79 protein-coding genes and 1 tRNA gene (1 of these 80 cut by a window edge) are annotated in these 81,477 nt (G+C 66.9%); 44 read left to right on the top strand and 36 right to left on the bottom strand.

All coding sequences use genetic code 11. The annotated features are described in order from the left end of the window. Positions 1-492: 492 nt before the first annotated feature. The gene (gene tyrS, locus AC5P5R_RS13155) at positions 493-1,704 is read right to left on the bottom strand and encodes a tyrosine--tRNA ligase (protein WP_005407778.1); all 1,212 of its coding nucleotides are present in this window, start codon (positions 1,702-1,704) and stop codon (positions 493-495) included. Positions 1,705-1,871: 167 nt separating this feature from the next. Between tyrS and AC5P5R_RS13150 the strand changes: the two genes are divergently transcribed. Further along, on the top strand, positions 1,872-3,344 hold the full coding sequence (locus AC5P5R_RS13150; RefSeq protein WP_005407777.1) for a M23 family metallopeptidase: 1,473 nt from the start codon (positions 1,872-1,874) through the stop codon (positions 3,342-3,344). A 65-nt stretch (positions 3,345-3,409) separates the two neighbouring features. Continuing rightward, a complete protein-coding gene (locus AC5P5R_RS13145) occupies positions 3,410-4,537 on the top strand; it encodes an anhydro-N-acetylmuramic acid kinase (protein WP_080356692.1) in 1,128 nt (375 codons plus the stop codon). 79 nt (positions 4,538-4,616) lie between these two features. Here AC5P5R_RS13145 and AC5P5R_RS13140 read toward each other — a convergent pair whose 3' ends face one another. From AC5P5R_RS13140 to AC5P5R_RS13130, 3 genes are all read right to left on the bottom strand, one after another. Then, a complete protein-coding gene (locus AC5P5R_RS13140; protein WP_005407775.1) occupies positions 4,617-4,847 on the bottom strand; it encodes a hypothetical protein in 231 nt (76 codons plus the stop codon). A gap of 77 nt (positions 4,848-4,924) precedes the next feature. Further along, on the bottom strand, positions 4,925-6,298 hold the full coding sequence (locus AC5P5R_RS13135; RefSeq protein WP_043035169.1) for an AmpG family muropeptide MFS transporter: 1,374 nt from the start codon (positions 6,296-6,298) through the stop codon (positions 4,925-4,927). Further along, a complete protein-coding gene (locus AC5P5R_RS13130; protein ID WP_043035170.1) occupies positions 6,295-7,095 on the bottom strand; it encodes an exodeoxyribonuclease III in 801 nt (266 codons plus the stop codon). The genes AC5P5R_RS13135 and AC5P5R_RS13130 overlap by 4 nt, the downstream gene beginning before the upstream one ends. A 162-nt stretch (positions 7,096-7,257) precedes the next feature. On the opposite strand from AC5P5R_RS13130, the gene pyrE reads away from it, so the two are divergent. The 8 genes from pyrE to AC5P5R_RS13090 all read left to right on the top strand — a co-directional run bounded on the left by pyrE (position 7,258) and on the right by AC5P5R_RS13090 (position 16,712). Beyond that, the gene (gene pyrE, locus AC5P5R_RS13125; protein ID WP_005407772.1) at positions 7,258-7,917 is read left to right on the top strand and encodes an orotate phosphoribosyltransferase; all 660 of its coding nucleotides are present in this window, start codon (positions 7,258-7,260) and stop codon (positions 7,915-7,917) included. A 19-nt stretch (positions 7,918-7,936) separates the two neighbouring features. After that, on the top strand, positions 7,937-8,602 hold the full coding sequence (locus tag AC5P5R_RS13120) for a hypothetical protein (RefSeq protein ID WP_049418611.1): 666 nt from the start codon (positions 7,937-7,939) through the stop codon (positions 8,600-8,602). A 174-nt stretch (positions 8,603-8,776) separates the two neighbouring features. Beyond that, positions 8,777-8,869 (top strand): potassium-transporting ATPase subunit F, encoded by a 93-nt coding sequence (locus AC5P5R_RS13115; protein ID WP_005407770.1) that lies wholly within the window; start codon positions 8,777-8,779, stop codon positions 8,867-8,869. A gap of 12 nt (positions 8,870-8,881) precedes the next feature. Beyond that, positions 8,882-10,591 (top strand): potassium-transporting ATPase subunit KdpA, encoded by a 1,710-nt coding sequence (gene kdpA / locus AC5P5R_RS13110; protein WP_012478921.1) that lies wholly within the window; start codon positions 8,882-8,884, stop codon positions 10,589-10,591. Between the two features lie 10 nt (positions 10,592-10,601). Next, positions 10,602-12,659: a potassium-transporting ATPase subunit KdpB gene (gene kdpB / locus AC5P5R_RS13105; protein ID WP_099523317.1), complete on the top strand. Its 2,058-nt coding sequence runs from the start codon at positions 10,602-10,604 to the stop codon at positions 12,657-12,659. Beyond that, complete coding sequence (gene kdpC / locus AC5P5R_RS13100; RefSeq protein ID WP_049418609.1) at positions 12,656-13,306, top strand: potassium-transporting ATPase subunit KdpC; 651 nt, start codon at positions 12,656-12,658, stop codon at positions 13,304-13,306. The genes kdpB and kdpC overlap by 4 nt, the downstream gene beginning before the upstream one ends. 51 nt (positions 13,307-13,357) lie before the next feature. Continuing rightward, positions 13,358-16,018 (top strand): ATP-binding protein, encoded by a 2,661-nt coding sequence (locus AC5P5R_RS13095; RefSeq protein ID WP_049418607.1) that lies wholly within the window; start codon positions 13,358-13,360, stop codon positions 16,016-16,018. Beyond that, entirely contained in the window at positions 15,999-16,712 is a 714-nt protein-coding gene (locus AC5P5R_RS13090) for a response regulator transcription factor (protein ID WP_005412001.1), read from the top strand. The genes AC5P5R_RS13095 and AC5P5R_RS13090 overlap by 20 nt, the downstream gene beginning before the upstream one ends. Positions 16,713-17,027: 315 nt before the next feature. Here AC5P5R_RS13090 and AC5P5R_RS13085 read toward each other — a convergent pair whose 3' ends face one another. Genes AC5P5R_RS13085 through coaBC form a run of 3 tightly spaced genes read right to left on the bottom strand, consistent with a single transcriptional unit; the run spans position 17,028 to position 21,115 of the window. Then, positions 17,028-19,370: a phosphomannomutase/phosphoglucomutase gene (locus AC5P5R_RS13085; protein WP_049459890.1), complete on the bottom strand. Its 2,343-nt coding sequence runs from the start codon at positions 19,368-19,370 to the stop codon at positions 17,028-17,030. 12 nt (positions 19,371-19,382) lie between these two features. After that, positions 19,383-19,856: a dUTP diphosphatase gene (dut, locus tag AC5P5R_RS13080; protein WP_005407763.1), complete on the bottom strand. Its 474-nt coding sequence runs from the start codon at positions 19,854-19,856 to the stop codon at positions 19,383-19,385. Beyond that, a complete protein-coding gene (gene coaBC / locus AC5P5R_RS13075) occupies positions 19,853-21,115 on the bottom strand; it encodes a bifunctional phosphopantothenoylcysteine decarboxylase/phosphopantothenate--cysteine ligase CoaBC (RefSeq protein WP_043035173.1) in 1,263 nt (420 codons plus the stop codon). Before coaBC ends, dut begins: the two co-directional genes overlap by 4 nt. A 228-nt stretch (positions 21,116-21,343) precedes the next feature. Between coaBC and AC5P5R_RS13070 the strand changes: the two genes are divergently transcribed. Further along, positions 21,344-21,970 (top strand): response regulator, encoded by a 627-nt coding sequence (locus AC5P5R_RS13070; RefSeq protein ID WP_033834997.1) that lies wholly within the window; start codon positions 21,344-21,346, stop codon positions 21,968-21,970. A gap of 11 nt (positions 21,971-21,981) precedes the next feature. Here AC5P5R_RS13070 and AC5P5R_RS13065 read toward each other — a convergent pair whose 3' ends face one another. Beyond that, the gene (locus tag AC5P5R_RS13065) at positions 21,982-23,037 is read right to left on the bottom strand and encodes a hypothetical protein (RefSeq protein WP_100438285.1); all 1,056 of its coding nucleotides are present in this window, start codon (positions 23,035-23,037) and stop codon (positions 21,982-21,984) included. A gap of 151 nt (positions 23,038-23,188) precedes the next feature. Here AC5P5R_RS13065 and radC point away from each other — a divergent pair, with 151 nt between their 5' ends. From radC to AC5P5R_RS13050, 3 genes are all read left to right on the top strand, one after another. Further along, the gene (gene radC / locus AC5P5R_RS13060) at positions 23,189-23,893 is read left to right on the top strand and encodes a RadC family protein (RefSeq protein WP_005407759.1); all 705 of its coding nucleotides are present in this window, start codon (positions 23,189-23,191) and stop codon (positions 23,891-23,893) included. A gap of 113 nt (positions 23,894-24,006) precedes the next feature. Then, complete coding sequence (argS, locus tag AC5P5R_RS13055; RefSeq protein WP_012478915.1) at positions 24,007-25,695, top strand: arginine--tRNA ligase; 1,689 nt, start codon at positions 24,007-24,009, stop codon at positions 25,693-25,695. A gap of 21 nt (positions 25,696-25,716) precedes the next feature. Further along, on the top strand, positions 25,717-26,616 hold the full coding sequence (locus tag AC5P5R_RS13050; RefSeq protein ID WP_100438284.1) for an SPOR domain-containing protein: 900 nt from the start codon (positions 25,717-25,719) through the stop codon (positions 26,614-26,616). Between the two features lie 89 nt (positions 26,617-26,705). Here AC5P5R_RS13050 and AC5P5R_RS13045 read toward each other — a convergent pair whose 3' ends face one another. Next, positions 26,706-27,458 carry an SDR family NAD(P)-dependent oxidoreductase gene (locus AC5P5R_RS13045; protein WP_005411994.1) on the bottom strand — a complete coding sequence of 251 codons (753 nt, stop codon included), beginning with the start codon at positions 27,456-27,458 and terminating at the stop codon, positions 26,706-26,708. 99 nt (positions 27,459-27,557) lie between these two features. Next, complete coding sequence (locus tag AC5P5R_RS13040) at positions 27,558-28,046, bottom strand: hypothetical protein (RefSeq protein WP_099527562.1); 489 nt, start codon at positions 28,044-28,046, stop codon at positions 27,558-27,560. An 83-nt stretch (positions 28,047-28,129) separates the two neighbouring features. On the opposite strand from AC5P5R_RS13040, the gene AC5P5R_RS13035 reads away from it, so the two are divergent. Further along, the gene (locus AC5P5R_RS13035; protein WP_005411992.1) at positions 28,130-28,597 is read left to right on the top strand and encodes a YehS family protein; all 468 of its coding nucleotides are present in this window, start codon (positions 28,130-28,132) and stop codon (positions 28,595-28,597) included. On the opposite strand, the gene AC5P5R_RS13030 is transcribed toward AC5P5R_RS13035, so the two are convergent. Then, positions 28,566-29,453: a LysR family transcriptional regulator gene (locus AC5P5R_RS13030; RefSeq protein WP_005407753.1), complete on the bottom strand. Its 888-nt coding sequence runs from the start codon at positions 29,451-29,453 to the stop codon at positions 28,566-28,568. The genes AC5P5R_RS13035 and AC5P5R_RS13030 overlap by 32 nt on opposite strands. A 143-nt stretch (positions 29,454-29,596) precedes the next feature. Between AC5P5R_RS13030 and AC5P5R_RS13025 the strand changes: the two genes are divergently transcribed. Continuing rightward, a complete protein-coding gene (locus AC5P5R_RS13025; RefSeq protein ID WP_329751726.1) occupies positions 29,597-30,745 on the top strand; it encodes an MFS transporter in 1,149 nt (382 codons plus the stop codon). Here the strand turns inward: AC5P5R_RS13025 and AC5P5R_RS13020 are convergent. Further along, positions 30,742-31,440 (bottom strand): TorF family putative porin, encoded by a 699-nt coding sequence (locus AC5P5R_RS13020; RefSeq protein WP_032965519.1) that lies wholly within the window; start codon positions 31,438-31,440, stop codon positions 30,742-30,744. The two genes, AC5P5R_RS13025 and AC5P5R_RS13020, sit on opposite strands and share 4 nt — an antisense overlap. A 129-nt stretch (positions 31,441-31,569) precedes the next feature. Here AC5P5R_RS13020 and AC5P5R_RS13015 point away from each other — a divergent pair, with 129 nt between their 5' ends. Continuing rightward, positions 31,570-32,007: a DUF6165 family protein gene (locus AC5P5R_RS13015; protein ID WP_043035177.1), complete on the top strand. Its 438-nt coding sequence runs from the start codon at positions 31,570-31,572 to the stop codon at positions 32,005-32,007. A 7-nt stretch (positions 32,008-32,014) separates the two neighbouring features. Here AC5P5R_RS13015 and AC5P5R_RS13010 read toward each other — a convergent pair whose 3' ends face one another. Next, positions 32,015-32,686 (bottom strand): response regulator transcription factor, encoded by a 672-nt coding sequence (locus AC5P5R_RS13010; protein ID WP_005407749.1) that lies wholly within the window; start codon positions 32,684-32,686, stop codon positions 32,015-32,017. Positions 32,687-32,876: 190 nt separating this feature from the next. Then, a complete protein-coding gene (locus tag AC5P5R_RS13005) occupies positions 32,877-33,449 on the bottom strand; it encodes an OmpO family porin (RefSeq protein ID WP_005407747.1) in 573 nt (190 codons plus the stop codon). Positions 33,450-33,659: 210 nt separating this feature from the next. Between AC5P5R_RS13005 and AC5P5R_RS13000 the strand changes: the two genes are divergently transcribed. Together AC5P5R_RS13000 and AC5P5R_RS12995 are read left to right on the top strand one after the other, a co-directional pair. Continuing rightward, positions 33,660-36,062: a S9 family peptidase gene (locus AC5P5R_RS13000; protein WP_100438282.1), complete on the top strand. Its 2,403-nt coding sequence runs from the start codon at positions 33,660-33,662 to the stop codon at positions 36,060-36,062. Between the two features lie 91 nt (positions 36,063-36,153). Next, positions 36,154-36,513 carry a DUF1428 domain-containing protein gene (locus AC5P5R_RS12995; protein WP_005407745.1) on the top strand — a complete coding sequence of 120 codons (360 nt, stop codon included), beginning with the start codon at positions 36,154-36,156 and terminating at the stop codon, positions 36,511-36,513. Positions 36,514-36,528: 15 nt separating this feature from the next. On the opposite strand, the gene AC5P5R_RS12990 is transcribed toward AC5P5R_RS12995, so the two are convergent. Both AC5P5R_RS12990 and AC5P5R_RS12985 read right to left on the bottom strand, forming a co-directional pair. Continuing rightward, positions 36,529-37,212 carry a hypothetical protein gene (locus AC5P5R_RS12990; RefSeq protein WP_043035179.1) on the bottom strand — a complete coding sequence of 228 codons (684 nt, stop codon included), beginning with the start codon at positions 37,210-37,212 and terminating at the stop codon, positions 36,529-36,531. Between the two features lie 107 nt (positions 37,213-37,319). After that, the gene (locus AC5P5R_RS12985; protein WP_043035180.1) at positions 37,320-38,180 is read right to left on the bottom strand and encodes a hypothetical protein; all 861 of its coding nucleotides are present in this window, start codon (positions 38,178-38,180) and stop codon (positions 37,320-37,322) included. A 491-nt stretch (positions 38,181-38,671) separates the two neighbouring features. On the opposite strand from AC5P5R_RS12985, the gene AC5P5R_RS12980 reads away from it, so the two are divergent. The 10 genes from AC5P5R_RS12980 to AC5P5R_RS12935 all read left to right on the top strand — a co-directional run bounded on the left by AC5P5R_RS12980 (position 38,672) and on the right by AC5P5R_RS12935 (position 47,183). Next, positions 38,672-40,105, top strand: a complete 1,434-nt coding sequence (locus tag AC5P5R_RS12980) for a Do family serine endopeptidase (protein WP_012478904.1) — start codon at positions 38,672-38,674, stop codon at positions 40,103-40,105. 101 nt (positions 40,106-40,206) lie between these two features. Beyond that, positions 40,207-40,572 (top strand): hypothetical protein, encoded by a 366-nt coding sequence (locus tag AC5P5R_RS12975; RefSeq protein WP_004153835.1) that lies wholly within the window; start codon positions 40,207-40,209, stop codon positions 40,570-40,572. An 8-nt stretch (positions 40,573-40,580) separates the two neighbouring features. Continuing rightward, positions 40,581-41,051 carry a phage holin family protein gene (locus AC5P5R_RS12970; protein ID WP_005407741.1) on the top strand — a complete coding sequence of 157 codons (471 nt, stop codon included), beginning with the start codon at positions 40,581-40,583 and terminating at the stop codon, positions 41,049-41,051. Next, entirely contained in the window at positions 41,048-41,509 is a 462-nt protein-coding gene (locus AC5P5R_RS12965) for a hypothetical protein (RefSeq protein ID WP_043035182.1), read from the top strand. The genes AC5P5R_RS12970 and AC5P5R_RS12965 overlap by 4 nt, the downstream gene beginning before the upstream one ends. Before the next feature lie 67 nt (positions 41,510-41,576). Then, positions 41,577-42,686, top strand: a complete 1,110-nt coding sequence (locus tag AC5P5R_RS12960; protein ID WP_043035183.1) for an AI-2E family transporter — start codon at positions 41,577-41,579, stop codon at positions 42,684-42,686. Positions 42,687-42,927: 241 nt separating this feature from the next. Next, a complete protein-coding gene (locus tag AC5P5R_RS12955) occupies positions 42,928-43,245 on the top strand; it encodes a hypothetical protein (protein ID WP_223846454.1) in 318 nt (105 codons plus the stop codon). 74 nt (positions 43,246-43,319) lie between these two features. After that, positions 43,320-44,039 (top strand): HAD family hydrolase, encoded by a 720-nt coding sequence (locus AC5P5R_RS12950; RefSeq protein WP_100438281.1) that lies wholly within the window; start codon positions 43,320-43,322, stop codon positions 44,037-44,039. Between the two features lie 3 nt (positions 44,040-44,042). Beyond that, positions 44,043-45,410, top strand: coding sequence for a leucyl aminopeptidase family protein (locus tag AC5P5R_RS12945; RefSeq protein ID WP_005411979.1), 1,368 nt, complete (start codon positions 44,043-44,045; stop codon positions 45,408-45,410). A 136-nt stretch (positions 45,411-45,546) separates the two neighbouring features. Beyond that, the gene (locus tag AC5P5R_RS12940) at positions 45,547-46,650 is read left to right on the top strand and encodes a catalase family peroxidase (protein ID WP_100438280.1); all 1,104 of its coding nucleotides are present in this window, start codon (positions 45,547-45,549) and stop codon (positions 46,648-46,650) included. Then, entirely contained in the window at positions 46,647-47,183 is a 537-nt protein-coding gene (locus AC5P5R_RS12935; RefSeq protein WP_111150776.1) for a cytochrome b, read from the top strand. Before AC5P5R_RS12940 ends, AC5P5R_RS12935 begins: the two co-directional genes overlap by 4 nt. A 576-nt stretch (positions 47,184-47,759) precedes the next feature. Here AC5P5R_RS12935 and AC5P5R_RS12930 read toward each other — a convergent pair. From AC5P5R_RS12930 to AC5P5R_RS12915, 4 genes are read right to left on the bottom strand one after another with little or no spacing between them, the layout of a single operon-like run. Beyond that, complete coding sequence (locus AC5P5R_RS12930) at positions 47,760-48,362, bottom strand: response regulator transcription factor (protein WP_005407733.1); 603 nt, start codon at positions 48,360-48,362, stop codon at positions 47,760-47,762. After that, on the bottom strand, positions 48,359-49,573 hold the full coding sequence (locus AC5P5R_RS12925) for a sensor histidine kinase (protein ID WP_024956147.1): 1,215 nt from the start codon (positions 49,571-49,573) through the stop codon (positions 48,359-48,361). The genes AC5P5R_RS12930 and AC5P5R_RS12925 overlap by 4 nt, the downstream gene beginning before the upstream one ends. A gap of 6 nt (positions 49,574-49,579) precedes the next feature. Then, entirely contained in the window at positions 49,580-50,362 is a 783-nt protein-coding gene (locus AC5P5R_RS12920; protein ID WP_100438278.1) for an ABC transporter permease, read from the bottom strand. After that, positions 50,359-51,255, bottom strand: a complete 897-nt coding sequence (locus AC5P5R_RS12915; RefSeq protein ID WP_043035188.1) for an ABC transporter ATP-binding protein — start codon at positions 51,253-51,255, stop codon at positions 50,359-50,361. The genes AC5P5R_RS12920 and AC5P5R_RS12915 overlap by 4 nt, the downstream gene beginning before the upstream one ends. A 202-nt stretch (positions 51,256-51,457) precedes the next feature. On the opposite strand from AC5P5R_RS12915, the gene AC5P5R_RS12910 reads away from it, so the two are divergent. The 5 genes from AC5P5R_RS12910 to AC5P5R_RS12890 all read left to right on the top strand — a co-directional run bounded on the left by AC5P5R_RS12910 (position 51,458) and on the right by AC5P5R_RS12890 (position 59,262). Continuing rightward, complete coding sequence (locus AC5P5R_RS12910; RefSeq protein WP_005407729.1) at positions 51,458-52,711, top strand: efflux RND transporter periplasmic adaptor subunit; 1,254 nt, start codon at positions 51,458-51,460, stop codon at positions 52,709-52,711. Between the two features lie 102 nt (positions 52,712-52,813). Then, entirely contained in the window at positions 52,814-53,503 is a 690-nt protein-coding gene (locus tag AC5P5R_RS12905) for an ABC transporter ATP-binding protein (protein WP_012478890.1), read from the top strand. A 14-nt stretch (positions 53,504-53,517) separates the two neighbouring features. Next, positions 53,518-54,675 (top strand): ABC transporter permease, encoded by a 1,158-nt coding sequence (locus tag AC5P5R_RS12900; RefSeq protein ID WP_005407727.1) that lies wholly within the window; start codon positions 53,518-53,520, stop codon positions 54,673-54,675. 13 nt (positions 54,676-54,688) lie between these two features. Continuing rightward, complete coding sequence (locus AC5P5R_RS12895; protein ID WP_005407726.1) at positions 54,689-56,011, top strand: ABC transporter permease; 1,323 nt, start codon at positions 54,689-54,691, stop codon at positions 56,009-56,011. Positions 56,012-56,403: 392 nt separating this feature from the next. Next, entirely contained in the window at positions 56,404-59,262 is a 2,859-nt protein-coding gene (locus AC5P5R_RS12890; RefSeq protein ID WP_100438277.1) for a TonB-dependent receptor plug domain-containing protein, read from the top strand. A 207-nt stretch (positions 59,263-59,469) separates the two neighbouring features. On the opposite strand, the gene rarD is transcribed toward AC5P5R_RS12890, so the two are convergent. Together rarD and yedA are read right to left on the bottom strand one after the other, a co-directional pair. Continuing rightward, the gene (gene rarD / locus AC5P5R_RS12885) at positions 59,470-60,366 is read right to left on the bottom strand and encodes an EamA family transporter RarD (RefSeq protein WP_100438276.1); all 897 of its coding nucleotides are present in this window, start codon (positions 60,364-60,366) and stop codon (positions 59,470-59,472) included. Beyond that, the gene (yedA, locus tag AC5P5R_RS12880; protein ID WP_005407723.1) at positions 60,363-61,268 is read right to left on the bottom strand and encodes a drug/metabolite exporter YedA; all 906 of its coding nucleotides are present in this window, start codon (positions 61,266-61,268) and stop codon (positions 60,363-60,365) included. Before yedA ends, rarD begins: the two co-directional genes overlap by 4 nt. A gap of 637 nt (positions 61,269-61,905) precedes the next feature. Here yedA and AC5P5R_RS12875 point away from each other — a divergent pair. The 6 genes from AC5P5R_RS12875 (at position 61,906) to AC5P5R_RS12850 (ending at position 67,536) form a co-directional block, all read left to right on the top strand. After that, a complete protein-coding gene (locus AC5P5R_RS12875; RefSeq protein WP_224119326.1) occupies positions 61,906-62,838 on the top strand; it encodes a HEAT repeat domain-containing protein in 933 nt (310 codons plus the stop codon). Positions 62,839-62,844: 6 nt separating this feature from the next. Then, the gene (locus AC5P5R_RS12870) at positions 62,845-63,771 is read left to right on the top strand and encodes a hypothetical protein (protein ID WP_005407721.1); all 927 of its coding nucleotides are present in this window, start codon (positions 62,845-62,847) and stop codon (positions 63,769-63,771) included. Next, positions 63,758-64,495: an ABC transporter ATP-binding protein gene (locus AC5P5R_RS12865; RefSeq protein WP_024956154.1), complete on the top strand. Its 738-nt coding sequence runs from the start codon at positions 63,758-63,760 to the stop codon at positions 64,493-64,495. The genes AC5P5R_RS12870 and AC5P5R_RS12865 overlap by 14 nt, the downstream gene beginning before the upstream one ends. An 11-nt stretch (positions 64,496-64,506) precedes the next feature. Continuing rightward, a complete protein-coding gene (locus AC5P5R_RS12860) occupies positions 64,507-65,613 on the top strand; it encodes an ABC transporter permease (protein WP_224119325.1) in 1,107 nt (368 codons plus the stop codon). A 221-nt stretch (positions 65,614-65,834) separates the two neighbouring features. Next, positions 65,835-67,169, top strand: a complete 1,335-nt coding sequence (locus AC5P5R_RS12855) for an MFS transporter (RefSeq protein WP_100438275.1) — start codon at positions 65,835-65,837, stop codon at positions 67,167-67,169. 67 nt (positions 67,170-67,236) lie between these two features. Further along, positions 67,237-67,536, top strand: coding sequence for a hypothetical protein (locus AC5P5R_RS12850; RefSeq protein ID WP_100438274.1), 300 nt, complete (start codon positions 67,237-67,239; stop codon positions 67,534-67,536). Between the two features lie 163 nt (positions 67,537-67,699). Here AC5P5R_RS12850 and AC5P5R_RS12845 read toward each other — a convergent pair whose 3' ends face one another. The 4 genes from AC5P5R_RS12845 to AC5P5R_RS12830 form a co-directional block, all read right to left on the bottom strand. Continuing rightward, positions 67,700-69,352, bottom strand: coding sequence for a M28 family metallopeptidase (locus AC5P5R_RS12845; RefSeq protein WP_005407715.1), 1,653 nt, complete (start codon positions 69,350-69,352; stop codon positions 67,700-67,702). Between the two features lie 105 nt (positions 69,353-69,457). Further along, the gene (locus AC5P5R_RS12840; protein WP_100438273.1) at positions 69,458-70,390 is read right to left on the bottom strand and encodes an MBL fold metallo-hydrolase; all 933 of its coding nucleotides are present in this window, start codon (positions 70,388-70,390) and stop codon (positions 69,458-69,460) included. Positions 70,391-70,643: 253 nt separating this feature from the next. Beyond that, on the bottom strand, positions 70,644-70,940 hold the full coding sequence (locus tag AC5P5R_RS12835; RefSeq protein ID WP_024956159.1) for a hypothetical protein: 297 nt from the start codon (positions 70,938-70,940) through the stop codon (positions 70,644-70,646). A 209-nt stretch (positions 70,941-71,149) separates the two neighbouring features. Continuing rightward, complete coding sequence (locus AC5P5R_RS12830; protein ID WP_100438272.1) at positions 71,150-72,442, bottom strand: tryptophan--tRNA ligase; 1,293 nt, start codon at positions 72,440-72,442, stop codon at positions 71,150-71,152. 108 nt (positions 72,443-72,550) lie between these two features. On the opposite strand from AC5P5R_RS12830, the gene AC5P5R_RS12825 reads away from it, so the two are divergent. Beyond that, entirely contained in the window at positions 72,551-73,360 is an 810-nt protein-coding gene (locus tag AC5P5R_RS12825) for a hypothetical protein (RefSeq protein ID WP_012478876.1), read from the top strand. A gap of 74 nt (positions 73,361-73,434) precedes the next feature. On the opposite strand, the gene AC5P5R_RS12820 is transcribed toward AC5P5R_RS12825, so the two are convergent. From AC5P5R_RS12820 to rocF, 3 genes are all read right to left on the bottom strand, one after another. Further along, positions 73,435-73,656: a CsbD family protein gene (locus AC5P5R_RS12820; RefSeq protein WP_004153772.1), complete on the bottom strand. Its 222-nt coding sequence runs from the start codon at positions 73,654-73,656 to the stop codon at positions 73,435-73,437. 206 nt (positions 73,657-73,862) lie between these two features. Further along, entirely contained in the window at positions 73,863-74,000 is a 138-nt protein-coding gene (locus tag AC5P5R_RS12815) for an entericidin A/B family lipoprotein (RefSeq protein WP_005407710.1), read from the bottom strand. 160 nt (positions 74,001-74,160) lie between these two features. Next, complete coding sequence (gene rocF, locus AC5P5R_RS12810) at positions 74,161-75,081, bottom strand: arginase (protein WP_100438271.1); 921 nt, start codon at positions 75,079-75,081, stop codon at positions 74,161-74,163. A gap of 130 nt (positions 75,082-75,211) precedes the next feature. On the opposite strand from rocF, the gene AC5P5R_RS12805 reads away from it, so the two are divergent. Then, a complete protein-coding gene (locus AC5P5R_RS12805; protein WP_005411961.1) occupies positions 75,212-75,559 on the top strand; it encodes a hypothetical protein in 348 nt (115 codons plus the stop codon). A 24-nt stretch (positions 75,560-75,583) separates the two neighbouring features. On the opposite strand, the gene AC5P5R_RS12800 is transcribed toward AC5P5R_RS12805, so the two are convergent. Next, entirely contained in the window at positions 75,584-76,354 is a 771-nt protein-coding gene (locus AC5P5R_RS12800; protein ID WP_005411960.1) for a DUF3011 domain-containing protein, read from the bottom strand. Positions 76,355-76,948: 594 nt separating this feature from the next. On the opposite strand from AC5P5R_RS12800, the gene AC5P5R_RS12795 reads away from it, so the two are divergent. Then, positions 76,949-77,356: a hypothetical protein gene (locus AC5P5R_RS12795; RefSeq protein WP_043035194.1), complete on the top strand. Its 408-nt coding sequence runs from the start codon at positions 76,949-76,951 to the stop codon at positions 77,354-77,356. An 80-nt stretch (positions 77,357-77,436) separates the two neighbouring features. Then, positions 77,437-77,736 (top strand): hypothetical protein, encoded by a 300-nt coding sequence (locus AC5P5R_RS12790; RefSeq protein WP_005407704.1) that lies wholly within the window; start codon positions 77,437-77,439, stop codon positions 77,734-77,736. Positions 77,737-77,993: 257 nt separating this feature from the next. On the opposite strand, the gene AC5P5R_RS12785 is transcribed toward AC5P5R_RS12790, so the two are convergent. The 6 genes from AC5P5R_RS12785 to birA form a co-directional block, all read right to left on the bottom strand. After that, entirely contained in the window at positions 77,994-78,296 is a 303-nt protein-coding gene (locus tag AC5P5R_RS12785) for an addiction module antidote protein (RefSeq protein ID WP_005407703.1), read from the bottom strand. Between the two features lie 40 nt (positions 78,297-78,336). Beyond that, on the bottom strand, positions 78,337-78,642 hold the full coding sequence (locus tag AC5P5R_RS12780; protein WP_005407702.1) for a type II toxin-antitoxin system RelE/ParE family toxin: 306 nt from the start codon (positions 78,640-78,642) through the stop codon (positions 78,337-78,339). Between the two features lie 191 nt (positions 78,643-78,833). Then, positions 78,834-78,909, bottom strand: a tRNA-Thr gene (locus tag AC5P5R_RS12775). A gap of 40 nt (positions 78,910-78,949) precedes the next feature. Continuing rightward, positions 78,950-79,798 (bottom strand): SPOR domain-containing protein, encoded by an 849-nt coding sequence (locus AC5P5R_RS12770; protein WP_062606017.1) that lies wholly within the window; start codon positions 79,796-79,798, stop codon positions 78,950-78,952. Positions 79,799-79,807: 9 nt separating this feature from the next. Continuing rightward, positions 79,808-80,539 (bottom strand): type III pantothenate kinase, encoded by a 732-nt coding sequence (locus AC5P5R_RS12765; protein ID WP_005407698.1) that lies wholly within the window; start codon positions 80,537-80,539, stop codon positions 79,808-79,810. Continuing rightward, on the bottom strand, positions 80,536-81,477 hold the 3' portion of the coding sequence (gene birA, locus AC5P5R_RS12760; RefSeq protein ID WP_100438270.1) for a bifunctional biotin--[acetyl-CoA-carboxylase] ligase/biotin operon repressor BirA. The gene runs 24 nt beyond the window's last position; 942 of the gene's 966 nt are visible here — the last part of the coding sequence; the start codon falls outside the window, past its right edge; its stop codon occupies positions 80,536-80,538. Before birA ends, AC5P5R_RS12765 begins: the two co-directional genes overlap by 4 nt.

Raw genomic sequence — 81,477 nt, 5'->3', positions numbered from 1 at the left:
TAAAGCTGCAGATGATTGATTCTGGCAACGTATCGCTTGCTTTAAAACAATTAATAGTTGCTTGATCAAACGTCTGCAAGATGGACAATCATCCTTCCTGCAGGCGCCTTCACAAGATACCTGCGCATACTTTCAAAGATCTTGGGAAGTGGCCTCAGCGCCGCTCCCGTGTGCTGCGAAGCTTCCTTCGTAGCGAGCCGCCCATTATGCCAGACTTTTTCAGTCCGTCAACACCTTCGCTCGATCATCTCGTTCGGCGGTGGTGGGCGCCCTGTTGTCGCTGAAGCCCCTTGGTGGCGACCCCTGCGACGGGGGAGGAGAAGTATGTCCCTATTCCCATCGTTTGTGAAGGGGGTGTGGCGATTTTTTTCACCGGATGTTGCATCCGTTCATCCGTCGCGCTGCGGGAGGACCGCCCGAAGAGCAGCCAAGCGTGGGCTTGGCTCTACAAGAGCATAAGGAAGGGCCGGCTGCGCCGGCCCTTCCTTTGTCTCAGGCAGCGACCAGGCGTACGCGGGCGAAGGTGCGCTTGCCGACCTGCAACAGGCCTTCGAAGCCCGGCTGCAGCACCTGCTGGCCGTCTTCGACCACCTCGCCGTCCACCTTGACCGCGCGCTCCTTGAGCTTGCGGTTGGCTTCGGAGTTGCTCGGGGTCAGGCCGGCCGCGGTCAGCAGCGCAGCAATACGCAGGCCTTCGACCGGGATCGCCACGTCCTGCAGCGGCAGCTGGGTGATATCGCCCTGCCCGGTCACCGCCGCTTCCCAGCCGGCGATCGCCTGCTCGGCCGCTGCGGCGTCGTGGAAGCGGGTCGCCAGTTCACGCGCCAGGCGCAGCTTGACCACGCGCGGGTTCAGGCCGCCATTGGCCACCTGCTCGCGCAGCTGCACGGCTTCGGCCTGGCTGATGTCGAAGGACAGCAGCTCGATCCAGCGCCACATCAGGGTGTCGTCCACCTTCATGGTCTTGGTGACGATGTCGATGGCCGGTTCGCTGATGCCAATGTAGTTGCCCAGCGACTTGGACATCTTGTTGACGCCGTCCAGGCCCTCCAGCAGCGGCATGGTCAGCACCACCTGCGGCTTCTGGCCGTGGTGCTCCTGCAGGCCACGGCCCATCAGCAGGTTGAACTTCTGGTCGGTACCGCCCAGCTCCACGTCGGCCTCCAGGGCCACGGAGTCGTAGCCCTGCACCAGCGGGTACAGGAACTCATGGATGGCGATGGACTGCTGGGCGGCGTAGCGCTTGGCGAAGTCGTCGCGCTCGAGCATGCGTGCCACGGTGTGCTGGCCGGCCAGGCGGATCATGTCGGCCGCGCCCATCTTGCCGAACCACTCCGAGTTGAAGCGGACTTCGGTACGGCTGCGGTCCAGCACCTTGAACACCTGCTCCTCATAGGTACGGGCGTTGGCCAGCACGTCCTCGCGGCTGAGCGGCTTGCGGGTGAGGCTCTTGCCGGACGGGTCGCCGATCATGCCGGTGAAGTCGCCGATCAGGAAAATGACCTGGTGGCCGAGGTCCTGGAACTGGCGCATCTTGTTCAGCAGCACCGTGTGGCCCAGGTGCAGGTCGGGCGCGGTGGGGTCGAAGCCGGCCTTGATCCGCAGCGGGCGGCCCTCCTGCAGGCGCGCACGCAGATCCTCGAGCTTGAGGATCTCGTCGGCACCACGGCCGATCTGGGCAAGGGCTTCTTCAATCGAGGACACGTGACTACTCCCGGCAACGCCGATTCTTGTGTGGGGTGTTAAAGCAAAGTTAACCCGATTGGCTTCACAAAAGCCAATGGGCACAAGGGTTTGACGCGGTTTTCTCAGGTGTCTATGGTAACCGGCGATCAGGCCCCCGCTCCCGGGCCACCAGGAAAAAACCGCCGATGCACAATTCCGAACAAGGGCGCGCACGCAAGCAGCGCTTCCAGGAACGCCTCCACGTCCTGCACGACAACGCCCTGCATCGGAAGCTCAGGCAACATCTTCCCGCCGCCTTCAACGAGCGCTGGACCCGGCGCCACTGGATGCATGCCAGCCTGTTCGCGACCATCGGCGCCCTGGTGGCGACGATCGTGCCGGGCTTCTCGCACACCATCGACGCCCCCTTTGCCGACAGCCATACCAGCCTGGCACTGCCGTTGCCGCCGCTGGCCATGGCCCGCCAGCAGCAGGTGCCCGGTGACAGCTGGCAGGTGCTGCGCGTGGAACGCGGCCAGACCCTGAGCGATCTGTTCGACAAGGCCGGTATCCCGGCGACCACCCTGCACCGGGTACTGGACCACCCGGGGGCGCGCGAGGCGCTGACCAAGCTTCGCCCGGGCGCCGAGATCGCCTTCGACATGCCCCTGTCCGGCGACCTGCGCAGCATCCGCTTCGACCGCGATGCCGACAACCGGGTGGAGCTGAGCCTGGCCGGTGACGACATCAAGGAGAAGGTGACCAAGCGCGAGACCTCCACGCGCACGGTGGTCACCAGTGGCGAGATCACCAGCTCGCTGTATGCCGCGGCCCGCCGCGCCGGGCTGTCGCCGTCGGCGATCGCGACGATGACCGACGACATCTTCAAGTACGACATCGACTTCTCGAAGGACCTGCAGCCGGGCGACCGCTTCAGCGTGGTGATGGATGAAACCTGGCGCGAAGGCGAGAAGGTGGACACCAGCAAGATTCTGGCGGCGACTTTCACCACCGGTGGCAAGACCTATTCCGGCTTCCGCTTCGACCGCAACGGCAAGTCCGAGTACTACGACATCAACGGCCGTTCGCTGAAGAAGAGCTTCATCCGCATGCCGATCCCGTTCGCGCGGCTGAGCTCGACCTTCGGTGCGCGCAAGCACCCCGTGCTGGGCAAGATGCGCATGCACAAGGGCGTGGACTACGCCGCGCGCACCGGCACCCCGATCATGGCCGCCGGCGACGCCCGCGTGCAGTTCGCCGGCGTGCAGCGCGGTTACGGCAACGTGGTGATCCTCGACCACGGCCGTGGCCACACCACCCTGTATGGGCACATGTCGCGCTTTGCGAACATCAAGACCGGCCAGCGGGTGGCCCAGGGCACGGTGATCGGTTATGTCGGCTCGACCGGCCTGGCCACCGGCCCGCACCTGCACTACGAATTCCGCGTCAACGGCGAGCACCGCAACCCGCTGACCGTGACCATGCCGCCGCCGGAGCCGCTGAAGGGCGCCGAGCTGGTCGCCTTCCGCGCGCAGACCGCGCCGGCGATGGCCCGCATCCAGGGCATGGAGAAGCTGATCTACGCCGATGCCAGCCCGGCACCGACCAGCCGCGACGAGGCCGCCCCCGAGGTGGCCAGCGCCAAGGACAAGAGCAGCACCGGCCGCAAGCGCGGCTGAGCCCCTGCGTTGACGAAGAAGGACGCGGCAGCACAAGCTTGCCGCGTCCTTTTTTTATGCCCGCCATGAACACGACTGCCGACACTGACGCCCCCCTGTACCTTGGCCTGATGTCGGGCACCAGTGCCGACGGCATCGATGCCGCGCTGGTGCAGTTTCCTGCCGGCGGAGGCTGCCGCTTCGTGCACGGCCTGACCGCCCGCTGGGAGCCGGTGCTGCGTGCACGGCTGGTGGCGCTGGGCGAAGGTGGTCCACTGGATTCGCTGGAGGAGCTGGGCGAGCTGGACGCCCGGATCGCGATCAGCTTCGCCGGGGCCGCCAACCAGCTGCTGGCCGAGGCTGGCGTGGACCGCAGCCAGGTGCGTGCGATCGGCTCGCATGGGCAGACCGTGCGTCACCGGCCGTTGGCCGACCCCGCCTTCACCGTGCAGCTGGGCGACGGCAACCGCATCGCCGAGTTGACCGGGATCACCACGGTCTCCGACTTCCGCCGCCGCGACGTGGCGGCCGGGGGCCATGGTGCGCCACTGATGCCGGCCTTCCACCTGGCCATGCTGGGCACGGCCGACGAAGACCGCGCCGTGCTCAATCTGGGCGGTATCGCCAACCTGACCCTGATTCCGCGCGAAGGTGCGGTACGTGGCTTCGATACCGGCCCGGCCAATGCGCTGATGGATGCCTGGTGCCAGCGCCACACCGGCCGCACCTTTGATGCCGACGGCGCGTACGCCGCCAGCGGCGCGGCGGACGAGGGCCTGCTGGCGGGCTGGCGCTCGGACCCGTGGTTCGCGCTGCCGCCGCCGAAGAGCACCGGCCGTGAGCAGTTCCACCTGGCCTGGGCCGAGTCGCACATGGCCGAGGGCCAGTACGCGGCGGCCGACGTGCAGGCAACCCTGCTGGAGCTGACCGTGGCAACGGTGGCCGACGCGCTGCTGGCGCAGCAGCCGCAGACCCGCCGCCTGCTGGTCTGTGGCGGCGGGGTACGCAACCGGCAGCTGATGAAGCGCCTCGCGGCCTGGCTGCCGGACGTGCAGGTGGAATCCAGCGCCGTGCACGGGCTGGACCCGGAGTACGTGGAGGCAATGGGCTTCGCATGGCTGGCGCAGCGGACGATGGACGGGCTGGCCGGCAACCTGCCAAGCGTGACCGGAGCTAAGGGCCCGCGGATCCTGGGGGCGATCCACCTGGCGTGAGGTGGCGCCATCCACGCGTGGCATGGATCTACCGGGCAGCCGGACGTGGGCTCGTCTCTACAGCATTGCGGCGCGGCCGCTAATCGAAGCCCTGCCCTGCGGGCAAGGCCTGCAGGGCGGCAATGGCATCGGACAGGGCATCCACTTCCGGATCGCCGAAGCCGGAGCGGACTTCCAGTTCACTGCTGAACAGGCCCTGCTCCAGCAAGGCGGCACAGGTCTGTTCGTGGGTCCAGCCGCGGGCGACCGCGACGCGTTTGATACGTTCCAGCAGCAGCGGGTCCAGGTCCCGCAGCACAACGTCGGCCATGCTCACTTCCCCGTTCGCAAGGCACCGCCCCCTCGGCGCGTCGGGGCGATGATCCCGCAGACCGGGCGGGCAGGCAATCAGGTCGAGCCGGCGGTCTGGCGACGGCGCTGCTGCAGGATCAGCAGGGCGCAGAGGATCACCACCGGGATCGCCACCAGCGCGGTACCGACGAAGAACAGCGCGTAGCCTTCCAGCAGCGTCCGGCCCTGTGCGAGCGTCTGTACCGACCACCCCGAGAGCCCCTTGAGCGCCTTGCCGGGCATCGCGTAGAACGAGCTCAGCAGTGCGTACTGGGTTGCGGTGTATCCAATGCTGGTCAGGCTCGACATGTAGGCGATCAGCGCCGTACCGGCGAAGCCGCTGGCGAAGTTGTCGATTGCCATGGCCACGGCGAAATGGGTTGTGTCCGGGCCGGAATAGGCCAGCCAGGCAAACGCCAGGTTGGAGGCCGGCCCCAGCACGGCGCCTACCATCAGCGCCGCCAGCACCCCCCAGCGGACCGAGACCAGGCCCGCTGCGGCAATACCGACGAAGGTCGCGACCAGCCCGACCGAACCACGCACCGCGCCCACGGTATCTTCGTCCAGGCCGAGATCGACGTAGAACGGGTTGGCCATCGGTCCCATGACGAAGTCGGCCATGCGATAGACGCTGATGGCCACCAGGATCAGGATCGCGCCGCTGCGATGCTCGCGGACGAAGGCGATGAACGGTCCCGCTACGGCGTCGAACAATCCGCGCGGTGTCCACAGCGAGGTCGCCTGCGCCTGCACGGCAGCCACTTCCCGCGCGGGTTCGCGGGCCATCACCACAGCCACCACGCCAAGCGCCATCAGCACGGCCATGATCTCGTAGGAAACCTGCCAGCCGACACGGGCCGCGATGATCAGGATCAGCGCATCGGTGACCAGCAATGCAGTGCGGTAGCCCAGTGCCGAGGATGAGGTCAGCAGTCCAAGCTGCTCGCTGTTGTCAGCACTTTCAATGCGCCAGGCATCGATGACGATGTCCTGGGTGGCCGAAGCAAACGCCACGATCACGGCCATCACGCCGAACACGACGATGTGCTGCCAGGCGATACCCAGGAACTGGATCTGGCCCCCCTTGGGCTGGACCAGCGCCATGCCGACCAGGCCCACCACCACGACCAGCTGCGACAGCAGCATCCAGCCACGGCGGCGGCCAAAGCGGCCGAACAGAGGCACGTCGGTCTTGTCGACGATCGGTGCCCACAGGAACTTCATGGTGTAGGCCAGCCCGACCCATGACAGGAAGCCGATCGTACTCAGCTCGATGCCTTCCTTGCGCATCCAGAAGCCGAGCGTGTTGCCCACCAGATAGATCGGCAGGCCGGAACTGAAGCCGAGCAGCAGCATCGCCAGCACCTTGCGCTGGCTCAGGTTGGACAACACCTGCTGCCACGGTCGGCGCGGCTTGGCAGCCTCGGTCACAGGTCGTAGTCCACGGTGAACGGGGCGTGGTCGGAGAAGCGCTCGTCGCGATAGATCGAGCAGCTTCGCAGGCGGTCACGCAGGCCCGGGGTGATGAACTGGTAGTCGATGCGCCAACCGACATTGTTGGCACGGGCGGCGCCGCGGTTGCTCCACCAGGTGTAGTCCTCGCCGGTGGGGTTGAGCAGGCGGTAGGCATCGGCCCAGCCGCGGCCGGCGGTGACATCGGTGGTCTGGCCGTGGTCGGCGCAGAGGGCGTTGAGCCAGTCGCGCTCCTCCGGCAGGCAGCCGGAATTCTTCTGGTTGGACTTCCAGTTCTTGATGTCCAGCGCCGAACGCACGATGTTCCAGTCGCCACACAGCACGTAGTCGCGGCCGCTGCGCGCCCACTCCTCCAGGATCGGCCGCAGCCATTCCATCACTTCGAACTTGAAGCCCTGCCGCAGGTCGCCCGAGCTGCCGGACGGGATATAGAAGGAGACCACGCTGAGGTTGCCGTAGCGTGCCTCGATGTAGCGGCCTTCGTCGTCGAACGGGGCCCAGCCCAGCGAAGTGATGACCTGGTCCGGCTCGCGCTTGCTGTAGATCGCCACGCCGCTGTAGCCCTTCTTGGTAATGGCGTCGCGGTAGAAGCAGTGGTGGCCGTCCGGGCGGAACATCGGGTCGCTCAGCTGGTCTTCCTGGGCCTTGGTTTCCTGGATGCACAGGACATCGGCATCCTGGGCACGGAACCAGTCGAGGAAGCCCTTGGTCGCGGCGGAACGGATGCCATTGGCGTTGAAACTGATGATGCGCATGCGGAAGACCTACGGCGGGAAACCGGGCAAGCATACCGGTTGACTGCAGGGCTGCGCAGTCCGCCGGGTGGGCCCGCCAGCGCCTTCACACGGGGCCGGACGAGCGCGAAACGCCCAGCTGGATTAGGATTTGTGCTCCAAATGAAGATGAATCGAGTTTTGATGAGCGACCACCGCCACCGTTTCCTGCAGCTGGCCCTGACCGCCGACGCCCTTCGCTTCGGCCAGTTCACCCTCAAGTCCGGCCGGCTGAGCCCCTATTTCTTCAACGCCGGGCGCTTCGACTCCGGCTCGCTGCTGTCCCAGCTCGGCGCGTGCTATGCCGATGCTATCGATGCCAGCGGGATCAAGTACGACGTGGTGTTCGGCCCGGCCTACAAGGGCATCCCGCTGGCCACAGCGATGGCCTGCGAGCTGGCCCAGCGCGGCCGCGACCTGCCGCTGTCGTTCAACCGCAAGGAAGCCAAGGACCATGGCGAGGGTGGCCAGCTGATCGGCGCCGACATGCAGGGCAAGCGCGTGCTGATCGTCGACGACGTGATCACCGCCGGTACCGCGATCCGCGAAGCGCTGGGCATCATCCGCGCCGCCGGTGGCACCCCGGCCGGCATCGTGGTGGCACTGGACCGCCAGGAGATCGCTTCGGAGACCGACCGCCGCTCGGCCGCGCAGTCGGTGGCCGAAGAAGCCGGTATCCCGGTGATCGCCGTGGCATCGCTGGCCGATCTGCTTGATTTCGCCTCCGGCAACCCGGAACTTGTGGGTTACCGGCAGCCGCTGGAAGCCTATCGGGCCCAGTACGGCGTTCGTTCGATCCGCTGACCGACCCAGGGGAAAGGTCATGTCCCGAGTTCCTGCTGTCCTCTTCGCCGGCCTGCTGCTGGTCGTGCCGTTCACCGTACCGGCGCAGTCGCGCGACAGCGGCAAGGCGGAAAAGAAGCTGTACTGCTGGAACGAGGGCAAGGAGCGGATCTGCAGTGATTCGCTGCCGGCCGACGCGGTCAACCATGCCCGCGAGGAATTCAATGCGAGCACGGGCCTGCGCAATGCGCAGGTCCAGCGCGCGTTGACCGACGAGGAGCGTGCCGCTGCCAGCACGGCTGCGCAGCAGCAACAGCTGGACCTGATGGCCGAGCAGACCCGCCAGCGCACCGAGCAGGCCATGTTGTCCACCTACGGCAGCGAGGCCGACCTGCGCCGGGTGTTTGCCGAGCGCCAGGAAGTGCTGGACAACAACCTGAAGACCGCCGAGTACAACGTCACCAGCCTGCGTGAGTCGCTGGTGGCGCTGCTGTCGGCGGCGGGAGACCGCGAGCTGGCCGGCGCCAAGGTGGCCGACAAGCAGGCCGAGGCGATCCGCAAGCGGCATGCGCAGCTGCAGGCGCAGCAGCGCTTGCAGGCCGGGCTGGTGCAGCAGCAGCAGGCGTTGAAGGCCGAGATCGACAGCACCCTGCAGCGCTATCGCGAGCTGAAGGGGCTGGTGCCGGCGGACACTCCGGCGGGCTGACGGCGCTGCCTCCGCCGGGCATGGCCCGGCGCTACCCCGGGCCTGGTTACGGGTTGGCCCACGGAATTTATGCACTCTTTACGCGTCGGCCCGGTCCGGCGCGTAGTGCGTTTATGGGGGGTAGGACGACGATGGCGGCCTGAGGTGGAGGGGTTCCACCAGGACGCTATTGCAATGTCCCCCTGGCTGTCGTTGTTGTGTGGCGTGCTGGTGCTGGTTGCCGCCGCCTATCTCCTTTATGTCGTGCTGCGGCCCGAGTCGTTCTGAGCGGAGCCGGCCATGACTGAGATGCTTGTGATTATTGCCGCCAGCCTGCTGCTGGCGTGGCCGCTGGGCCTGTACCTGGCGCGCGTGATGCGCGGCACGCCGATGAAGGTCGACGTGCTGTTCCATTGGATCGAGAAGCCGCTGTACAAGGTGCTCGGCGTAGATCCATCGCGCGCCATGTCCTGGCGCGGCTATGTGCTGGCCTTCGTGCTGAGCAACGTGGTGGTCGCGGTGCTGACCCAGGCGGTGTTCATGACCCAGGCCTGGTTGCCGTTGAACCCGGACCAGATCCCGAACATGCGCTGGGACACCGCGCTGCACACGATGATCTCGTTCCTGACCAACACCAACCAGCAGCACTATTCGGGCCAGGCGCAGCTGTCCTACTTCTCGCAGATGACCGGCATCACCGGCCTGCAGGTGGTGACGCCGATGATGGGCCTGGCGCTGGCGGTGGCGACGCTGCGCGCGTTGTTCTCGCGTGCGCCGCAGGCTGCGGCGACCACCGGGGCCGGCGATGACCGCCAGGTGGCGGTGGGCAACTACTACGTGGACGTGGTGCGCCTGTGCGTGCGCTTCCTGCTGCCGCTGTGCCTGGTGTGGACGCTGGTGCTGACCAGTCAGGGCGTGCCGTCGACGATCGCCGGTGGGCCACAGGCTACGCCGATCGATGCCAGCGCTGGCATGGCCGAACAGAAACTTCCGCTGGGCCCGGTCGCGGCGATGGTCGCGGCCAAGCAGCTGGGCGCCAACGGCGGCGGCTGGTATGGCCCGAACAGCAGCTTCCCGCTGGAGAACCCGACCCCGCTGTCGAACGCGCTGGAGATCGTCGGCATCCTGCTGGTGCCGATGGCGGTGATCTTCATGATCGGCGCGTTCACCGGCCGGCGCCGCTTCGGCGCCCTGGTGTTCAGCTGCATGCTGGGCATGTCGCTGCTGTCCACCGGCGCGATGATGTGGAGCGAAGGGCATAGCGCCAGCGCCGCCACCCCGCTGCTGATGGAAGGCAAGGAAGTGCGCTTCGGCGCCGACGGCACTGCGCTGTGGGCGGCGGTGACCACCCAGGTCTCCAACGGCTCGGTCAACGGCATGCACGATTCGCTGGCGCCGCTCAGTGGCGGCATCGCGATGGTCAACATGCTGGTCAGCGCGATCTGGGGCGGTATCGGCTGCGGCCTGCAGCAGTTCATCGTGTACCTGCTGCTGGGCGTGTTCCTGGCCGGGTTGATGACCGGGCGTACGCCGGAACTGTTCGGCCGCAAGCTGGAGACGCCACAGGTACGCCTGCTGGCCCTGCTGGTGCTGCTGCAGCCGATCACCCTGCTGGTGTTCACCGCGATCACCCTGGCCGTACCCGGCCTGGCGGGCACCTCCAATCCCGGCTTCCATGGCATCAGCCAGGTGTTCTACGAGTATGTCTCGGCCTATGCCAACAACGGTTCGGGCTTCGAAGGGCTGGGTGACGCCACGCTGTGGTGGAACCTGAGCTGCTCGCTGGTGCTGCTGCTGGGCCGATTCCCGTTGCTGATCATCCCGCTGGTGGTGGCCGCACAGCTAGCCGCCAAGCGCCAGGCGCCGGAGTCTGCCGGCAGCCTGCAGATCGAAACCCCGACCTTCGCCCTGACCCTGGTCTCGGTGATCGTCATCCTGACCGTGCTGCAGTTCATGCCGGCGCTGGTACTCGGCCCGATCGCCGACCACCTGAGCCTGGGACTGCACTAAGGACACCCCGATGAGTACCCAAGCAAGTTCCACCCGCAGTTCCCTTGCACCGCGCCCTGCCCTGCTCGATGGCGCCGGCCTGCGCCGTGCGCTGGTCGACGCAGGGCGAAAGCTGTCACCGATGCACCTGGTGCGCAGCCCGGTGATGGCAGTGGTGATGGCCGGCACGATCGTCGCCGCCATCGTCACCCTGACCGGCAACGCGCCGCTGGGCTTCGGCCTGGCGGTGACCGCGATCCTGCTGGTGACCGTCTTGTTCGGCAATTTCGCCGAAGCAGTGGCCGAGGCGCGTGGCCGTGGCCAGGCCGCGTCGCTGCGCCGTGCCCGCCAGGATCTGGTGGCACGCCGGCTGGCTGCGCCGCAGCCGGGGGCAACCGAAGCCCAGGTACCGGCCGCCGAACTGCGCCCGGGCGACCATGTGATCGTCAGTGCCGGTGAGCTGGTACCGGCCGATGGCGAGATCGTGCAGGGCCTGGCCACCATCAACGAAGCGGCGGTGACCGGCGAATCGGCACCGGTGCTGCGCGAGGCCGGTACCGACCGCTCCGGCGTGATCGGCGGCACCAAGGTGCTGTCCGACCAGATCATCGTGCGGGTGACCGCCGAGCCGGGCCACAGCTTCCTGGACCGGATGATCGCCCTGGTGGAGGGTGCCAACCGCCAGAAGACGCCGAACGAGATCGCACTGACCCTGCTGCTGGCAGCGATGACGCTGACCTTCCTGGTGGTGGTGGCGACGCTGCCGGCGATCGGTGCCTCGGTGGGCGTCAAGGTCGACCCGCTGTTGCTGATCGCGCTGCTGGTGTGCCTGATCCCGACCACCATCGGCGGGCTGCTGCCGGCCATCGGCATCGCGGGCATGAACCGTGCGCTGGCCGCCAATGTGCTGGCCAAGTCGGGCAAGGCGGTGGAAGTGGCCGGCGACGTCGACGTGCTGCTGCTGGACAAGACCGGCACCATCACCTACGGCGACCGCCAGGCCAGCCATTTCCACCCGCTGGCCGGCATCGACGCCAGCCAGCTGCGCGAAGCAGCACTGCTCTCTTCGCTGGCCGACCCGACCCCGGAAGGCAAGTCGATCGTCCGTCTGGCGCGCGAACAGGGCTGCGCCACCGCCGAACCGGACCATGCCGAGTACCTGGCCTTCAGTGCACAGACCCGCATGTCCGGCGTCGATCTGGAACATGGGCGGCAGATCCGCAAGGGCGCCGCCGATGCGATCCGTGCCCATGTGCAGGCGCTGGGCGGCAGTGTGCCGGCTGAACTGGCCGGCCGCGTCGAGCAGGTCGCACGCAATGGTGCCACCCCGCTGGTGGTGGCCGAAGGCCGCCATGTGCTGGGCGTGATCGAGCTGTCGGACGTGGTCAAGCACGGCATGCGCGAGAAGTTCGCGCAGCTGCGGGCGATGGGTATCCGCACGGTGATGATCACCGGTGACAACCCGCTGACCGCCGCTGCCATCGCTGCCGAAGCAGGCGTCGATGACTACATCGCCGAGGCTCGCCCGGAGGACAAGCTGGCACGCATCCGCCAGGAGCAGGCCGGTGGCCGCCTGGTGGCGATGGTCGGTGACGGTACCAACGACGCCCCCGCACTGGCCCAGGCCGACATCGGCCTGGCGATGAACTCCGGTACGCAGGCGGCGAAAGAGGCCGGCAACATGGTCGACCTCGATTCGGACCCGGCCAAGCTGCTGGCGGTGGTGGAGGTGGGCAAGCAGCAGTTGATCACCCGCGGCGCGCTGACCACCTTCTCGCTGGCCAACGACGTGTCCAAGTACTTCGCGATCCTGCCAGCGCTGTTCGCCGCAGCCGTTCCGACCATGGCCGCACTGAACGTGATGCAGCTGTCGAGCCCGCGCAACGCGGTGCTGGCGGCACTGATCTTCAACGCCCTGGTGATTCCCGCCCTGATCCCGCTCGCCCTGCGTGGCGTGCGCTTCCGCCCGGCCACCGCGACGGCGCTGCTGCGCCGGAACATGCTGGTGTACGGCCTCGGCGGCGTGCTGCTGCCGTTCGCAGCGATCAAGGCGATCGACCTCCTTCTTGTCCTGGTATTCGGCGCATGAACCGTTCCGCTTCCACCTCCACTTCCCTGTCCCGCGAACCGAAGGCCGAGGCCCGCGTGGCCAGCCTGCAGGATGGCGCCAGCTGGCGCCCGGCGATCGGCCTGGGCCTGGCCACCCTGCTGCTGGCCGGTGCGGTCTACGCGGGTATCGCCACCGGTTTCGCCGGCCTGGCCTACCCGACCCAGGCCGAGGGCAGCCTGCTGCGCGATGGCAATGGCCAGGTGCGCGGTTCGGCGTGGCTGTCGCAGCCGTTCACCGGTGATGGCTACTTCCAGGCACGGCCATCGGCGGCCAACTACGACCCGATGGCGGCAGCCGGTTCCAACATGGCGCGCAGCAACCCGGCGCTGGCCGAGCGCGTTGCCGCCAGCACCGCGGCGGTGGCCGCACGCGAAGGTGTTGCCCCGGCGCAGGTGCCTGCGGACCTGGTCACGCAGTCTGCCGGCGGCCTGGATCCGCAGCTGTCGCCGGCTGCGGCACAGCTGCAGGTAGCTCGCGTGGCGCGTGCCCGTGGCCTGCCAGTGGAACGCGTGCAGGCACTGGTGCAGGCGCATACCGAAGGACGCCAGTGGGGCCTGTTCGGCCAGCCGCGGGTGAACGTGGTGACGCTGAACTTCGCGCTGGACCGCGCGGCCAAGGCGCCGTGATGCCGGCCTGCACCGGCTGCGCGCACAATGGCGGCCATGACAGCGGCACCCATGACTGATGCGCGTACCCGCCAGGCCGATGCCCTGGTCGAAGGCCTGCAACGCGAAGCCGGCGGCAAGCTGACCGTGTTCCTCGGTGCGGCGCCGGGCGTGGGCAAGACCTACACCATGCTGACCCGCGCGCAGGAACAGCTGCGCCGCGGCGTTGACCTGGTGGTCGGGCTGGTGGAAACCCACGGCCGCGCCGATACCCAGGCGCTGCTGGAGGGCCTGCCGCAGCTGCCGCTGAAGGCAGTGGCCTACCACGGCCACACCCTGCAGGAGATGGACCTGGATGCCGTGCTCGCACGGCATCCGGCCTTGGTGCTGGTGGACGAACTGGCCCATCGCAATGCACCCGGCAGCCGCCACGAGCGGCGCTGGCAGGATGTGATGGAGCTGCTGGACGCCGGCATCGACGTCTGGACCACGGTCAACATCCAGCATCTGGAAAGCCTCAATGACGTGGTGATGCGCATCACCGGTGTGCGGGTCAGCGAGACCGTGCCGGATGGGGTGCTCGACCGCCTGCATGACATCGTGCTGGTCGACCTGCCGCCGCGCGAGCTGATCGCGCGCCTGCAGCAGGGCAAGGTCTATGTGCCCGAACAGGCCGCGCAGGCGCTGCAGGCGTTCTTCTCGCCGGCCAACCTCACCGCACTGCGCGAGCTGGCCATGCAGGAGGCCGCCGACCGCGTCGACAGCAGCCTGCGTGAAGCGCGCGCCGCGCGCGGCGAGAGCAACCTGCCACTGCGTCGTGGCGTGCTGGTGGCCATTGATGGCGGCGGTCAGAGCGAATACTTGGTGCGGGTGGCGCGGCGCATCGCCGAACGCCGCGATGCGCCGTGGACGGTGGTGACCGTGCAGGGCCGACGCCAGGACGAGGCGACCCGGCGCGAGATCGATGCTGCGTTCGCCCTGGCACGCCGCCTCGGCGGCGACGCCGAACTGCTGCACGGATCAAGCATCGCCGATGCCCTGCTCGACCATGCCGCGCACAACGGCGTGTCGACCCTGGTGCTCGGCCGGACCCGCGAACGTCCACTGGCGCGGATGTTCAACCGCACCCTGACCCAGCAGCTGATCCAGCGCGGCGCGCATTACGAGATCACCATCATCAGCACCCCACAGGCACGTGCGCGCTCGCGCCGCGAGGGCCTGCTGCCGCCGATGCGCGGCATCAGCTACGAACCGGTGCAGGCGCTGATCGCCACCGCGCTGGCCTGTGCGGTGGCATGGCTGGCCGAACGCTGGGTCGGCATGGCCGACCTGTCGATGGTGTTCATCGTGGCGGTGGTGCTGGTGGCCGCACGCACGCGCGCCAGCGTGGCGGTGATGGCGGCGATCCTGTGCTTCCTCGCCTACAACTTCCTGTTCATCGCGCCGCGCTTCACCTTCGCCATCGGCGCGCGCCAGGGCGTGATCACCGTGTTCCTGTTCCTGGCCGCCGCACTGGTGGCCGGACGCCTGGCCTCGCGCCTGCGCATGCAGGTGATCGCGCTGCGTGCGGCGAATCGACATGCGCGTGCGCGCCAGCAGCTGGGACGGCAGCTGGCCAGCGCGGCCGGCAACGGCGAGGTGGCCCAGGCGGGTCGGCATGCACTGGAACAGGCCATGGACGTTCCAGCGTGGCTACGGATCGGCGCCGATACCGCAACCGGTGGCCGCAGCCAGCCGGGCGATACCGACTTGGCCGCCGCCGATTGGGCACTGCGCCACGGCCAGCCCAGCGGTCGCTTCACCGACACCCTGGCCGGTGCGCAATGGTGGTTCCTGCCGCTGCTGGATGGCGAAGACCGCGCCATCGGCGTGGCTGGCCTTTACCTGCCCGGCGCACAGGCGCGCCTGCTGCCCGAGCAGCGGCAGCTGGCGGAGGCGATGGTCGACGACATCGCCCAGGCCGCGCTGCGCACGCGGCTGGTGGCCGAACTGGAGCAGGCCCACGTCAGCAACGAGACCGAGCGGCTGCGCTCGGCCCTGCTCTCTTCGGTGTCACACGACCTGCGCTCGCCGCTGGCGGCGATGATCGGTTCGGCCGACAGCCTGGCCAGCTACGGTGCGGCGATGGATACGGCTGATCGCCGTGCCCTGCTGGACACCATCCTGGTCGAAGGCGAGCGGCTGGACCGCTACATCCAGAACCTGCTGGACATGACCCGGCTCGGCCACGAAGGGTTGAAGATCAACCGCGACTGGATCGGCGTGGACGAGCTGATCGGCTCGGCGGCGCGGCGCCTGCAGCGCTACCAGCCCAAGGTGCGGCTGGAGCTGGATATTCCGGCCACGCTCGCGCCAATCTGGGTACACCCGGCGCTGGTTGAACAGGCGGTGTTCAACGTGATGGAAAACGCGGCCAAGTTCTCGCCACCCGATGCCGCCGTGCAGGTGCAGGCGCGCGAACTGGACGGACAGCTGCGCATCGATGTGATCGATGCCGGCCCCGGCATTCCCGATGACGAGCGCGCGCGCATCTTCGACATGTTCTACAGCGTCGAGCGCGGCGACCGTGGCCGCCACGGCACCGGCCTGGGCCTGACCATCTGCCAGGGCATGGTCGGTGCGCATGGCGGCAGCGTGCAGGCGCTGCCCGGACGCGACGGTCGCGGTACCCTGATCCGCATCACCCTGCCCCTGCTCAAGCCAGCCTCCCACGATGAGCCCGACTCCGATTGACGCCAGCGCGCCGGCCCCGCGCGTGCTGGTGATCGATGATGAAACCCAGATCCGCCGGTTCCTGGACATCAGCCTGCGCGCGCAGGGCTACCAGGTGCGGCAGGCGGCCACCGGCCAGGAAGGCCTGCAGCTGGCGGCCAGCGAGGACATGGACCTGGTGATCCTGGACATCGGCCTGCCGGACATGGAAGGCCATGAGGTGCTGGAGCAGCTGCGGCAGTGGAGCCAGGTGCCGGTGATCATGCTGACCGTGCGTGCGGGTGAAGCCGAAAAGGTGCGCGCACTGGATACCGGCGCCAATGACTACGTGACCAAGCCGTTCGGCACCCAGGAGCTGATGGCGCGGGTGCGGGCGCTGCTGCGCACACGCAGCGTGCCCAGCGACGGCACGCCACCGGTGTTCGACGATGGCCATCTGCATGTGGATCTCGTACGCCGCGAAGTGGCGCTGGATGGCGAGCCGGTGGCGCTGACCCGCAAGGAGTACGCGCTGCTGTCGCTGCTGCTGCGCAATGCCGGGCGGGTGGTGACCCAGCCGCAGATCCTCCAGGAAATCTGGGGCCCGACCCACCAGCACGACACCCATTACCTGCGCATCCTGGTCGGCAAGCTACGGCACAAGCTGGGCGATTCAGCGCTGGATTCGCGCTACCTGTTCACCGAGCCGGGCGTGGGCTTGCGTTTCAAGGGGTAATAGATCCACGCCATGCGTGGATGGACATCATCGAAGCCGGAAGAGCATCCACGCATGGCGTGGATCTACCGTGTCGACCAAGGTCGACACCCACCAGCAGCGGTCCATGCCGTTCCGACAGATCGCGGAAATCTGTCGAAGGCGGGGTGGGTCCGGTTGCGGGGCGTGAGCCGCATGGATGCGGCGACCGAGCTTACATGGACGTACTTGCAGCGTCCCCCGTAACCGGACCCACCCCGCATCCCTCGGATAGCCGGCCTTTGACGTTGACGTTGACGTTGATTCGGCGGGTGCCGGGCGCAGCCCGGCCTCACCTCAGAACCCCAGCGGGGTGTCGCCCAGCACCGGCTGCAGCTGGCTGCGGAACAACGCCTGGATGCGTTCCAGTGCCGCCTCGTCGTTGCCCTCGAAGCGCAGCACCAGCACCGGCGTAGTATTGGAAGCACGCACCAGGCCCCAGCCATCGGGGAAGTCCACGCGCAGGCCGTCGATGGTCGACAGGCGGCCGCCCACATACGGGTTGTCCGGCGACTGTGCCGCCGCCACCAGCATCGCCACCAGCGCATGAGGCGTGCCTTCGGCCACCGGCACCTTCAGTTCCGGCGTGGCCACCATCTCCGGCAGCTCGGCCAGCACCTCGTCCGGGGCTTCCTCGCGCTGCGCCAGGATCTCCAGCAGTCGCGCGGCGGCATACAGGCCATCGTCGAAACCGAACCAGCGCTCCTTGAAGAAGAAGTGGCCGCTCATCTCGCCGGCCAGCTCGGCATCGGTCTCGCGCATCTTCGCCTTCATCAGCGAGTGCCCGGTCTTCCACATCAACGGGCTGCCACCATTGCGCAGCACGTGATCGGACAGCTTGCCGGTGCACTTCACGTCGTAGATCACCATCGCGCCGGGGTTGCGCATCAGCACATCGGCGGCAAACAGCATCAGCAGGCGGTCGGCATAGATGATCCTGCCTTCGCCGGTGACCACGCCCAACCGGTCTCCGTCGCCATCGAAGGCGACGCCGAGGTCGGCGCCGAAGCGCTTGACCGTCTGCACCAGGTCTTCCAGGTTGGCCGGCTCGCTCGGGTCGGGATGATGGTTGGGGAAGGTACCGTCGACATCGCAGTACAGCGGGATGACTTCGGCGCCGATGGCTTCCAGCAGCTGTGGTGCAAGCGCACCGGCGACGCCGTTGCCGGCATCGGCCACGACCTTCAACGGGCGGTCCAGCTGCACGTCGTCGGCGATGCGCTGGATGTAGTCGGCACTGACATCGCGCTGCTGGTAATCGCCCGGCTCGGCCGCCTGCGCCAGGCGCCCCTCGACGATGCGCTGGTAGAGATCGGTGATGGCATCGCCTGACAGCGTCTCGCCGCCGATGACCACCTTGAAGCCGTTGTACTCGGGCGGGTTATGACTGCCGGTGACCGCCACGCAGGTGCCGGTACGCAGGTGGAAGGCAGCGTAATAGACGACCGGCGTCGGTGCCAGGCCGATGTCGATCACCGCGCAACCGGTGCGACGCAGGCCCTCGGCCAATCCCGCAGCCAGTTCCGGGCCGGACAGGCGGCCATCACGGCCGATCACCACCTCGCGCAGGCCCTGTTCCAGCGCCACGGTACCGATGGCCTGGCCGATCAGCGCGGCGGTCTTCGGCGTCAGTTCGCTGCCGACCACGCCACGGATGTCGTAGGCGCGGAAGATGCCGGCGGCCAGTTCCCCGGCAGGGACCGGTGGCGGCGGCGGCGCAGTGTCCGCGGCGCTGGCGGCGGCCACCGGTGGCGGCGCCATCTGCAGGCTCTCGCTCAGGGTCGGGCCATGATCCGCTTCCGCCACGGCCGCACGGCGCGGCAACGGCAGCGACTTCGGCAGCCGGCCGCGACCCACCACCAGCAGCACGGCGATGAACGCCAGCAGCAGCGCGACGATGGCACTGGCCAGCGAACCCAGGCCCAGAGGACCGGCTTCGACATTCGGTACGGCGGCCACCAGCCGCAACGGCGTGCCCGGAACCGGGCGCGCCAGCGCTTCGGCGCTCTCGGCCAGGCCGGCGTCGCCCTGGGCAACGAGGTCATGCGTGCCTTGGCGCAGGCCGAGGAAACCGGTGGACGGGGCGCTCACCTGGTCCAGCGGCGAGGTCAGCCGCAGCAATGGCTGGCGCACGTAGAGCACTGCCGGGCCAAGGCTGCCCAGCTGCACCGGAGCCGCCAGACCCAGGCGATTGCCACCTGCATCGCGCACCACGCGCAGGCCAGGCTTGCCCTCGGCCAGCGCTTGTTCCAGCAGGGCCAGGCGTGCGTAGCCGAAGGTGGCCGGGTCGGCATAGGCCGTGGCCAGATCGGCGGTCAGCACGTCAGCCTGCTCCACGCCGGTCCAGCTCTCGCGCACGGCCAGCGCCGCTGCCGCGGCGTCACCGGCCTGCAGTGCCTGCTGCACGCGTTCGTTCTTCAACTGCTGCTGCAGCTGCTTCAGCTGGCCGGCTGCGGCCTCCTGCAAGCCCTGCACGGCCTGGTCACGCGCTTCTTCCAGCGCCTGGCCGTTGGCCTCCTGCCGCCATTGCTGCACCGCGCTCCATCCGAACCAGCCGGCCAGCAGGACCAGCAGCACCCCCAGTAGTGGCGCACTGCGTCCCAACGACCGTTCCCGCTGCCCTTCCCCGATGCCGCTCATCAATGTCCCCCGTCAACGCACCCCGGTATGGCCGAATCCACCCGTTCCCCGCACGCTGTCGGTGAAAGTATCCACCACCTGCAGGCTGACGCGGGCAATCGGCACGACCACCAGCTGCGCGATGCGATCGCCCGGCTCGATGGTGAAGGCCTCGCGGCCACGGTTCCAGACGCTGATCAGCAACGGACCCTGGTAATCGGCGTCGATCAGGCCGGTGCCGTTGCCGAGCACGATGCCGTGGCGATGGCCCAGCCCGGAACGCGGCAGGATCACCGCGCACAGGTGCGGATCAGCGATATGGATGGCCAGGCCGCTGGGCACCAGCGCGGTGTCGCCCGGCTGCAGGGTCAGCGCGGTATCCAGCGCCGCGCGCAGGTCCATGCCGGCGCTGGCTTCGGTGGCGTAGGCCGGCAGCGGCCAGCTGTCGCCGAAACGCGGATCAAGCAGCTTGACCTGCAGCGGTTGGGAAGTGGAAGCCTGGGTCATGCCTGGAGTCTCCGCGCGATCAGCGCCAGCAGTTGTTCGGCCAGCTCGCGCTTGGAGGTGGCCGGAAATACCTGTTCACCGTCCTGCCAGAAGGCCGTGGCGGCGTTGTTGTCACTCTCGAATCCACCACCGCTGATGCCGACCTGGTTGGCGATCACCAGGTCCAGGCGCTTGTCGACCAGCTTGCCACGCGCATATTTCTCCACGTCGTGGGTCTCGGCGGCGAAGCCGACCACCAGCTTCAGCGACTGCGTCTGTGCAGCGACTTCGGCGAGGATGTCCGGCGTGCGCACCAGCTCGATCACCAGCGACTGGCTGTCGGCAGTCTTCTTCAGCTTCTGCGGCGCGACCTGGCGTGGCGTGTAGTCGGACACCGCGGCGGCACCGATATAGATGTCGGCCGGCAACGACTTCAGCACGGCATCGCGCATCTGCGCGGCCGAGCGCACGTCCACGCGCTGCACGCCGGCTGGCGTCGGCAGCTGTACCGGACCGCTGACCAGCACCACCTGGGCACCCATCGTCGCGGCGGCCGCGGCCAGGGCAAAGCCCATCTTGCCGCTGCTGCGGTTGCCGACGTAGCGCACCGGATCGATGTCTTCATAGGTCGGGCCGGCGCTGATCAGCAGTCGAAGGCCCTGCAGCACGCGGGTTTCCGGTGCGACAACCGCCGCTGCAGCACTGCCATTGGCAGCCAGCGCGGCAACGATGTCGCCCGGTTCGGCCAGACGGCCGGGACCGGATTCGCCTTCGGCCAGCGGACCGTCGACCGGGCCGATCACCTGCGCGCCGCGCTGGCGCAGCAGGGCGATGTTGGCCTGGGTGGCCGGATGCAGCCACATGCGGTGGTTCATCGCCGGGCAGATCGTCAGCGGCGCGGTACTGGCCAGGCACAGGGTGCTGACCAGATCATCGGCGTGGCCCTGGGCCAGCCGGGCCAGCAGATCGGCGGTACCCGGGGCGACCACGATGCGGTCGGCCCAGCGGGCCAGCTCGATGTGGCCCATGGCCTGTTCGGCGGCGCTGTCCCACAGCGTGGTGCGGGTGGGCTGCCCGGACAGGGCCTGGAAACTGAGCGGAGTGACGAACTGCTGTGCTCCGGCGGTCATCGCCACCTGCACCTGGGCACCGGCGTCGCGCAGGCGCCGCACCAGTTCCAGGGCCTTGTAGGCCGCGATCCCGCCTCCGACGCACAACAGCAGTTTCTGACCTTCCAGCGCGCGGGCCGGCGCGGGGGAAGCGTTGGGGGAGTCAGCCACCTGGAATTCCTGTGCAAACGAGGGCGCTAGCTTACCCGATGGTCGGTAATGTCCCGGTGCAGGGCGCACATAGCGGGCGGCTATCAGCAGATGGAGTCCGTCTCCGTTGACCCGGGATTCACCCGGTACCAGTTTCGGACCTTTCCTATACCTCTACGGGTCTGCGCTTTTGCAGAATCAGGCATTGGCTGCCGCCCGCCGTGGCCTGTTCGACCTTCGAGGAGCCGCGTGCATCCGCGCATCATCATCGCCGACGACCATCCCGTGGTCCTGCATGGCATCCGTATCGTGCTGCAGACCTACCTGATGGACATCGTCGGCAGTGCGCGCGACGGCGCCCAGCTGCTGGAGCTGGTGGATCACCACGACTGCGATGCGGTGCTGACCGACCTGTCGATGCCGGGTGCCGGTCCGGACGGTCCGGAGCTGATCGACGCGCTGCGCATGCGCCGCCCTGGCCTGCCGGTGGTGGTGCTGACCGGCGCCCGCCATCCCGGCCTGCTGGACAGCCTGCTGCGGGAGGGTATCAGTGGCCTGGTCGACAAGTGCGCCGATTTCGCCGAACTGCCCCACGCGCTGAACGCCGCGCTGGCCGGGCAGGTATTCGTCTCCCAGCAGCTGCGCCACCACCTGCAGGCGCGCGACCTGCTGTTTCCGCGTCAGCCGGCGCCGTTGTCGGCACGCGAACAGGAAGTGCTGGAACTGCTGGCAGCCGGCCTCAGCGTGAACGAGGTCGCCGAGCGCTGTGGGCGCAGCCCGAAGACCATCAGCCGGCAGAAGGCCGAAGCCAAGCGCAAGCTGGGCCTGCAGAACAACCAGGAACTGTTCGACTACCTGCAGACCCGGCGCGGTTAGGGCATTGGGACTCAGCCAGCGGGAGCGGCGCAACCAGGGGCAGAAAGGACAATGGCTGCCAAGGGCACATCCGATGATACCCGCCAGGGAACCTGCTCCTCGCCTCCCTTGCGGTGCCCAAGGCCAACCAACACGCGTCCGTCCGGGCTGACCAGAGAGCCCTCCCAACGGGTATCTTCAGGGAGCTCCACAGGAAGTGCCCGCAGCCAGTCTTGCAGACGACACACGCCATTGCTGCGCGTCCAAATCAGTGCCTGATTCGAAAACGGCTCGCTTCCCAGCAGGATTCCGCCCTGCAGATCCATCCACACGATCGACATTGGCTCGTAGCGATCGATCCCTGCGGCCTGGAGCGACTGCTCCGAGGCGATCTGACCAATCTGGAGCGTGTCATCCGGCATGGGTGCAAGCGAGGCAGGGTCGATTTCATCGTTTCGCCACCGGATCCGCATGGGCATCGCGGGATCGCCTGGTTCAGGCCCGTCGACAAAGAAAGTGCCATGGACGACAGCCGGATCCGGGTCGAAATGGGTAGGACGTGTACCGTCGGCTCCTTCAGGCGCCGGAAGAATGCGATAGCCCCCTGCCTCGCTCCACAGGTAGGGCTGCTCGCTATCCGGTGAGTGGTAAAGGTACTCCGCTCCCCCGACGACGGTCCCATCAGCGTTCATCGCCAGGCCTTGGTGGGATTCACTGACCGGGGTAACCGCAACCCGTTCGCCCCCAGGCAACCAGCGGAGAACCTGCATCGCGGTCGAGATTCGGGTCTCCACCAGGATGATCTGACCATCCCTGCTGATTGCCCGAGCCGAACTGTCCTCTGCCTCGTTCCGCGGTGACAGCCAACGGACGCCATCCTGACGGGACCATCGGAATGCCTGCGAGAAGCAGCATCCTCGACGCCCAGTCCCCGCCAGTACAGCGCCATCGAAGCTTGCCGCCACGACGGCAACTCCGCTGTTGGCCAACGAGGGCAGTTCCTCGTAGGTCGCCGCAGCGTCCCCAGCCCCCGCCGGACCAGGCAGCATCGAGGTAGAAAGAATCAGGATCAGGGAAAGTCGCTTCATCGGGTCTCCCAAGCACACCGTTGAAGTCTAGAGAAGGCGATCAGTGGATCCATTGAAGTTTGTTGCAAATCTGCCTGGTAGGCATCGACTGACCCATCTCATCCCGGTTTCCTGATTTCGGTGGTGGGGCCAAACGTCCAGGATTGGGGCCATGCCCATCCACGACTGGCCCGAACAGGAACGCCCCCGCGAGAAGCTGATCGCGCGCGGGCCCACGGCACTTTCCGACGCCGAACTGCTGGCCCTGTTTCTCGGCTCCGGGTTCGGTGGCCGCGATGCCGTGCAGACCGCGCGCGACCTGCTGCAGGCGCACGGCCCGTTGCGGGTACTGCTCGACCGCCCCGCCGCCGAGCTCGCCCGCCTGCCCGGGCTCGGCCCGGCACGCAGTTGCACGCTTGCTGCCGGGCTGGAACTGGCCCATCGCTACCTGGCGGCCGAGCTGGAGCACGGCGAGGCGGTTGGCAACAATCCGGCGGCGGTCGGCCGCTACCTGCAGCACCGGCTGCGTGGCCAGGCCCGCGAGGTCTTCATGGCCCTGTTCCTGGACAACCGCCACCGCCTGATCGCCTGTGAAGAGCTGTTCCACGGCACCATCAACGCCGCACCGGTCTACCCCCGCGAAGTGGTGCGGCGCGCCCTGCTGCACAACGCGGCGGCGGTGATCCTCAGCCACAACCACCCTTCCGGCGATCCGGAACCCTCCAGCGCCGATACCCGCATCACCGACGAACTGCAGCAGGCGCTGGCGATGGTGGACGTGCGCCTGCTGGACCACTTCGTGGTCGGCGAGGGCCGTCCCGTTTCATTTGCTGAACGGGGTCTGCTATCCCCGCCCCAGCCGCGGCTGTTCGGCTGAGCGCGGCCCTTCAGGCGCCATCGGCCGCCCCCACAGGCATGTTCTGGTCAGCGTGGGCGCGGGTATCTGCGCTAAAATGGGCGATTCCGCCGCTCATTCTCACAGCAGGCCTCGTGAAAAATCTCCTCCGCGCCCTGATCAGCCAAGGCATCGAAGCCTTGCGCGCCAATGGCACCCTGCCCGCCGACTCCCTGCCGCCGGACTTCGTGGTCGAGCGCCCGAAGACCCGCGACCACGGCGACTTCGCCACCAACGCCGCGATGCTGCTGGCCAAGGCCGCGCGCAGCAATCCGCGCGCACTGGCGCAGGCGCTGGTCGAGGCGCTGCCGCGCAGCGAGGACGTGAGCAAGGTCGAGATCGCCGGCCCCGGCTTCATCAACTTCCACCTGGCCCCGGCCGCGTACCAGCGCGAAGCCGCGTCGGTCATCAAGGAAGCCCACGACTACGGCCGCAACCTGTCCGGCAATGGCCGCACGGTGGGCGTGGAATACGTGTCGGCCAACCCGACCGGCCCGCTGCATGTCGGCCATGGCCGCGCGGCGGCGATCGGCGACTGCGTGGCGCGCGTGCTCGATGCCAACGGCTGGAACGCCAAGCGTGAGTTCTACTACAACGACGCCGGCGTGCAGATCGAGAACCTGGCGCTGTCCACCCAGGCACGGATCAAGGGCATCGCGCCGGACCAGGACGGCTGGCCGGAAGGTGGCTACCGCGGCGAGTACATCGCCGACGTCGCACGCGCCTACATGGCCGGCGCCAGCGTCGACCTGGAAGGCAGCACCGTGGTCGGCGCCAAGGACCCGGACGACATGCAGGCGATCCGCCGCTTCGCCGTGGCCTACCTGCGCAACGAGCAGAACCTGGACCTGGCCGCGTTCGGCGTCGACTTCGACATCTATTTCCTGGAAAGCTCGCTGTACGCCGACGGCAAGGTAGCCGAAGCGGTGGCCAAGCTGCAGGCGTCGGGTCATACCTATGAAGAAGGTGGCGCGCTCTGGCTGCGCAGCACCGACTTCGGTGACGACAAGGACCGCGTGATGCGCAAGTCCGACGGCACCTTCACCTACTTCGTGCCCGACGTGGCCTACCACCTGTCCAAGTGGCAGCGCGGCTACGAGCGCGCGATCACCGAGCTGGGCGCCGACCACCACGGCTCGCTGGCCCGCGTGCGCGCCGGCCTGCAGGCGATGGAAGTGGGCATCCCGCAGGGCTGGCCGGAATACGTGCTGCACCAGATGGTCACCGTCATGCGCGGCGGCGAGGAAGTGAAGCTGTCCAAGCGCGCTGGCAGCTACTTCACCCTGCGCGACCTGATCGAGGAAGCCGGCCGCGATGCCACCCGCTGGTTCCTGATCGCGCGCAAGCCAGATTCGCAGCTGACCTTCGACATCGACCTGGCCCGCCAGCAGAGCAACGACAACCCGGTGTTCTACGTGCAGTACGCGCATGCCCGCGTCTGCAGCCTTCTGCGCCAGGCGCAGGAGAAGGGCCTGGTGTACGAGCAGGGCAACGGCCTGGCCAACCTCGGCCGCCTGGCCGACGACGCCTCGCTGCTGCTGATGAACGAGATCTCGCGCTATCCGGAAGTGGTGGAAGCGGCCGGCGTGGCGCTGGAACCGCATCTGGTGGCGCAGTACCTGCGTGAATTGGCGCACGCGTTCCACACGTGGTATCACGGGACGCCGGTGCTGGTGGAAGATGCCGCCGATCGCAACGCCAAACTGACCCTGGCCTGTGCGGCGCGCCAGGTACTGGCCAATGGCCTCGAACTCCTGGGCGTCAGCGCCCCGGAAAAAATGTAAGCATCAGGAGACGCAGTACACATGGCAGCACGACGCGGCAAAAGCCAGGCACGACGCAACAGCGGCAGCCAGGGCACCCCCGGATGGGTGTGGCTGGTGGCCGGTGTAGCGATCGCGGCCGTGGTGTTCCTGGCGGCGCCGAACCTGTTCAAGGGCGAGGGCGATGGCTTCCTGCGCGCCGGTCCGCAGCCGAACCCGAACGCGCAGCCGGCGCCGGTCGCCGATGCCGACAGCGATGTCGGTACCCAGCCGGCCGCGCAGCCGGCTGCGCCGAAGCCGGCCGAACCGGAAAAGCCGGCCGCCACCCAGTACGACTTCTACACCCTGCTGCCGGGCAAGGAAGTCGAGATGTCCGACGCCGAACTGGCCGCCAGCGCGCGTGCCGAAGACCAGCGCCGGGCCAAGGCCGAAGCGCAGCGCGCGCAGGCGGCACTGGAAGGCAAGCCGGTTCCGCCGGCGACCACGACCGCACCGGCACCGGCGGCCACCGCCAGCGTGTCCAGCACCGCGCAGGTGACCGCCACCAGCCGTCCGCTGCCGGCACCGCTGAGTGAACGTCCGGCTGCGGCAACGCCGCCGGCCAGCACGGCCTCGACCAGCACCGCCGCCGCCACGCCGGCAGCGCGCGTGGAAACCGCAACGGCAACGGCGGGTACCCCGGCCACTGCCGCACCGGCGGCCGCCGACAACGCCCGCTATATCCTGCAGGCAGGCGCCTTCGGCGCCTCCGGCGATGCCGAAGCAACCAAGGCCAAGCTGGCGATGATGGGACTTGCGGCGCGCGTGGAGTCAGCACAGATCAACGGCAAGACCGTGTACCGCGTGCGCATGGGGCCGTATGGCAGCGCCGGTGAACTGTCCGAAGCCAAGCAGAAGCTGGATGGCACCGGCCTGCAGGCAATGGCGATCAAGGCCCAGTAAGCCTGCCGCTGTGAATGAAAAAGCCGGGCATTGCCCGGCTTTTTCTTGTTTCTGCAGAGTCGAGCCATGCTCGACTCTGCAAACGGCCATCAGCCTTCGCGGGCGACCTGGAAACCGGCGAACGACTGGCTGACCGGCATCAGTTCCAGGCGATTGATGTTCAGGTGCGGCGGCAGGCTGGCCACCCAGAAGATCTGTTCGGCGATGTCTTCGGCGGTCATCGGGTTGGCGCCGTTGTAGAGCTTGTCCGACGCCGCCTGGTCGCCGTGGGTACGCACCACGGTGAACTCGGTTTCAGCCATGCCTGGCTCGATCGTGGTCACGCGCACGCCGGTACCGTGCAGGTCCGAACGCAGGCCCAGCGAGAACTGGCTGACGAAAGCCTTGGTGCCACCGTAGGCGTTGCCACCTGGGTACGGGTAGACGCCGGCCACCGACGAAATATTGATGATCGCGCCCTTGCGCTCCACCAGCTGCGGCAGCAGGCGGTGGGTCAGGGTCACCAGCGCGGTGATGTTGGTGTCGATCATCGTGGTCCAGTCCGACAACTTGGCGCTCTGTGCCGGCGCGGTGCCCTGCGCCAGGCCGGCGTTGTTGACCAGCAGATCGATCTCGCCAAAGGCGGGCGGCAGTGCCAGCAGCGCCGCTTCCATCGCAACCGGATCGCGGATGTCGAAGGCGGCGGCATGCACCACGTCCTTGCCGTAGCGATCGACCAGCGGCTGCAGGCGTTCGCCGCGGCGGCCCGTGGCGATCACTTTCCAGCCGGCCTGGGCGAAGCGGTGGACGGCGGCGGCGCCGAAGCCGGACGTGGCGCCGGTAATCAGGACAGTGCGGGTCATCAGGCAACTCCAGGGGGAAAAACCGGACGCCCATTCTGGCACCGTCGGCCCGCCCTTGCGTTGTCTATGCCGGCTGACCACGCCCGAGGCGTGCGCGGCTCAGCGCACGCGGAATACCCGGGCCTTGGGCAGGTCTTCGTCGACCTGCAGGAACCAGCGCCCGGCAATTCCTGGAACAACGGCAATCTGCGGCGACTGCAGCACCTTGCGCAGCTTCATCTGCCCCTTCATCACCTGCCATTGCTGGCCGTTATCAAGGGTGAACAGCGTGCCGGGCTGCCAGCCTGCGACCTCTCCGACCACGCGTGCATTGACCGGTCCTTCTTCCAGGCCCAGATGCATTGCTGCCGGTGCCGGCACATTGGCAGGCAGCGGCGCAGCGGCGGGGGCCACCGCTGCCGTCGGCCCGGTGGCCGCGCGCTCTGCCTCGCGCAGTACCCGGTTCAGCGCCTGCAACTGCGCTGGGCTGAGCCCGACCTCGGCCAGTTGGGATGCACTCAGGCGCCGCTCGACGGGTACGAAGCGGTCCTGGGAGAAGGCAGCGAAGCTGCTGGCGAGCAGCAGTGCGGAAAACAGATACCGGCGCATGCAAGGGTCTCAGCGAACGAGTGCCCACGATGCTGCAGTTCGATGACACTCCGGTGACACGCCAGGGGCCGGTACAATGGGCCATGATCAACAACGATGTCCTGCGCAGCGTGCGCTATTCCCTGGACCTGGGCGACCACCACGTGGTGACCCTGTGCCAGATGGCCGACCCGGCCTTCGCCGTGGATCCCGAACAGGTGAAGGCCTGGCTGCGCCGCGAGGACGAAGCCGGCTTCGAAGCGATGAGCGACAGCGCGCTGGCGCACTTCCTCGATGGCCTGATCGTGCACCTGCGCGGTCGCGACGAGAGCCAGCCGCAGCGCGCGGTGGAAACCCGCATCGACAACAACCTAGTGCTGAAGAAGCTGCGCGTGGCGTTCCAGCTGCGCGACGTCGATCTGATGGAAATCTTCGCCAGCGCCGGTTTCAACGTCTCCAAGTCGGAAGTCGGTGCGCTGTTCCGCCAGCCTGGGCACACCAATTACCGGCGTTGCCTGGACCAGATGCTGCGCAACTTCCTCAAGGGCCTGAGCCTGCGCCTGCGCGGCTGAGCACGGCCTCGACGAACGCCCGCGCCGCCGGTGTCGGCAGCCGCTGCCAGACCAGGTGCACGCGGCGGGTCGGGGTCGGCTGCAGCGGAATCCGCACCACGCCCTGGAAGCCTTCGGCGATCAGCGCCGGCACGATGCCAACCGCCAGACCATGGCGGACGAAGCGCTCCACCAGTTCCATCAGGTTGACCTCGAAACGCACCGTGTGCGGCAGGCCAGCGGCGACGAAAGCATCGTCGGTCTGCCGCCGCGCACCGGTGCCGCGCGGGAAGTCGACCAGCGCCTCGTCCTGCAGTTCGGTCAATGGCAGCCGCTTGCGCCTAGCCAGCCGATGCGAGGGGGCCAGCACCGCCACCAGGTCTTCTTCCTGCAGCATCTGGTGGCAGACCCCGTCCAGGCCGGCCGAGGGCGCCAACCCCACCAGTGCAACATCCAGGTCACGCGACTGCACCTGCGCGATCAGGTCCTCGCTCTTGTCCACCCGCAACTGGAATTCCACCTGCGGGTGCGCCTGCTGGAACGCGGCCAGCATCGCCACCACATCGATATCGGTCAGCGAGGAGATCTGCCCGATCGCCAGCAGCCCGCGCACCTCGCCACTGACCGCGGCCACGTCGGCGCGCAGGTGGCGCAGGCTGACCAGCACCTGGCGTGCATGCACCAGCAGCGCCTCACCCGCTGCCGTCGCCCTCACCTGCCGCGGCAGGCGCTCGAACAGCGGCGTGCCCAGTTCCTGCTCCAGGTAGGCAATCTGGTGGCTCAACGCGGACTGCACCACATGGCAGCGTTCGGCGGCACGGGTGAAATTGCCCTCTTCGGCCAGGGCAACGGCAAATTCGAGCTGCTTGAGATTCATCCAACTATCTCGTTTCCAGATGGCATGGATGATGATGATTCATTTCCATCATGGCCGCAGCAGGTGGACACTGTGCCCCCCGCTTCCTGGATCACCGCGTGAGCCCGTCCCTCCCCCCTCTGCACCGCTGGCAGGTGCTGCTGATGTCCGTGGCTACCGGCGTGGCCGTGGCCAGCAACTACTATGCGCAGCCACTGCTGCACACCATTGCCGATGCCTTCGGTGTGCCGTTCGGCCAGGTCGGCATGGTGGTCACTGCGGCACAGCTGAGCTATGCCGCCGGACTGATCCTGCTGGTGCCGCTGGGAGACCTGTTCGAACGCCGCCGCCTGATCGTGGTGATGAGCCTGCTGTCGGCCGGCGGACTGGTGATCAGCGCCTGCGCACCGTCACTGACCTGGCTGCTGGTGGGCACCGCCATCACCGGCCTGTTCTCCGTGGTCGCCCAGGTGCTGGTGCCGTTCGCGGCCACGCTGGCCGCGCCGGAACATCGCGGTCGCGTGGTCGGCACGCTGATGAGTGGCCTGCTGCTGGGCATTCTGCTGGCGCGCACCGTGGCCGGCCTGCTTTCCAGCGTGGGCGACTGGCGCCTGGTGTATGCGATCGCCGCTGCCACCCTGGTGCTGACCGCACTGGCATTGCAGCGCGGCCTGCCGCGATTCCACCACAGCGCCGGCTTGGGCTATTTCGCATTGCTGCGCTCGATCGGCGTGCTGTTCGTGCAGGAACCGGTGCTGCGCCAGCGTACGCTGCTGGGCGCCTGCAGCTTCGCCATGTTCGCGATCTTCTGGACCCCGCTCGCGTTCCTGCTGGCACAGCCGCCGTATGCCTACAGCGACGCCACCATCGGGCTGTTCGGGCTGGTCGGTGCGGCCGGTACGCTGGCGGCCGGCCTGGCTGGCCGCATGTCCGACCGTGGCCAGACCGGGCGTGCCACCGCCATTGCACTGCTGCTGTTGCTGCTGTCGTGGCTGCCGCTGGGGCTGTCCGCACACTCGCTGCTGGCATTGCTGGTGGGCGTGGTGGTACTGGACCTGGCCGCACAGCTGTTGCACGTCAGCAACCAGAACCTGATCTACGCACTGCAACCGGCGGCACGCAACCGCCTCAATGCCGGCTACATGACCGGCTATTTCATCGGTGGTTCGCTGGGTTCGCTGCTGTCTGCGCAGGTCTACCAGCGCTTCGGCTGGACCGGCGTCTGCGTGGCCGGCGCTGCCGTGGCTGCGCTGGCCCTGCTGCTGTGGCTGCTCGGCGCGCGGCGCGCGCGCCAGGCGTCGCTGCCCGACTAGAAGCTGCCCTGCAGCGCCAGCTCCCATCGCCCACCGGCGTTGCCGGGGAACAGGCGCTTGGCTGCGTTGTCCGTGTCATGCACGGTGGCGCGCAGTTCCCATGCCGGGGTCAGCGAGGCGATGGCACTGAGCTGCCCATGCAGGTAGTCCGGGCCCTGGGCGGTGGCCAGCCAGTACTGGCCCACCGCTGCTTCCAGGCGGAGGCGTTCGTGCAACGGCACACGCACACCCAGCTGGGCATAGGTACCGCGATGGCCACCGGCCAACGCATCGTTGGAATGGGCGACCTGCAGCCAGGCGCGCTGCTTCCAGGTCACCGTGGTGTTGAGCTCGGTCCAGTCCAGCGCGCGGCCGGTGCCCGGGTACACGTAACGGGTCAGGTTGGCATCCAGGCTCCAGTCCGGTGCCAGTGCGCCGGACCAGCCCGCCACCAGGTCGAACTCGCTGCGCGCGCCATTGTCCGGCTTGAACGAAACGTTGGACCCCCACACGCTGGCGTACCAGCCCGCTGGGATCGAGACCTTCGCGCCGGCCTGCGCCGCCGGGTCGCCGTCGCTCTGCGAACTGCCGCGCCATACGTAGTCACTGGTCAACGCCGCACTGCCACTGACCTGCACCTGTGCCTGCGCGCTGCCGATCCCGAGCAGCCCTGCCAGGGCGGCCACCAGCGCCGCCATCATCCCCTTGCTGTTCACTGCACTGTGTTCCTCGTCGAAGGCGGTCACGCCGCCGGGAACGCAGTGTCGAGGCGAGGGCCGTAACGGATCGAGGGTGCTGCCGGGCCCGTGGCGCAAATTCGGCGTAAATCCCGTGGACTGCGGCCAATGCCAGCAGCGCGGTATCATGGCGCCCTGTTTCCAGGAACCAACCGCGTGGACGCCATCCTGACTCCGGTATCGATCGGCGAGCTGATCGACAAGATCACCATTCTCGAGATCAAGGCCGAGCGCATCGACGATGCCGCCAAGCTGGCCAACGTCCGCACCGAGCTGGACGGCCTGCTGCCGTTGCTGCAGCAGCTGCTGCACGCACAACCGGCACTGGCCGCGCTGAAGCAGCAGCTGAAGGTGATCAACGAGCGCATGTGGGACATCCAGGACCAGCTGCGCGACAAGGAAGCGGCCCAGGTGTTCGACGATGCCTTCATCCAGCTGGCACGCGGTGTCTATGGCACCAATGGCGAGCGCGTGCAGGTGAAGAACGAGATCAACCGCGTGGCCGGTTCGGCCCTGGTCGAAGAAAAGCAGTACCAGGGCGAGTAACCCCGCCTCAATCAGCGTCGATCAGATGGCGGAAGCGGAACAGCTCGCCATCGTTGCGGATGCCCAGCTTGCGGTATGCCGCTCGTTTCTGCGTGCTGATGGTGCTGGCCGCACGCCCGCTGCGGCGTGCCATCTCGCCGGTGCTGCAGCCACGCAGCACCCACTGCAGGACAGCGCGCTCGCGCGTACTCAACCGTGGTGAACGCATGGACTGCTGGCGCTGCCGGCGGGACTGGTTCAATTGTGCACGCAGCTCCGGCGGCACGAAGCGCCCGCCGCGGGCAACCACGCTCACCGCGCGCAGCAGCATCTGCGGCGCGCAGGCCTTGGACAGGAATCCGCGCGCACCGGCCTGCAGGGCCAAGGACACAACACCCGCGTTGCAGTGTGCGGACAGCACCAGGATCGGCACTGCCGGCCAATGTCGTGATACGTGCCGCAGCAGTTCCAGGCCTTCCCCGCTGTCACCGATCGGCAAGGCGTCAACCAGCAGCAGATCGATCGCAGCTGCCTGCTGCTGCAGGCGCTGCAGCAGATCACCGCTGCGGCCGTAGCTTCCATCGACCTGCAGGCCCGTCTGCCGGGCCAGCAGTTCCTGCACGCCATGCCGCAACAGTGGATGCGGATCCAGCAGCAACAAGCGGCAGGGAGAATCGCGGGGCGAGGGAAACGGGGGCATCGTTGCATTCCTGCAGGACAGGCCACTCACCCTAGGGCGCAGCCGACGCCTGCGGAATCCAATTCGTTGCAATGCCGCCCGTCCACCTCAACACGGTCAGGTAGCGTTTGCCCAGCCCGAAACGCAACAGGCCCGGCATGGGCCGGGCCTGTCGAGGCATCTTCAGCGCGCAGGCGCGCCGAGGAAGCAATTACCAGCTGAAGCGCGGGCCGACGGTGTATTCCTTGTCGCCGTGGCGGTTCATCTTCAGCTCGCCGTTCAGGCCCCAGTTCTGGTTCAGCTTGACCTGACCACCCAGGCGGCCGTACCACTGGCCGTCGATGTCGACGCCGTGCTTCTTGGCGTAGTCTTCGTAGCCGACCATGCCGTAGACCTCGGCGTGGGCACCGAAGGCGGTGCGGATACCGGCTTCAGCGCTGTAGCCGTTGAAGTCCAGGCCGTGCTTGCGATCGAACTTCTGGTAGGCAACGCGGGCAACGAAGTCGGTCGACGGAGCGATTTCGACGTTGTAGCCGGCACCGACCTTCCACTGGTCAACCTTGATGTTGGTGTGGTCGACTTCCTGACGGCTGTATTCACCGAACGCGTGGAAGTTCGGCAGGAAGCCGTAGGAACCCTTGACGCCCCAGCCGTCAGCCTTGATGCCATCGACGTCGGTCTTGGCGTAGTCGGCTTCAGCGTAGTTGTACGACAGGTTCTCAGCAGCCGAAGCGGTGAACGGCAGGGCAGCGGCCAGGGCCAGAGCAATCAGCGAATTCTTCATGGGGGTACACCTTTACTTTCTTATGGTGTGCAGCAGCGCCAGGGCGCCATCGCATCGGGAATGTAAATTCTCCGTTATTCGCCACAACGCTCCCTGAAAACAGTGGTCTTCGCATTGCTGAATTTTTGGGCTTGATTCAGGCTCCGTCTGGCATACGCGCGCGGCGCGCGTGCATCTGTAATCCTTCGACGATTGCAACAGGAGGTTGCCTTGCTCGTTTCCGATCCGCTGCGGACGTGTGTCCGCGCCGCTGTCTTTGCATGCGTTGCCCTCTTGTCGCCACACACCGCACACGCGCTGCAGGCGGCCGACTACCAGCGCGCCGAACGCGTGCATGACAGTCATCTGCGCGGCGCGCTGCGCAATGCTTCGGTCCTGCCCCACTGGCTGGCCGATGGACGATTCTGGTATGAGCGCGAAGACACTCAGGGCCGGCGCCAGGCGGTACTGGTCGATCCCGTCCAGGCGACACGCCAGACCCTGTTCGAACCCACTGTGCTGGACGCTGCGGTTGCACCGCTCGGTGCCAGCGGGCCACGCCTGCGCCTGGCCAGCGTGCAGCAGGCGGACGATGGCCTGCGCCTGCGGTTCAGCGGAGAAGTGCCCGTCGATTGCCAATGGCCGCGCTGGCAATGCACACGTTCACCGGATGCGCGGCCGCCGGCCGATGCACTGCCTTCGCCCGAAGGCGATGCGTGGCTGCAGGTGCGCGACAACAACCTGTGGCTGCAGTCGCCTGGCACGGTGCCACGGGCACTGACCCATGGCGGAGAAGCCGGTAATGGCTATGGCGTGCTGCCGGACTTCGCCCTGCGCGGTATTCCACGCCGTCAGGGCCGGATGCCGGTGCGCCCGTTCGCGGTTGGCTGGTCTGCGGACGGGCGCTACGTGGCCGGTATCCGCTACGACGAACGCGCGCTGCAGGACTACCCCTATCTGGAAAGCAGCCCGACCCACAGCGCGCGGCCGCGCGTGCATACCGTGAAGCTGGGGGTGCTGGGCGATGCACAGCAGGTGCGCGACACCCTGTTTGTGATGGATACCCGCAGCGGCAGGCAGCATGACATCGCGCTGCCCGAGGGCTGGAACACGCTCAGTGAGGCCGGCATCCTGGGTTGGGACGGCGATCGGTTGTATGCCGTGATCGCGCACTTCGGCACACCGCGCAGGCTGCGCCTGGTGGAGATCGATGCCAACAGCGGTGCACTGCGCACGGTTCTGGAAGAAGCCAGCGACACTCGCCTGCAGCTCAACGTGTATTCCTACAACCGGCCAGCGGTGGCCATCCTGCCCGGGCAGGACACCGCCGTGTGGTTCTCGCAGCGCGATGGCTGGGGTCACCTGTACCGGGTGCGCCTGTCCGATGGCAAAGTGCTGCGCCAGCTCACCCGCGGCCACTGGGCGGTGCGCGACCTGCTGGGTGTGGACGCTGTCGGTGGCTGGGCGTACTTCAGCGCCGGTGGCGTCGACGCGGGCGATCCTTACGTGCGCGGCCTGTACCGGGTATCGCTGCAGGGAGGGCCGGTCCAGCGCCTGGCCGCCGATGGCTACGACCACATGGCCGATGCCGGTACCGGCGCGCTGTTCGGCGGGCGCCCCCCCCAGGCGCTGTCGCCCAGTGGTGGCTATCTGGTGGATACCGTTTCCCGTCTCGACCAGCCACCACGCACCGTGCTGCGGGCCAGCGATGACGGTCGCGAGCTGCTGGTGCTGGAAGCGGCGGACAACCGGGCAGTGCTTGCTGCGGGGTGGCGCCCACCGCAGCGCGAACGTCTGCTGGCCGCCGACGGGCGCACGCCGATCTTCGCCACCGTCTACCTGCCCCGCGACTATCGCGATGACGGCAGCTTCCCGGTGATCGATGCGATGTACGGCGGCGCCTTCATCAGCAATGCCCCGGTGACCTACGCCGAGGCAGTGTCCGCGCTGAATCCGGTGTCACGGGCCAGCCTGGCCGAGCTTGGCTTCGTGGTGGTCAGCATCGATGCGCGCGGCACCGGCGGCCGCGACAAGGCCTTCCATGACAGCAGCTTCCTGCACGGCGCCGATGTGCAGCTGGATGACCATGTGGCCGCGCTGCGCCAGCTGGGCGAACGCTACCCGGGCATCGACCTGCAGCGGGTCGGCATCTACGGGCATTCGTTCGGCGGTTACAGCGCGGCGCGGGCATTGCTGCGCTACCCGGCGTTCTACAAGGTGGGCGTGGCCTCGGCCGGCAGTCACAATTTCCAGGGCATGTACGGCGGCGCCCTGCACGGCATGGACCGGCTGTTCGGTGGCGTGCTGCCAGCCACGGCCATGACCGATGGCGTGCCGGCGCCCTTTGCCGGGCTCGACAACGCAGCGCTGGCCGGCAACCTGCGCGGGCATCTGATGCTGGTCTATGGCGAGCTGGACGAAAACGCACCGCCGGCGCTGACCCTGCAGCTGGCCGCCGCCCTGAACAAGGCCCAGCGCAGCTACGACCTGCTGTACCTGGCCCGGCAGGACCACGAGCTGTTCCGCAACGACGCCACCTACACGCACCGCATGTGGGACTACTTCGTGCGCCACCTGGCCGGCCAGCAGCCACCGGATACGGTGCTGGCACCGCTGCCCGGTGGCCCGGGCTGAACGGGCGCCCAGAGGATATCGATCCCCGACGCTCTGGTTCGTCGTGTACTTGAAGGCCGTGCATGCGGCACGGTCCATCCGGAGGCAGGCAATGAGCTACATCGATGGTTTCGTCCTGGCGGTGCCCACCGCCAACAAAGAGAAGTTCCTCGCCCATGCACGCACAGGGGATCCCGTTTTCATCGAGTACGGCGCGCTGCGCGTGGTCGAGTGCTGGGGTGACGACGTACCGCACGGCAAGACCACCGACTTTTTCGGCGCGGTGAAAGCCACGCCGGACGAGACGGTGGTGTTTTCCTGGATCGAATGGCCGGACAAGCCGACCCGCGACGCCGGCATGAAGAAGATGATGGAAGACCCAAGGTTTGATCCGGCGACGAATCCGATGCCGTTCGACGGCGCGCGGATGATCTACGGTGGCTTCGTGCCGATCTACGAACTGACCCGCTGAACCGGGCGGACGTGCTCAGCGCGCGTCCGTTTCATCGCTGGCGGAGGCATGGCCGGCGCCCAGTGCGGCGCCGGCGCCGAGGCCCACACCGCCCATGCCGGCCCCCATTCCGCCACCGCCGCCTCCGCCCGCACGACCGCCCTTGGCATCGCCGTCGTTGCGGCCCTTGCCACTGGCACTGCCCGGCCGGGTCGGCCCCTGCGGCGGTATCTGCAGGTCGGCCGGAATCGGCGCCAGGTCCAGCGCTTCGCGCACGAAGTCGCGCAGCGAGACCACCAGTTCGTGGGTATGCACCGGTCGCCCCTGTGCAAGATCGTTGGCAGCGCGCGCAGCCAACCGCACCTGTTCGTCGGTGCCCAGCAGCAGGATGTCCGACAGCGCCGCTTCAACGGCATCGCGGATGCGGCGCGCGCGATCCGAGCGGGGTTCGGCGATGCCTTCGGCATCTTCGCGCTGGCGCAGGTCGCGGCGATGGCTGGGATCCACGCCCAGTTCGCCGGTGAACGAACCGCCCAGGGTCTTGTAGGCCGCCATCAGCGTGCGCAGCCGTTCGTTGATCTGCCGGTTCTCGCGCTCGCGGCGCTGTTGCAGGGTCTGCATCACCAGCAGGCGGATGCCCACGCCCAGCAGGGTGATCAGGACCAGGCCAGCCAAGGTGGACAGCACGCCCTGCCAGGAACTGAAGTCGATACCGCGCATGCCCGGGGCTCCAGCGGAAAGAACCTGCATCTTGCCCCGGACAGTGTCCCGGAAACGCGAAAGGCCCCACCACCCGGTGGGTGGCAGGGCCTTTGGTCACGGCGCGATTACTTGCGCTTGGCGGCCTTGCGCACGGCCTTCTTGGCCGGAGCCTTCTTGGCGGCGACCTTCTTCAGCGGGGCAGCCTTCTTGGCAACCGTCTTGCGGGTAGCGGCAACCTTCTTGCCAACTGCCTTCTTGGCAACGGCGGTCTTCTTGCCGACAACCTTCCTGGCAGCAGCGGTCTTCTTGCCGACGGCCTTCTTGGCCACAGCAGCCTTCTTGCCGACAACCTTCTTGGCGGCGGCGGTCTTCTTGGTGGCGACCTTCCTGGTGGCGGCAACCTTCTTGCCGACAACCTTCTTCGCAGCCACGGCCTTCTTGCCAGCGACCTTCTTGGCGGCGACGGTCTTCTTGGCCACAGCCTTCTTGGCGGTGGCGACCTTCTTGCCGACCACCTTCTTGGCGACGGCGGCCTTCTTGGTGGCAGCCTTCTTCACGGTGGCGACCTTCTTGCCGGCAGCCTTGGTGGCGGCCTTGGTGGTCTTCTTGGCAGCGGCGGCCTTCTTGGTCACAGCCTTGCCTGCAGCGGCCTTCTTCTTGGCCACTTCCTTCTTCAGGGCAGCGGCTTCGGCCTTGGCGTTCTTCTTGGCCGCTTCCAGCTTCTTCTTGGCGTTGGCAACAGTCTTGCCGACCGACTTGGCAGCCTTTTCGGCCTTCTTGGCAACGGTCTTCTCGACCTTGGCCACGGCCTTCTTGGCCTTGGCAACGCGGGTACCGGCAGCCTTGGTGGCGCGCTTGACGGTCTTCTTGACCGACTTCACTGCGTCTTCGGCAGCGTGGGCGATGGTCTCGCCAACGTTGGTGGCGGTTTCTTTGACGTTCTCGACAGCGTCGGTCACGACCGACACACCATTACCGTTGCTCATGTTGCCCTCCTGGGGGCCTTAAGTATCAAAACGGGGCGATGCTATACCGACATTGACGATCGTGGAACGGGGCATGCGCCACCAATCGCATCTGCTGCGACGGCGATGGTGTAGTCGACCATCCCTGCAGGCACACCGTGTTTACAGGAAACCCCTTTTTTTCAGTGCTGCGCCGCATGATCCGCGTCGTGACAGGCATTGGTTGTGTGCACCCGCCCGGATGCCGCGGAAGGCATGCAATATGGCGCGTCGCGGCACCGGGATGCGCAGAACTGCGCAAGTATCGTCCTGTATCCGCGCGACCTGCGGCTGACGTCCGCACACTGCCGGGCGCCGCCTCCGCTGTCGTCACCGGCCCAGCGCTGGTCGTCGCGATCCGCGCTCCCGGCGCGCGGTTTTCATGGCGCATTTATCCAGATCGCGACACACTCATTCAGCTTGTTTTACCGTAGAGCCGAACCGCCCCCATTCCCGCCAGCGAACCGACTCCCATGCGACCGCTACCTACCCTGCTCACGCTCGCAATCGCCGCCGCCTTCGGTGGCTTCGTTGCCACCGGCATCAACGCCCACCTGGACAACCGTGCCGATGCCGCTCCGCTTCCAGCGGTGGTGCCGACCATGGCGGCACTGCCAGCCGCAGTGGCCGGGCAGCAGGTTCCGTCACTGGCACCGATGCTGGAGAAGGCGATGCCGGCCGTGGTCAGCGTCAACACCAAGCAGGTGGTGCGCGTACGCAATCCCTTCTTCAACGACCCGTTCTTCCGCCGCCTGTTCCCGGACATCCCGCAGGAACGCATCAACGAATCGCTGGGCTCGGGCGTGATCATCGACGCCAGGGAGGGCCTGGTGCTGACCAACCACCATGTCATCGACAACGCCGATGACGTACAGGTGACACTGGCCGACGGGCGCACGGTCAAGGCCGAATTCCTCGGCTCGGACCGCGATACCGACATCGCGCTGATCCGTATTCCGGCGCAGAACCTGACCGACATCAAGCTCGGCAACAGCGACCAGCTGCGGGTGGGCGACTTCGTGGTGGCCATCGGCAATCCGTTCGGCTTCAGCCAGACGGTCACTTCGGGCATCGTCTCGGCGGTGGGCCGCAGCGGCATCCGCGGGCTGGGCTACCAGAACTTCATCCAGACCGACGCGTCGATCAACCCGGGCAACTCGGGTGGCGCGCTGGTCGACCTGCAGGGCCAGCTGGTCGGCATCAACACTGCCAGCTTCAACCCGCAGGGCAGCATGGCCGGCAACATCGGCCTGGGCCTGGCGATTCCCTCGAACCTGGCGCGCAGCGTGGTCGACCAGCTGGTCAAGCACGGCGTGGTGGTGCGCGGCACGCTGGGCGTGGAAAGCCAGAACCTGACCGCGCAGATCGCGCAGGGCCTGGGCCTGGGCGAAACCCGCGGTGCGCTGATCACCCGCGTGCTGGCCGGTTCGGCGGCCGCCGCCGCCGGCCTGAAGCCGGGCGACGTGGTGGTGTCGGCCAATGGCCAGCGCGTGGACAGCGCCGAAGCCCTGCACAACGTGGAAGGCCTGGCGGCGGTCGGCAGCCCGATGACGCTGGACGTACGCCGCGAAGGCAAGCCGCTGCAGATCAAGGCGACGCTGAAGGAACAGGCACGCGCGGTCACCGGCGACAGCCTGGACCCGCGCCTGGGCGGGGCCACCTTCGTCGACCTGCCCGAGTCGCTGCGCCAGTCGGGCGCCAGCGGCGTGCTGGTCAGCGAGGTCAAGCGCGGCAGCCGCGCCGCCAGCAACGGCCTGCAGCAGGGCGACATCATCACCGATGCCACCGTCGGTGAATTCGCCGACCTGGCCAGCTGGCGCGCCAACTTCCAGCAGCGCCCGCCGACGCTGGTGCTGCGCGTGCTGCGCAACAATGGCCAGCAGCAGGGCCAGCTCGTGATGCGCTGATCGCCCTGCCGTAACACCCCCTATACCCCGGCAATGTTATTGCTGTCAGTCCAGGTCGGCACCGCCGACTCCCGTTCCCCCATCGCAACAGGAGTGATTCGATGAGCCCCACCAATACCGAGAACCTGAAGGAACACCTGGGTGAAGCCGGTTCCCACCTGAAGCAGGCCGCTACGGCCGCCGGCGGTGCGATCAAGGGTGCAACCGGTGCAGCGACCGACGAGCTTCGCATCGGCAAGGCCAACGTCAAGGCTGAATTGTCCGACAGTGCACTGTCCGGCCTGGCCGCCGCCGAGTTCGGCGGTGCCGCCGCCAAGGAACAGGTCGATGCGCTGATGGACAAGGGCAAGGACCTGATCGACAGCGCCGCCGAACTGATCCGCGAACGTCCGCTGGCCTCGTTCGGCGTTGCCTTCGCAGCCGGCTGGATCATCGCCAAGCTGGCCCGCGGCAGCAGCGACAAGTAAGCCGCAGCGTGAGCGAAGACAACACGCAAGCGCCTGATCCGGCGGCCACCCCGCCGCTGGATGAGAGCATCCGCCAGGTCGGCGCGGCCGGTCGTGCCGCTGCCGATTCGGCCAAGCACACGCTGCGTTCACTGCGCCGGCTGGCCTCGGCCGACTTCGCGCTGGCGCGCAGCGCATTCGGTCGTGCGCTGGCCTGGGCCGGCGTGGCGATCGTGTTTGGTGCATCGGCGTGGCTGCTGATGGCCGCCACCCTCATCGCGCTGCTGCAGAGCTGGGGCCTGAGTTGGCTGCAGGCCCTGCTGATCACCTCGCTGCTGAGCCTGGCCGTCACCGGCTATGCGATCTGGCGGGTGTCCTACTTCTTCCACCACACCGGCATGCACGCCACCCGGCGTCAGCTGTCACGCCTGGGCCTGTTTGACGAACCCAGCGAAGACGACCCTGATGCCGGCGTGCAGCTGCCCGAGGGCAAGCCATGAAGTTCGGCGCGCTGCAGCGGCGGGTAAAGCGCTGCGAACAGCTGGTGACGGTGCGCCTGGGCGAGACCCAGGACCACTGGTCCACCCTCGGCCAGGTGTGGCGACAGGGCTGGTCGCCGTTGCGCATCGTGGTGGTCGGCCTGGCCGGTGGCTTCATCGCCGGCAAGCTGGAGGTACCGGGCAAGGTCAACGGTGCCCGCTGGCTGCAGATGGTCGGTTCGGTCTCGAACCTGTTCGCCAGTGCGCAGGCGGCGTTCGCCACGGCGATGGCGGCGCAGGCCGCGGCCACCGCCGACGATGCGGCCGAAGAAGCCGACGATGCCAGCGAGCAGGCACAGGCAGCGGCCTCCGCTGCCGGAGCACGGCCGGCACCGGCACCACGCTCCGTGCCGGAGCCAGAACCGGACCTGCGCGGACCGCGTCCGGCCGAAGCGGCCACCGAGCTGTCCGAACGTTGATCCATGGAATCCGCCGCGCCGATCGCGGCCGGCGGATAATGCGCTCCCCTTTCCGGTTGATGCGTCGATGAGCGAGTCCCTCCTGTCCCCGCCACCGGCCGGCCCCGACGAGCCAGAGGCCGCGCTGCCACCACCGTCGCGCCCGCGCGGGCCGATGTCGCTGGTGGTGCTGGCGACCCTGGCGGTGGGCTACACGCTGTGGGCCGCGCAGGACATCATCCTGCCGGTGCTGCTGGCGATGTTCTTCGCTCTGGTCGGCAACCCGATCCTGCGCCTGCTGCAGAAGCTGTGGATTCCGCGCGCGCTGGGCGCACTGTTGATCCTCGGCGCCGGCCTGGGCGTGACCGGTTCGCTCGCCGTGCAGCTGATCGGCCCGGCGATGGAATGGGCGCAGGAAGCCCCACAGCAGCTGCGCAAGGTCGCCCGCCAGGTGCAGGACCTGACCAAGCCGGTGCAGCAGGCCAACCAGGCGGCGGAAAACTTCGCCCGTGTGGCCGGTGGTGACAGCAACCACAAGGTGCAGGTGATCCGTACCCAGCTGGACGACCCGTACCGCATGCTGACCCGTGCACCGCGGCTGGCTGCCTCGGTGTTGGCCGTGGTGCTGCTGACGCTGTTCTTCATGATCTACGGGCAGAGCCTGCAGCGCGCGGCGATCGCCCTGTTCCCCAACCGCCAGCAGCAGCGCTTCACTACGGACATCCTGCGTTCGATCGAACGCGAGGTCTCGCGTTACGTGCTGACCATCAGCGTGATCAACACTCTGGTCGGCCTGGTGTTCGCCGGCGTGCTGATGCTGCTCGGTATCAGCCTGCAGGAAGCGCTGCTGTGGGGCACGGTGGCCGCGCTGCTGAATTTTGCGCCGTATGTGGGTCCGTTGATCGGCGTGGCGCTGATGCTGTTGATGGGCTTCGTCGAGTTCCGCGACCCGCTGCAGGCCCTGCTGCCAGCGGCGGCCTACCTGGGCCTGCACACACTGGAAGGGCAGATGGTGACCCCGATCGTGCTGGGCCGTCGGATGAAGCTGTCGCCGCTGGTGCTGATCCTGGCGCTGATGGTGTTCGGCTGGGCCTGGGGCATGATCGGGCTGCTGCTGGCGGTGCCGCTGCTGGTGTGCATCAAGCTGGTGCTGGCACGCCTGGACGGCATGCAGGGCTGGGCACGCCTGCTGGAGTGACGGCATCAACAACGGATGGACGCAGGTGGCGGAACCAGAAACAGGGACGAAGTGGCAGACTATGGCGCCCTACCCGGATGGATCCGCTCGGATGAACTCTCTCGCCACGCGTTGCCTTGCCTTGGCCTGCATTGCCGCTCCCGCGTTCGCCGCGACACCGCCGACTGCCGATCAGGCGCGCACCCAGCTTGCTGAGGCGGTTACCTGCAAGCGGCACCTCACGCCCATACAGTTCGACGCCATGGCCCGGATGCTGACACCGGCCCCGGCAAGGGTGCAGGACGGCGAATCCAGCGGCGAGTTCCGGCTGACCACGCCCTTGATGGTGCTGGGCCAGCCCGTGAACCGGCTGCAGTCCTATGACGGCGACAGCGGCGAGGATGGCATCGACAGTTTCACCGCGTACTTCAGCTCGGCCAGTGTGGAACAGGTCGCGGCACTGGCGAAGATGTCCGACCCGGTAGCAGGCACCTACACGAAGGAAGTTGGGCGGCACAACCTGGACGTGCAGCAGTTCGACGGCCAGACCACCATCGCCTGCTCGTACAACCTGCGCTGACCCGGCCCAGCCACAGTGCCCACCCGCCCGCCGCGTCGCATGAAAGCCCGCGCGGGCAGGGGTAGAATGGCGGGGTGAATTTCCCCGTCCAAGCCATCACCCTCGACCTTGACGACACGCTGTGGCCGTTCGCTCCGATCGGCGCCCGCATCGAACAGGTCCTGCACGCCTGGATGTGCGAACACAGCCCCGCTACCGCCGCGATGTATCCGGTGGAGGCGATGCGCGAACTGCGCGAGCGGCTGTACCACGCCCATCCGCACCTCCACCACGACCTGAGTGCGCTGCGCCGGCTGACCCTGCACGAAGCACTGCACACCAGCGGTGCCAGCCTCGATCTGCTGGAGCCTGCGTATGAAGTGTTCTACGCCGCGCGCAACCATGTGGAGTGCTATCCCGATGCGATCGACGCGCTGGCGCGCATTGCCGCACGGGTACCGGTGGCGGCGCTGAGCAACGGCAACGCCGACCTGGAGCGGATCGGCCTGGCCCATCATTTCGCCTTCCAGCTGGGTTCGCGCGAACACGGCGCGGCCAAGCCCGAAGCCAGCATCTTCCATGCCGCGTGCACCCGCCTGGGTGTGGCACCGGCACAGGTGCTGCACGTCGGCGATCATGCCGACATGGACGTGGCCGGGGCGATTGCCGCCGGCCTGCGCGGCTGCTGGATCAACCGCGACGCAGCCACCTGGACCCATCCGCAGCTGCAGCCGGACCTGCAGTTCGACACCCTTACCGGCCTGGCCGACTGGTTGGATGCCAACCTCGACGCCGCCGCACCCCGGAGTACCTGACGCATGAGCGAGATCACTGGTTTCACCGCCGACACCGCTGCGGCGCTGCCGTTGTACGTGCTGGACCGCGAGCAGTTCGCCGCCTGGAAGGACAGCCAGCCGGCTGCCACGCAGGCGTGGCTGGCATCGCAGGGCTTCAACGCCGGCGCCCACAGCGTGGCACTGCTGCCGGGCGCCGATGGCCTGGCCGGTGCCGTGATGGGCGTGGGTGATCGTGCCGATGCCTACAGCTATGCGCATGCGCCGCACGCGCTGCCGGAAGGCAGCGTCTGGCAGCTGGCCAATGAACTGCCGGCCGCCGAACTGGCGCTGCTGCAGCTGGGCTGGGGCCTGGGCAGCTACCGCTTTGACCGCTATCGCAAGCGCAACCGCGCACCGGCGCAGCTGGTGGCCTCGCCGACCGGCGAAGTGGCCGACCTGATCGCCGCCAGCCTGCGCGTGCGCGACTGGGTCAACACCCCGACCGAAGACATGGGCCCGCAGCAGCTGGAAGACGCCGCGCGCGCGCTCGCCGATGCACATGGTGCGCAGGTCGAGGCGATTACCGGCGACGAACTGCTGAAGCAGAATTTCCCGGCCATCCACGCCGTGGGCCGCGCTTCGCATCGTGCGCCGCGCCTGGTCGTGCTGCGCTGGGGCAGGGAAACCGACCCGGCACTGGTGCTGGTCGGCAAGGGCGTGTGCTTCGATACCGGCGGGCTGGACATCAAGCCGGCCGACGGCATGCGCAACATGAAGAAGGACATGGGCGGCGCCGCGCACGCACTGGCCCTGGCCGGCCTGGTGATGGCGCGCGGGCTGCCGGTGCGCCTGACCCTGCTGGTGCCGGCAGTGGAAAACGCGATCGGCCCCGATGCGTTCCGTCCGGGCGAGGTCATCGCCACCCGCAAGGGCCTGAGCGTGGAGATCGACAACACCGACGCCGAGGGCCGCGTGATCCTGTGCGACGCATTGACCTTCGCCGGTGAGCAGAAACCGGACCTGGTGCTGGACTTCGCCACCCTCACCGGTGCCGCGCGCATCGCCCTGGGCCCGGACCTGCCGGCGCTGTTCAGCAACGACGACACGGTGGCCCAGCAGTGGCTGCAGGCCGGTGACGCGACCCGCGACCCGGTCTGGCGCATGCCGCTGTGGCGCCCCTACCTGCGCTACCTGAGCAGCGGCATCGCCGACCTGGCCAACGCCGGTTCGCGCATGGCCGGCTCGGTTACCGCCGCGCTGTACCTGGAACGCTTCCTGGAAGACGGCCAGCGCTGGGCGCATCTGGACGTGTATGCCTGGAACGACGGCGAGCGCCCGGGCCGTCCGGCCGGTGGCGAAGCGCTGGCGCTGCGCTCGGCGTGGGCGATGCTGAAGCAGCGCTACAGCTGATCGGGTGGGTGCCGACCGTTGGTCGGCACCCCGTCCCCGGAAAATCTGACGAAAAATTGAATTTCGGCCCCGGCCGGGTTCTGCGAGGATTTGTGGGTCGACCACCCACACGCTCCGTGAAGGCAGGACTCCGGCCATGTCGCTCTTCCGCTACACCCGCGCTGGCCAGACGCCGGGCGCGCCACGCAAGCATTCACCCCTGCTCTGGATCGCACTGATCGCACTCATTCTGGGTGCGGTCGCGCTGGCCTTCGCCTGGCTGGCCGGCTGGATTGGCGGCCGCCTGACCGCGCAGCGCTTCACCGACACCATCGAAGCCACCGGCCCGGCACATCCCGGGTTCCGCCGGGCGCACAGCAAGGGCATCTGCGTGAGCGGCTGGTTCGAACCCAGTGCACAGGCCCCTACCCTGTCCAGTGCACGGGTGTTCTCGCAGCGCCGCGTGCCGGTGATGGGCCGCCTGTCGATCGGCGGTGGTGATCCCTACGGTGCCGACAACACCGCGCGCGTACGCAGCCTGGCGGTGCAGATGGTCAGCGATGATGGCCAGGAATGGCGCATGGCGATGAACAGCTTCCCGTTCTTCGCCGTGCCCGATGCCGAGGCGTTCTACGAGCAGACGCGCGCCTCCATTCCCGACCCGGCCACCGGCAAGCCCGACCCGCAGAAGATGGCCGCGGTGCTGGCGAAATACCCCAGCGCACAGGCGTTCCAGCAGTGGGCCAGGACGGCGCCGTGGACCAGCAGCTGGGCCGACACCACCTTCAACAGCGTCAACAGCTTCTGGTTCACCAACGCGCAGGGCCAGAAGCGTGCGGTGCGCTGGCGCTGGCAGCCGCAGGCGCCGGTGGTGGAGATGGATGCGGAAACGCGCAAGCAGGCCAGCGTCGATTTCCTCAGCCAGGAACTGCAACAGCGCATGGCCAGCGGCCCGGTGCGCTGGAACCTGGTCGTCACCACCGCCGAGCCCGGTGATGCCATTGATGATCCGTCGGTGCCGTGGCCCGAGTCGCGTGATCAGGTGGTGGCCGGCGTACTCAGCCTGGACCGCATGCAGTCGCAGGAAAAAGGCGCGTGCGGCCAGATCAACTTCGATCCGCTGATCCTGCCCAGTGGCGTGCGCGGCAGTGATGATCCGATCCTGGCCGCACGCTCTGCGGTGTACTCGCAGTCATTCAACCGCCGCGAGCGCGAGCGCGCCAGCGGCAACGTCGAGCAACCGAAGGAGGCCGCGCGATGAGCACCCATAACGGCCACTTCAACCTGCTGGCGCGGGTGCTGCACTGGACCATGGCGCTGATGATCATCGCCATGCTGTTCATCGGCGTGACCATGGTCGCCTCGCTGCACCTGCGGCCGATGCTGATCGACCTGCACCGACCACTGGGCATCGCGATCCTGCTGCTGGTGCTGCTGCGCCTGTACAACCGCCTGCGCCACCGCCCGCCGCCGCTGCCGGCGGATCTTCCGGTATGGCAGGTGATGGCGGCCAAGGCCTCGCACTGGATGCTGTATGCGCTGATGCTGGCGATGCCGTTGATCGGCTGGGCGATGCTGTCGGCCGGCGGTTACCCGATCGTGCTGTGGGGCGGCCTGCACCTGCCGCCGATCGTGCCGCACACCCCGGCGTTGTATGCCGCGCTGCGTAATGCGCACAGCTTGTTGGCGTATGTGTTGTTCGCCACGGTGCTGATGCACGTGGGTGCGGCGTTGTTCCACCTGTGGGTGCGGCGCGATGGCGTGTTCCAGGCGATGGCGCGCGGGAAGGATTGAGCGGATTCGCCGGGTGTTCCCGGCGGATTGTTTCCGCGACTGCGGAGGGGTGTCACTTTCTTTGCGCGCAAAGAAAGTAACCAAAGAAACGCTCCGCCGGCCGCGAGCCGGCGTGCTTCGCACGCCGGTGCCCTGCGCTCCTCGGTCCGTCGAGGGACGGCGCGGGAACTCGCTGCGCTCAGACACCCGCACCTCTTCGCCCTCGCCGGACCTCCGGTGCTCGGCTCGCTTGAAGGCGGACTGGAAGGTCAAGATCAAGAGCAACAGCATCCACGCATGGCGTGGATCTACTGGGTGCAGCTGTGGCTTTTGACGTTGGGTCCGCCTTCTAGCGAGCCGAGCATCGCAGGGGAATCAGGGGCGTAGAGGCGCCGGTGTTTGAGCGAAGCGAGTTCGGCGCCGTCCCCTGATTCCCCGAGAAGCGCAGGGAACCGTCGCGTAGCGACGGCTCGCGCTCTGGCGGCGTGTTTCTTTGGTTACTTTCTTTGCACGAGCAAAGAAAGTGACACCTCTCCGCAGGCGCGGTAACAATCCGCCGGGCAGCGCCCGGCGCTACCAGTGCGTCGGCGCACGCCCCTACAACCATCCCTTCTGCCGCGCCAGCCGGTACGCCTCGATCCGGTTGGCCACGCCCAGCTTGCCGATGCACTCGGACAGGTAATTGCGCACCGTGCCATGCGACAACCCCAGCTGCTCGGCAATCTCGCTGGCGGTACGGCCCTCGCCCGCCAGCCGCAGCACGCGGCGCTCGCGGTCGGTCAGCGGGTCGGCCTGCGACCACGCATCCAGCGCCAGCTGCGGGTCGATTGCGCGGATGCCCTGCTTCACCTTGCGCAGGGCATCGGCCAGGTTCTCGGCCGGTGCGTCCTTCAGCAGGTAGCCCAGCACGCCCGCTTCCAGCGCGCGGCGCAGGAAGCCGGCACGGGCGAAGGTGGTCACGATCACGACCTTGATCGGCAGCTCGTGGCGGGCGATGCGCTGGGCCAGTTCCAGCCCGGACAGGCCAGGCATTTCGATGTCAGTGACCAGGATGTCCGGCTGCAGCTGCTGCAGCATGCGCCACGCCGCCTCGCCGTCAGCAGCGCTGCCCAGCACCTCGATGTCCGGCTCCAGGCCCAGCAGCGCCGACAATGCACCGCGCACCATCGCCTGGTCTTCGGCCAGCAGGATGCGGATCATGCGGCACCATCCTGCGCCAGTGACGCTGGCGACAGCGGCGTGGTCGCGGCCACCAGTGGCACGCGCACGGTCACTACCGTGCCTTCGCCGCGCGGCGACTGCAGTGACAACTGGCCGCCCAGCGCCATCGCCCGTTCGCGCATGCCACACAATCCGTTGCCCTCGGCCTGTACGCCACCGCGGCCGTCATCGCGTATCTGCATCACCAACTGTCGTTCCTCAAGCATGAAATCCACCTGCACCCGGGTCGCCTGTGCGTGGCGCACGATGTTGGTCGCAGCCTCGCGCAGCACCAGCGCCAGCCCACGTTCCACGTCGACCGGCATCGGCGGCGGCGGTGTGTACTGCAGGTGTACCTGCTGGCATTCCAGCAGCAGCCGCGCCGAGGCCAGCTCGCCGGCCAGGTCGCTGGCGCGGATGCCGGTCACCGCACTGCGCACCTGGGCCAGCGCCTCGCGGGCGATCGCCTCGGCTTCGCCGATCTCCTGCCGCGCGCGCGCGTCATCACGGTCGTACAGCTTGCGCGCCAGCTCCAGCTTCAGCGTGATCAGCGACAGCGTGTGGCCCAGCAGGTCATGCAGATCGCGGCCGATGCGCTCGCGCTCGGCGGTAGTGGCCAGCCGCCGCACCTCGTCCTGGGACAGCTGCAGGGCAACGTCCCGTTGATGGCTCAAGGCCTCCACGTTCACCACCAGGCCGACGATGAACGACACGGCCGGCATCCACACCATGGCTTGCCACGGATAACCGACGTAGAGCGCAGCGCCGCAGAACAACAGGTTCAGGCCGGTGAGCTGCAACAGGTACACCCACCAGCCGCCACGGCTGCTCATGCGGATCATCACGCAACCGAACACGAAGTAGCTCAGTCCCGACGGATACCACGGCAGCAGCACCAGGGCCATCAGGATCATGCCCAGCGCATAGCGCCATGCGTGATGCCGTGGCGCCAGCATCACCTTCGCATAGAGCAGCAGGAACAGCGGATAGCTGGCCACGGTCAGCAGCAGCCAGCGCACCGTGAAGCCATTGCCGAGCACCGGGGTAAGGAAGATCCAGACCGACCACAGCAGGTGGATCGCACCGCTCCAGGGCGACTTGCCACGCCGCAGCAGGTCGGCCACCGCCGAGTCCGGCGCAGGGCGCAGCAGGGACGCAAGCCAGCTCGACGACACGGAAGAATCCAGGCGGGAATGATCGCTGCCGATCATGCCAGTTCAGCCGATCCGGCGCAGGCGGCGGCGCGCCAGCAGCAGCGCCACCACCGTGACCGCCAGCAGCACCAGCAGGTGGCCAGCCATGCCGCCCACCGACGGCAGCCCGACCACCGGCAGCGCCAGCTGCGCCAGATGCCAGGTTGGCCACAGCGGTGCCATCATCGAGAACACCTTGGGCAGCGCCGACAACGGCAGCCACAGGCCAGACAGCAGGGCCAGCGGCAGGTAGACCAGGTTGACCATCGCCGGCGCCGCGCTGGCACTGACATGACTGCCGATCAGCAGGCCGATCGCCCCCAGCGGCAGCGCTGCCAGGCCCGCCACCGCCAGCAGCTGCAGCATCTGCACTGCCTGCAGCTGCACGCCACTCAGCGCGCGCGCCACCCCGATCAACAGGGCGGCTACCAGCAACGCGAACATCACGGCCATCGCCAGTCGCGCCAGCAACGGTGCCGCCGCCGGCATCGGCAGCGCGCGCTTGAGGGTCAGCAGGCCGCCTTCACGGTCCAGCGCCAGCTGCACGCCGAAGCCGAACAGGGCCGGGGCCATCGCACCGAACACGCAGTAGGTGGCCAGCAGGTAGAGCGGTGCATGGCCGCGGCCCAACAGCACGCCGAACAACAGGTAGAACAGCACCGGGAACAGCAGCGAAGGCACCGCGAAGGCGGGTGTACGCCAGGCGCGGCGCAGCTCGGCCACCAGTTCAGCGCCGTACGGGCGCAAGGCCTGACGCCACGCCGATACCGGCGCGGGTGTAGTGCCGGTACGGGTCATCGTGTTCATGCGGCCTCCCGGGTCATGTCGAGGAAAGCGTCGGCCAGTGCCGCGCCCTGTACTTCCAGCTCACGCAGCTGTGCATCGGCGGCCAGCAGGCGCGCCACCACCGGCTCGGCCGGGCTTGCCATCAACTGCAGGTGCTCGCCATCACGCTGCACCTGCTGCACGCCTGGCCACTGCAGTACGTCTTCAACAGTCAACACGCTGCGGCAGCGGATGCGGCGCGGCCGATCGGCCAGGCGCAGCTCGCTCAACGGTGCGTCGGCCAGCACCCGGCCCTGCTCCAGCACCAGCACCTGCTGCGCCAGCGCTTCGGCCTCTTCCAGATAGTGGGTGGTCAGCAGCACGCCGCAGCCTTCGGCCACCAGCTGCCGGATCGCCTGCCACATCGCCTGCCGCGCCTGGATGTCCAGACCGGTAGTGGGCTCGTCCAGGAACAGCACGCGCGGGCGACCACACAGCGCGATGGCGAACTGCACCGCGCGCTGCTGGCCACCGGACAGCTGATCGTAGCGACGGCCTGCCAGTGCCTGCAGGCCTGCGCGCTGCAGCACCTCCTGCAGCGGCATCGGGTCCGGATAGCAGGCGCTGGCCTGCGCCACCAGTTCGTCCACCTGCAGCATCGGCGGCAGGCTGGTGCTCTGCAGCATCACGCCCAGGCCGAGGCGGCTGCTGCGCTGCTGCGGGTCGCCACCGAGCAGCTCGACCTGGCCGGCATCGGCGCGACGCAGGCCCAACAGCACGCTGATCGCGGTACTCTTGCCGGCACCGTTGCGGCCCAGCAATGCCAGCACCTGGCCAGCGCGGACCTGCAGGTCGATGCCCTGCAGGGCGGTATGGTCGCGGTAGCGCACCTGCACCTGCTGCAGGCGGGCCAGCGACGGGGCGATCGGATCCATGGGCGGTACCGGTAGCGGGGACGTTGCCATCCTGTGCCGCCGTGGTCACATTTCGCAGTTGCCGCCGTCAGTGTCATCGGATGACAGCTGTCACTGCCGTCATCGCTGTGCCTGCCTTCATGCTGTGCCGCACGCTCCACCGCCGGAACCGCCGCCGTCCGCGCTTCCGGCCATACCCGCCCGAACGCCTGTGATGGAACGAATGAACGCTTCTGCCGAGCTGTTGAAGGAACTCCGTATCGACCGCAAGTCGCCGCCGCCCGCCTCCGGTGGTGGCAGCAATGGCGGTGGCCGTCGTTGGCTGTGGATCGCGATCATCGTGGTCGTGCTGCTGATCGCCGCTGCCGTGGCCTTCCTGTTCGGCCGCGCGCCGGCCGTGGAAGTGGAAACCGCGCCCGCAGTGGCCATCCAGCAGGGCAGCGCCAGCAGTTCGGTGCTCGATGCCAGTGGCTACGTGGTCGCCCGGCGCATGGCCACGGTCTCGGCCAAGATCACCGGCAAGGTGCGCGAGGTGATGATCGAGGAAGGCATGCGGGTCGAAGCCGGCCAGGTGATGGCCACCCTGGATCCGATCGATGCCGATGCGCAGCGCAGCCTGTATGCCTCGCAGTTGCAGGCCGCGCGCAGCCAGGTGGCCGGGCTGGAGGCACAGCAGAAGCAGGCCGCCGCCGAAGCCAGCCGCCTGCAGGCGCTGGTCGGCCAGCAACTGGTGTCACGTTCGCAGTACGACCAGGCCGTGGCCCAGCGTGACAGCCTGCGTGCGCAGCTGGAAACGGCCCAGCGCAACGTCAAGGTCGCCAACGACCAGCTGGCCATTGCCGATCTGGGCGTGGACAACAACATCGTGCGCGCGCCGTTCTCCGGCGTGGTCACCGCCAAGGCCGCGCAGCCGGGCGAAATCGTTTCGCCGCTGTCGGCGGGCGGTGGTTTCACCCGTACCGGCATCGGCACCATTGTCGACATGGACTCGCTGGAGATCGAAGTCGAGGTCGGCGAGGCCTTCATCGGCCGCGTGCAACCGAAGATGCCGGTGGAAGCCACGCTCAATGCCTATCCGGAGTGGAAGATTCCGGGCGAGGTCATCGCCATCATCCCCACTGCCGACCGCGGCAAGGCCACGGTGAAGGTGCGCGTGGCGCTGAAGGTGAAGGACCCGCGCATCGTGCCGGAGATGGGCGTGCGGGTCAGCTTCCTGGAGCAGGCGCAGCCGCAGGCGGCCGCCAAACCGCAGGGCGTGCGCGTGCCGGCTGGCGCGGTGGTCCAGCGCGAGGGCGCCTCGGTTGCCTTCGTACTGGGCGACCAGAGCCGCGTGCAGCAGCGCACGGTCGAGGCCGGCCAGGCGATGGGCAAGGACCGCCAGATCCTCAAGGGCGTCAGCGCGGGTGAGTCGGTGGTGGTGAACCCGCCGGACACCCTGCGCGATGGCGCCAAGGTGCAACAGAAACAAGCGCAGTAACGGCCTGGCGCCCATGGGCGCCGCCGGCAACACCGCTCGACGCACGCCTGCGGCCACCGCAGGTGCGCTTCCCCGTTTCCCGCCTTCCGTGGAGAACCACCCATGTCGACCCTGGTTTCACTGCGCAACATCACCAAGACCTACCAGCGTGGCCCCGAGAAAGTGCAGGTGCTGCACGGCATCGACCTGGACATCGCCAGCGGCGACTTCGTCGCGCTGATGGGCCCGTCCGGCTCGGGCAAGACCACCCTGCTCAACCTGATCGGCGGCCTGGACAGCCCCAGCGGCGGCGAGATCAGCATCGAAGGCGAGCGCATCGACCAGATGAGCGGCGGCCAGCTGTCGACCTGGCGCAGCCACCACGTCGGCTTCGTGTTCCAGTTCTACAACCTGATGCCGATGCTGACCGCGCAGAAGAACGTGGAGCTGCCGCTGCTGCTGACCCATCTCAATGCCGCGCAGCGCCGCCGCAATGCCGAGATCGCGCTGACCCTGGTCGGCCTGGCCGACCGCCGCAGCCATCGCCCCAATGAACTGTCCGGCGGCCAGCAGCAGCGCGTGGCGATCGCGCGGGCGATCGTCTCCGACCCGACCTTCCTGATCTGCGACGAACCCACCGGCGACCTCGACCGCCAGTCCGCCGAGGAGATCCTCGGCCTGCTGCAGCAGCTCAACCGCGAACACGGCAAGACCATCATCATGGTCACCCATGACCCGAAGGCCGCCGAGTACGCCACGCACACGGTGCACCTGGACAAGGGCGAGCTGGCCGACGCGCCGCTGGCCCACTGACGGAGGCCACGGCGATGAAATACTTCTCGTTGGTGTGGGCGCAGCTGTTCCGCAGCCGCACGCGCACCCTGTTGACCCTGCTGTCGGTGGTGGCCGCGTTCCTGCTGTTCGGCATGCTCGACTCGGTGCGCGTGGCGTTCTCGTCCGGCGGCAGCGTGGAAGGCGCCAACCGCCTGGTGGTGGCCTCGCGGCTGTCGATCACCCAGTCGCTGCCGATCCGCCTGGAAACCCAGATCCGCCAGGTGGCCGGCGTGCGCGACGTGGCCTACGGCATGTGGTTCGGCGGCATCTACCAGGATCCAAAGAACTTCTTCCCGAACTTCTCGGTGTCGCCCAACTACTTCGATGTCTACCGCGAGCTGCAGATCGATCCGGCACAGCTGGAGGACTGGAAGCAGACCCGCACCGGCGCCATCGTCGGCGAATCGCTGGCCAAGCAGTTCGGCTGGAAGATCGGCGACACCATCCCGTTGCAGGCCACGATCTTCCCGCGCGGCGGCAGCAACGACTGGCCGCTGGAACTGAAGGGCATCTACCGTTCCAAGGACCGAGCGCTGGCGGCCAACGAAGAACGCCAGTTGATGATGAACTGGAAGTACTTCGATGAATCCAACGACTACATCAAGAACCAGGTGAGCTGGTACACGGTGACGCTGGACAACCCGGATCATTCCTCGCGGGTAGCGCAGGCCATTGATGCAATCTCGGCCAACTCCGACCACGAGACCAAGACCCAGACCGAGTCGGCGTTCCAGCAGGCCTTCGTCAAGCAGTTCGCCGACATCGGCATGATCGTCACTTCAATCATGGGCGCGGTGTTCTTCACCCTGCTGCTGCTGACCGGCAACACCATGGCGCAGGCCGTGCGCGAGCGCGTGCCGGAGCTCGCCACGCTGAAGACGCTGGGCTTCAAGGACAGCACCGTGCTGACCCTGGTGATGGTGGAGTCGGTGCTGCTGATCGGCCTGGGCGGCCTGATCGGCATGGGCCTGGCCGCACTGATCCTGCCGGCGATCGGCCCGAAGAGCATGGGCATGCTGCCGCCACACGTGCCGACGCCGACCTGGCTGATGGGGCTGGGCCTGATCGTGGTGATCGGCATCATCGTCGGGTTGTTGCCGGCGCTGCGTGCCAAGCGCCTGAAGATCGTCGACGCACTGGCCGGCCGCTGAGGAGGACACCGACATGTTCAAGAGCAAACTCAAGAAATGGCTGGGCAACGGCCTGACGGTGCTGCTGCTGGTGATCGGCCTGGTGCTGTGGATCAGCCTGCCGTGGTTTGGCGTGCTGGCCGTGGCCGTGCTGGTGGCACTTTGGCTGCTGCTGACCCGTGGCGGACGGTTGGCGCTGGCCGCCACCCGCATCGGCGTGGCCAGCCTGCCGCAGCGCTGGGGCGCGTCCTCGGTGATCGTGGTCGGCATCGCCGGCGTGGTCGGCGTGCTGGTGGCGATGCTGGCGATGGGCGAAGGCTTCCAGGCCACGCTCAACAACACCGGCGACGACACCACCGCCATCGTGCTGCGCGGCGGCTCGCAGGCCGAGACCAACTCGGTGATCACCCGCGAGCAGGTGCCGACGTTGTCCACCCTGCCCGGCATCAGCCGCGATGGCGAAGGCCGGCCGCTGCTGTCGCCGGAGCTGTCGCAGGTGGTCAACCTGGTGTCGAAGTCCGACGGCACCGACGTCAACGCGCAGTTCCGCGGCGTTGGTCCGCAGGCCTGGGCCGTGCATGACAAGGTCAAGATCATCGAAGGCCGCAAGTTCGCAGCCGGCCTGCGCGAGATCGTGGTCGGCCAGGGTGCCAAGGGCCAGTTCCGCGACATGGACGTGGGCAGGACGCTGACCCTGGGCAATCAGACCTGGACCGTGGTCGGCGTGTTCGCCACCGGCGATGCGCACGATTCGGAGCTGTGGACCGACGCCGATACGCTGGCCACCACCTACCAGCGCAGCGCCTGGCAGTCGATCAGCGTGCGTACCGATGGCAAGGCCGGCTTCGAGCAGTTCAAGGCAGCGGTCGCCGCCGACCCGCGCCTGAAACTGGACGTGGAAACCACCCGTGTCTACTACAGCAAGCAGGGCGGCGGGCTGACCAAGCTGATCGACATCCTCGGCAAGGTGATCGGCACGATCATGGCGGTGGGTGCAGTGTTCGGCGCACTCAACACCATGTACGCGGCCGTGGCCACCCGTGCGCGCGAGATCGCCACCATGCGCGCGATCGGCTTCCGCGGCCTGCCGGTGGTGACGGCGGTGATGCTGGAGACCATGCTGCTGGCGTTGCTGGGTGGCCTTCTGGGGTGTGCGGTGGCGTGGCTGCTGTTCAATGGCTACAGCGTGTCCACCATCGGCAGCAACTTCAGCGCGGTGGTGTTCAAGTTCCATGTGTCACCGGAACTGCTGTGGACCGGACTGAAATGGGCGCTGGGCATCGGCCTGGTCGGCGGCCTGTTCCCGGCGCTGCGCGCGGCCCGTTTGCCGATCACCACGGCGTTGCGAGAAACCTGAGCATCACGCAGCGGTGGACTGCGCATCACGCAGGGGACGGAGCGAAGGCTCCGTCCCTTTTCTTTTGCGCGTCATCCACGCTTGGTGGTGAGCCAGGACGTCCAGTAGATCCACGCCGTGCGTGGATGGATGCCGGCGCACGCGCACGGCTACAGATTGCGGGAAATACGCCGCTATCGATGCCTCTGCCCATCGAAAGCGCAACGCGCGTGACGTTGCGCACATCCCATCTGTGGATTGTTGGTTGCGATTCATTTTCGCGCACATCCGCGGCGCAGAGGCAAACAGTTACGAATGGAAACATTCTAGAATCGCCCCCCCACGTTGGTTTGCAGCACCCCACGCGTCCATAGAACGGGCGCTTGTTTTTCCTGAAACACGAGATTTCACGGATGTCCCTGAAAACCAATCCGCTGCGCAACGCGATCGTCATCGCGCTGGCCGCCAGCTGCACCACCCCCGCCTTCGCACAGAGCGCCGGCGATACCCCGACCAACCTCGATCGCATCGAGATCACCGGCTCGCGCATCCGCCAGGCCAGTGTCGAGACCGCACAGCCGGTCGTCGCGCTCAGCCGCGCCGAGATCGAGAAGAAGGGTTACATCAACGTCGCCGACATCCTGCAGGACGTCACCGCTGCCGGCGCACCGAGCCTGAGCCGCTCGTCGTCGCTGAGTTCTTCGCGCGACTTCGGCGGCACGTACGTCAGCCTGCGCAACCTCGGCCCGGAGCGCAGCCTGGTGCTGATCGACGGCCGCCGCATGGGCGTCAGCGCCGGTGGCTACTCCGACCTGGCTTCGATTCCCTCGGCGATTGTCGAGCGCGTGGAAGTTCTCACCGATGGCGCGTCCGCGCTGTACGGCTCGGACGCCATCGCCGGTGTGGTCAACATCATCACCCGCAAGAACTTCGACGGTGGCGAAGCCAGCGTCTACGTCGGCCAGTACGGTGAAGGTGACGGCCAGAAGCGCTCCTACAGCGCCACCTTCGGCAAGACCTTCGACCGCGGCTGGTTCAGCGTTGGGGCCGAGCGCACCAAGGAAGACGAGATCCTCGGCAGCGAGCGCGAGTTCAGCCGTTACCCTGGTGGCCCGCGCCATCCCGACGACGTCAAGGCACTGAACCAGACCACGCAGTGGGGCAGCGTCACCGTCGACGGCAAGTCGCTGACCGTGGGCCCGGGCGGCGACCCGAGCCAGAAGGGCAACTTCCACACGCCCAATCCGGCCGATGGTGCCAACACCAAGACCAACATGAGCCTGCTGAGCGGCCTGGAGCGCACTTCGGTGTTCGCCAACGGTGGCTTCTCGATCACCGATGACCTGCGCATCGTGGCCGACGCGCTGTACAGCAAGCGCGAGTCGACCAAGCACCTGGCCGGCTACCCCTACTCGGTGTCCACCGCACAGGCGCGCAACGGTTCCCGTGCTGCCCTGTCCAAGGACAGCGCGTTCAACCACTGGGGCCAGGACGTGCTGTTCTCGCACCGCACCGAAGAAATGCCGCGTGCGACCGAGAACAACCTGGACACCAAGCGCGCCAGCATCGGCCTGGAAGGCAGCTTCGAAACCGGTTCGCGTTACTGGGACTGGAACGTCAGCTACATGTACAACCGCAATGAAGGCGAGCGCATCGGTACCGGCAGCATGTACCAGCCGCATGTCGACCTGGCGGTCGGCCCATCCTTCATGGATGGCACCGTGGCACGCTGCGGCAGCCCGGGTGCAGTGATCGCCGGCTGCGTGCCGTGGAACCCGGCCGCGCCGATGGGCTATGCAGGCCCGGGCTCGCTGAGCAACCAGGACGTGCAGGACTACCTGTTCACCCGCTTCGTCGACAATATGAAGAGCACCACGAAGGTCGCCAGCGCCAACATCTCCGGTTCGGTGTTCACCCTGCCGGCCGGCGACGTGATGGCCGCGATGGGCTTCGAGCACCGCAACGAAGAAGCCAGCTACACCCCGGACCTGATGGTGCAGAAGGGCCAGATTGCCGGCACCACCGGCCAGCCGACCCGTGGCGACTACTCGCTCAACGAGGTCTACCTGGAGCTGCAGGTACCGCTGCTGGCCGACATGCCGTTCGCGCGTGAACTGTCGCTGGACCTGGCCGGCCGCTACACCGACTACAACACCTTCGGTTCGACCACCAACAGCAAGTTCGGCCTGAAGTGGAAGCCGATCGACAGCCTGCTGGTACGCGCGACCTATGGCACCGGCTTCCGTGCGCCGACTGTTGACGACCTGTACGGCGGTGCGGTGAAGAGCCGTGATTCGTTCACCGATCCGTGCGATACCTCGTTCGGCATCGCTGCCAGCAGCGCGACCGTGGCCGCACGCTGCCAGGCGCTGAAGGTGCCGGCGGACTTCCGCCAGCAGACCGCGTCGGAAGGCAACGTCGCCAACCGTCCGGGCCAGCAGGGCATCGCCGATTTCGACTCCGGTTCCAATGCGAACCTGAAGCCGGAAACCGCCAAGACCTGGACCGTGGGCCTGGTGTACAGCCCCGAGTTCGTGCCGGGCCTGGACGTCAGCCTGGACTGGTGGAAGATCCGCATCGACAACGCGATCGTGGGTGAGTCGGCCACCGACATCCTCAACCAGTGCTACGTGCAGGGCGTGGATTCGGCGTGCGGCCGCTTCACCCGTTCCACCAGCGCCAAGACGCTGGGTCAGGTGACGTCGCTGGACCGCTCGCTGGTCAATGCGGGCTACCGCGAAACCGCCGGCTACGACTTCAGCCTGCGTTACCGCCTGCCGGAAACCGCGTTCGGCCGCTTTGCCGCCACCTGGAACACCACCTACACCGACTACCTGGAGCAGCGCAACGACAGCGCCGCCACCACGCCGGTGGAGCAGAAGACCGGCTGGCAGGGCAACTTCCGCGTGCGTTCGACCTTCAACCTGGATTGGCAGTACGGCGACCTGGGCATCGGCTGGACCGCCCGCTACTACTCGGGCATGAAGGAAGCCTGCTCGTATGACCTGGCCGGTGGCCCGGACTGCAACATGGCCGGCTTCGTCTCGCCGTACACCGATGCGCAGCCGAGCCGCAAGGTGGGCTCCAACACCTTCCACGACCTGCAGGTGCGTTACAGCCTGCCGTGGGACGGCACCGTGTCGCTGGGCGTGAACAACGTCTTCGACCACCAGGGTCCGATCATGTACAGCCAGCCGAACAGCAGCTTCACCTACTACGGTGGCTTCGACATCGGTCGTTTCATGTACATGAAGTACCAGCAGCGCTTCTAAGCCTGCAACCGCGTTCCCGCCACCGCCATCTCTCTCTCCTGGCGGTGGATGGAAGCAGAACGGCGCCCTTCGGGGCGCCGTTCTTTTTTGGGTGGAAGCGGGTCGGATCCCTTCGCCCTGCGAAGGGCTCTGACCCCACGCGACGGATAGAACAGGGTCAGAGCCCTCCGCGTTGCGGAGGGATCCGACCCCGCAGCCCCGCCGGCGCTAGCGCTTGGCGCGCATCGTGCGGATGTTGTCACCGACGAACAGGATCAGGCCGGCCCAGATCGCGGCGAAGCCGATCGCCTTGGCAGTATCGAACGCTTCGTGGAAGAAGAACACGCCCAGCAGCAGCTGCAGGCTAGGCGCGATGTACTGCAGGATGCCGACCAGCGACAGCGGGATGCGCTTCACGCCGTAGGCGAAACCGATCAGCGGCACTGCGGTCACTGCGCCACCGAAGACCAGCAGCAGGTCATTGCGCCAGCCCCAGCCGTGGAAGAACGCGCCGCCATGGCCGTTTTCCGCCCAGATCGCGAAGGCCAGCGCCGGCAGGAACAGGTACATGCTCTCCACGCCCAGGCCGGCCACCGGATCGACCGAGACCAGCTTGCGCAGCAGGCCATACAGGCCGAACGAACAGGCCAGGCCCAGCGCGATCCACGGCGGCGTACCCGCGTCGATGGTCAGCCAGGCCACGCCCACCGCCGCCATCGCCACCGCCACCCACTGCAGGCGCCGCAGCCGCTCCTTCAGCACCAGCACGCCCAGCAGCACGTTCACCAGCGGGTTGATGAAGTAGCCCAGGCTGGTCTCGATCACATGGCCGGCGTTGACCGCCCAGATGTACAGGCCCCAGTTGAAGGCGATGGTCAGGCTCGACACCAGCAGGATCGGCAGCGCGCGCGGCTGCGCGGCGATCTTCTGCCACCAGCCCAGGCGCGAGCTGATCAAGAGCCAGCCCAGCACCATCACGGTGCTCCAGATGATGCGGTGGGCGATGATCTGGAACGAGGGTACCTCGTTGAGCAGGTGCCAATAGACCGGCACCAGGCCCCAGATCACGAAGGTGGATGCGGTGACCAGCAGGCCCCGGCGTTGTTCTCTCTCGTCCATGCTCACTTCTTTCTCGTCCTTGCCATTGTCAGCACCACCACACCCAGGAGAATCACCGCCATCGCCAGCAGGTCGCGCCAGCCGAAGCGCTCGCCGTTGAGCAGCGCGCCCAGCAGCACCGCGATCACCGGATTGACGTACGCATAGCTGCCGGCCAGCGCCGGCCGCACGTTCTGCAGCAGCCAGACGTAGGCGGTGAACGCAACGATGGAACCGAACACGCACAGGTAGGCCATCGCCAGCAGGCCACCGGTATCGGGCAGCGTGGTCGGGCGCTCGCCGACCGCCAGGCCGATCAGCACCAGCAGCACGCCACCGCAGATCATCTGCCCGGCGGCGGTCATGAACGGGCCCGGCAGGTCCAGGCCGCGCGCCCACACCGAACCGAAGGCCCAGCCGATCGGCGCGATCAGCAGCAGCACCAGCCCGGTCGGCGAGGCCGTCAGGCTGCTGCCGGCGTTGAGCCAGACTACGCCGAGGAAGCCGATGGCGATGCCCAGCCACTCACCGCGGCTGGCATGCTGCCCGCGCAGCGCCGAGAACAGCGCCATCCACAGCGGCACCGAGGCCACCGCTGTCGCGGCCAGGCCCGAGGACACCTCACGCTCGGCCAGCACCACCATGCCGTTGCCCAGCACCAGCATGGTCACGCCCATCACCACCAGGTTGCGCCACTGCCGCAGGGTCGGGTTCGGCATCTTCCAGAACAGGCGCAAGGCCAGGAACATCAGGCCACCGGCAATGATGAACCGGCTGCCGGAAACCATCGTCAGCGGCAGCGCGCCGCCGTGCAGGGCCTTGGCGATGCCCAGGTAGGTCGAGCCCCAGACCACGTAGACCAGCAGCAATGCCAGCGCGACAAGGCCACCCCGGGGGGCAGCCGCAAAGGGAACAGGGGAAGCCGACATGACGCACCAGCGGGCGGGGGAAAACGGATTCTAGAGCGTTCGGCTGACGGAAATAACCCCGGTTCCGGGCACGCTGATTTGCACCTACAAAGGCGCCGGGTTTTCCCTCGACAGGGTTGAGACAAACCCCGACGTCTGTTGCGCCGCCAGGCGGGTGGCAGTGTCATCCAAGCTGACGTATCGCACCCCGCCGAACACAAGTGAGATGCCGATCAAGGAAAGGATTGCTCCGATCACTGAGAACGGACTTGCCCAGCAGGTGTTGGGCCAATGACCTGAACAGGAGAACCACCATGACCTGCATACCGCCTCCACTCGCAATGCCGGTGGGAGTTGCTGGTGCTTCATTGCTGTGCTCACCCATTGAACCGGTCCTGATTGCCGTTGCAATCGTCATTGCCGTCCTGCCCATCTGAGGAGCATCCCGTGGAACCGAAAGCACTACCCAAGCAGGCCAGATCGGTAGGGATGCACGGTTCGTGCATCTTGATTGAGACAACCGGAGCAGGCTGCGCAGCTGTCGGCATCGTTGTCGGCATTCTCATCAACCGGGGCATCCATCCGAAGTGATATCCCACTCGGGTGGGTCGGATCATCCGACCCACCCTCCGGAGACAATATGAAAGATCCAGCTCGAATGTTGGAACTCGCGGATGACCCTGCAGAACTGTCTGCACTGACGGAGATATTCGGAAGGAGATCGTCGCTCTTGGGCGTGCTTGAGGCCACTGGACGTGCGGCACGTATTCGCCAATGGGGATCGCAGATCAATGGAAGTGGGGACACCTCGACAAACCGTCAATCCATGCTTTCGATATGCCGTGAGTTCGATCAGGTAATCCTGCGCGACTTCTTCCACGATGAGTGCCGGAGCCACATGGGCAGTCCACTGTATGCGACGCCGGGGAAATTCTTCGTCAAGCCGCCACTGGCGGGAATGGTCATATACAAGGACGAGTTCGTGGACGTGCACTACATGCAGAGCTCGCCACTTCAGGCAGCTGCAGCATTCCAGGCCGGTGTCGAAACCGGAATCACCATCAACGGCACGGACTCACTGGTGTTCTTCACGGATACGCCCGGCGTCGAGTATCAGGTATACCCGGTCCACACCGGTGACGAATCCGACCCGCGGCTGGGCCCGCCTAGTCGAGGGCAGTCGGCTTCTGGTGACCATCTGTTCCTTGAGGGCGGCAGGCAGGGAATGCACCTTCTACATGGCTCCAGTCCGACGTCGATGATTGTCTGCCTCTCGTCCAGATCGAGGTCCGAGGTCACTCAGCACTTCTCCCTGCAGTCCGGAAAGCTCGTCGGCTGCACGGCGACAAGCGTAACCGACTCCCGGCTCCAGATCATCGCGACAGCATTGTCCTACCTGCGGGGGAGCGACAACACCGGAGCCTTGCTGGACATGTCGCGCCATCCGACGACATTCGTTCGCTGGAACGCGCTGAGATCGCTCTACCGCGTTGACCCGGCAGCGGCATCCGAGCGACTGAAGGAAATGAGGGAGAACGATGTGAACGAAGAGATCAGGAAGCTTGCGACCCGCTCACTGGAACAAGGATGAGCAACCATGCCAATCCGCATTGAAGACACGTCCCAGGATTCGATCGGCCTGATGGAACTCGTGGACTACCTACACGATTCGGCGTTCGATCCCCGCGACCAGGAGTCGATGATCTCAGTGGCCCCCGTGCTGAGGAAGCTGGGCAACAACCAGACATTCCTGAGCGAGATCATCTGCAAGGAACTCAAGGATTCGAAGAGCATTCAGGTCGATAACGACTACACACCCCAGGTCCTGATGCTCCATGCCCCACAGGTCTCGGGCCAGAGCTACTTCATCCGCGCATGCTTCTGGCCTGGCCATGAGGACGAGATCCTTGCTGCAAGCGGGCACAGCACGTTTTTCTATGGCATTCCGCACGACCACAACTTCAATTTCCTGACCATCGGATATCAGGGACCGGGGTACATAAGTGACTACTTCGAGTACGACTACGCGTCTGTTTGCGGAATTCCCGGAGAAAGTGTCGATCTCAGGTTCATGGAACGATCCCAGCTCAACAAGGGAAGCATGCTGCTGTACAGGGCATTCCAGGATGTCCACCAACAAATGGCACCAGAAAGCTTCTCGGTAAGCATCAACATCATGGAGCACTCACTGAGAAGTGTAACCATGGACCAGTACGAGTTCGAACCTGGAACCGGCACGATTTCGCAGATCATCAACCGCTCCAGCGCTGCGGCCATTTTCATGATCGCGGCTGCGACGGAAGATGGGGATTCGCAGCAACTGCTTCGCGATATTTTCAGGAGCCACCCGATGGACCGAGTGCGCATGGCTGCACTGGAAGCCCTGATTGCGAACTCGCCAACCCCCGAAGCCGCCCTTCAGTTGACCACCATGGTCCAGTCCAGGCACAGCCTGTTCATGCGATCCAGAGCCCGCCAATTGGCTGACGGTTTTGAAGAGAGGTCCCGCCATGCTTCTCGCTGAGCAGGTCTGCAAGCGGTTTGGCGAGAGGGTCGTGCTGCGGGACCTCGATCTTTGCGTACCTCCAGGGGAGATCGTTGGCATCATCGGTGCCAATGGCGTTGGCAAGACGACGCTCTTCCGTATCCTCTGCCATCTCATTCCTGCCGATTCCGGAACCGTAGCTTTTGGAACCGAAGCCGACACCGCCAGCGTACCGTACGTGGATATTGGCTATCTGCCCGAATCGCGCAGTCTCTTCTCCGAAGTCACCGTTGGAAGGACACTGGAGTTCTGGGCGCGACTGAGAGGGATGTCAGGAAAGCAGGCGGTGAAGGCACGCGATGTATGGCTTGAAGAAATAGGGCTGCTGGCGCGCGCCTCAAATCGAGTATCCAGCCTCTCCAAGGGCAACCTGCAGAAGCTGCAGCTCGCCGCCTGCATGCTTCACGACCCGGGCGTCCTGATCCTTGATGAGCCGTTCTCGGGACTGGACCCTGTAAACCAGATTGCCGTTGCCGACCTCATCAATCGTGCAGCACGCCAAGGCACAGCCGTTGTGCTTTCCGCCCACCACATTGAGTTGCTTCAGCGCCTCGCCAGAAGGATTCTCATGCTGAGGGATGGACAGCTTCATCCCGCCACGTCGCAGGACCTTCACCCTACCCGCATCGTGGCGCTCTCTCATCCTCTGCATTGCGAGTCCTCCCCGCATGACCTTCGACCGGAGAAAAGCTTATGCGAGTGAGCCCGTTCTTCATGATCAGCCTGTTCGAATTCAGAAGGCACCTGGACATTCGTGGCGAAGTCGCAGGTCTTCTATTGCTCGCAGTGATCGCATTGGTGAAGTTGGGTGGAGACGCCATTCTTGCTCGGGAATCTGCAGCCGTCGTCCACTTGGATGCGCGAGGCACTCCAGTAGCGGGCCTGAGCGAGGGGCGCTTCCACTTCAGTGACGCGCTGGGAGATGGGGTCTCAGGCGATCCACCAATTCTGTCCTCGGTGGCCGGAGACTATATTCTCCACACCGAGCAGCCGCCGGGCTGGCTTGGGGAACTGCAACGCAGCCTGGACACGCTCCACCGTCAACATTCTCTATCACTGCTCGGTGTAACCCGTGACCAGCTTCGGAAGGTGGACTCACCTGTCTCGCTACGCGTCATTGACTCTCAGGGCACCGCGGTCTTCGCGGACACATCCTTGACCGCTGTTTCAATCGCAATGGTGGTACTGACGACACTCGCCATACTTGGCTGCCTTGGCATGATTTTTCAGGGCCTGCTGGGAGAGCGCTTTGGTCATGCTACAGAAATGATCCTGAGTGCAGCGCCACCTGGGCTCTGGCTCGACTGCAAAGTTGCCGCGTCCATCCTTCATGGATTGAAGACGGTGGCAGTGTATGGGGTCTACGGTGCAATCGGTTGGACGCTGATGTCCGGTTCGGCGAGTGGGGATGCAACCTTTGCCGAAGGCAGTTGGAAGGTGATGCTCGGCCTGCTCGTGTTCTGCCTTCTGGGGCTCATGCTGTGGAACTGGTTTTTCGCCGCGTGCGCTACCGCGATTCGATCACCGCATTCAGCTTTCCGCAACACGCTCCCGGCTTTCCCACTGACGATGATCATGATTGGATTTGCTGGCCTGCGGACGCCCGACGGTGCATTCATGCACGTAATGTCCCTTTTTCCTTTCACGTCAATGGCTGCAATGCCGGTTCGGCTTCTGTACGTGAATGTGCCGATCTGGGAGATCGCGCTGTCCCTGTCGCTTCTGGCCTTCACGGCAGCACTTTTGCGGAAGTGGGCCCGCAGCAACTTCAGGACTGCCATCGTTTCCCCGGTTGAACCAACGCATACATCGTCTGATTGAGGCTGCCGAGAAGGGCTGCAACGGCTCTCCTTACGACGTATTAGCTATGGTCCCTGCCCCCCTGCGCTGTCACCCTGTGCGGTCCCATGCCCTGCCCCGCCCCTCCGGCACCCGGCGTTGACGTGGGATGCAGTACCTAGGAGGCTGGCCGTCAGCGCCCCGCGCGCGGCTGGCACCGATCTTTCCCGCACGGAAGCGCCGCATCGAGGATTCCCACCCGGATGAGCACCACGTCCCAATCCGCTGTCACCCGCACCGACGGCGCCGCGCTGCGCCGGTCGATCTCCAATACCCTCAAAGGCTCCGCCGGCAACCTGGTGGAGTGGTATGACGTCTACGTGTACTCGGTGTTCGCCGTGTACTTCGAATCGCAGTTCTTCTCGCCGGACGACAAGAACTCCACGATGTACGTGTGGGCGATCTTCGCCGCCACGTTCCTGATGCGCCCGATCGGTGCCTGGTTCTTCGGCCGCTTCGCCGACCGCCACGGCCGTCGGTTGGCGCTGACTGTCTCGGTCACGCTGATGGCGCTGTGCTCGTTCCTGATCGCCATCACCCCCACCGCCGCCAGCATCGGCATCTGGGCCGCAGTCATCCTGTTGTTCGCGCGCCTGCTGCAGGGCTTCGCCACCGGCGGCGAGTACGGCGCCAGCGCCACCTACATGTCAGAGGCCGCCATTCCCGGCCGTCGCGGCTTCCTGTCCTCCTTCCACTACGTCACCCTGGTCGGCGGCCATGTGCTGGCCCAGCTGACCCTGCTGCTGATGCTGACCTTCTGGGGCAAGCCGGAGATCTCCGAGTGGGGCTGGCGCATCGCCTTCGGCATCGGTGGCATCGCCGCGGTGGTGGTGTTCTGGCTGCGCCGCGGCATGGACGAATCGCTGTCGGAGTCGTCGATCGAAGCTGCGCGCGAGGGCAAGGCGCAGAAATCCGGCTCGATGTACGAGCTGTTCGTGCACCAGTGGCGGCCGCTGCTGCTGTGCTTCCTGATCACCGCCGGTGGCACCGTGGCCTTCTACACCTACTCGGTGAACGGCCCGAAAATGATCCAGAGCGCATTCGCGGGCAACGACCCGATGACCGGCACCCTGATCAACCTGGGCGTGCTGGCGTTCCTGATGGTGCTGCAGCCGGTCGGCGGCTGGCTGTCGGACATCATCGGCCGCAAGACCCTGCTGGTGTTCTTCGGTGTGGGCGGCGTGCTGTACAGCTGGTACCTGATCACCCAGCTGCCGCACCAGCACGACGCCACGCTGGCGTTCCTGACCCTGGCACTGGCCTTCGTCATCCTCACCGGCTACACCTCGATCAATGCCGTGGTGAAGGCCGAGCTGTTCCCCACCCACGTGCGTGCGCTGGGCGTAGGCCTGGGTTACGCGCTGGCCAACTCGCTGTTCGGCGGCACCGCCCCGCTGCTGTACCAGGGCGCGCTAAAGACAGGCCACGTCGACTGGTTCGCCATCTACGTGACCGCAACGATCGCGGTATCGTTGTTGGTCTATGTGTTCTTCCTCACCAACAAGGGCCCCAACTGGCTCGACGGCACCCGCAAGTAAGCGCGTTGCCCTGGTCGCGGCCACCGGTGCACTGCCGGTGGCCGCTGCGTCTCCCGCCACGTCACTGATGTGGATCGCGGCGACGCTGGCCGCAGCCACGGCACTGGCCTGGCTGCTGCGCCGCCCCAGCGCACAGGTCGCGTGGCCACGCACCGGGTTCGGGGTCGCCCTTCTGGTGTTCTGCGCCGCGCTGGCGCTGCAGCTGGCGGTGGACCTGGGCAGCGGCCACAGCTCGCTGCAACTGCGCCTGCATCGCGGCATCAATGCAGGGTCGCCGGTTGGCCTGCGCACGATGGTGGCGTGCTATCTGGCAGCGCTCGCTGCCGCCGGCTGGGGCGCGTGGAGGCTGCTGCGCCGGCGCAGGTAGTGCCGGCCGCTGGACGGCAATCAGCAATCAGCAATCGGTAGAGTCGACTGTTAGTCGACTGCTCTCTCTGTCGGCACCGAAAAACCCGAGCTGCGCGCGATAGTCGACTGGCAGTCGACTCTACCCCCGGCGAAATGACATGACACCCCGCCGGTCCCGAGCCTCAGCGGCGGGCCGCTTCGCTCTTGTCGCGCGCGCCGCGGAACTCCGATTCCTTCTCCCACGTCGGCCAGCGGCGGCTGTTGGCCAGCTCGGCACCCAGGTCGTAGACCAGCAGAGTGTCAGCCGCGTGGCCGCTCGGATCCCAGCTCGGGGTCCAGGCATCGCAGGCCTGGTGGTAGCAGTCGGCGAAATACTTCTCGCGCAGCGCGCGGCCGGCTTCAACGCCGCCGTCCAGCTTGTCCAGGCCCGGGCCGATGGTGATCGCCGGCACGCCCAGGCGGGCAAAGGCGAAGTGGTCGGCGCGGTAGAAGAAGCCGGCCTCCAGGTTCGGGTCCGGGCTGTAGCTGCGACCGCGGGCCTTGGCCACGCGTTCCAGGTCGCCTTCCAGCGACACCCGGCCCTTGCCCCACGAAGCGATGTCGCGGGTCGCGCCATCCGGGCTGAACATCTCGATGTTCAGCACTGCAGCGGTCTTGTCCAGCGGCGCCAGCGGATGCGCGGCGTAGTAGCTGGCGCCCAGCAGGCCCTTCTCTTCGGCGGTGAGGGCGACGAAGTACAGCGTGCGCTGCGGCTGCGGGCCGGCGGCGAACACGCGGCCCAGTTCCAACACCGTGGCCACGCCGGTGGCGTTGTCGATCGCACCACGGCGGATGCGGTCGCCCTTGGCGTCGGCTTGGCCGATACCGAACGCATCCCAGTGCGCGGAGAAGATCACGGCCTCGTCGGCGTGTTCACCACCGGGCAGCTTGGCCACCACGTTGCGGGTCACCACCTGCTCGCGCTTGAGCGCGAAATCCACGCTCAGCTTCGCGTTGTCCAGTGCCACCGGGCGGAAGTCGGCACGCATCGCCTTGCGCTTCTCGGCATCGAAGTCGAGGCCGGCGTCGGCGAAGATCGCCTCGGCAAGTTCGCGCTGCATCCAGCCACGCAGCGGCGTGTGCTGCGCCATCGCCTCGGCCTGGCCGCGTTCGATGTCGAACAGCGGCGAGGTGCCCGAGCTCTTCACCGTGGCCCAGCCATAGGCGGCCGGCGCGGTTTCGTGCACGATCAGCACGCCTTCGGCACCACGGCGCGCGGCTTCCTCGAACTTGTAGGTCCAGCGTCCGTAATAGGTCACCGCCTTGCCATCGAACGCGCCCGGTGCATCGGCCTCGAAATCGGCGTCGTTGATCAGCACCACAGCGATCTTGCCGTGCAGGTCCACGTCCTTGTAGTCGTTCCAGTGGCGTTCCGGTGCGTCGATGCCATAGCCGACGAACACCAGTGGCGCGTCCTTGATCTGCACGCGCTTGCGCGGCTGCAGGCTCTGCAGGGTCACGTCCACGCCGTTGGCCAGCGCGCGCTTGCCCTGCTTCAGCGACAGGCTGGCCTTGGCCGGCCCGTCCAGCTGCGCGCGCACCAGCGGCACCGGCTGCACCCAGCTGCCATCCACGCCACCCGGCTGCAGGCCGTAGCTGCGGAACTGCTCGATCAGGTACTGCACCGTGCGCTCTTCGCCCTCGGTGGCCGGCGCGCGACCCTCGAATTCATCCGACGCCAGCACACGCACGTGGCGCGACAGAGCCTGCGGATCGATGCCGCCACCCGGGAGGTCGTTGGCCGCATGGGCCAGGCCACCGACGAACAGGCAGGACGACAGCAGCAACACGCGCATCGGATTCACGGCAGTACCACGGCTAGCTTGGAAGTCACCAGAGTGTAACGTGGTCGTGACATCACGGCGCAGCCTGGGCCCACGTCATCCACGCATGGCGTGGGTCTACCTGCTGATGCGGTCCAGCCAGCAGGCCAGGCCCTGCGCGTTGAGTTCGATGTCCATCGCCAGAACAGCGATCACCGCCGCATCGTCCAGCGCACAGCCATGCAGCTGTGCACGTTCCAGGTACAGCGCCTGCAGCGCGGCCAGCAGGCAGCGGTGGCGGTCCGGCCGGCCATCGCACTGGCGGCCGATGGTGGCCATCGCATCGATCTGTTCGAACAGGTCGTTGGCCAGTTTCTGCACCTGTTCCACACGTCCGTAGTGGGTCAGGTACATCGCCTGCGGGCCATAGCCCAGCATGTGCTGGATCGAGGCCTTCATCGCCTCCGGATCGAACTGCACCGGCGACGAGGTCGGGAAGATGAAGGCCCCCTGCGTGCTGTCCAGCTCGCGGTAGGAAATGCCGAAGGTATCGCCGGTGAACCAGCTGCGGCTGCGTGCATCCCACACGCAGTAATGGTGCAGTGCGTGGCCCGGGGTGTGCAGCAGCACCAGCTCGCGGCCGGCCAGGTCGATACGGTGGCCGTCCTCGGCCACCACCACACGATGTTCGGGAATGGCCTCGATACGACCATAGCTGCGCGCGATTTCCTCGGCACCGTACACCGCCGTGGCACCGGCAATCAGCCGGGTCGGGTCGATCATGTGCGGCGCACCGCGCGGGTGCAGCACTGCCTTTGCGTTGGGCAGCTGCTGCATCAGCAGGCCGGCGCCGCCGGCGTGGTCCAGGTGCACGTGCGTGAGCAGCAGCCAGTCCACCGCGTCAACGGCCAGACCCGCGTTGGCCAGCGCCTGCAGCATCGCCGGCACCGACAGGCCGGTGCCACAGTCGACGAACGCGGCGCGGTCGTTTTCAACGATCAGATAGGCCGCGTCGAAGTCGGGACGCTGGAAGCCGGTATCGATGGTGTGGATGCTGGGGTCGGCGATCATCGGCACGCACCTGGCAGGATCGGGAACAGACGCCCATGGTAGGCGCGCGGGCGGTCCGGGTTCGATGCGGCTTTGGTCGGGTGGTGCCGGGTTGTGGCCGGGTAGAGTCGACTGTCAGTCGACTGTCGCGCGCAGCGCGGGCTTCCAGAAGAGCAGTCGACTCACAGTCGACTCTACCAAGGGCAAGCGCAGGCAAGCGCAGGCAAGCGCAGGCCAACCAACCGCAGGTCCAGCGGGTGCGCAAGGGCCAGGTTCAGCGCAATGCGAACCGCGGCCGCAGCAGCAGGGCCAGCACCAGCACCGCCAGGAATGCGCCGTAGGCGTACAGCACCGCCAGTACCTGCGGCCAGATCGGGCCGGCGCCGGGCTGTGCCATGCCAAGTCGATACCCCCACAGCATCGAGGCGATGCTCAGGGCGAAGGCCAGCAGCAGGGTGGAGCCATCGAACAGGCGCCGCCGCGGGGTGCGCGGCTGGCGCGGGAACAGCCAGTACAGGCTGCCCAGCAGCAGGAACCAGGGCAGGAACAGCAGCAGCGACAACCAGGCCATCGCAGACTCCACGTCATCGCGCCGGAGGCGCGCGGACATCATGCCATGACCTTCGTTCGCGGGTAGGGCCGGCCGCTGGCCGGCATTTCCTATGCAGTGCCGTGGTAGTGCCGGCCGCTGGCCGGCGTTTTCCTATGCAGTTGCCGTGGTAGGGCCGGCCGCTGGCCGGCGTTTCCTATGCAGTTGCCGGCCAGCGGCCGGCACTACCCTTACGCTTCGCGCAGCATGGCCAGGGCCGCCAGCACGGCGTCCACTTCGGCGTCCAGCTTGAACAGTTCGCTCTGCAGCTGGTCACCCTGCTCCGCCTGCTTGATCACGGCGATCAGCTGCCCCGCATCGCGCGGCGAATCGAAGCCCTCGCTCTGGATCAGCAGCGTGCCGTCACCGGCGGTCAGCTTGAAGTAGAAACGGCCGTCCTTCTCGCGGTACTGCTTGAACTGCGGCGGTGCCACGCGGGCCACGCCGGCGTCCTCGCTGGCGATATCGCCTGCGGTGGACAGGTCACGCAGGCCCACGGCGTGGCGCAGCTCGTCCAGCAGCGGTGCCGCCAGCTGCTCGCGCAGCTGCTGGCCACGGCGCTTGAGCAGCGCCTCGATCTTCTCCGGCTCGGCCATCAGCGCGTTGTAGCGTTCGCGCAACGGCGACAGCTCGCTGTCGATGCGCTCGAACAGCTGCTGCTTGGCGTCACCCCAGCTGATGCCGGCGGCGAACGCCCTGGCGAATTCGGCGGTCTGTTCCGGGGTGGCGAAGGCCTGGTACATCTGGAACAGCGCAGAGCCCTCGGTGTCCTTCGGCTCGCCAGGTGCGCGCGAGTCGGTCAGGATCGAGAACACCAGCTTCTTCAGCTCCTCGCGCGGCACGAACAGCGGAATGGTGTTGTGGTAGCTCTTGCTCATCTTGCGGCCATCCAGGCCCGCCAGCGTCGCCACCTGCTCGTCGATCACCACGTCCGGCAGCGGGAAGTACTCCTTGCCATACACGTGGTTGAAGCGCTGGGCGAAGTCGCGCGCCATCTCGATGTGCTGGATCTGGTCACGGCCCACCGGTACCTGGTTGGCCTTGAAGATCAGGATGTCGGCGGCCATCAGCACCGGATACATGAACAGGCCGGCGCTGACGCCTGCGTCCTCGTCCACGCCTTCCTCACGGTTCTTGTCCACCGCCGCCTTGTAGGCGTGCGCGCGGTTGAGGATGCCCTTGCTGGCGATGGCGGTCAGGAACCACATCAGCTCGGTGGTCTCGCGGATGTCGCTCTGGCGGTAGAACCACACGTGTTCCGGGTCCAGGCCACAGGCCAGCCAGCTGGCCGCGATCTCCAGGGTCGCGCGCTGGGTGCGCTGCGGGTCCTGGGACTTGATCAGGCTGTGCAGGTCGGCCAGGAAGAAGAAGCTCTCGATCCCCGGCGCGCGGCTGGCCGCGATGGCCGGACGGATGGCGCCAACGTAGTTGCCCAGGTGGGGCGTGCCGGAGGGGGTGATGCCGGTAAGGACTCGGGTGGTCATGACTGCGTGGGGTAACCTTCGATGAACGGGGCCAGTTTACCTTGCACGCCACCAACCCCGTCAGGGCCTGCGGCGCGTTCATTCACGCAACCCCGCTGGAGACGCCCGATGAAACGCCTGCTGCCCCTGCTGTTGATCCTGCCCCTGGCCGGCTTCCGCCCCGCCCCGATGCCGCCGCCGGCCTACGAGGGCGGCCCCGTGCGCATGTCTCTGGTCGACCGCGACCGCGGCACCGAACTGCGCAGCTACCCTGCCGAGGGCCAGCGCTGGGTGGCCGGCGAGCGCGGCCACCGCTACGCCGTGCGCCTGTACAACGACAGCCCGCGCCGGGTGCTGGTGGTGCTGTCGGTGGACGGCGTCAACGCCATCTCCGGCGAGGATGCCGATCCGTCGCAGACCGGCTACGTGCTCAACCCCGGCCAGCGCGCCGACATCACCGGCTGGCGCAAGAGCCAGGATGAAGTGGCGCAGTTCGTGTTCAGCAGCCCCAGCGGCAGCTATGCCAGCCGCACCGGTCGCCCGGACAACATCGGCGTGGTCGGCGTGGCGGTGTTCGAGGAAGCGCGCCGCTGGCGTCCGGATCCGATCCTGCGCCGCAGCCTGCCGCTGCCGGCACCGGCCCCGACGGCCGAAGCGGCGGCCGATGCCAGCGCCAGCAACAGCCGCATCGAGGGCTATGCCAGCAAGTCACAGGCCCCTGCGCTGGGCACCGGCCACGGCGCACGCGAGCAGTCGTCGGTACGCGATACCGACTTCGAACGCGCCAGCCGCAGCCCGGCGCAGGTTCTGCAGCTGCGCTACGACAGCGCCCGCAATCTGCGCGCGCGCGGCATCCTGGTCGATACGCCGCCGTCGCGCCTGCCGCGCGAACCGCAGGCGTTCCCCAACCGCTATGTGCCGGACCCGCCGGCGCGTTGATCGGCCGCCCGGACGGCACAACGCCCGCAACCTCTCGGTGCGGGCGTTGTGCCGTGGGGGGAAAACCGTAGCGCTTACTTGTAGTCCGGGTAGTCCTTGCTCACGGCATCCTGGAACTCACGGACTTCCTTCTCAGCGCGGTCCTTGGCCCAGCCATAACGTTCCTGCAGGCGGCCGGCCAGATACTCGGCATTGCCTTCAGCCACATCGAAGTCGTCGTTGGTCAGATCGCCCCACTTGGCCTGGGCCTTGCCCTTCAGCTGCGACCACTTGCCGGAAATGATGTCTTTGTTCATTGCTGGGAGTCCTTGGTTGCAACGGCGTTCTTACCGTGGCTACAGCTTCGCGCAGCGGCTGTTGAGCGCCGGTCAACCGACCATGAAAGCACTGCTCACCTGCTTGAATGGTTCACTACGCTTCGACACGTACGCTGCAGAAAAACGCGCAAGAAAAAAGGCCGGGGAGGTCCCCCCGGCCTTTTTGCTTTCCGTCCACTTCAGGCTCAACGGCCCTTGGCGGCATCCTCAACCTTTTCGCCAGCCTTCTGCACGTCCTTGCCGGCACCGGCAACGGTGTTGCAACCGGCCAGCAGGGCCACCGAGAACATCGACAACAGCATCAGGGCAACTACGCGCTTCATGGGCTTCTCCTTGGGTTCGCCGCTATACCGCTTCATTCGCGGATGGGGTTCGGTCGCTCGGCGGAAGGAGCCAATGCCACTGCCGCCGCGTGATGTGCAATCTGGCGGCAGGGGCGTGGAGCGCGTGTGAACGGATCATCGATCCGTTCAGGCGGAGAGCTCAGTCGCGCATCAGGGTGGACTTGCCGAACAGGCTTTCGACCAGGTCCACGGCCAGTTCGGCGGTGGCATTCTGCTTGTCCAGCAAGGGGTTGAGCTCGACGATGTCCAGCGAACCCATGCGCCCGGTGTCGGCAATCATCTCCATCACCAGCTGCGCCTCGCGGTAGTTCACCCCGCCCGGCACGGTGGTGCCGACGCCCGGTGCGATGCTCGGGTCGAGGAAATCCACATCGAAGCTGACATGCAGGTGGGTGTTCTCGTCGATGCCCGCCAGTGCTGCCTCGACCGCGCGCTTCATGCCGTTCTCGTCGATGTAGCGCATGTCGTAGACATCCACCTTGTGGGTCTTGATCAGGCGCTTCTCTTCCGGGTCCACCGAACGGATGCCGATCTGGTGCACCTGGATGGGGGTGATCGCCGGTGCGCTGCCGCCGAGGTGGGTCAGCGCCTTCGGGCCGAGGCCGCACAGGCAGGCCACCGGCATGCCGTGGATGTTGCCCGATGGAGTGACATCGCTGGTGTTGAAGTCCGAATGCGCATCCAGCCACAGCACGCGCAGGGTCTTGCCCTGCTCGCGGCACCAGCGCGCCACGGCGGTGATCGAACCGATGCCCAGGCAGTGGTCGCCGCCGAGCATGATCGGCATGCGCCCGGCCTGCAGCTCGGCATAGCTGGCTTCCATCAGCGCATGGTTCCACGCCACGACTTCATCCAGGTGGCGGTAGCCTTCCACCGGCGCGGTCCACGGATTGCGCGGACCATCCAGGTTGCCCTGGTCGCGCACATCCACGCCGCGCGCCTCGAGCGCTTCCGGCAGCCCAGCCACGCGCAGCGCTTCCGGCCCCAGCCGTGCACCGCGATGGCCCGCACCCACATCGGTGGGAACGCCAATCAGCGATACGGAAATGGGATGGGCCATGGGTGCCTCCTGCGGGGGAAAAAGAAGCACAGTCTAGCCAGAGCTGTGTGACACCACTCGCGGCGGTGCAGCAGGGCCATTGCATGGCATGATGCCGCGCGGTCCCGACCACCTTTCATGGAAGATTGCGATGTCGCCCTTCATCAACACCGCCTGGCCACGCTTCTTCATGGGCGCGCTGCCCATCGCCGCTTTTGCGGTTCTGTTGAGCAGCTCGATCGATGCATCGCCGTACCGCTGGCTGATGCAGGCGACGCTCCTGCTGGTGCCGCTCTCGACCCTGGTATTCCTCGGGTTGGGTTGGCAGCGTCTGCGCAAAGCACACGCCGAACACCCGATTCTGAAAAGCGAGCTGCCCCGTGTGGCGACGGCATTGATCGGCAACGTGAAGCTGGCGGCGCTATGGTTCGGCCTGACCTTCGTTGGCATGTTCACCCTGATGCTGGCGTGGGTGTTGCTGTATAAGTCCTGCGGCTGAAGCCTGCCCCAACCCGCTGCGCGCTCAGCGTCCGCGGCGGCGAACCGGCGTCAGGCTCTGCACCTGGCCGTTGTTGCGCATCATGCACAGGAAGCGGCCGTCGGGATAATCGATGATCAGTTCCTGGTAATCGCTGCCCACCGGCATCTGGGTGACCAGGGCGCCCTGCGCGCCCTTGCGCACATTGCAGGCCCCCAGTGCGGTATCGCCTGACGGCGCCGGGGTGGTCACCGAAGACACATTGCGGAACACCGCGCGGCAGCCGCCATTGACCCACACCGAGTGCCGCGACAGGCCCCAGTTCTTGCCTTCCTCGCAGCGGGTGCGGCTGAGCTGGCGCACGATCTCCACATTGCCACGGGTATTCAGATCGCACGACACCTGCTGCTGGCCGGTGGATTCGCAAGTGACTTCGCGCGGTAGCGCGGCATCCCCGGTGGCAGCGTCGCCAGGGCGGGCGCTGTTTGTGGCGGGCGCGGGCGCACCACGGCTGCTGACCTGGCAGATGCCAGTGGCGCCGCCTCGGCCGGTGTAGCTGACCTGCGGCGAGCCGTCATCGTTGCGGCTGATCGACAGGGTGATGCCGCTGTTGGCATCGCGTGCTTCGAAATAGCGGTCGTTGAAACGTTTCAACGCCGTCTCGCGGCCTTGCACGTAGACCGGACCGCCTTCGTCGGCGTGCACATCGATGCCGCCCGGGCAGCTGGCGTTGAAGAACGGTACCGCGGCCATGGCTGGGACCACGAAGGCGGTGGATACCAGTGCGACGGTGAGCGACAGGGCATGGCGACGCATGTGCGGATCCCGAAGGGGCCCAGGATGGGCGTGTGGCGGCAGTATGCGGTGGAGCGCTGCGGGCTGTCCGTGAGGAATATCAATTTCCGGGTAGCGCGCGTGGGGATTCATGTCTGGTAAGGTGTTCTGGAAGCCCTGCCGGGGAAGTTAAGCCAGCTTTACTTCCTGGGCCATGAAAGGCCCTGCGACAGCAATGACGCACCAGGATTCATCGTTGGTTGCAGCCCCGCGCGAAATGTCGCTTCTGGCATTGCAATGCTCGAAACGGGCCAAACGCGATAATTCATTTTTCCTTTCAGATCACCCGATGCCATCGAAACAAACGACTGGCAGGCGGTGATTTCACGTGCGCATGATGAATCGCCACCTGCGAGGGTGGCCGGGACTTCCAAGCCCGTGTTGTCAACGATGTATACGCTTGCCAGCCGGCGTCGTCCTCCCAAGTACGGCGCCGGCTGGCAATCCGTTAGCCGATCGACGGCGGGCGGTGCGTGGGGGCCTCGTGCCCGCCGATTCGTTGACCCGGTCTTGGAAGCCACGCATCGCCCGCCACCCTCCTCGGGTGGCACCTCTGTTCCCGACGAGGATGCCCGCATGCCCAAGGCCCATCACCCGTACCTGACCGCCACCCTGGGCGAGGCTGCCCTGCGCCTGCCGCCCGAACTGGCGCAGCCGTTGGAAGCCGCTTTCGCCGCCGCCAACGAGGCCCCTGCGCCGATCAACCTGCCCGGATGCCTGCAGCGCATCCGCGCCGGTGATGCCGCCGACGGACAGCCGTGGACGGGGCCCGCCAGCACACCCGGCCAGGCCGTGGCCGCCGCACGCCGGGATCGCGCCGCAGTCGGCCTGGTGTCGTTGTTGGAGCCGTATCACGCCGCAGAGCGCGTGCGCGTGGACGGGGAAGAGAAGGACGATATCGGCGATGGCACGCGCGAAGGGCTGATGCTGGCCTGTCGGGGGCTGGCGGAGTATGTGGCGTTGCAGGTGGGCGGGGCTCAATAATGCGGAACATTGGCGTCTCCAACGCACAGATTCAACACGCCGCAACCCCGACGAACGAATCAGGCAGACCCGCTGCTGGAATGAGCACACCCTACCCAAACCTGAAACCTGTCCTCGTTGAGCTGCGGCTGGACGAAGTGGATTCGCGCGGCGGCGCTGTTGCCGAGATGATCGCCTCCACCGCGCGCCCCATGGCGCTGTCCATAAGCCCTGAACTCATGTGGTACAGCTTCGTGCTGAATGACAGAGCCATCGCCCGGATCCGTCCTGGAACGCGGGCGAATTGCACAATCTCATTCATCAATTACGAAGGTGCGAAGGAGGTGTTCACTTGTGGCACGTTGGCCGCCTTCGGAGACGGATCATCAACAAAGGGTTGATCCGCATCATCCGGTTTGATTGAACCTGTTCGCGCCGAATGCCTTGATCTGGCAACGGCAGACGCGTGAGGCATCAATGCGCAGCGTGGCACACAAGCTGCTTCGAGCCAGAATGGCCAAACGACTCCTCCTTTGCCGCGTCATTGAGTTGACTCACCGGCTTGGGACGAAAAAACCGCCGAAAGGCGGTTTTTTCATGCTTTTCCGTGCGCTTTACGTCCAGCGACGTGCCAACGCATCAAGGTCCGCACGTACGCTCATGCAGCGCTGGCATGCAGGCGCACACCCAGGGCACGAGTCACCTTCAGGATGGTCGAGAAATCAGGGCTGCGCTCGCCAGACAGGGCACGATACAGACTCTCCCGCGACAGGCCCGCCGCACGTGCGACCTTGCTCATCCCTTGGGCACGCGCGATATCGCCCAGCGCCTTGGCGATGAATGCCGAATCGCCGTCGCTTTCTTCGATGCATGCATCGAGATAGGCCGCCATTTCCTTCGGTGTATGAAGGTGTTCGGCCACATCAAATGCTTCGAGTTCAACTTTCTTCTTGATAGCCATGATGGGACAGCTCCAGTACTTCGGTATTGAGTCGTTTCGCCTACAACCAGTTCGATGCTCGCAGGGCACGCGCAATCTCCTTGGCCTTCTCTATATCGCGCTGTTGCGAACCCTTGTCGCCTCCGACCAGAAGAATCACCAACTGCCTGCCCCGCTGGGTGTAGTACACGCGGTAACCGGGTCCTGCATCGATACGCAATTCAGAAACGCCATCCGCCAGATAGCGGTGATCACCAGGATGGCCTTCAGCGAGCCGACCGATACGGGCCAGGATGCGAGCGCGTGCGGTTACGTCCTTGAGAGCGTCAATCCATGTCGCGAACTGACGGGTACGCTGGATCTTCATGGAGAAATGTAGCCTACTGGCTACATACTTTCAACAATCAGGTTCAACAATCAGGATCGCGCGCAGGGAAGTGCAGAGCGACGCATCACACGCCGCGAGGGAGAACAGCGGAGAAGGAAGGAGGGGGGGCGGGATCGGCGCCCGACTGGCCAACGCGCAGCCGCTGCAAAAAGAGATTGGCAGATGCCCATTGGTGCCGCTTATCCGAATCGAACGGATGACCTACTGTTTACAAGACAGTTGCTCTACCAACTGAGCTAAAGCGGCATGGGTGGATCACCGGCGGCAGCGCCGCGGTCCGGGGATTCTAGCGCAACCGCGTGCATTCCAGCGACCGGCTCTGTGCCGCCCCGCTGCGCTGCTGGGCCTGGGCCGGCTGCGTGCCTGCCGCCAGCTGCCCTTCCAGCCACCACTGGCCGGCGTCGCCGCTGGCGACAAGGCGCGGCTGGAAGCCGGCGGCCTGCACCGCCGCCATGCGCCGCTCGGCGCCTTCGCGGTTGCGGTACTGGCCCAGCGCCACGGCGTTGGCCTCCTCGCCTTGGCTGATGATGTAGTAGTCGCTCAGGCCAGCGGCGACGATGCGTTTCACGGTGGCCTGGGCTTCTTCGCGGTTGGCGGCGGCCGGCAGCATCACCCGGTAACGGGCACTGCCGCTGGCAGCGGGCTGTTCGCGCAGGCGCACCTGGCTGAGCAGCGTGCTGGCCTTGCCTTGCGCATTGGTCGCGGCGGCGCGGTCGGCGAACGGGCCCAGCGCGATGCAGCGCGGCGGTTCGGCAGCCACGGGCGGGGTTACGGGCTTTTCCGGCGCCGGGGTCGGTGCAGGCGGTGTTGCCGGCTTGGCAGCGGCAGCAACCGGCGTAGCCTCAGCCGCCTGCGGCTTGGCAATCTCCGGCTTGGCCGGGGCGGCGAGCGCCGGCGTTACAGCCACGGCCGTCTTCTCCGCCGGTTCGCGCTCCATCAACGGCGCGGTCGGCGCGGCGGCCGTGGCTTCGGCGGCCGCCGCGGCATCCACGCCACCGGGCACCCAGCGCAGCTCGGCCACGCCGGCGGGTTGCGGCGGCGGCGCAGGCTTCTGCGGTGCATCGCGCAGCAGCCACCAGCAGGCGACGCCAAGATTGAGGATGGCCAGTACGACGATCAGGGCACGGGTCAGCATGCGCGGATACTAGCCTGCGGGCTGGTGCACCGCCCAGCGGGCGAGGCCATCCAGCACCAGCGAGGGGTGGTAGTCGGCGCCAGGCAGCAACGGCATCAGCGCCGGTGCGCCGCCACCATGCACCAGCAGCGAGGGCGCAACGCCCAGCAGCGTGTGCGCCTGCTGTGCGCTGCGTTCGATCAGTGCCACGGCCGCACCATCGCAGCCGGAGGCGAGCGCGTCGGCGGTGTCGTTGGCGAATTCGCTGTAGTCACCGCCGGTAGCCGGCAGCTGCACCGCGCGGGCATGCAGTGCTTCGCGCATGGTGGTGGGCGATGCGGAAATGCGGCCACCGTGGTGCTGGCCGTCGGCGTCGAGCAGATCGATCGTCAGTGCGGTGCCTACCCCGACCACCAGCACCGGGCGCTGCGCCTTGGCCGCAGCCAGCAGGGCCAGGAAGCGGTCGACGCCGAATTTTTCGGGCTTGGCATAGGCAATGCGCACACCGGCGCATTCGGCGCTGGTACGCACCACGTGCACGTGCTCGAAGCGACGCTGCAGCTGGTCCAGCATGGCGCTGGTCAGCGACGGTGCGGCCACGCTGGCCACGAACGCGGTGGTGCCGCTGGGCAGGCTGTGCGGCGGCTGTCCGGCCATGCCTTCGGCGCCATGCGCCCAGGCCTGCACGTCACCGGCACGGTCACCCTGCAACGGCGCGAACTTGAAGCGCGAGTTGCCGAGGTCGAACAACCAATCGCTCATGCCGCCCTCACGCTGACTTCGCCGGCGTGCAGCAGGCGCTCGCGGCCATCGATGCGCACGCGCAAGGCGCCGTCATCAGCCAGGCCGAGTGCGGTGCCATGCTGCCACTGTCCTTCCAGTTCCACCCGTACTTCGCGACCGGCCAGCATGTCGAACGCGGCGTAGCGCGGCAGGAAGGGAGCGAGGCCTTCGCGATCGAATTCTTCCAGTGCCGGCAGCAGGCGCGCCAGCACGGCAGCAACCACCACGTTGCGGTCCACCGGCTTGCCGGCCAGCGTGTCCAGGTCCACCCACGGCTGGGTGATCTGCTCGGCGAAGGACGGCGGCATGTGCGTGTTGATGCCGATGCCAATCACCGCGCGCGCCGGGCCGGCGTATTCGCCACCGCCTTCTGCGAGCAGGCCGACCAGCTTGCGGCCATCGACCAGCAGGTCGTTCGGCCACTTCAGCTGCGCCTGGGTGAAGCCCAGGTCGTGCAGCGCTTCGGCCACGGCGATGCCGGCCACCAGGCTCAGCCCGGCCAGGCGACCGAGGCCACCGGAAAACAGCCGCAGCACCGAAAGGTAGACATGCGCGGCCAGCGGCGACGCCCACGTACGGCCGCGACGGCCGCGGCCGCCGGTCTGGCGCTCGGCCAGCAGGACGCTCACCCCGCGCTGGGGCGCGCTGCAACGCAGCAATTCGGCGTTGGTAGAGTCCACTGTCCAGGCGACCTGCAGGTCGTGCAGCAGGGCTTGGACGCCGACAGGCAGGCCGGCACGGATCGCATCCGGGTCCAGCAGGTCGACCGGGCGGGTCAGGCCATAGCCCTCGCCAGCGCGGCCCTCGATGTCTACACCGGCGGCTCTAAGTCCTTGAATACGCTTCCAAATGGCCGCCCGGGTCTGGCCCAGCTCACGGGCCAGGGCGTCGCCGGAGAGGCGACCGGCAGCGAGTTT

Source organism: Stenotrophomonas sp. YJH_SMC_19, assembly GCF_059367915.1.
The sequence above is the reverse complement of the archived record's forward strand: the minus strand, read 5'-3'. Positions and strand labels throughout refer to the sequence as shown.

Bases quoted from the DNA above. Each gene is read 5' to 3' on its own strand.
- AC5P5R_RS13150 (WP_005407777.1), top strand. From the start codon at position 1,872: ATGCACAATTCCGAACAAGGGCGCGCACGCAAGCAGCGCTTCCAGGAA.
- AC5P5R_RS13145 (WP_080356692.1), top strand. From the start codon at position 3,410: ATGAACACGACTGCCGACACTGACGCCCCCCTGTACCTTGGCCTGATG.
- AC5P5R_RS13140 (WP_005407775.1), bottom strand. From the start codon at position 4,847: ATGGCCGACGTTGTGCTGCGGGACCTGGACCCGCTGCTGCTGGAACGT.
- AC5P5R_RS13130 (WP_043035170.1), bottom strand. From the start codon at position 7,095: ATGCGCATCATCAGTTTCAACGCCAATGGCATCCGTTCCGCCGCGACC.
- pyrE (WP_005407772.1), top strand. From the start codon at position 7,258: ATGAGCGACCACCGCCACCGTTTCCTGCAGCTGGCCCTGACCGCCGAC.
- AC5P5R_RS13120 (WP_049418611.1), top strand. From the start codon at position 7,937: ATGTCCCGAGTTCCTGCTGTCCTCTTCGCCGGCCTGCTGCTGGTCGTG.
- AC5P5R_RS13115 (WP_005407770.1), top strand. From the start codon at position 8,777: ATGTCCCCCTGGCTGTCGTTGTTGTGTGGCGTGCTGGTGCTGGTTGCC.
- kdpA (WP_012478921.1), top strand. From the start codon at position 8,882: ATGACTGAGATGCTTGTGATTATTGCCGCCAGCCTGCTGCTGGCGTGG.
- kdpB (WP_099523317.1), top strand. From the start codon at position 10,602: ATGAGTACCCAAGCAAGTTCCACCCGCAGTTCCCTTGCACCGCGCCCT.
- kdpC (WP_049418609.1), top strand. From the start codon at position 12,656: ATGAACCGTTCCGCTTCCACCTCCACTTCCCTGTCCCGCGAACCGAAG.
- AC5P5R_RS13095 (WP_049418607.1), top strand. From the start codon at position 13,358: ATGACTGATGCGCGTACCCGCCAGGCCGATGCCCTGGTCGAAGGCCTG.
- AC5P5R_RS13090 (WP_005412001.1), top strand. From the start codon at position 15,999: ATGAGCCCGACTCCGATTGACGCCAGCGCGCCGGCCCCGCGCGTGCTG.
- AC5P5R_RS13085 (WP_049459890.1), bottom strand. From the start codon at position 19,370: ATGAGCGGCATCGGGGAAGGGCAGCGGGAACGGTCGTTGGGACGCAGT.
- dut (WP_005407763.1), bottom strand. From the start codon at position 19,856: ATGACCCAGGCTTCCACTTCCCAACCGCTGCAGGTCAAGCTGCTTGAT.
- AC5P5R_RS13065 (WP_100438285.1), bottom strand. From the start codon at position 23,037: ATGAAGCGACTTTCCCTGATCCTGATTCTTTCTACCTCGATGCTGCCT.
- radC (WP_005407759.1), top strand. From the start codon at position 23,189: ATGCCCATCCACGACTGGCCCGAACAGGAACGCCCCCGCGAGAAGCTG.
- AC5P5R_RS13050 (WP_100438284.1), top strand. From the start codon at position 25,717: ATGGCAGCACGACGCGGCAAAAGCCAGGCACGACGCAACAGCGGCAGC.
- AC5P5R_RS13045 (WP_005411994.1), bottom strand. From the start codon at position 27,458: ATGACCCGCACTGTCCTGATTACCGGCGCCACGTCCGGCTTCGGCGCC.
- AC5P5R_RS13040 (WP_099527562.1), bottom strand. From the start codon at position 28,046: ATGCGCCGGTATCTGTTTTCCGCACTGCTGCTCGCCAGCAGCTTCGCT.
- AC5P5R_RS13035 (WP_005411992.1), top strand. From the start codon at position 28,130: ATGATCAACAACGATGTCCTGCGCAGCGTGCGCTATTCCCTGGACCTG.
- AC5P5R_RS13030 (WP_005407753.1), bottom strand. From the start codon at position 29,453: ATGAATCTCAAGCAGCTCGAATTTGCCGTTGCCCTGGCCGAAGAGGGC.
- AC5P5R_RS13025 (WP_329751726.1), top strand. From the start codon at position 29,597: ATGTCCGTGGCTACCGGCGTGGCCGTGGCCAGCAACTACTATGCGCAG.
- AC5P5R_RS13015 (WP_043035177.1), top strand. From the start codon at position 31,570: ATGCCAGCAGCGCGGTATCATGGCGCCCTGTTTCCAGGAACCAACCGC.
- AC5P5R_RS13010 (WP_005407749.1), bottom strand. From the start codon at position 32,686: ATGCCCCCGTTTCCCTCGCCCCGCGATTCTCCCTGCCGCTTGTTGCTG.
- AC5P5R_RS13005 (WP_005407747.1), bottom strand. From the start codon at position 33,449: ATGAAGAATTCGCTGATTGCTCTGGCCCTGGCCGCTGCCCTGCCGTTC.
- AC5P5R_RS12995 (WP_005407745.1), top strand. From the start codon at position 36,154: ATGAGCTACATCGATGGTTTCGTCCTGGCGGTGCCCACCGCCAACAAA.
- AC5P5R_RS12990 (WP_043035179.1), bottom strand. From the start codon at position 37,212: ATGCGCGGTATCGACTTCAGTTCCTGGCAGGGCGTGCTGTCCACCTTG.
- AC5P5R_RS12985 (WP_043035180.1), bottom strand. From the start codon at position 38,180: ATGAGCAACGGTAATGGTGTGTCGGTCGTGACCGACGCTGTCGAGAAC.
- AC5P5R_RS12980 (WP_012478904.1), top strand. From the start codon at position 38,672: ATGCGACCGCTACCTACCCTGCTCACGCTCGCAATCGCCGCCGCCTTC.
- AC5P5R_RS12975 (WP_004153835.1), top strand. From the start codon at position 40,207: ATGAGCCCCACCAATACCGAGAACCTGAAGGAACACCTGGGTGAAGCC.
- AC5P5R_RS12965 (WP_043035182.1), top strand. From the start codon at position 41,048: ATGAAGTTCGGCGCGCTGCAGCGGCGGGTAAAGCGCTGCGAACAGCTG.
- AC5P5R_RS12960 (WP_043035183.1), top strand. From the start codon at position 41,577: ATGAGCGAGTCCCTCCTGTCCCCGCCACCGGCCGGCCCCGACGAGCCA.
- AC5P5R_RS12955 (WP_223846454.1), top strand. From the start codon at position 42,928: ATGGCCCGGATGCTGACACCGGCCCCGGCAAGGGTGCAGGACGGCGAA.
- AC5P5R_RS12945 (WP_005411979.1), top strand. From the start codon at position 44,043: ATGAGCGAGATCACTGGTTTCACCGCCGACACCGCTGCGGCGCTGCCG.
- AC5P5R_RS12940 (WP_100438280.1), top strand. From the start codon at position 45,547: ATGTCGCTCTTCCGCTACACCCGCGCTGGCCAGACGCCGGGCGCGCCA.
- AC5P5R_RS12935 (WP_111150776.1), top strand. From the start codon at position 46,647: ATGAGCACCCATAACGGCCACTTCAACCTGCTGGCGCGGGTGCTGCAC.
- AC5P5R_RS12930 (WP_005407733.1), bottom strand. From the start codon at position 48,362: ATGATCCGCATCCTGCTGGCCGAAGACCAGGCGATGGTGCGCGGTGCA.
- AC5P5R_RS12925 (WP_024956147.1), bottom strand. From the start codon at position 49,573: ATGATCGGCAGCGATCATTCCCGCCTGGATTCTTCCGTGTCGTCGAGC.
- AC5P5R_RS12920 (WP_100438278.1), bottom strand. From the start codon at position 50,362: ATGAACACGATGACCCGTACCGGCACTACACCCGCGCCGGTATCGGCG.
- AC5P5R_RS12915 (WP_043035188.1), bottom strand. From the start codon at position 51,255: ATGGATCCGATCGCCCCGTCGCTGGCCCGCCTGCAGCAGGTGCAGGTG.
- AC5P5R_RS12910 (WP_005407729.1), top strand. From the start codon at position 51,458: ATGAACGCTTCTGCCGAGCTGTTGAAGGAACTCCGTATCGACCGCAAG.
- AC5P5R_RS12905 (WP_012478890.1), top strand. From the start codon at position 52,814: ATGTCGACCCTGGTTTCACTGCGCAACATCACCAAGACCTACCAGCGT.
- AC5P5R_RS12900 (WP_005407727.1), top strand. From the start codon at position 53,518: ATGAAATACTTCTCGTTGGTGTGGGCGCAGCTGTTCCGCAGCCGCACG.
- AC5P5R_RS12895 (WP_005407726.1), top strand. From the start codon at position 54,689: ATGTTCAAGAGCAAACTCAAGAAATGGCTGGGCAACGGCCTGACGGTG.
- AC5P5R_RS12890 (WP_100438277.1), top strand. From the start codon at position 56,404: ATGTCCCTGAAAACCAATCCGCTGCGCAACGCGATCGTCATCGCGCTG.
- yedA (WP_005407723.1), bottom strand. From the start codon at position 61,268: ATGTCGGCTTCCCCTGTTCCCTTTGCGGCTGCCCCCCGGGGTGGCCTT.
- AC5P5R_RS12875 (WP_224119326.1), top strand. From the start codon at position 61,906: ATGTTGGAACTCGCGGATGACCCTGCAGAACTGTCTGCACTGACGGAG.
- AC5P5R_RS12870 (WP_005407721.1), top strand. From the start codon at position 62,845: ATGCCAATCCGCATTGAAGACACGTCCCAGGATTCGATCGGCCTGATG.
- AC5P5R_RS12865 (WP_024956154.1), top strand. From the start codon at position 63,758: ATGCTTCTCGCTGAGCAGGTCTGCAAGCGGTTTGGCGAGAGGGTCGTG.
- AC5P5R_RS12860 (WP_224119325.1), top strand. From the start codon at position 64,507: ATGATCAGCCTGTTCGAATTCAGAAGGCACCTGGACATTCGTGGCGAA.
- AC5P5R_RS12855 (WP_100438275.1), top strand. From the start codon at position 65,835: ATGAGCACCACGTCCCAATCCGCTGTCACCCGCACCGACGGCGCCGCG.
- AC5P5R_RS12850 (WP_100438274.1), top strand. From the start codon at position 67,237: ATGTGGATCGCGGCGACGCTGGCCGCAGCCACGGCACTGGCCTGGCTG.
- AC5P5R_RS12845 (WP_005407715.1), bottom strand. From the start codon at position 69,352: ATGCGCGTGTTGCTGCTGTCGTCCTGCCTGTTCGTCGGTGGCCTGGCC.
- AC5P5R_RS12840 (WP_100438273.1), bottom strand. From the start codon at position 70,390: ATGATCGCCGACCCCAGCATCCACACCATCGATACCGGCTTCCAGCGT.
- AC5P5R_RS12835 (WP_024956159.1), bottom strand. From the start codon at position 70,940: ATGGCCTGGTTGTCGCTGCTGCTGTTCCTGCCCTGGTTCCTGCTGCTG.
- AC5P5R_RS12830 (WP_100438272.1), bottom strand. From the start codon at position 72,442: ATGACCACCCGAGTCCTTACCGGCATCACCCCCTCCGGCACGCCCCAC.
- AC5P5R_RS12825 (WP_012478876.1), top strand. From the start codon at position 72,551: ATGAAACGCCTGCTGCCCCTGCTGTTGATCCTGCCCCTGGCCGGCTTC.
- AC5P5R_RS12820 (WP_004153772.1), bottom strand. From the start codon at position 73,656: ATGAACAAAGACATCATTTCCGGCAAGTGGTCGCAGCTGAAGGGCAAG.
- AC5P5R_RS12815 (WP_005407710.1), bottom strand. From the start codon at position 74,000: ATGAAGCGCGTAGTTGCCCTGATGCTGTTGTCGATGTTCTCGGTGGCC.
- rocF (WP_100438271.1), bottom strand. From the start codon at position 75,081: ATGGCCCATCCCATTTCCGTATCGCTGATTGGCGTTCCCACCGATGTG.
- AC5P5R_RS12805 (WP_005411961.1), top strand. From the start codon at position 75,212: ATGTCGCCCTTCATCAACACCGCCTGGCCACGCTTCTTCATGGGCGCG.
- AC5P5R_RS12800 (WP_005411960.1), bottom strand. From the start codon at position 76,354: ATGCGTCGCCATGCCCTGTCGCTCACCGTCGCACTGGTATCCACCGCC.
- AC5P5R_RS12795 (WP_043035194.1), top strand. From the start codon at position 76,949: ATGCCCAAGGCCCATCACCCGTACCTGACCGCCACCCTGGGCGAGGCT.
- AC5P5R_RS12790 (WP_005407704.1), top strand. From the start codon at position 77,437: ATGAGCACACCCTACCCAAACCTGAAACCTGTCCTCGTTGAGCTGCGG.
- AC5P5R_RS12785 (WP_005407703.1), bottom strand. From the start codon at position 78,296: ATGGCTATCAAGAAGAAAGTTGAACTCGAAGCATTTGATGTGGCCGAA.
- AC5P5R_RS12780 (WP_005407702.1), bottom strand. From the start codon at position 78,642: ATGAAGATCCAGCGTACCCGTCAGTTCGCGACATGGATTGACGCTCTC.
- AC5P5R_RS12770 (WP_062606017.1), bottom strand. From the start codon at position 79,798: ATGCTGACCCGTGCCCTGATCGTCGTACTGGCCATCCTCAATCTTGGC.
- AC5P5R_RS12765 (WP_005407698.1), bottom strand. From the start codon at position 80,539: ATGAGCGATTGGTTGTTCGACCTCGGCAACTCGCGCTTCAAGTTCGCG.